The 115,343-nt window shown below is 66.0% G+C and carries 79 protein-coding genes, 1 tRNA gene and 2 pseudogenes (2 of these 82 only partly in view); 53 read left to right on the top strand and 29 right to left on the bottom strand.

Translation table 11 applies throughout. From position 1 onward, the window contains the following. On the top strand, nucleotides 1-1,005 hold the 3' portion of the coding sequence (locus tag ACQCSW_RS15165) for an ABC-F family ATP-binding cassette domain-containing protein (protein ID WP_426987168.1). It extends 822 nt beyond the left edge of the window; the window shows 1,005 of its 1,827 coding nt (coding positions 823-1,827); its start codon lies beyond the left edge, outside the window; the stop codon is at nucleotides 1,003-1,005. Nucleotides 1,006-1,558: 553 nt separating this feature from the next. On the opposite strand, the gene ACQCSW_RS15160 is transcribed toward ACQCSW_RS15165, so the two are convergent. Further along, nucleotides 1,559-2,185: a TetR/AcrR family transcriptional regulator gene (locus tag ACQCSW_RS15160; protein WP_426987166.1), complete on the bottom strand. Its 627-nt coding sequence runs from the start codon at nucleotides 2,183-2,185 to the stop codon at nucleotides 1,559-1,561. Between the two features lie 149 nt (nucleotides 2,186-2,334). Between ACQCSW_RS15160 and ACQCSW_RS15155 the strand changes: the two genes are divergently transcribed. From ACQCSW_RS15155 to sufU, 10 genes and pseudogenes are all read left to right on the top strand, one after another. After that, a tRNA-Gln gene (locus ACQCSW_RS15155) sits at nucleotides 2,335-2,406 on the top strand. Between the two features lie 111 nt (nucleotides 2,407-2,517). Continuing rightward, nucleotides 2,518-3,999 carry a bifunctional UDP-N-acetylglucosamine diphosphorylase/glucosamine-1-phosphate N-acetyltransferase GlmU gene (glmU, locus tag ACQCSW_RS15150; RefSeq protein ID WP_426987164.1) on the top strand — a complete coding sequence of 494 codons (1,482 nt, stop codon included), beginning with the start codon at nucleotides 2,518-2,520 and terminating at the stop codon, nucleotides 3,997-3,999. Further along, nucleotides 3,999-4,979 carry a ribose-phosphate diphosphokinase gene (locus tag ACQCSW_RS15145; protein ID WP_056348072.1) on the top strand — a complete coding sequence of 327 codons (981 nt, stop codon included), beginning with the start codon at nucleotides 3,999-4,001 and terminating at the stop codon, nucleotides 4,977-4,979. Before glmU ends, ACQCSW_RS15145 begins: the two co-directional genes overlap by 1 nt. Nucleotides 4,980-5,262: 283 nt before the next feature. Then, nucleotides 5,263-5,847: a 50S ribosomal protein L25/general stress protein Ctc gene (locus ACQCSW_RS15140; protein ID WP_354249264.1), complete on the top strand. Its 585-nt coding sequence runs from the start codon at nucleotides 5,263-5,265 to the stop codon at nucleotides 5,845-5,847. 79 nt (nucleotides 5,848-5,926) lie between these two features. Then, nucleotides 5,927-6,517, top strand: a complete 591-nt coding sequence (pth, locus tag ACQCSW_RS15135) for an aminoacyl-tRNA hydrolase (RefSeq protein WP_426987162.1) — start codon at nucleotides 5,927-5,929, stop codon at nucleotides 6,515-6,517. A gap of 118 nt (nucleotides 6,518-6,635) precedes the next feature. Further along, nucleotides 6,636-9,374, top strand: a complete 2,739-nt coding sequence (locus ACQCSW_RS15130) for a LuxR C-terminal-related transcriptional regulator (protein WP_426987160.1) — start codon at nucleotides 6,636-6,638, stop codon at nucleotides 9,372-9,374. Next, on the top strand, nucleotides 9,361-12,081 hold the full coding sequence (locus ACQCSW_RS15125; RefSeq protein ID WP_426990710.1) for a LuxR C-terminal-related transcriptional regulator: 2,721 nt from the start codon (nucleotides 9,361-9,363) through the stop codon (nucleotides 12,079-12,081). Before ACQCSW_RS15130 ends, ACQCSW_RS15125 begins: the two co-directional genes overlap by 14 nt. A 64-nt stretch (nucleotides 12,082-12,145) precedes the next feature. Continuing rightward, a pseudogene (locus tag ACQCSW_RS15120) lies at nucleotides 12,146-13,407 on the top strand (IS701 family transposase). 510 nt (nucleotides 13,408-13,917) lie between these two features. Beyond that, complete coding sequence (locus ACQCSW_RS15115; RefSeq protein WP_426987158.1) at nucleotides 13,918-15,243, top strand: cysteine desulfurase; 1,326 nt, start codon at nucleotides 13,918-13,920, stop codon at nucleotides 15,241-15,243. Nucleotides 15,244-15,267: 24 nt separating this feature from the next. Further along, nucleotides 15,268-15,717, top strand: a complete 450-nt coding sequence (sufU, locus tag ACQCSW_RS15110) for a Fe-S cluster assembly sulfur transfer protein SufU (protein ID WP_426987156.1) — start codon at nucleotides 15,268-15,270, stop codon at nucleotides 15,715-15,717. A 48-nt stretch (nucleotides 15,718-15,765) separates the two neighbouring features. Here the strand turns inward: sufU and nhaA are convergent, their stop codons facing one another. The 4 genes from nhaA to ACQCSW_RS15090 form a co-directional block, all read right to left on the bottom strand. Next, nucleotides 15,766-17,079 carry a Na+/H+ antiporter NhaA gene (nhaA, locus tag ACQCSW_RS15105; protein WP_426987154.1) on the bottom strand — a complete coding sequence of 438 codons (1,314 nt, stop codon included), beginning with the start codon at nucleotides 17,077-17,079 and terminating at the stop codon, nucleotides 15,766-15,768. A 71-nt stretch (nucleotides 17,080-17,150) separates the two neighbouring features. Further along, complete coding sequence (locus tag ACQCSW_RS15100; protein WP_426987152.1) at nucleotides 17,151-17,372, bottom strand: SCO4848 family membrane protein; 222 nt, start codon at nucleotides 17,370-17,372, stop codon at nucleotides 17,151-17,153. A 4-nt stretch (nucleotides 17,373-17,376) separates the two neighbouring features. Further along, nucleotides 17,377-17,874 carry a DUF2505 domain-containing protein gene (locus ACQCSW_RS15095; RefSeq protein ID WP_426987150.1) on the bottom strand — a complete coding sequence of 166 codons (498 nt, stop codon included), beginning with the start codon at nucleotides 17,872-17,874 and terminating at the stop codon, nucleotides 17,377-17,379. 48 nt (nucleotides 17,875-17,922) lie between these two features. Continuing rightward, nucleotides 17,923-19,476: an SDR family oxidoreductase gene (locus tag ACQCSW_RS15090; protein ID WP_426987148.1), complete on the bottom strand. Its 1,554-nt coding sequence runs from the start codon at nucleotides 19,474-19,476 to the stop codon at nucleotides 17,923-17,925. A 181-nt stretch (nucleotides 19,477-19,657) separates the two neighbouring features. On the opposite strand from ACQCSW_RS15090, the gene mfd reads away from it, so the two are divergent. Then, nucleotides 19,658-23,338 (top strand): transcription-repair coupling factor, encoded by a 3,681-nt coding sequence (mfd, locus tag ACQCSW_RS15085; protein ID WP_426987146.1) that lies wholly within the window; start codon nucleotides 19,658-19,660, stop codon nucleotides 23,336-23,338. Nucleotides 23,339-23,342: 4 nt separating this feature from the next. Further along, the gene (locus tag ACQCSW_RS15080; protein WP_426987144.1) at nucleotides 23,343-24,167 is read left to right on the top strand and encodes a metal-dependent hydrolase; all 825 of its coding nucleotides are present in this window, start codon (nucleotides 23,343-23,345) and stop codon (nucleotides 24,165-24,167) included. A 118-nt stretch (nucleotides 24,168-24,285) separates the two neighbouring features. On the opposite strand, the gene ACQCSW_RS15075 is transcribed toward ACQCSW_RS15080, so the two are convergent. The 6 genes from ACQCSW_RS15075 to nirB form a co-directional block, all read right to left on the bottom strand. Next, entirely contained in the window at nucleotides 24,286-24,531 is a 246-nt protein-coding gene (locus ACQCSW_RS15075; protein ID WP_426987142.1) for a hypothetical protein, read from the bottom strand. A 52-nt stretch (nucleotides 24,532-24,583) separates the two neighbouring features. Beyond that, complete coding sequence (deoC, locus tag ACQCSW_RS15070; protein ID WP_426987140.1) at nucleotides 24,584-25,309, bottom strand: deoxyribose-phosphate aldolase; 726 nt, start codon at nucleotides 25,307-25,309, stop codon at nucleotides 24,584-24,586. A 101-nt stretch (nucleotides 25,310-25,410) separates the two neighbouring features. After that, complete coding sequence (locus tag ACQCSW_RS15065) at nucleotides 25,411-26,328, bottom strand: FAD-dependent oxidoreductase (RefSeq protein WP_426987138.1); 918 nt, start codon at nucleotides 26,326-26,328, stop codon at nucleotides 25,411-25,413. 134 nt (nucleotides 26,329-26,462) lie between these two features. After that, a complete protein-coding gene (locus tag ACQCSW_RS15060) occupies nucleotides 26,463-27,617 on the bottom strand; it encodes a uroporphyrinogen-III synthase (protein ID WP_426987136.1) in 1,155 nt (384 codons plus the stop codon). A 14-nt stretch (nucleotides 27,618-27,631) separates the two neighbouring features. Beyond that, on the bottom strand, nucleotides 27,632-28,666 hold the full coding sequence (gene cobA, locus ACQCSW_RS15055) for a uroporphyrinogen-III C-methyltransferase (RefSeq protein ID WP_426987134.1): 1,035 nt from the start codon (nucleotides 28,664-28,666) through the stop codon (nucleotides 27,632-27,634). A 2-nt stretch (nucleotides 28,667-28,668) separates the two neighbouring features. Then, on the bottom strand, nucleotides 28,669-31,299 hold the full coding sequence (gene nirB / locus ACQCSW_RS15050; protein ID WP_426987132.1) for a nitrite reductase large subunit NirB: 2,631 nt from the start codon (nucleotides 31,297-31,299) through the stop codon (nucleotides 28,669-28,671). Nucleotides 31,300-31,562: 263 nt separating this feature from the next. On the opposite strand from nirB, the gene nirD reads away from it, so the two are divergent. Continuing rightward, nucleotides 31,563-31,925: a nitrite reductase small subunit NirD gene (gene nirD, locus ACQCSW_RS15045; RefSeq protein WP_426987130.1), complete on the top strand. Its 363-nt coding sequence runs from the start codon at nucleotides 31,563-31,565 to the stop codon at nucleotides 31,923-31,925. 7 nt (nucleotides 31,926-31,932) lie between these two features. Here the strand turns inward: nirD and ACQCSW_RS15040 are convergent, their stop codons facing one another. Then, the gene (locus ACQCSW_RS15040) at nucleotides 31,933-33,702 is read right to left on the bottom strand and encodes a phospho-sugar mutase (RefSeq protein ID WP_426987128.1); all 1,770 of its coding nucleotides are present in this window, start codon (nucleotides 33,700-33,702) and stop codon (nucleotides 31,933-31,935) included. Between the two features lie 112 nt (nucleotides 33,703-33,814). Between ACQCSW_RS15040 and ACQCSW_RS15035 the strand changes: the two genes are divergently transcribed. Continuing rightward, nucleotides 33,815-34,300 (top strand): RrF2 family transcriptional regulator, encoded by a 486-nt coding sequence (locus ACQCSW_RS15035; RefSeq protein WP_426987126.1) that lies wholly within the window; start codon nucleotides 33,815-33,817, stop codon nucleotides 34,298-34,300. Nucleotides 34,301-34,377: 77 nt separating this feature from the next. Here the strand turns inward: ACQCSW_RS15035 and ACQCSW_RS15030 are convergent, their stop codons facing one another. Then, nucleotides 34,378-35,196 carry a purine-nucleoside phosphorylase gene (locus ACQCSW_RS15030; protein ID WP_426987124.1) on the bottom strand — a complete coding sequence of 273 codons (819 nt, stop codon included), beginning with the start codon at nucleotides 35,194-35,196 and terminating at the stop codon, nucleotides 34,378-34,380. A 127-nt stretch (nucleotides 35,197-35,323) separates the two neighbouring features. On the opposite strand from ACQCSW_RS15030, the gene ACQCSW_RS15025 reads away from it, so the two are divergent. The 5 genes and pseudogenes from ACQCSW_RS15025 to ACQCSW_RS15005 all read left to right on the top strand — a co-directional run. Then, on the top strand, nucleotides 35,324-36,739 hold the full coding sequence (locus tag ACQCSW_RS15025; RefSeq protein ID WP_354249237.1) for an NAD(P)H-quinone dehydrogenase: 1,416 nt from the start codon (nucleotides 35,324-35,326) through the stop codon (nucleotides 36,737-36,739). Between the two features lie 39 nt (nucleotides 36,740-36,778). Beyond that, on the top strand, nucleotides 36,779-36,964 hold the full coding sequence (locus ACQCSW_RS15020) for a PspC domain-containing protein (RefSeq protein WP_426987121.1): 186 nt from the start codon (nucleotides 36,779-36,781) through the stop codon (nucleotides 36,962-36,964). A gap of 85 nt (nucleotides 36,965-37,049) precedes the next feature. Then, nucleotides 37,050-37,475: a hypothetical protein gene (locus tag ACQCSW_RS15015; RefSeq protein ID WP_426987119.1), complete on the top strand. Its 426-nt coding sequence runs from the start codon at nucleotides 37,050-37,052 to the stop codon at nucleotides 37,473-37,475. Between the two features lie 1,015 nt (nucleotides 37,476-38,490). Continuing rightward, nucleotides 38,491-40,944: a fibronectin type III domain-containing protein gene (locus tag ACQCSW_RS15010; RefSeq protein WP_426987117.1), complete on the top strand. Its 2,454-nt coding sequence runs from the start codon at nucleotides 38,491-38,493 to the stop codon at nucleotides 40,942-40,944. 99 nt (nucleotides 40,945-41,043) lie between these two features. Further along, nucleotides 41,044-41,508 (top strand): annotated as a pseudogene (locus tag ACQCSW_RS15005) (DUF7594 domain-containing protein); the annotation flags it as partial. Between the two features lie 644 nt (nucleotides 41,509-42,152). On the opposite strand, the gene ACQCSW_RS15000 reads toward ACQCSW_RS15005, so the two are convergent. Genes ACQCSW_RS15000 through ACQCSW_RS14990 form a run of 3 tightly spaced genes read right to left on the bottom strand, consistent with a single transcriptional unit; the run spans nucleotide 42,153 to nucleotide 47,423 of the window. Then, entirely contained in the window at nucleotides 42,153-43,715 is a 1,563-nt protein-coding gene (locus tag ACQCSW_RS15000; protein ID WP_426987115.1) for an FAD-dependent oxidoreductase, read from the bottom strand. Beyond that, nucleotides 43,712-45,949 (bottom strand): molybdopterin oxidoreductase family protein, encoded by a 2,238-nt coding sequence (locus tag ACQCSW_RS14995; protein ID WP_426987113.1) that lies wholly within the window; start codon nucleotides 45,947-45,949, stop codon nucleotides 43,712-43,714. The genes ACQCSW_RS15000 and ACQCSW_RS14995 overlap by 4 nt, the downstream gene beginning before the upstream one ends. A 1-nt stretch (nucleotide 45,950) precedes the next feature. After that, the gene (locus ACQCSW_RS14990; RefSeq protein ID WP_426987111.1) at nucleotides 45,951-47,423 is read right to left on the bottom strand and encodes an MFS transporter; all 1,473 of its coding nucleotides are present in this window, start codon (nucleotides 47,421-47,423) and stop codon (nucleotides 45,951-45,953) included. A 271-nt stretch (nucleotides 47,424-47,694) separates the two neighbouring features. On the opposite strand from ACQCSW_RS14990, the gene ACQCSW_RS14985 reads away from it, so the two are divergent. Beyond that, nucleotides 47,695-49,107, top strand: a complete 1,413-nt coding sequence (locus tag ACQCSW_RS14985; RefSeq protein WP_426987109.1) for an MFS transporter — start codon at nucleotides 47,695-47,697, stop codon at nucleotides 49,105-49,107. 145 nt (nucleotides 49,108-49,252) lie between these two features. Here the strand turns inward: ACQCSW_RS14985 and ACQCSW_RS14980 are convergent, their stop codons facing one another. From ACQCSW_RS14980 to ACQCSW_RS14955, 6 genes are all read right to left on the bottom strand, one after another. After that, nucleotides 49,253-49,984 (bottom strand): glutamine amidotransferase, encoded by a 732-nt coding sequence (locus tag ACQCSW_RS14980; protein WP_426987107.1) that lies wholly within the window; start codon nucleotides 49,982-49,984, stop codon nucleotides 49,253-49,255. A 96-nt stretch (nucleotides 49,985-50,080) separates the two neighbouring features. Beyond that, the gene (locus ACQCSW_RS14975; RefSeq protein WP_058929593.1) at nucleotides 50,081-50,521 is read right to left on the bottom strand and encodes a YybH family protein; all 441 of its coding nucleotides are present in this window, start codon (nucleotides 50,519-50,521) and stop codon (nucleotides 50,081-50,083) included. A 19-nt stretch (nucleotides 50,522-50,540) separates the two neighbouring features. Further along, nucleotides 50,541-52,361: an acetyl/propionyl/methylcrotonyl-CoA carboxylase subunit alpha gene (locus ACQCSW_RS14970; protein ID WP_426987105.1), complete on the bottom strand. Its 1,821-nt coding sequence runs from the start codon at nucleotides 52,359-52,361 to the stop codon at nucleotides 50,541-50,543. A gap of 129 nt (nucleotides 52,362-52,490) precedes the next feature. Then, a complete protein-coding gene (locus ACQCSW_RS14965) occupies nucleotides 52,491-53,177 on the bottom strand; it encodes a Maf family protein (protein WP_426987103.1) in 687 nt (228 codons plus the stop codon). Nucleotides 53,178-53,186: 9 nt separating this feature from the next. Then, nucleotides 53,187-55,712: an MMPL family transporter gene (locus tag ACQCSW_RS14960; protein ID WP_426987101.1), complete on the bottom strand. Its 2,526-nt coding sequence runs from the start codon at nucleotides 55,710-55,712 to the stop codon at nucleotides 53,187-53,189. Between the two features lies 1 nt (nucleotide 55,713). Continuing rightward, nucleotides 55,714-56,403, bottom strand: coding sequence for a TetR/AcrR family transcriptional regulator (locus ACQCSW_RS14955; protein WP_426987099.1), 690 nt, complete (start codon nucleotides 56,401-56,403; stop codon nucleotides 55,714-55,716). A gap of 160 nt (nucleotides 56,404-56,563) precedes the next feature. Between ACQCSW_RS14955 and ACQCSW_RS14950 the strand changes: the two genes are divergently transcribed. After that, a complete protein-coding gene (locus tag ACQCSW_RS14950; protein ID WP_426987097.1) occupies nucleotides 56,564-57,148 on the top strand; it encodes a hypothetical protein in 585 nt (194 codons plus the stop codon). 116 nt (nucleotides 57,149-57,264) lie between these two features. Here the strand turns inward: ACQCSW_RS14950 and ACQCSW_RS14945 are convergent, their stop codons facing one another. From ACQCSW_RS14945 to ACQCSW_RS14930, 4 genes are all read right to left on the bottom strand, one after another. Continuing rightward, nucleotides 57,265-58,728, bottom strand: coding sequence for a dicarboxylate/amino acid:cation symporter (locus ACQCSW_RS14945; protein WP_426987095.1), 1,464 nt, complete (start codon nucleotides 58,726-58,728; stop codon nucleotides 57,265-57,267). Between the two features lie 173 nt (nucleotides 58,729-58,901). Beyond that, nucleotides 58,902-60,587, bottom strand: a complete 1,686-nt coding sequence (locus tag ACQCSW_RS14940; protein ID WP_426987093.1) for a DUF885 domain-containing protein — start codon at nucleotides 60,585-60,587, stop codon at nucleotides 58,902-58,904. Between the two features lie 9 nt (nucleotides 60,588-60,596). Further along, complete coding sequence (locus ACQCSW_RS14935) at nucleotides 60,597-60,815, bottom strand: acyl-CoA carboxylase subunit epsilon (protein ID WP_426987091.1); 219 nt, start codon at nucleotides 60,813-60,815, stop codon at nucleotides 60,597-60,599. An 8-nt stretch (nucleotides 60,816-60,823) separates the two neighbouring features. Beyond that, nucleotides 60,824-62,407 (bottom strand): acyl-CoA carboxylase subunit beta, encoded by a 1,584-nt coding sequence (locus ACQCSW_RS14930; RefSeq protein WP_426987089.1) that lies wholly within the window; start codon nucleotides 62,405-62,407, stop codon nucleotides 60,824-60,826. A gap of 235 nt (nucleotides 62,408-62,642) precedes the next feature. On the opposite strand from ACQCSW_RS14930, the gene ACQCSW_RS14925 reads away from it, so the two are divergent. The 21 genes from ACQCSW_RS14925 to ACQCSW_RS14825 all read left to right on the top strand — a co-directional run bounded on the left by ACQCSW_RS14925 (nucleotide 62,643) and on the right by ACQCSW_RS14825 (nucleotide 100,960). After that, entirely contained in the window at nucleotides 62,643-63,560 is a 918-nt protein-coding gene (locus tag ACQCSW_RS14925) for an SDR family oxidoreductase (protein WP_426987087.1), read from the top strand. A 67-nt stretch (nucleotides 63,561-63,627) separates the two neighbouring features. Continuing rightward, complete coding sequence (locus ACQCSW_RS14920; protein ID WP_426987085.1) at nucleotides 63,628-64,536, top strand: biotin--[acetyl-CoA-carboxylase] ligase; 909 nt, start codon at nucleotides 63,628-63,630, stop codon at nucleotides 64,534-64,536. Beyond that, complete coding sequence (locus ACQCSW_RS14915; protein ID WP_426987084.1) at nucleotides 64,529-65,128, top strand: PH domain-containing protein; 600 nt, start codon at nucleotides 64,529-64,531, stop codon at nucleotides 65,126-65,128. Before ACQCSW_RS14920 ends, ACQCSW_RS14915 begins: the two co-directional genes overlap by 8 nt. Next, nucleotides 65,118-66,242 (top strand): adenylate/guanylate cyclase domain-containing protein, encoded by a 1,125-nt coding sequence (locus ACQCSW_RS14910; RefSeq protein ID WP_426987082.1) that lies wholly within the window; start codon nucleotides 65,118-65,120, stop codon nucleotides 66,240-66,242. Before ACQCSW_RS14915 ends, ACQCSW_RS14910 begins: the two co-directional genes overlap by 11 nt. Before the next feature lie 120 nt (nucleotides 66,243-66,362). Further along, a complete protein-coding gene (locus ACQCSW_RS14905; protein WP_426987080.1) occupies nucleotides 66,363-72,566 on the top strand; it encodes an Ig-like domain-containing protein in 6,204 nt (2,067 codons plus the stop codon). Nucleotides 72,567-73,031: 465 nt separating this feature from the next. Then, the gene (locus tag ACQCSW_RS14900; protein WP_426987078.1) at nucleotides 73,032-79,148 is read left to right on the top strand and encodes an Ig-like domain-containing protein; all 6,117 of its coding nucleotides are present in this window, start codon (nucleotides 73,032-73,034) and stop codon (nucleotides 79,146-79,148) included. Between the two features lie 73 nt (nucleotides 79,149-79,221). After that, nucleotides 79,222-80,193, top strand: a complete 972-nt coding sequence (locus ACQCSW_RS14895; RefSeq protein WP_426987076.1) for an AAA family ATPase — start codon at nucleotides 79,222-79,224, stop codon at nucleotides 80,191-80,193. Between the two features lie 53 nt (nucleotides 80,194-80,246). After that, nucleotides 80,247-81,578, top strand: coding sequence for a DUF58 domain-containing protein (locus ACQCSW_RS14890; RefSeq protein ID WP_426987074.1), 1,332 nt, complete (start codon nucleotides 80,247-80,249; stop codon nucleotides 81,576-81,578). Next, complete coding sequence (locus tag ACQCSW_RS14885; RefSeq protein ID WP_426987072.1) at nucleotides 81,575-84,199, top strand: transglutaminaseTgpA domain-containing protein; 2,625 nt, start codon at nucleotides 81,575-81,577, stop codon at nucleotides 84,197-84,199. The genes ACQCSW_RS14890 and ACQCSW_RS14885 overlap by 4 nt, the downstream gene beginning before the upstream one ends. A 218-nt stretch (nucleotides 84,200-84,417) precedes the next feature. Continuing rightward, entirely contained in the window at nucleotides 84,418-85,827 is a 1,410-nt protein-coding gene (locus tag ACQCSW_RS14880) for an RDD family protein (RefSeq protein ID WP_426987070.1), read from the top strand. Beyond that, on the top strand, nucleotides 85,824-86,726 hold the full coding sequence (locus ACQCSW_RS14875) for a PP2C family protein-serine/threonine phosphatase (RefSeq protein ID WP_426987068.1): 903 nt from the start codon (nucleotides 85,824-85,826) through the stop codon (nucleotides 86,724-86,726). Before ACQCSW_RS14880 ends, ACQCSW_RS14875 begins: the two co-directional genes overlap by 4 nt. Nucleotide 86,727: 1 nt before the next feature. Further along, nucleotides 86,728-88,491, top strand: coding sequence for an FHA domain-containing protein (locus ACQCSW_RS14870; protein WP_426987066.1), 1,764 nt, complete (start codon nucleotides 86,728-86,730; stop codon nucleotides 88,489-88,491). Beyond that, complete coding sequence (locus ACQCSW_RS14865) at nucleotides 88,488-90,380, top strand: protein kinase domain-containing protein (RefSeq protein ID WP_426987064.1); 1,893 nt, start codon at nucleotides 88,488-88,490, stop codon at nucleotides 90,378-90,380. The genes ACQCSW_RS14870 and ACQCSW_RS14865 overlap by 4 nt, the downstream gene beginning before the upstream one ends. A 61-nt stretch (nucleotides 90,381-90,441) precedes the next feature. After that, nucleotides 90,442-91,146 (top strand): hypothetical protein, encoded by a 705-nt coding sequence (locus ACQCSW_RS14860; RefSeq protein ID WP_426987062.1) that lies wholly within the window; start codon nucleotides 90,442-90,444, stop codon nucleotides 91,144-91,146. Continuing rightward, nucleotides 91,143-95,588 (top strand): FtsK/SpoIIIE domain-containing protein, encoded by a 4,446-nt coding sequence (locus tag ACQCSW_RS14855; RefSeq protein WP_426987060.1) that lies wholly within the window; start codon nucleotides 91,143-91,145, stop codon nucleotides 95,586-95,588. Before ACQCSW_RS14860 ends, ACQCSW_RS14855 begins: the two co-directional genes overlap by 4 nt. Nucleotides 95,589-95,710: 122 nt before the next feature. Further along, complete coding sequence (locus ACQCSW_RS14850; RefSeq protein ID WP_426987058.1) at nucleotides 95,711-96,271, top strand: hypothetical protein; 561 nt, start codon at nucleotides 95,711-95,713, stop codon at nucleotides 96,269-96,271. A gap of 261 nt (nucleotides 96,272-96,532) precedes the next feature. Further along, on the top strand, nucleotides 96,533-96,796 hold the full coding sequence (locus ACQCSW_RS14845) for a WXG100 family type VII secretion target (protein WP_426987056.1): 264 nt from the start codon (nucleotides 96,533-96,535) through the stop codon (nucleotides 96,794-96,796). A gap of 129 nt (nucleotides 96,797-96,925) precedes the next feature. Beyond that, nucleotides 96,926-99,184 (top strand): NAD-dependent DNA ligase LigA, encoded by a 2,259-nt coding sequence (gene ligA, locus ACQCSW_RS14840; protein WP_426987054.1) that lies wholly within the window; start codon nucleotides 96,926-96,928, stop codon nucleotides 99,182-99,184. Further along, nucleotides 99,181-99,999, top strand: a complete 819-nt coding sequence (locus ACQCSW_RS14835; protein ID WP_426987052.1) for an inositol monophosphatase family protein — start codon at nucleotides 99,181-99,183, stop codon at nucleotides 99,997-99,999. The genes ligA and ACQCSW_RS14835 overlap by 4 nt, the downstream gene beginning before the upstream one ends. Nucleotides 100,000-100,025: 26 nt before the next feature. After that, nucleotides 100,026-100,538, top strand: a complete 513-nt coding sequence (locus ACQCSW_RS14830) for a GNAT family N-acetyltransferase (protein ID WP_426987050.1) — start codon at nucleotides 100,026-100,028, stop codon at nucleotides 100,536-100,538. 38 nt (nucleotides 100,539-100,576) lie between these two features. Continuing rightward, a complete protein-coding gene (locus ACQCSW_RS14825) occupies nucleotides 100,577-100,960 on the top strand; it encodes a RidA family protein (protein ID WP_426987048.1) in 384 nt (127 codons plus the stop codon). A 114-nt stretch (nucleotides 100,961-101,074) separates the two neighbouring features. On the opposite strand, the gene ACQCSW_RS14820 is transcribed toward ACQCSW_RS14825, so the two are convergent. Together ACQCSW_RS14820 and ACQCSW_RS14815 are read right to left on the bottom strand one after the other, a co-directional pair. Then, on the bottom strand, nucleotides 101,075-101,737 hold the full coding sequence (locus tag ACQCSW_RS14820; protein WP_426987046.1) for a response regulator: 663 nt from the start codon (nucleotides 101,735-101,737) through the stop codon (nucleotides 101,075-101,077). Further along, nucleotides 101,730-103,493 (bottom strand): ATP-binding protein, encoded by a 1,764-nt coding sequence (locus tag ACQCSW_RS14815; protein ID WP_426987044.1) that lies wholly within the window; start codon nucleotides 103,491-103,493, stop codon nucleotides 101,730-101,732. Before ACQCSW_RS14815 ends, ACQCSW_RS14820 begins: the two co-directional genes overlap by 8 nt. A 164-nt stretch (nucleotides 103,494-103,657) precedes the next feature. Between ACQCSW_RS14815 and ACQCSW_RS14810 the strand changes: the two genes are divergently transcribed. The 5 genes from ACQCSW_RS14810 to ACQCSW_RS14790 all read left to right on the top strand — a co-directional run bounded on the left by ACQCSW_RS14810 (nucleotide 103,658) and on the right by ACQCSW_RS14790 (nucleotide 109,481). Continuing rightward, the gene (locus ACQCSW_RS14810; protein WP_426987042.1) at nucleotides 103,658-105,145 is read left to right on the top strand and encodes a CitMHS family transporter; all 1,488 of its coding nucleotides are present in this window, start codon (nucleotides 103,658-103,660) and stop codon (nucleotides 105,143-105,145) included. A gap of 145 nt (nucleotides 105,146-105,290) precedes the next feature. Next, the gene (gene gatC / locus ACQCSW_RS14805; protein WP_056348187.1) at nucleotides 105,291-105,587 is read left to right on the top strand and encodes an Asp-tRNA(Asn)/Glu-tRNA(Gln) amidotransferase subunit GatC; all 297 of its coding nucleotides are present in this window, start codon (nucleotides 105,291-105,293) and stop codon (nucleotides 105,585-105,587) included. Nucleotides 105,588-105,589: 2 nt separating this feature from the next. Beyond that, the gene (gene gatA / locus ACQCSW_RS14800) at nucleotides 105,590-107,149 is read left to right on the top strand and encodes an Asp-tRNA(Asn)/Glu-tRNA(Gln) amidotransferase subunit GatA (RefSeq protein ID WP_426987040.1); all 1,560 of its coding nucleotides are present in this window, start codon (nucleotides 105,590-105,592) and stop codon (nucleotides 107,147-107,149) included. Beyond that, on the top strand, nucleotides 107,149-108,657 hold the full coding sequence (gatB, locus tag ACQCSW_RS14795; RefSeq protein ID WP_426987038.1) for an Asp-tRNA(Asn)/Glu-tRNA(Gln) amidotransferase subunit GatB: 1,509 nt from the start codon (nucleotides 107,149-107,151) through the stop codon (nucleotides 108,655-108,657). Before gatA ends, gatB begins: the two co-directional genes overlap by 1 nt. A 203-nt stretch (nucleotides 108,658-108,860) precedes the next feature. Continuing rightward, nucleotides 108,861-109,481 carry a hypothetical protein gene (locus ACQCSW_RS14790; RefSeq protein WP_426987036.1) on the top strand — a complete coding sequence of 207 codons (621 nt, stop codon included), beginning with the start codon at nucleotides 108,861-108,863 and terminating at the stop codon, nucleotides 109,479-109,481. A gap of 6 nt (nucleotides 109,482-109,487) precedes the next feature. Here ACQCSW_RS14790 and ACQCSW_RS14785 read toward each other — a convergent pair whose 3' ends face one another. After that, entirely contained in the window at nucleotides 109,488-110,399 is a 912-nt protein-coding gene (locus tag ACQCSW_RS14785) for a LysR family transcriptional regulator (RefSeq protein ID WP_426987034.1), read from the bottom strand. Nucleotides 110,400-110,534: 135 nt separating this feature from the next. Here ACQCSW_RS14785 and tdh point away from each other — a divergent pair, with 135 nt between their 5' ends. The 5 genes from tdh to ACQCSW_RS14760 form a co-directional block, all read left to right on the top strand. Beyond that, nucleotides 110,535-111,581, top strand: a complete 1,047-nt coding sequence (gene tdh / locus ACQCSW_RS14780) for an L-threonine 3-dehydrogenase (RefSeq protein WP_426987032.1) — start codon at nucleotides 110,535-110,537, stop codon at nucleotides 111,579-111,581. 8 nt (nucleotides 111,582-111,589) lie between these two features. Next, a complete protein-coding gene (locus ACQCSW_RS14775) occupies nucleotides 111,590-112,786 on the top strand; it encodes a glycine C-acetyltransferase (RefSeq protein ID WP_426987030.1) in 1,197 nt (398 codons plus the stop codon). A gap of 67 nt (nucleotides 112,787-112,853) precedes the next feature. After that, complete coding sequence (locus tag ACQCSW_RS14770; RefSeq protein WP_426987028.1) at nucleotides 112,854-113,972, top strand: NAD(P)/FAD-dependent oxidoreductase; 1,119 nt, start codon at nucleotides 112,854-112,856, stop codon at nucleotides 113,970-113,972. Nucleotides 113,973-113,984: 12 nt separating this feature from the next. Continuing rightward, on the top strand, nucleotides 113,985-115,196 hold the full coding sequence (hutI, locus tag ACQCSW_RS14765; protein WP_426987026.1) for an imidazolonepropionase: 1,212 nt from the start codon (nucleotides 113,985-113,987) through the stop codon (nucleotides 115,194-115,196). Nucleotides 115,197-115,292: 96 nt separating this feature from the next. Beyond that, on the top strand, nucleotides 115,293-115,343 hold the 5' end (the start) of the coding sequence (locus ACQCSW_RS14760; RefSeq protein ID WP_111906378.1) for a DeoR/GlpR family DNA-binding transcription regulator. The gene runs 738 nt beyond the window's last position; 51 of the gene's 789 nt are visible here — the first part of the coding sequence; the start codon lies at nucleotides 115,293-115,295; the stop codon falls past the right edge of the window.

Below are 115,343 nucleotides of genomic sequence, written 5' to 3'. Positions count from 1 at the left end.
AGCAAGATGGCCACCGCCCGGCTCGGCAAAGACGTCCTGGACCTCGAGAACGTCTCACTCGATTTCCTCGGCGGCGACCCCGGACAGAAACTCTTCGACAACATCACGCTGCGGCTTGCCCCCGGTGAGCGGCTTGGCCTCGTGGGCGTCAACGGCGCCGGCAAGACCACCCTGCTGAAACTCCTCAACGGCGAGATTGAGCCGTCATCCGGCAAGGTCAAGCGCGGCAAGACAGTGGTCACCGCCGTGCTGACCCAGGAGGTCAAAGAGCTCGACGACGTCTCGGACCTGCGCGTGATCGAAGTCATCGAGCGTGAAAAGCGGTCCTTTAACGTGGGCGGCAAGGAGTTCACGGCGGGCCAACTCGTGGAGCAGCTCGGCTTCACCAACGAAAAGCAGTGGACCCCGGTCAGGGATCTGTCCGGTGGTGAACGCCGGCGCCTCCAACTGCTGCGTCTGCTGGTGGGGGAGCCGAACGTGCTGATGCTCGATGAGCCCACCAACGACCTCGACACCGACACCCTCGCCGCGGTCGAAGACGTCCTTGACGGCTGGCCGGGCACACTCGTTGTGGTCAGCCACGACCGCTACCTTCTGGAGCGCGTGACGGACCACCAGATGGCGCTGCTGGGCGACGGCAAAATCCGCGCCCTGCCGCGCGGCGTGGACCAGTACCTGGAACTCCGCGAAGGGGCTCTTGCCGGCTCCACGATCACCGGCGGCGGCAACCCCGTCACTGGTCCGAGCGGCAGCTCCGCCCCCGCGGCTTCCGGCTCCTCCGAAGCCGAAAAGCGCGACGCCCGGAAGGCCAAGAACCGGATCGAGCGCCAGCTGGGGAAGCTGGAGCAGCAGGAAAAGAAGATTCACGACCAGATGGTCAAGAGCACCGCAGAATCTGACTTCGACGCCCTCGCCGATCAGAACAAAAAACTCAAGGACCTCGCCACCGATCGCGAAGCCCTGGAAATCGAATGGATGGAAGCCCTGGAAGTCCTCGGCGAATAGTTTCGATGGCGGGGCGCTGGCAGCCGTTGACATCCTCCGCGTCCGATTGCCTTGGGTGCCTGAGCCGGTCCTTCCGCGTCGCTTAGCGCGTAGGTCCCTTCCCAACACTCGCAAGCTCGCGTCGGGGCCCTCGGGACGACGCTTACGCCGCGTAGAGGGCATTCCGGTCGCTGGGCGACCTGCGCGCTCCGATGTGCCGCGATGCGCTCCTTTCGGAAGGACCGCCTCCGGCGAGGTAGGTCACCTTCCCGAAGGATCGCCTCGGGCAAAGAACGTCACCCCCGCCGTGGAACAGTTCGCGCTCGGAACCTTCGACAAGGGGTACTCGTGGAGGGCGCCCAACGCAGATGTCGGCAATTGCAGCGCGGTGGAGTCCGCCTGAACGGAACCGTCGGCAATAGCGGTACGGGGGACCTTCGCGTAGTCGCGCATCGCGGCGCATCGGGCTCCGGAGGTCGCTCAGCGACCGCAGGGGCCCCTATGCGCTGTGTCTAAGCGACGGCGAAGGGCTCCTGCGCCGCGGAGGTAACCACGCGGGCGCGAACGCAACCACTCAGGCGTCGGACTTCAGCTCTGGGTCCTTTTGGAGGCCTGTGAGGCCGTTCCAGGCGAGGTTGACCAGGTGCGCGGCCACGGTGTGTTTGTCGGGCTGGCGGCTGTCCTGCCACCATTGGCCGGTCATGGCCACCATGCCCACGAGCATCTGGGCGTACATGGCTCCGTCCTCGGCGCTGAAGCCGCGGCGGTGGAATTCGTCGGACAGGATGTGTTCCACGCGGGCGGTGACCTGGGATAGCAGGGTGGAGAAGGCGCCTTCGGGCTGCGACGGCGGTGCGTCCCGCATCAGGATCCGGAAGCCCTCCGCCCGGTCCTCGATGTAGGTCAGCAGGGCCAGGGCGGCGCGTTCCACCAGGACCCGTGGTTTGCCTTCTTCGGTCAGGGCAGCGGTGATCGAGTCCAGCAGGATGTGGAACTCGAAGTCCACCACCTGTGTGTAGAGGCCCTCCTTGGAGCCGAAATGTTCGTAGATCACGGGCTTGGAAACACCGGCGCAGGCCGCGATTTCCTCAATGGTGGTCCCGTCGAGCCCGCGCGCGGCAAAAAGGCCACGGCCGACGTCGATCAGCTGGCTGCGCCGCTGCACGCCTGTCATCCGTGTCCGGGGTGGGTTATTGCTCACATTTCCATCATGCCCTAGCGCCGCTGAAACAGTTGGAACCGGTAGCGGTGCAGGGGCCAGGCTGCCGTGATTCCTGCCAATGTCGCGGGCTGCCCCGCAGCCATGGCAAAATAAATACTTGTGCCTTGGCCTTTGCGCCTGTGGCATGGTCCGCCCTGGTGTAATGGCAGCACCCCGGCCTTTGGAGCCGTGGAGTATAGGTTCGAATCCTATGGGCGGAACTGCTGTGCGAAGACCGTCCAGTAGGATGAACTCGGTGCCCCGCCAGGGATTTTGGCCGGACGGGCACTGCGCCCAGCGCAACGCGCAACCAATGCAAGGAGAACCCGTACGTGATCCCCGAGACTACCGGCCCAGCCGCCGTCATTGTTCTGGCAGCAGGCGCCGGTACCCGGATGAAATCCCGTACCCCGAAGATCCTGCACGAAATCGGCGGCCGGTCCATGGTAGGCCACGCCCTCCTGGCAGCCCGCAGCATTAATCCCGGACGGCTGGCCCTGGTGGTCCGCCACGAGCGGGACCTGGTTGCCCGCCACCTGAACGAGTTGGACCCCGAAGCCCTGATCGTGGACCAGGACGACGTCCCCGGCACCGGCCGCGCCGTTGAGGTGGCCATGCAAGCACTGGACGCCCAGGAAAAACTCGCAGGCACCGTAGTGGTCACTTACGGGGATGTTCCGCTCCTGACCGGCAGCCTGTTGGCGGACCTGGTGGCCACGCATGAGCGGGAGGCCAATGCCGTCACCGTGCTTACCGCGCTGCTGGATGACGCCACAGGCTACGGACGCATTCTCCGTGGTGATGACAGCTCCGTGTCCGGCATCCGCGAGCACAAGGATGCAACGGAAGCCGAACGCCTGATCCGCGAGGTCAATTCCGGGATCTACGCCTTCGACGCCGATGTCCTCCGTGACGCGCTGGTCCACATCACCACTGACAATTCGCAGGGCGAAAAGTACCTCACCGACGTGCTGGCCCTCGCGCGGCAGTCGGGCGGCCGGGTTGCCGCCGTCGTCACCGAAGACCGCTGGCAAGTGGAGGGCGCCAATGACCGCGTGCAGCTCTCCGCCCTCGGCGCGGAACTGAACCGCCGCACCGTTGAAGCCTGGATGCGCGCCGGGGTCACCGTAGTTGACCCCGCCACCACCTGGATCGATTCCACCGTCACCCTGGACGAGGACGTCCGTATCCTGCCGAACACGCAGCTGCACGGAGCCACCACGGTGGCGAGGGACGCCGTCGTTGGCCCCGACTCCACCCTGACCGATGTCCGTATCGGCGAGGGCGCCAAAGTGACCCGCACACACGGTTCCGGTGCGGTGATCGGTGCGGACGCCGCCGTCGGCCCCTTCACGTACCTGCGTCCCGGCACAGTGCTCGGCGACACCGGCAAGATCGGTGCGTTCTACGAAACCAAGAACGTCACGATTGGCCGCGGCTCCAAACTGTCCCACCTCGGCTACGCCGGCGACGCCGAAATCGGCGAGGACACCAACATTGGCTGCGGCAACATCACGGCCAATTACGACGGCGAGAAGAAGCACCGCACGGTGATTGGCTCGGGCGTCCGCACAGGTTCCAATACCGTCTTCGTTGCACCGGTCACCGTGGGGGACGGTGCCTACAGCGGCGCCGGCGCGGTGATCCGCAAGGATGTCCCGGCCGGGGCGCTCGTGTTGTCCGTTGCAGCGCAGCGCAACGCCGAGGGCTGGGTCGTGGCCAACCGCCCCGGCACACGCTCGGCCGAACTGGCGCAGGCGGCCGCCTCAGATTCCTCACATACCCCAGCATCGACAGAAGAGGACCAGCAATAATGAGCGAAATTACGGCACGCGGCGAGAAGAAGCTGGTGCTTGCCGCTGGGCGGGCGCACCCCGAACTGGCGCGGGAAATCGCCAAGGAGCTGGGTACCGAGCTGCTGCCCGTTGATGCCTACGACTTCGCCAACGGGGAGATTTACGTCCGCGCCGGCGAAAGCGTCCGGGGAACCGACGCGTTCGTCATCCAGGCCCACCCGGCACCGCTGAACAACCACCTTATGGAACAGCTGATCATGATCGATTCGCTGAAGCGGGCCTCCGCCAAGCGCATCACCGTGGTGTCCCCGTTCTACCCGTATGCACGCCAGGACAAAAAAGGCCGCGGCCGCGAACCCATTTCCGCTCGCCTGGTGGCGGACCTGTACAAGACCGCCGGCGCTGACCGCATCATGAGCGTTGACCTGCATACCTCTCAGATCCAGGGCTTCTTCGACGGGCCCGTGGACCACCTCATGGCCATCCCCCTCCTGGCCGACTACATCCGTACCCGCGTCGCCGCAGACAATGTCACCGTGGTGTCCCCGGACACCGGCCGGGTGCGCGTAGCGGAGCAGTGGGCCGAACGCCTGGGCGGAGCGCCACTGGCGTTTGTGCACAAGAGCCGTGACCTCACCGTTCCCAACCAGGCCGTCTCCAAGACCGTCGTGGGCCAGATCGAGGGCCGGACCTGCGTCCTGATCGATGACATGATCGATACCGGCGGCACCATTTCCGGAGCGGTCCAGGTCCTGAAGAACGCCGGGGCGAAGGATGTCATCATCGCCGCGACGCACGCAGTCTTCTCCGAGCCAGCGGCGCAGCGGCTGTCCGAATCCGGCGCTCGCGAAGTGGTGGTCACCAATACGTTGCCCCTCACTGCGAATCAGCAGTTCCCGCAGCTGACGGTGCTGTCCATCGCGCCGCTGATCGCCCGCGCCATCCGCGAAGTGTTCGACGACGGTTCGGTCACCAGCCTGTTCGACGGCAACGCCTGATTCTTGAAGCCTTTTGGTGGTTGAGTCTGTTGGGTTTCAACAGGCTCAACCACCGCAATCAGGCTCAACCACCGCCGTTTTGAGTATTTTGGCCCAGCGCTGGTAAGCTTTTTGACGATACCTTGGCGAGGGAGAGCATCCGGGAAACCGGAATGCAGGTCTCCGTTATCGACTGGGTCTGAATCTCCCTTCTGGAAGGGCCGCCTCACGGCCGCCCGGCGTTGAAGGTCGTAACAGACCTCCGCCCTTGCTGAACACCTTTTAGTCTTCCGAGGAGATACACATGTCTGAGCAGAAGCTCGCAGCAGAAGTACGCACCGAATTCGGCAAGGGCTTTGCCCGCCGCGCGCGCATGGCCAACCTGATCCCGGCCGTCATCTACGGCCACGGCGCCGAGCCGCTCCACATCACGCTTCCGGCCAAGGCCACCACGCTGGCAGTCCGCAAAGCCAACGCCCTGCTGTCTTTGGACGTCAACGGCGAAGAGCACCTGGCCCTGGTCAAGGACGTCCAGCGCGACCCCATCAAGCAGATCATCGAGCACATCGACCTGCTGACCGTCATCAAGGGCGAGAAGGTCACCGTGGACATCCCGGTCCACATCGTTGGCGAACTGGCTCCGGGCAGCGTCTTCAACCAGGAGCTCACCGTCATCTCCCTTGAGGCCGAGGCAACCCACCTGCCGACCGCCATCGAGGTCGACATCGAGGGCCGCACCGCCGGACAGCACATCCACGCTTCCGACCTGGTCCTGCCGAAGGGTTCGGTCCTGCTGGCCGACGCCGACGCGCTGGTTGTTCACATCTCCGAGGCCACTGAGGTCACTGACGAAGAGGCACAGGCTGACTCCGCAGCCGCAGCCGAGTAACAACTGCACAGTATGATCTGTGGCCGGGCCCTGTCGGGGTCCGGCCACAGCCATGTCCGGACCACCTTAGGATTGAACAATGACTGACACCTGGCTGATCGTTGGCCTCGGAAACCCCGGGGCCGAATACAAGGGCAACCGGCACAACGTCGGCCAGATGGTCCTGGACGAACTTGCGGGCCGGATGGGCGGCAAGTTCAAAACCCACAAGGCACGGGCGCAGGTGCTCGAAGGACGCCTGGGGATCGGCGGCCCCCGGGTGGTGCTGTCCAAGCCGATGAGCTACATGAACGTTTCCGGCGGCCCGGTGGCCGGCCTGGCAAACTTTTATGGCATTGATCCGGACCATGTTGTTGCGGTGCACGATGAGATTGATATCCCGTTCAACACCGTAAAGCTGAAATGCGGTGGCGGCGAGGGCGGCCACAACGGCCTCAGGGACATGTCCAAGGCGCTGGCCACCAAAGATTACCTGCGCGTCCGGGTGGGTGTGGGCCGCCCTCCAGGGCGGATGGACACCGCAGACTACGTCCTGCGCGATTTTGGCACTGCAGAGCGCAAGGACCTTCCGTTCTTGCTCGATGAGGCGGCTGATGCCGTGGAGATGCTGGTCAGGGAAGGACTGAACGCGGCCCAGCAGAAGTTCCATCCGGCCAGGTCAGACGTTTAGCAAAATAACATAAAACCGTCTGTCCCTGTTTACCTGCGTGTGCCAAGGGGTAGTCTTCTTCCTAAGCGGGGGAGCGATGGAGCTTATCCCGCTTTAGTGGGATGTAGGGGACAAGTTCATGTCAATCGAGCCACTCAGCTGGGGACGTGGGTCACCGCTCAACGACGTTGAGCTGCGCACGGACACTGCTGGCAAATCAGAGCCGCAGCGATGGTCCGTGCCTGCGCGGAGCGCCAACCTCGAAGCGGTCCGTACCGCCCTGACCAGACTCGACTCGCTGGGAGTAGTCATCACCGGCGGACGCGGGGTCGGCAAGTCATCCTTGGCCAGGACAGCCGTCTCCGAGCTGGGCCCGGACACCTGGACGTTGCAGCTGCGCAGCGGACCGTCGTCCGGCACAACGCCTTACGGTTGCCTGGCTTTCCTGCTGGCACGGCTTCCCCAGGCGTACATGGGTTCGCCCACAGCCATCCTTCGTGGCATTACCTCCCTCATCAAAAGCGATGCCGCGGGGCGCCAGTGTGTCATCAGCCTGGACACCGCCGGCAGCATTGATGACATGAGCGCCGGTGTCCTGCTCAACATCCTCCTGACCGGGACCGCCCGCATGGTGGCCGTGGCGCCCATGGTCAGTGATCTTCCGGCCGACTTCCACTGGCTCCTCAACGACCGACGGCTCACCGAGGTCAGGCTGGACAACCTCAATGAGCTGCAGACCCGCCAGGTGCTGCTTTCCCTGCTGGGCCGCCGGGTCTCGGCCTCCCTGGTCAGCACCTTCCACACCATGGTTGGCGGCAACCCACTGCTCCTGAAAGCGCTTGTAACCGAGCAGCAGCATTCGGGGAACCTGGTTCTGTCGGACTCCGTCTGGACACTTCGGGACAAGGTGGTGCTTGACGGCGCGGCCAGCCTTGACGACATCGTGCGGTCCCAGTGGACCCGGAAGTCTCCGGAGGAACGGGATGTCATCGAGATGCTCTCCTGCGCCCGCAGCGTGGAACTGTCCAGGTTGACCGCCGTTTACGGTGCCGGTGTTGTGGCGGACATGGAGGATTCGGGCCTGCTGGAGATCGACGCTTCGGACAGCCGGTGGGTTTCACTCCGTGAAAAGTACCTCGGCGACGTTGTCCGCTCCTGGCTCAGCATCACTCGGCGGAGGGAGCTGCGGAGCCTGCTTCTGGGCGGTAAGGAACCTGACCCTGCCACGATGACGGTGGAAGAGCTGATGGCGTTCGGCGCCTGGACGCAGGAATGCGAGGCCGAGTTGAGTCCGGCCATGGCGCTGGCCGCTGCCGAAGCCGCAGTGCAACTCTTTGACCCTTATTCTGCCCTCAAGTATGCCGAGACACTGAAGCGGAATGATCCTCAATGGGTGCCTGCCCAGCGGCAGAGGGCTGCAGCGCACTTGCTTATGGACCTCCCGGTGCAGGCCATGGCAGCACTGGACGATATTTCCCAGCCGCAGCTGGACAACTTGGACGTTGAAGAGTTCGCCCGGGTGGTCGCGGCCAAATCACGGGTCATGGTCTGGCTCCCCGAACACACCGCTCGGGTGCCGGCGCTGCTACAGACGGCTCGGGAGCGGCTCGGTGTGGAGCCAGGAATCGCGAAGGGGTGGCCGGAGCCGCTGGCTGCTGCGGCCAACCGGATCAGCCTGAGCGAATTCAAGTACCAGGCCTTCGTGGGGGACTATGCTTCCGTCTTGCCGGCACTGGAAGCCGCTGCGGACCCCGGGCAGAATCCGGACACCTGGTTCAGGATGAACTCTGCGGTGATCCTTATGAGCGCGCTGTCCATGACCGGGCGGGAAATGGACGCCCTGAGCCTGATGAGGCAGTTGGGCGGGCAGATCTCGGACGCCGCCGAGATCGTGGGGCTGCGTGAGAGGTTCGCCGGCCGGGCGTACAACGTGCTCCTGATGGCAGGGCAGTGGCGTCGGTGCATCGACCTCCTGGATCCGCCTTCCGCGCGCGAGTTCCACCGGCTCCCTTACCGTAGCGCCGCCGCGGAGCTCGCGGCCGGCATCGCCTACGTCTACTCGGGCCGCGGTGCCGTGGCCCTTGATTCGCTGCTCTCGGCCGCTGCACAGCTGGAGCTGCGGCCCGTCCAGAGCATGCTCCGCGCCGCCTACGCTGCCATAGCCTTCGCGTATGCGCAGACCGGCAATGCCGGGCAGTCCCGGAAGTATCTTGACAGGCTGCAGCGGACAGTCGGCGCTGCCGACCATGCGATCCGGAGCCGCACTGAATTCTGCGCTGATATGGCCGCCCGTTGGCTGGGGGACAGTGACGCGGCCACCCGCCTGAAGCAATCTGCCCGCCGTGACATCGCAGCAGGCAGGTTCACCCTTGCCGGGATCAGCCTGCTCGGAGCCACGGTCAACGGCACGGAAGCTGACTTCCGGCTGATGGAACAAGTGGCCGGGCACCGGCAGGGCCCCTTGGCGGAAATTTCGCGGCTGATTGCCGTGGGTAGCCGGACCCGCGACGCCAAAACGTTGCTTGCCGGCGGGGAGCTGGCGGCCACGCTGGAACTGGATGCCGTTGAGGCCCGTTGCATGGCGCTGGCCGTTGACTACGCCCGGCAGGCCGGTGACTCGGTCTCAGCCAGGTCTGCACAGGCCCGGCTGGACATCCTCGCAGCCACCGTGGCGAGCCTGCCGATCGTACCGAGCAGCGGCAGCCCGCTCCTGACCGCCAGGGAGAGGCAGATCGCGCGGCTGGCCGGCCGCGGCGCATCCAACCGTGACATTGCCGTGGAGATGGGAGTGTCCGTGCGCACCGTGGAAGGCCACCTTTACCAGGTCTTTACCAAGCTCGGAGTAACGTCCAGGGGTGATCTGACTGGACTCGTCTAACGGCCACGCAGCCAAACCGGGAACGCCGTATCGACTACTCACGGGCCGGCGTGAACCGCTGGAGCGGATCTGTAACATCCTCCGCAACCGCACGAGCCAGGCAGTGTTCCTCATGGCGGGCCCGGGCATCGGGAAGTCAACGCTGACCGAGGCCATCACCGAGCGGCTTGCCCAGGAGATGATCATTGTTCAGATCCATGGAAGTTCGTCGCTATCCGGCGTTCCCTTTGGAGTCCTGGCGCCCTACACAGCGGAGCTGACGGCCGAGGACTCCGTGTCTCCGGTGGCTGTGCTGCGGTCCGTGTGGAGGTACTTTGAGAAGCTGAAAGCCGGCAAGGATACCCCGTTGCTTCTGATGATGGATGACGCCCATCACCTGGACGAGGCAACGGCCAGCATTGTGGCCGACCTGATCTCCGCCGGCTGGGCCACTGTGCTTGCTGCCGGCAGACCGCGGCCCGGGCTGCCGCAGCCACTCGCGCAGCTCTGGTATGACGGCCTGGCTGACCGCGTGGATCTCCGTCCCATGAACCGGGAGCAGATCGAGGAGGTCCTCTCCCATGCACTTGATGGAACAGTCCCGGCCGGAACCATTGACACTATCTGGGGCGCGTCGGGCGGAAATCCGCGGATTCTTGATGCCTTGCTGCACGATGCCGCAGAGCGGGGCGAACTCGCAAAGCGGAACGGGATCTGGATGCTGCTGGGCGCCTTGCCCGCCGATGGACCCAGGCTCACCGAGGTGGTGGTGAAGGACATGCTCCGCCGCAGCCCGGAAGAGCAGGAAGTCCTGAAACTTGTCGCCCTCGCCGGGCCCGTAAGCCGGAAGGTGATCGAGGATACTTTTGGCGCCGAAGTGGTGCGCACGCTGCTGGACCAGCAGATGATTGTCGAAAGCTCCGGCATTCCAGCCGATCTCCGGATCTGGAACTCCGTGTTCGGCGAGGCGCTCCGCACCAGTATCTCGGTGTCCCGGAGCCTGCAGCTGCTTGAAAAGATCCGGGATCAGCTGGGAGCCGCACCCGAAGGGTCTGAGGGCAGGATGAGGGCCGTGGAATGGGCCCTGGAGTGTGGATTGAAAATATCCGATCCCGAACTGCTCGAGGCGGCCGGCACCGCCCTAGTCCACTCCCGGAACCGGAGCAGTCGGACGATTGCGGCGAAGGTCACGGACCCGGACCTCGTGCCGCGGGCGCAGGCTGTCCAGGCAAGGGCCTTATTCAATGAAGGCGACTTTGTGGGAGCGGCCAAGCTCCTGGACGGATGCTGGCTGCAGCTGGGGAACGGTGCCTGGGCTGTCCCGGTCTTCATGCTCAGGGCTGTGGCACACCAGGCATTGGGAACACCGCTGGCAGTGTTCGCAGCCGATTCCCGCGAAGCGCTCCAGGGTGCGGGCGCCATGACGGCTGGACCGGATGCTGTGCCGCCGGATTCCCAAGCGGCACCCGGTGCTTCTGCCAGGCCCTGGCAGGAGTGCTTGCTCCGCCTGTTGGAACTTGGCGAAGCCGGCAGCCACCAGGCCTTGGAGGCCGAGGTCCAGGAACTTCGGAGCAGCCGCACCGGCGATGGCATGGACGACGCCGTGCGTGCTGTGGGACTCGCGCTGCTGGCCCATTCGCTTGCCTCGGCCGGACGTGCCGTCCAGGGGCTGGATACCGCCTTGATGGCGGCCTCAGAACTTCCCTCCCTGCAGGGTGGCGTGTTTTTCTTTAATGAATTTGTCCTTGGCCGCCTGGTGGCAGATTATCTGGCCATGGGGGAGTGGGACTCGGCGGAACGGGAGTTGGCGAACTACGCCGCCGGACAGCCGCGGGGTGTCGCATATTTCGGCGGCAGCCTCGAGGTGCTCCGTGGCTACTCGCTGCTGCGGCAGGGGCGGATGGAACGCGCCTATCAAACGCTGTTGCCGGCTGTGGAGACCTTGAGACTCAACGATCCGCTGCAGATGTTCCGGTTTGGTTCCGGGCTGGCGTTTTATGTAGCGGCGAGGCTCGGTGACGCCGCCCAGGCCAGCCGGCTTGAGCTGGATTACAAGGATTCACCGCAGGGCTCCACCGGCGACGGACTCCTTGCGAAGGCGTACGCCGCAGCAGCATCGGAGTATGTAGCGCATGACGGAAAAGGCCTGGCGTCCCTCCACACACTGGCCACCACGCCCGAGGTGACCACCCGGGCCGGGACACTTCTGGAACTCTTGGCTCTCTGCTGGGACCTGGGCGACCATTCCGTGATCCCTTTGGTCCACTCACTTGCGGGGAGCGTTGAAGGCCGCTGGGCCGCTGCAATGCTCACCCTGGCGCGGCATTGGGAGTCCGCGGACGCAGATTCCATCATGGACACGGCGGCCATGCTTGAAGGCGCGGGATTCGTAAACCTTGCGCGGGAGGCCTACGCGCGGTCGAACACCGTCCTTGAGAGCTCCGGTGAGCGCCGGCGGGCCCGGCAGGCGGTGGCCCTGCGGGAGAAGTGTGACCACGAACTGGGCGAGCGGTTCCGGGAAGGCCACTTCATCGCCGCAGCACCCAGCGTGCACCTCACGCGCCGGGAACAGGACATCGTAGAGCTCGCTGTGCAGGGTCTCACCGACAGGGAGATCGCACAAAAGCTCATGGTGTCCGTGCGTACTGTGGAGGGCCACCTTTACCGCACCTACGTCAAACTCGGCGTGCGGAGCCGCGACGAACTGGCTTCAGCCCTTCCGCACTAGTAGTACTTAGTTAGGTCGGCGTGGCGGCTTTTAATCCCTGACCGATCCTGTTAATTTTCGAGGCATGAAACCGGATGAGCTTGCCGAGACCAAAGCGGAACTGGAAGCGTTCGTTCAGGATGTGTTGGCGTCGCTTCCGCGTAAGGATCAGCGGAACAAGGGGAACCTGTATCTGCACGGTCTGATGCTGGACGGGCGGCGGAAATCGATGCAGCCGATGGGCGGCCGGCTCGGGGTCGATTACCAGCAGCTGCAGCAGTTCGTCTCGTCCTCGCAGTGGAAGCTCGAGCCGGTACGCCGGGTCCTGGTGCGCAGGGCCGTCAAGGTGATCGGCCCCGACGCGTGGGTTGTCGACGATACCGGGTTCAAGAAGGACGGCAGCTCCTCTCCCTGTGTTGCGCGGCAGTATTCGGGTACGTTGGGCAAGATCGGCAACTGCCAGATCGCCGTCAGCATCCACGCGGCCACCGACCAGGCGTCCTGCCCGTTGGACTGGCGCCTCTATGTGCCGGAAGCCTGGATGACACGTCCGCAGACACGAACGCCCACGCCGAAATGATCGCCGCCCGCCGGGCCAAGGCGCAGATCCCCGAGGGCCAACGCCATCGTACGAAGTGGGCGATGGCGTTGGAGATGATCGACGAACTCGGCGCCTGGGGCTACCGGCCCCCGATCATGGTCGGGGACGCCGGCTATGGGGAGATCACCGCGTTCCGGTCCGGGCTCAGCGAACGGGCGATCCCCTACATGGTCGCCGTCAAGCACTCGACGACCGCGCACCTCCAAGACACTCCCATCGGCGTGGCCGAGTACGCCGGCAAAGGCCCCCGCTCACACCAGCGCCGCTACCTGGACGCCCCCACATCACTGAAAGACCTCGTCATGGACGCCGGCCGCCGGAAGCTACATCAGGTCACCTGGAGGCACGGCACCAAGTCCACCACCAGCAACAAACACGCCTCGATGACCTCCCGGTTCATCGCACTACGGGTCCGGGCAGCCAACCGCGACATCCCCCGCGCCGAGGACGGTTCCCTCCCCGCCGAGTGGCTGCTCGCCGAATGGCCCAAAGGCGCACCCGCACCCACCGACTACTGGCTCTCCACATTGCCGGAGACGACACCGCTGAAGGAACTCGTCCGGATCGCCAAAATCCGGTGGCGCATCGAGCACGACTACCGCGAACTGAAAACCGGGCTCGGGCTCGACCACTTCGAAGGCCGCACCTGGCTCGGCTGGCACCACCACGCCACGCTCGTCACCGCGGCCCATTTATTCATCACCACACTGCGCCTGACACGCCCAAAAGCGCCTGGGGCGGCCTGAGTCTCTACGGCATCCTCCGCGAGCTCCAACACCTCGTCGCCGTCCGGACCGGATACTGCCCCTACTGCCAGCCACGATCCCCAACCTAACTAAGTACTACTAGGCCTGCGGGCGGATGCGCCTGCGTACGAACGTCCAGATACGCGTAGCTGCGGAGGGTAATGCGTAGCCCCGGCGCGAAAAAGTAGAGTACTGCCTACTCGTGTGCGGGGCTTCCGCATGCGATTGACTTAGCACGGCAGGAAAACACGGAGCCACATGAACCGCGGACCGGCCAACAGACTTTTTAGGCCTCTTTTTGACGCAAGCTTCCGGCCTTGGGGCTGGATCGAAACGGGGTCGGCGACGTCAGAGTCTTCTGAGACCGAGACTCTCCCCCCAGCCGTCGCCGGCCCTCACTTCCGCGGGCTGAAGCCCGGAGCTGCTGTGGCGGTTGCCCATCGGGCCGCCGCCACAGTGGTGTTGTGGGACAATTGAGTGTCAATCCATTGGCACCTCAAGGAGTTAGCTTTGGCCCTAGTATCAACGCCTGCCACGCTGGAACGCGCAGTGCCGGCCATGGATAACGCCGAAGTCCTCAGGATTCGAAACGACTTCCCCGTGCTTGGCCAGCTGGTGAACGGCAAGCCCCTCGTGTACCTCGATTCGGGCGCCACCTCGCAAAACCCGCTGAGTGTCATCGAAGCTGAGCAGGAGTTTTACGAGCAGCGCAACGCTGCCGTGCACCGCGGGGCCCACTACCTTGCCGTGGAAGCAACAGAGGTTTTCGAGGATGCCCGCCAGACCATGGCGGACTTCATCGGTGCCGACTACGCGGAAACGGTGTGGACCTCCAACGCCACCGAAGGCCTGAACCTGATCAGCTACGCGCTGTCCAACGCCTCGTTGTGGGCGGCGCAGGGGCGCGGTGACGCCCGGCTGAAAGACCTCGCAGTCGGCCCGGGTGACCAGATCGTGGTGACCGAAATGGAGCACCACGCCAACCTGATCCCTTGGCAGGAACTCGCGTTCCGCACCGGCGCCACGCTGCGCTACATCCCCATCGACGACGCCGGTGCCCTGCGGCTGGACATTGCGGCCGAGATCCTGGGAAGCAAAACCAAGGTCCTCGCCTTCACCCACGCCTCCAACGTGTTGGGCACGATTAATCCCGTGCAGCAACTGGTCGCGCTGGGGCGGCAGGCCGGAGCCCTGGTGGTCCTGGACGCCTGCCAGTCCGCACCGCACCTGCCGTTGAACGTCAAGGAGCTGGACGTCGACTTCGCGGTCTTCTCCGGCCACAAGATGCTTGCGCCTACCGGAATCGGTGTCCTCTACGGCAAGCAGGACCTCCTGGACGCGCTGCCGCCGTTCCTCACCGGCGGTTCCATGATCACCACCGTGACCATGGAACGGGCCGAGTACCTGCCCGCGCCGCAGCGCTTCGAGGCCGGCACCCAGCGCATCTCGCAGGCCGTTGCCCTGGCCACCGCAGCCAACTACCTCACGGAAACCGGTCTGGACCGCGTCCACCTCTGGGAATCGGAGCTCGGCCAGCGGATGGTGGCCGGGCTGGAGTCTATTCCCGGCATCCGCGTCTTGGGGCCCGCCGCCGGACAGGAACGGATCGGCCTCGCCGCGTTCGACGTTGACGGTGTGCACGCGCACGACGTCGGGCAGTTCCTGGATTCCCGGGGCATCGCCGTCCGCGTGGGTCACCATTGCGCCCAGCCGCTGCACCGCCGGCTCGGCCTGACCGCAACCACCAGGGCAAGCGCGTACCTGTACAACACCACCGACGACGTCGACGCCTTCCTGGAAGCCGTAGCCGGAGTCCGCTCCTACTTCCGCGTCTAGCGCGATCACCGAAGGTACACCACCATGAGCCTTGACCAGCTGTATCAGCAGATCATCCTTGACCATTCCAAGGTCCGCCACGGCAGTGGGCTGGCGGGCGTCGCCGCGCCGGCAGGGGCGTCCACGGGCCAGTCCCACCAGCTCAACCCGGTCTGCGGCGACGAAGTCACGCTGCGGGTGGCTGTGGAAGACGGCAAGGTGGCGCAGATTTCCTGGGACGGCGAAGGGTGTTCCATCTCGATGGCATCGGCTTCGGTCCTCAGCGAGCTCGCGGAGGGAATGACCGTGGACGAACTCCACACCGTCATTGGCAGCTTCCGCGAAGTCCTCCGCTCGCGCGGGAAGATCCACGCGGATCCCGAAATCCTGGGCGACGCCGCCGCCTTCGAGGGTGTTGCCCGCTACGCCGCGCGCGTTAAGTGCGCCATGATTTCCTGGGTGGCCGCCGAAGACGCCCTGAACCAGGCAGCCTAGACCTGCACGGTCCGAAGCCGGGCTGGGGCCGTGGCCGGTCCGCGCCCGTCAGCCCCGGCGCTCGAAAAGGTCCGGGACGCCGTCGCCGTCGTCATCACGCTGTTCCGAAAGTTCCACTGCGCGGTAATGCCGGTTCCGCAGCCGGAGCACCACGGTGGCGAGAAGGGCGGCAACCAGTGATCCGGTGAGGATGGCCACCTTCGCGTGGTCATCGTGGGCCGAGCCGGCACCGAAGCTCAGCTCGGCGATCAGCAGCGACACCGTGAAGCCCACTCCGGCCAACAGCGCCAGGCCCGCAACATCGATCCAGGCGAGGCCGTCGTCGAGCTTTGCGCTGGTGGTCTTGGTGATCAGGTAGGTAGTGCCGAACACGCCAATCGTTTTGCCGGCCACCAAGGCAGCCACAATTCCCACCGCCACCGGATCCGCCAGGGCCGACCGGAAGCCGTCGAGGCCGCCCACGGCAACTCCGGCGGAAAAGAAGGCGAAGACCGGGACGGCGAAACCTGCCGAAAGCGGGCGGAGCCGGTGTTCCAGGGTCTCAGCCATACCGGAACCCGTCTCACCGCGTTTCCGCGACGCCAGCACTGGCACGGCAAACCCGAGCAGCACACCCGCCACCGTGGCGTGGATACCGGAAGCGTGCACGAGTCCCCAGGTGGCGGCTGCCAGCGGCAGCAACAGGTACCAGCTGCGGACCCTCCTCTGGACCAGCAGGGTAAAGAGCCCCAGCGGAAGCAGTGCCGCCAACAAAAAGAGCGGCTGCAGTCCGGACGAGTAGAAGAAGGCGATGATGCCGATGGCCAGCAGGTCATCCACTACGGCCAAGGTCAGCAGGAAGGTCCGGAGGGCCGCAGGCAGGTGGGTGTTGATGACGGCCAGGACGGCCAGGGCAAAGGCAATATCGGTGGCTGTTGGAATTGCCCAGCCCCGCAGGCTCTCAGCGTCCTGGCCCAGGTTCACCAGCGTGTAAATCAGGGCCGGAACTGCAACACCTCCCACGGCCGCCGCCACCGGAACCACCGCCTTGGACACCTTGCGGAGTTCGCCGGAGACAAACTCCCGCTTGAGTTCAAGGCCCGCCAGGAAGAAGAAGATGGCCAGAAGACCGTCCGACGCCCAATGCCCCAGGGAGAGCCGGAGGTGCCAGGGTTCGTAGCCGATTTTCAGGTCCCGCAGCGCGAAGTAGCCCTCAGCCGCCGGCGAGTTGGCCCAAAGGAGGGCTGCAGCGGTGGCCAGCAACAGGAGGGCACCGCCGGCTGTTTCCAGCCTGAGGATCTCTGAGATCCGCAGGAATTCAGGGTAGCTTGAGCGGCTGAGGACATTAGCAGCGAAGGTAGGGCGGGACGGGCGCTTGGCCATGGGTGGCTCCTGGAATTAAGGGGTCGGCAAAACTATTGCCGACCAGACTTCCCGGCGCACCTGTGACCAGCCTACCCGAGCAGGCCCATAACCCCGATCACGGCGGTGGCAGCTCCCAGCACCATGGAGATGCTGACCAGCACCAGGTGGACGGTGAGGAACTTTGTGGCCTTGCCGGCGGCGTCCCGCGCCCGGGGATCCTTCATCACGCGGCGCAGGAACTGCGGCCAGACCACCAGGGACCAGGCGCCGGCGATGATCAGCAGCCAGGCCGCAAACAGGGGGAGCTGCATGGCCTTAGTGGCTTTCGAGCCAGGCCTGGGCCTGCTGTGCCTGGATGTTCAGGGCCTTGGCCACCATTGGCTCAGCTGCCTCGGCGATCTTGCCGCCCAAGAAGGGGACGGAGGACGTGACGCTGCCGACAAGCTCAACGCGCGTGCTGCCGCCCTCCGAGACGAGCCGCTGGACCGCGGTCACATCGATGGGGGCGCCGGCGATCTTCAGCGTGATGTTGCTCTGGCGGGAACCGTCGGCCGCGGGGGCCTCCCAGTTCTCCACCTGCGTCACGGTGAGCTTTTCGCCCACGAACTTGCGGGCGATCTCCGGGAGCCGGGTGGTCGGCAGGGTCCGGACCGAGGTGGTGCTGAATGCTCCGTCAACGTCTCCGGCCACTTCGAAGGACTCCAGCGTGCCGCCAACGAATTGGCTGGTGTGCCGCTGGAAGTCCTCGTCGATAAATACGGCAGCGACGCTTCCGACTGCGTGCGGAAGGGTGGTGGTTGCACTCAGTGCCATGTGTCCTCCAGTGATGTGTAGGTCAGAACGCTTTTTGCTCCCCACATCCTACGGGGAGCCCTGCGTGTTGTTGGAACCGGCCTCCGCGCTGTCGGAGCTGGCGATTTTCTGCGCCGCCGTGGTGATGTTCCGTGCCATCGCCGGAAAGATGAGGCTGTGGAACGGCAGCACGGCCAGCCAGTAGAGCTTTCCGCTGAGGCCCTTCGGGAAGAAAATGGCCCGCTGCCGGTAGCGGCTGCCCGTCCCGTCAGGTTCTACGGACAGTTCAAGCCAGGCACGTCCGGGGGCGCGCATCTCCGCGCGGAGGCGCAACAGTTTGCCGCGCTCTATCCGCTCCACACGCCACCAGTCCACCACTTCGCCTGGGGCCAGGGTGCCGGGGTGCCGGCGTCCCCGCAGCAGGCCCGCGCCTCCGGTGAGCTTGTCCAGCCAGCCACGCACGCGCCATGCCAGCGGCAGCGAATACCAGCCGTTCCCGCCGCCGATCCCTTCGATGATGGTCCACACGTGGGCAGAATCAACATCCCCGTGGAAGGTCCGCTCATCCACATAGACCGTATGGCCGGCCCAGTCCGGATCGCTGGGAAGCGGATCGGCGTCGGCCCCGGCATTTGACCACGTGGTTTCCACCTGGCCGTCACGCTCCTTGCCCAGGGCGAGGGCAACGGCCCGCCGGTACGGAGTCAGGCCGTCTGCCGGCTCAGGGATATGGGCGTCAATATCATGCTCGCGGGAGACGGCATCGTGCTGCAGCGACTCGACGAGCGGCAGGGACATGGACAGCGGGATGGGCGTGGTCAGGGCCACCCACATGCCGGCGAGCTTCGGGGCGGGAATGGGCAAGGCCAGTACCACCCGGTATGGCAGCCCGGCCTCGGCGGCGTATTCCTTCATCATGCCCGCGTAGCTCAGGACCTGCCGGCAGCCGATGTCGAAGGTGCGGTTGACCGGCCCGTCCATGGATGCGGCGCCCACAAGGTAGTGCAGCACGTCCCGGACGGCGATCGCCTCAATCTTGTTGCGCACCCAGCTCGGGGCAGGCATCAGCGGAAGGGTTTCGGACAGGTGGCGGATCATTTCGAAGGACGCGGACCCGGAACCGATCACCACCCCGGCCTGGAACACCACCGCGTCCGCCGCGCTGTCCAGGAAGACCTTCCCCACGGCCTCCCGGGAGCGCATGTGCGTGGACAGTTCCACGTTGGCCGGGTGCAGGCCGCCCAGGTACACGATCCGGCTTACACCGGCGGCGGCAGCAGCTGTCGCGGCCGTTTCCGCCATGGCCTTTTCCTTGGACTCGAAGCCGGCGCCGGAAGCCATGGAGTGGACAAGGTAGTAGAGCACGTCGACGCCGGCCAGTGCCTGGTGCAGGGCGGCGCCGTCGTCGAGGCTGCTTTGGATCACCTCAACCTTGCCCAGCCACGGCACGCCGGCGATCTTAGCCGGCGTTCTGACCAGGACCTTCACGGTGTGACCGGCCTCCAGCAGCCGGGGGACCAGGCGGCCGCCGATGTAGCCGGTGGCGCCGGTCACCAGGACGGTTCGCGCCGTCCCCGCAGCCACAGTGTGGGGAGTGTCGCTCGGACTATTGCTATCGCTCACTGAAAGCTCCTCAGGCCAGGCGGGCAGATGCGCCCAACAGGGCGCGCTTCCTCAGCAAGCTTAGCAACGGGGTGCCCGGCGGGTCCCGGGGCAGGGGTAGGCTGGGATGACCCGGGATTCGAAGTGAATTTCGGGCTTTCGTGTTGCCTGCTTTTTCCATGAACCCACAGGAGTTTCCGCCATGAGCCCCACTGGCCCGTCCCATCCTGGCCCGTCCAACGCTGGTCCCTCGCTGGCCGGACTGCGACGTGTCCTGGTAGAAGACCAGACGTTCGCGCGGGTCCAGGCGGAGGCGGCCAGGGGGTTTGACGTCCGGGGCCAGGATTACCAGATCAGCGCGCCGGCGGGACTCCGCGCCGTCCTGCTGGCGGAAATGGCAGACGGCCTGGCCGCCGGCGCCGACGAAGGAACTCCCGACGGCGGGCTCCCCCCTGTGGTGCTGGCAGTCACGGCGACAGGACGCGAAGCAGAGGATCTGACAGCGGCCCTGCGCGCTTACCTGCCGGCCGATTCAGTGGCCGAGTTCCCCAGTTGGGAAACCCTGCCGCACGAACGGCTCTCACCCCGCTCGGACACGGTGGGACGCCGGCTGTCCGTCCTGCGCCGCCTGGCGCACCCGGAGAGTTCGACGGCGGGCCGGCTGCGTGTGGTGGTGGCGCCGGTCCGCGCGGTGGTTCAGCCGATCGTCGCCGGGCTGGGTGAGCTGGTTCCGGTCACGCTGAAGGTGGGACAGGACGTGCCGTTCTCCAACGTGGTGCGGAGCCTCGCCGACGCCGCCTACGCCCGCGTGGACATGGTCACCCACCGTGGCGAGTTTGCTGTCCGTGGCGGTATTATTGACGTCTTCCCGCCCACCGAGGACCATCCCATCCGCGTGGAGTTCTTCGGCGACGAGGTGGACCAGATGCGCTGGTTCGCGGTCGCCGACCAGCGCTCGCTGTCGGCGCCCGGCGTGCATCACCCCACCGAGCTCCACGCCCCGCCCTGCCGCGAAATCCTGATCACGCCGTCGGTGATGTCACGCGCAGCCACGCTGAAGGCGCAGCTTCCCGCGGCCGCGGACATGCTGGAGAAGATCGCCGGCGGCATCGCAGTGGAAGGCATGGAATCCCTGGCCCCGGTGCTGGTGGATGCCATGGTCCCGTTCGTGGAGCAGCTGCCCGCCGGGTCCATCTCGGTGATCATTGAACCGGAAAAGGTCCGCAGGCGCGCACATGATCTTGCGGCCACCAACGAGGAGTTCCTGGAAGCAGCCTGGTCCACGGCATCGGATGGCGGCACGGCTCCGCTGGATCTGAGCTCGCAGGCGTCGGCAGCTCTGCACTCTGCCAGCTTCCGTTCCCTGGCCGAAACGCGGAGCTTCTCGCTGGAGCACGAGGTGTCCTGGTGGTCCATCACGTCGCTGGCCACTGACGAGGAGCTGCTGCCGGAGGTCGACGTCCTGAACCTCCGTGCCCGGGAACCGCGCGGGTACCAGGGTGATGTGGCCGAGATGATGGACTTCATCGGCTCCCACGTCCGGGACCAGTGGCGGATCGTGGTGGCCACGGAGGGTCCCGGCCCGGCGCAGCGCCTTGCGGAACTGTTCCACGATGCCGACATCCCCTGTGCCCGGGTGGACACCCTTGAGAATGAGCCGCAGGCGGGCATCATCGAGGTGACCACTGCCGCCGTCGGACGCGGTTTTGTCCTGGACAGCCTCAAGCTGGGGCTACTCACCGAAGCGGACCTGCTGGGACGGACGTCCGCGGGCTCCACCAAGGACATGCGGCGCATGCCGTCCAAGCGGCGGAACGCCGTGGACCCGTTGCAGCTGGTCAACGGCGATTCCGTGGTGCACGAACAGCACGGCATTGGCCGCTTCATCGAACTCATCCAGCGCAAGGTGGCCGGCGGCGGAGACGGCGTCCGCGAATACCTGGTCCTGGAATACGCCCCGTCCAAGCGCGGCGCCCCCGGGGACCGCCTGTTTGTCCCCACCGACCAGCTGGACCAGGTGACCCGCTACGTGGGCGGTGACACCCCGGTGCTCAGCAAGATGGGCGGCTCCGACTGGGCCAGCACCAAGTCCAAGGCACGCAAGGCCGTCAAGGAAATCGCCGGGGAACTCATCCGGCTGTACTCCGCTCGGATGGCCTCAAGGGGCCACGCGTTCGGGCCGGACACCCCGTGGCAGCGCGAGCTGGAGGAGGCCTTCCCCTACGTGGAGACGCCGGACCAGCTGACCACCATCAACGAGGTCAAGGCGGACATGGAGCGGGAGATCCCCATGGACCGCCTGGTGTCCGGCGACGTTGGTTACGGCAAGACCGAGATCGCCGTCCGGGCCGCGTTCAAGGCGGTCCAGGACGGGAAGCAGGTGGCTGTCCTGGTGCCCACCACCCTGCTGGCCCAGCAGCACTACGAGACGTTCACCGAGCGCTTTTCCGGCTTCCCCCTGCGGGTCAAGGCGCTGTCGCGGTTCCAAGGGACCAAGGAAACCAAAGAGACCGTGGAGGGCGTCAAGAGCGGCTCCGTCGACGTCGTTATCGGCACCCACCGCCTGCTGTCCAAGGACTTCGCGTTCAAGGACCTGGGCCTGGTGATCGTGGACGAGGAGCAGCGGTTCGGTGTGGAGCACAAAGAAGCGCTGAAGAAGATGCGGACCAACGTGGACGTACTGGCCATGAGCGCCACCCCGATTCCGCGGACCTTGGAGATGTCCCTGACGGGCATCCGGGAAACTTCCACGCTGGCCACGCCGCCGGAGGAACGCCATCCCGTGCTGACCTACGTGGGCCCGTATACGCATAAACAGACGTCGGCAGCCATCCGGCGTGAGCTGATGCGCGAAGGCCAGGTGTTTTTTGTGCACAACCGGGTGTCCACCATCGAACGGACGGCCGCGAAAATCCGTGAACTCGTTCCGGAAGCACGCGTGGAGGTGGCGCACGGGCAGATGTCCGAGAGCCGGCTGGAGCAGATCATCGTGGACTTCTGGGAAAAGCGGTTCGACGTGCTGGTGTGCACCACCATCATCGAAACCGGCCTGGACATCTCCAACGCCAACACACTGATCGTGGACGGGGCCGACAAGTACGGCCTCTCCCAGCTGCACCAGCTCCGCGGCAGGGTAGGCCGCGGCCGTGAACGCGCCTACGCCTACTTCCTGTACCCGCCCGAGAAGCCCCTGGGTGAGGTGGCCCTGGAACGGCTCAAGGCCGTCGCCACCCACAACGAGCTTGGCGCCGGCATGCAGTTGGCCATGAAAGACCTCGAGATCCGTGGCGCCGGCAACCTGCTGGGCGGCGAGCAGTCCGGCCACATCCAGGGCGTCGGCTTCGACCTCTACATCCGCCTGGTGGGTGAGGCAGTGGCCGACTTCCGCGGCGACGCCGAGGAAAAGGCTGCCGAAATGAAGATCGAGCTGCCGGTCAACGCCCACCTCCCGCACGATTATGTGCCGGGGGAGCGGCTCCGCCTGGAGGCCTACCGGAAGCTGGCCTCTGCGGTGACGTACGAGGCCATCGAGGAGGTCTTGGCGGAGCTTGTGGACCGTTACGGCGAGCCGCCGCTGCCGGTCCAGAACCTCATCGCCGTGGCCCGCTTCCGGGTAGGTGCCCGCGAAGCCGGCCTGTCCGACGTCGCGCTGCAGGGGAACTTCATCAAGTTCTCGCCGGCGCAGCTGCCGGAGTCTAAGCTGATGCGGCTGACCCGGATGTACCCGGGTTCGCAGTCCAAGCCCGCCCTGGACGCGGTGCTGATTCCAAAGCCCAAGACCGCCCGGATCGGCGGCCGCGACCTGCAGGACGCCGAAATCCTGGAATGGGCCAACGGGGTCATCCGCAACATCTTTTCCGACGCGCCGCTGGCGGTGGGTTAGCAGCATGATGGGAGGACATCACGCCGCGTCGGGAGCCGCGGCGTGGGTAGCTATTGCCTCATCGGGACCGTACACGCTGGGCTGGTATCCGCTGGACGCCACGGGAATCCTCATCGGAGGAATGGCGACGGCGGGGACGGCGCTGGTGTGCGACTGGGACCACCGCCACAGCACAGTGGCCAACTCACTGCCGCCGCTGTCCAACCTGATTGCCGTGGGTATTGAGAACGCCAGCGGCGGGCACCGGCAAGGAACCCACTCGGTGCTCGGGGCGGCGTGCTTTGTGCTGCTGGCCATGATGGCAGGGCAGTTCCAGCTGCAGACGGACTGGGGCCTGCTGTCGGTGGGTGCCGGCCTGCTGTGCATGTTCATGATTAACATTGCGGCCAAGGCGCTGAAGCTGTTTCCCAAGTCCGGATTTATCAGCAACTGGATCTTTGCCCTGACCATGGCCGGACTGGTGACCTGGTTCGCGCCGGAGCAGTGGACCTGGCTCCCAGTATCGATGCTGACCGGGGTAGTGGTCCACATCGTGGGGGACATGATCACCACCGGGGGCGTGCCGCTGCTCTGGCCGATCGTCATCAAGCCACCTAAGTTCCTCCGGAAGCTGCCGGTGCTCAACGACGTCTGGAAAGCCAACGGCGCCTTTTCCCTGCCGCTGCTGGGCCGCGCAGGTTCCCGGCGCGAGTGGCTGGTGCTGATCCCGGTCAGCGCCTACGCGATGGTGGGCATGTGCGTGGCGGCCTGGTCGTTGGCGAAAGCACATTTCCCCGCCGCCATGGCGATCGGAAAGACCACGGTCAGCCGCCTGATTGGCGCGGGCTGACGCGGTTAGGGCTGACGCGGCCGGTGCTTGAGCGGCCAGTATCTAAGCGTCCACGACTTAAAAGGCTGGGGCCCCGGAATTGATCCGGGGCCCCAGCCCTTTGAGTAACAGAGGGTTCTTACTTCCCGCCGGCTGAATCGGAGCGGCCGGTGATGGTCTGCGGGATCCAGAACGCCAGGAAAAACAGGCCCAGGCAGACGGCCATCGGCCACGGGTTGCCGAGCGTAAGGAAGGACAGGGAGTAGATGGAGCCCAGGAACAGCGCCATCATGGGTACAAACAGAAGGATGCTGCTCAAGAGGCTGTTCTCGTTCTGGGGGGTCTGTACCGTGGCGTTGCCGGACTCTGTGGTCTTGCTGGACATTCTTTCCTCCTCGGCCCCGCGGGGCTCAAACAGTGGCGGCTCCGGGCCGGCGTCAGTAGCTGGATGAACCCTGTTGACCCTTGACGATGGCAATGCCGGAGCTGGCACCAATACGTGTTGCACCTGCAGCAATCATAGCCTGCGCGTCGGCCAGGGAACGTACGCCGCCGGACGCCTTGACGCCGAGATCGGGGCCTACAGTGCGGCGCATCAGGGCGATGTCTTCGGCCGTGGCACCCCCGCCGTTGAACCCCGTGGACGTCTTAACGAAGTCCGCCCCCGCTTCAACGGACGCCTGGCAGGCAAGAACCTTCTGATCCTCGCTGAGCAATGCGGTTTCGATGATGACCTTCAGGATGGCCCCGCCCGCGTGGACCGCCTCCGCGACGGCGGAGATATCGTCCACCAGCGCACCCTTGTCACCGGCACGGGCTGCCGCGATGTTGATGACCATGTCGATTTCGTCCGCACCATCCAGTACCGCGCCGCGGGCTTCAAAGGCCTTCACATCGCTGGGCGTGGCACCCATGGGAAAGCCGATCACCGAGCACGTCAGAACCCCGGAGCCCTTGAGCGCGGTCTTGACTGTCTTGACCCACAGGGGGTTCACGCAGACTGACTTGAAGTGGTACTCAGCGGCCTCGGCACACACTTTGAGGATCTCCGCTTCGCTGGCCTCGGGCTTGAGCAGCGTGTGGTCGATGTAGGAAGCGATGTTGCCCGACGCTGAGTCCGTACCGGCTCCGGTCTGGTCGGCAGGAGTGGCTGCGTTTCTCATGAGGGTCCTTTCCATGTGGCCTTGTGGGCCGCCGGAGCCACGCAGTGCGTGGCTGTTCAGGTGACCATCTTGTCACAGCGGGTGTCACGGCGGGCGGACGCTCACGCGGCCGCAGGCAGGCGCTCGGCCACACCGGCAGCCATGCCTTCCGCCGCCGATGTAGCGGTCATCAGCTTTGCGGCGCAGGCGCCGGCGGCTGATGCCGCCGCGACCAGCAATCCCAGCCGGACGCCGTCGAACGCGGCGGCGTCACCGATGGCCCAGATACCGGGAACGGAGGTCCGGAAGTCCTGGCTGATGGCGATCCCGCCGCCGGGTGCCGTGCGGAGCCCGGCGCTTGCCGCGAGCCCGTCCCGGGACACCCTTTCCTCGGCCAGGACCACGAGGTCACCGTTCATGCTGCTGCCGTCGGCAAAAACGATTCCTGAGGCATTCGACCCCGAGCCGGAGACGGGCGCCTTCACCGCGGCGGGCCGGAGCGTGGTGCGGATGGGCCGGACCCCGCGGGCGCGCAACACGGCCTCCGCCTGTCCTGCCGCGGTGCCGGTGCCCACCAGGATGCCGAGGGGGCGGCGGCCCAGTTCTGTGGTGAGGTCCCGAACGGCTGCTCCAATGGCGCCGGCGTCGTCGATCGTGGAATAGCTCAGGCAGTGGCCGGCGCCTTCCACGGGGGCCTCCTCCGGTGCTGAACCCGTGGCGATGACCAGGTGGTCATAGCCGAATTCCATGCCGTCCGCGGTGGACACCGTGCGGGTTCCGGCGTCGACGAAACTGGCAGGCTGGCCGAAGCGGAGCGAGACCTGGGGCAGCGCGGCGAGGTCCAGGAGTTCCGCGGACGCGTCGTCCCGGTTGCTCAGCACCGTAACGGTGCCGCCGAACCGGGCGCGGTTCAACTGGCTGACCAGCGCCTGTGCGGCCGGCCCTGCCCCGGCGATGACGATACGGGGCGAGCCAGCGGCGGGCCCGGAGGCCGGGGCGCCGGGGACGGAGGTGACAGTGGAGGGTGCGGGTGCGGACATGTGCTGGCCCTTTCGCCGGCGGCCGTCAGTGTATTCCGGCCGGGAAGTTCGTGGTGAACCCCAGCGTAGGCCGCCTGTTTTTCCACCATGTTTCCCCGCAATTACGGACCGGAGTCACTGGCGGACCAGCGCACTCAGACCCGGATCCGGTAACCCCTCTTGACCACCGTCTCCACCAGTCGGCCGTCCGGCAGCGATGACCGCAGGCGGCTGACAGTCATGTCCAGGGCATGGATTGAGCCCTTCAGCTCGAGCAGCTCCGACAGGGATTCCCGGGAAAGCACGGCCCCACCGGCCCCCAAGAGGGCACGCAGCAGCAGCAGCGGCGCAGGCGCCAGCTCAACCTGCGCTCCGTCGACCCGCAGGCTGCGCCCGCGCAGCTCAAGGTTGCCGGAGGAGGTGTCCAGCCGCCGCACGTGGTTCAGGGCAAGGTGCTCGCACACCAGCCGGATGAGGGCACCCATCCGGAACCGCTCCGGAATGAGCGGCGAGATACCGGCGTCGAGAAGCGGCTGGGCCGTGACGGGCCCCACCACTGCCGTGGTGACATTGGTTTTCAGGCTCTCGATGAGCTGCTTGTAGACGCCCATTTCGTGGGCGGTGCTCCACACGGCGTCGACGGCGGGGGCGCTCGTGAAGGTGAGAACGTCCAGGTTGCCGCTGCACACAGCCTCGATGAGGCGCGGAAGCCGGTCTTCGCCGTCGGGCTTTACCCAGCGGTAAGGGGTGACCGTCAGGACCGTGGCGCCGGACATACGCAGGCGTTCCAGCTGCCGGACGTCCGTGTAGCCGTGCAGCTGCACGGCTACGGTCTTGCCGCGCACGCCTTCAGCGAGCAGCATGTCCACCAGCGTTGCGGTGGTTTCGTCGCTGCTGATTCCGACGTCGGCGAGTCCGGCCGCGCGGACGGCGCCGCGGGCTTTGGGGCCACGGACGAACATCCGGCACGCCCCGAGCGTTTCCAGCAGCTGCTCACCGATCCCAAAGGAATCGGCGGCTTCGCACCAGCGGCGCATGCCGTACGCCGTGGTGGCGATGCACAGGTCCGGGCGTGCGGCGATGATGGCCTTGGTGTCCTCGATCAGGCGGATGTCCTCCTGCACCGGGGCGATCTTGAGGGCCGGCGCGTGCAGCACTTCCGCGCCGCGGCGTTCCAGGGCCTCGATGAGGTCCCGGGAGCGCCGGTGCGAGGTGACTCCGATGCGGAAGCCCTCCAGCGGAGAGTCCGCAGCCTCCGGCCCGGAAGTCTCCTCAAGCTGGGCAGGTTCAGCTGGTGCCAGTGCGTTCATGGGGGTCAATCCTTTCATGAACCGAGCAGCGAGGCCGCCAGCCGGTCGAGGTCGGCGGCGGCCTCAGCATGCCCGCGGTTGGCTTCCGCCACGCGAACCACCTCGCCAATGACCAGCACAGCGGGATTGCTGCACCCGGCGGCGGCGGAGGTGATGGTGCCAAGGTCCGCGATGGTGGTGCGCTGGCCGGGGCGGTAACCGCGTTCGACGACGGCCATTGGCATGTCGGGGCGCATGCCGGCTTTATGGAGTCCGGCAGCGAGCTGGTGCAGGGTGCCGATGCCCATCAGGACCACAATGGTGCCACCCAGTCCGGCCAGGTGCGTGTGTTCCTTTTCGGTCAGCGGCGCGTGGCCCGAGACCACGGTGAACATATGGCTGACCTCGCGGTGTGTGACGGGGATGCCGGCGGCCGCCGGCACGGAGATCGCGCTGGTGACGCCAGAGATGACACGGACGGGCACGCCCGCTGCCACGCAGGAGGCCACTTCCTCGCCGCCGCGGCCGAAGACGTAGGGGTCGCCGCCCTTGAGGCGGACCACGTTGTTGCCGGCGAGGGCGCTCTCAACCATCAGTTTCTCGATGTCTGCCTGGTCCACTTTGTGGTGGCCGGGCTTCTTGCCCACATCCACCAGCTCGGCCGAGGTCAGGTCCGGCAGGTCCTGGCACGGAGCCAGCCGGTCGAAGAACACCACGTCCGCATCGCGGAGGGCCTTCACAGCGGCGACAGTGAGCAGGTCGGTGGTGCCGGGTCCGCCACCCACCAGGGTGACGTGGCCGACGGGTCCGGCGGCCGGCTCGGCCGCCACCGGGATGCCGGTGGTGCGGCAACGCTCGAGCAGGGCCTCCCAACCGGGCTGGCCGTCGTCGACCGCTGCGACCAGGAATGGACGCTCGGGGAGCGGGCCGTCATGCGCTGCACCCGCAGGGGTGCTGAGGCGGTAGACGACGGCGCCCGCGGCGGCGTAGCGGCGGACCGCCTGGCGGGCGGCGTGGTCGGAGCCGGTGACCAGGACTTCGCGGCCGGTGAGATCGATGCTGAGCTGCATGGCTATACCTCGTTCTCGGCGCGGGGCCGCATGGGGATGGAGGCGCCGATCAGGACCTTGCCTTTTTCCTCCGGAGTGGCCGGGCGCATCTGGCCACGCTCGTCGGAGACGAAGGTGATGGAGTCATCCTTCTGGTCGGGGGCGTTGACGAAGGAACGGAACCGGCGCAGGCGCTCGGGGTCCTTCAGCGTGTCCGCCCATTCGTCCACGTAGGTGTCAACGTGCTTCGCCATGGCGGCTTCGAGCTCCTCGGCGATGCCCAGGGTGTCCTTCACCACAACGTCCTCGACGTGCTTGATGCCGCCGTCGAGCTCTTCCTGCCAGCGCGCGGTGCGCTGCAGCCGGTCGGCGGTGCGGATGTAGTACATGAAGTAGCGGTCGATGTACTTGAGCAGGGTTTCGTCGTCGAGGTCCTTGGCCAGCAGCTGGGCGTGGGCCGGGGTGGCACCGCCGTTGCCGCCGACGTAGAGGTTCCAGCCGTCGGCTGTGGCGATCACGCCGACGTCCTTGCCGCGGGCCTCGGCGCATTCACGGGCGCAGCCGGAGACGCCCATCTTGAGCTTGTGCGGGCTGCGGAGGCCGCGGTAGCGGAGCTCGAGCTGGATGGCCATGGCCACCGAATCCTGGACACCGAAGCGGCACCAGGTGGAACCGACGCATGACTTCACCGTGCGCAGGCTCTTGCCGTACGCCTGGCCGGATTCGAAGCCGGCGTCCACCAGTTCCTTCCAGATTGCCGGGAGCTCTTCCAGCCGGGCACCGAACATGTCGATCCGCTGGCCGCCGGTGATCTTGGTGTACAGGTTGTACTTTTCGGCCACGGCGGCGATGACGCCGAGCTTCCTGGGGGTGATTTCACCGCCGGCGATGCGGGGGACCACCGAGTAGGTGCCGTCCTTCTGCATGTTGGCGAGGGCGCGGTCGTTGGTGTCCTGCAGGGTGCCGCGGCCGGCGTCCAGGACGTAGGCGCTGTTCTGGCTGGCCAGGATGTTGGCGATAGTGGGCTTGCAGATGTCGCAGCCTGCGCCGGTGCCGTACTTGGCCATGATCTCTTCGAAGGAGGTCAGTTCCAGGACGCGGATGGCGTCGAAGAGTTCCTGGCGGGACAGCTCGATGTGTTCGCAGAGTGCCTTGGAGACCTCGACGCCGGACTTGGTGAGTTCGGTTTCCAGCAGCTTCTTGAGCATCGGCACGCAGGAACCGCAGCTGGTTCCTGCGCGGGTGCAGCCCTTGAGTTCGCCAAGTTCCTGGACGGGGGCGTTGCCGTCGCAGGCGCCGCAGCCGTTGATGGTGTCGCGGATGGTGCCGGCGGCCACGTTGTTGCAGGAACACAGGATGGCGTCGTCCGGGAGTTCGGTCTCTGGAGCGTCGCCGCCGCCGGCCGCCGTGAGGTAGGCGCCCGGTTCGGCGCTGAGTTCGCGGCCCAGGAGTGGACGCAGGCTCATGTATGGGGAAGCGTCACCCACGAAGATGCCGCCCAGGAGGGTCTTGGCGTCGTCGGTGGTGACGATCTTCTGGTAGACGCCGCGGGCGGGGTCGGCGTAGACAATCTCAAGGGAGTGCTCGGTCTTGGCGAACCCGTCACCGAAGCTGGCAACGTCAACGCCCGAGAGCTTGAGCTTGGTGGCAGTATCGAAGCCGGGGAACGTTGCCTGGCCGCCGTGAAGACGGTCTGCCACGATCTCGGCCATGGTGTTGGCCGGTGCAACGAGGCCCAGGCACATGCCACCGTAGTTGGCGACCTCACCGATGGCCCAGATGCCGTCCACTTCGGTGGCGCAGAAATCGTTGATGACAACGCCGCCGCGCTGGCCCAGGCTGAACACCTGCTCTTCCCCTTCGGCTGCGCGGAAGAGTTCATCGCGGGGTCGGACGCCGATGGCGACGATCACGAGGTCAGCGTCGATAATGCGGCCGTCTGCCATGAGGACACCGGTGACCTGGCCGTCGTCGTCGGACACTACTTCCGAAGGGAACACGCCGCCGTGTACTGCGAAGCCTTTGGCCTTGATGAGCCGGCCCATTGCCTGGCCGGCGCCTTCGTCCAGCTGTGTGGCCATCAGCCACTGCGAACCGTCGATGACGATCGGGTTGGCGCCCAGCTGCTCCGTGCCGGCGGCCGATTCGAGCCCGAGGAGGCCTCCACCGATAGTGACGGCGTTGACCTTGCGGCCGAGCTTCTCCGTGAGCCCGGTTATGGCCTCGTTGATGGCCCACACGTCTTCGAGCGTGCGGTAGACGTGCGTGTGCTCGGCGCCGGGGATAGGGAGGCGGGCGGCATTCGAGCCGGTGGCCACCACCAGGTCGTCGTATTCGAAGATGCTGCCAGCAGCGGTCTCAACCGTCTTTGCCTCGGCATTGATTTTGACCACGCGCTCGCCGGTCTTCAGAGTCAGGGAGTCGTGGTCCCACATCGAGGCGGAGCCGAGGGTCAGGTCCACGCTGCTGTCCGTCAGTGCCTTGGAGAGCGCAACGCGGTCGTAGGGGAGGTGGGCTTCTTCCGTGAGGACCGTGACGTCCCAGCCCTCAAGGCCCCGGGTGTGCATGGCATCGGCGAAGCGGTGGGCAGCAGGGCCGCCACCGGCGACGACGATCCGGCGCGTTGCCGTCTGGGGTGAAGTCTGTTCGGTCACTGTGGGCCTTTCGCATGTGCCGCAGACGATGTTCTGCGACTTTCTCTGACGAGGTGTCCATTCAGACTAGGTAGTCGCAGTTTCGCTTCAGTTTCCCATATGTTTCGTAGGCTTAACTTCTGCATCACGAACGCGTTTCCGATTGGGTGAGGTCTCTTTTACGCGCCGGACACATTCACTGCACGCCTTTGAAACACCCGTTGCCTAAGTTGTTTGGTACGGCCATATAGGTGGCCAATCAAGCACGGGGAGAGGAGCCGGACATGACGGCAACACTGGAACTTGGGGCGCTCGCCGCCGACACCGCTACCTGGCACCGGGTCTGCGCCGTGGACGAGCTTGAGCTTGCCTGGGGCGAAGCAGCACTTATTGCGGGCCGCCAGGTGGCACTCTTCCGGACCGGCCCCAGTGAGGTTTTTGCGGTGGCCCACGAAGATCCGGCCACCGGCGCCCACGTGATGGCCCGCGGCATTCTGGGTTCACGCGGCACCCGCCCCACCATCGCTTCGCCGCTGCACAAAGAGGTCTACGACCTGGAAACCGGTGAAAGCTTCGGAACCACCACGGTGCGCCTGGAAACGTTCAGCACGCGCATTTCCGACGGTTTCATCGAAGTGGAGCTCTAGCGTCCCGCTAGAGCCCGAGGGCCTCTCGGACGTCGCCGAGCGCATTGTCCAGGGCGGTCCGGGCTGCCTGCCGGGCTTCCGGCAGTTCGGCCGCTGACTCAACCGGGAGGATGACTTCCAGGTAGCACTTGAGCTTGGGCTCGGTGCCGCTGGGCCGGATGATGACCCGGGTCTCGTCCCGGGTCAGATACAGCAGGCCATCGGTGGGCGGCAAGTGCTCGCTCCCTTCGGCGAGGTCCACAAAAGTTTCAACAGCGGACGAACCGAACGAATCGGGCGGGCTGACCCGGAGCCGGTTCATCATGGCGTCCAGCAGGCCCAGATCCGCCACCCGGATGCTCAGTTGGTCGCTGGCATGAAGCCCGTGCTGAAGGTAGAGCTCGTCCAGAATGTCGAAGATGGTTTTTCCGTCCGCCTTGGCGGCGGCAGCCATTTCCGCGATGAGGACAGCGGCAGAGATCCCGTCCTTGTCCCGGACCAGTTCAGGTGCAACGCAATAGCCAAGGGCTTCCTCGTAGCCGTAGACCAGCCCGGGCACACGGGAAATCCATTTGAACCCGGTCAGCGTTTCCTCATGCCCGTATCCTGCCGCGGCGGCGATGCGGGAGAGTAAGCGCGAGGACACAATCGAATTGGCGAAGACGCCGGCCCCTTCACCAGTGCGTGCTTGGTCCGTACTGCCTGACGCTTCGTCAGTGCCGGCCGCCAGCCGGGCCACAATGTGTGCACCCAGCAGCGCCCCGACCTCGTCGCCTCGAAGCATGCGCCACGCGCCGGTGTCAGGATCCTTGGCCGCCACTGCAGCGCGGTCCGCGTCCGGATCGTTTGCCAGGACAATATCGGCGTCGACGCGGGCGGCAGTCTCCAGGGCCAGGTCCAAGGCGCCCGGTTCCTCCGGATTGGGAAAGTTCACCGTGGGAAAGTCGGGATCCGGCTCAGCCTGTTCGGCCACCAGGGTGACATCGGCAAAGCCGGCAGCATTCAGTACCGTCACGGCAGTTTCGCCGCCGACGCCGTGCATGGGGGTCAGGACAATCCGCAGGTCACGGGACGGGAAGCGGGCCGCATCGGCGAGTGCCGCCGTCGCGCGTTCATAATCCGCCGCAACCGACGGGTCCAGAACCGTCCAGCCGTCCGCTGCAAGGGTGCTGGATTCCAGGGCGCCCACGGCATCGATCCGCGCAGCGATCCTGACGTCGTAGGGCGCCACGATTTGCGCTCCGCGTCCGCTGCCCTCCACGGCATGACGGCCCAGGTACACCTTGTAGCCGTTGTCCTGCGGCGGATTGTGGCTCGCTGTCACCATCACACCGCCGTCGCAATCGAGGGCCCGCACGGCGAAAGCGAGCAGCGGGGTGGGCAGCGCGGACGGCATCAGGAAGGTTTCAATTCCGGCGGCCGTGAAGATGGCCGCCGTTTCCACGGCGAAGATGTTCGAGTTATAGCGGGCGTCATAGCCGACGACGGCGCGTGGCCGGGTCCCGGGGGCAGCCTCACCCACCGCATCAACCAGGAAGTCGGCGAGACCGGCGGCGGCGCGGCGCACCACCACGCGGTTCATCCGGTTCGGCCCGGCGCCCAGGGCGGCGCGGAGGCCTGCGGTGCCGAACTGCAGCGTGCCGCTGAAGCTGTCGGCCAGCTCCTGGGACGCTGCGGGGGAGCCCTCCTCCGCGAATTGCAGCAGCTCTGTGAGCTCTGCGGCTGTGGCGGGATCCGGATCTTTGGCCGCCCATTCGCGGGCTTGGCTGAACAAGGAAGCGGCATCGGGGGACGTCATGCGGCCAACGCTATCGTCATTGCTCCAGTAACTGTGCCTGAACACTCGCCTGTGACAGCTGAAAGCAGCGAAATCCTTGCAGGAAATTTTCTGGACAAGTAATGTCGCGAATATGAAACTGGGCCAGGGTGTTGAGTGGGGCCTGCATAGCTGCGTCAACATGTCCTGGACCGCGCCCGGGGAGGCTGTCAGCAGTGCACGGCTGGCCGAGTTCTACAAGCTTCCCGCCGCGTACCTGAACAAACAGCTCCAGGCACTGGTGCGGGCCGGGATCCTGACCTCGGTGTCCGGGCCCCGGGGCGGCTTCTCGCTGGCCAGGCGTCCGGACCGGATTTCCGTCCTTGACGTGGTCCTCGCCATCGAAGGAAATGACGATGCCTTCCGGTGCGAAGGCATCGCCAAGGAAGCCCCGGGCGGGAGCATGGACGCCGACTACGCCCGCACGTGCCTGATTTCGCAGACCATGCGCCACGCCGAAGTCACCTGGCGGACTGAGCTGTCCCGGCAGAGCATTGCCGGGATCGCCCAGTCCATCGAGCGCCGGTTTCCCGAGGCCCGGGAGTCCACCGTCCTGCAGCTCGTCGGCGCCAAGTCCTGACCAGCCCTACAGCAACGCGGGGTCACTTAGCGCCCACTGGAAGGCCTCGGATGGGCGCTAAGTGACCCCGCGTTGTCCTAGAGTTTGGCGATGATGCCCGCCAGCAGTTTGGAGATGCGCGGTCCGGCGGCCTGGCCGGACTCGATGACTTCCTGGTGGCTCAGCGGCATGGTGCTGATGCCGGCTGCGAGGTTGGTGACCAGCGAAATTCCGAACACTTCCATGCCTGCGTGGCGGCCGGCGATCGCTTCCAACGCGGTGGACATGCCCACCAGGTCCGCTCCGATCCGCTTGGCGTACTGGACCTCTGCCGGCGTTTCGTAATGCGGCCCGCTGAACTGGGCGTAGACGCCTTCCTCCAGCGAGGCGTCCACTTCACGGGCGAGCGCACGGATGCGCGAGCTGTACAGATCTGTCAGGTCAACAAACGTTGCGCCTTCCAGCGGTGACGTGGCGGTGAGGTTGATGTGATCTTTGATGAGCACCGGGGTGCCCGGCGTCCAGCTTTCGTTCAGCCCTCCGCAACCGTTGGTGAGGACCAGTGTTTTGCAGCCGGCAGCGGCAGCGGTGCGGATGCCGTGGACCACGGCACGGACGCCTTTGCCCTCGTAGTAATGCGTCCTTGCGCCCAGGACCAGCGCGCGTTTGCCCCCTTTGGTCAGGACTGAGCGGATGGTGCCCACATGGCCTTCCACTGCCGGGGCATGGAAGCCCGGGACGGTGTCAGCGGTCAGGGTGGCGGTGGTCTCGCCGATGAGGTCGGCGGCTTCGGCCCAGCCCGAGCCCAGGACGAGGGCGACGTCGTGGCTGTCCACCCCGGTCTGCTGGGCGATGTAGTCAGCGGCGGAGCGCGCGGCGGCGAAAGGGTCCGTATTCTGGAAGTCTGTATTACTCACTGGTACAAGTTATCGTGCTGTTGCCGCTGTGCACAGTGGCCACAGCGTTGCTCCGGGGCGCGGCCGGCACCGTGACGGACCACTCTTTATTGGTGGTCCCTGCGCAGATGCGCGAGAATGGTTGATTGTGACTACGCATCCTGATTTCAGCTCACCCCGGATCGCAATCCTCGGAGGTGGCCCCGGTGGATACGAAGCCGCCATGGTCGCTGCCTCGCTGGGAGCGCAGGTCACCATCATCGAACGCGCGGGCATGGGCGGCTCCGCAGTACTGACCGACGTCGTGCCTTCCAAAACCCTGATCGCCACCGCGGACCTGATGACCCGCGTCGGTGAGGCGGGGGAGCTGGGAGTGAAGTTCGACGTCGACGGCGGCGACTTTGTCCCGGCCATGCGCGCCGATCTCAAGCACATCAACGACCGCCTGCTGGGCCTTGCCCGTCAGCAGTCCACCGATATCTCCACCGGGCTAGAGCACCAGAACGTCCGCATCCTGCTGGGTTCCGGCAAGCTCGTGGACAACCACACCATCGAAGTCCTAACCGCTGACGGCACCGAAATCGTCGAAGCTGACACCATTCTGCTGGCCGTGGGCGCGCACCCGCGTGAACTGCCCACCGCGCGGCCGGACGGGGAACGCATCCTGAACTGGGCGCAGATCTACAACCTTGACGAACTTCCCGAGGAACTGATTGTGGTGGGGTCCGGCGTGACCGGTGCCGAATTCGCCTCCGCCTACAACGGCCTGGGCTCCAAAGTTACCCTGATCTCCAGCCGTGACCGGGTGCTGCCCGGTTCGGACACCGACGCCGCGGAGGTCCTGGAGGAAGTCTTCGAGCGTCGCGGAGTGCGCGTCCTCTCGCGGGCGCGTGCTGAAACCGTGGAGCGGACCGACGACGGCGTGGTGGTCACCCTCGGTGACGGATCGAGAGTCACCGGCAGCCACTGCCTGGTCTGCGTGGGATCCATCCCGAACACCGCCGGCATCGGCCTTGAAGAAGCCGGCGTGGCCCTCACCGAGAGCGGCCATGTAAAGGTCGACGGCGTCTCCCGCACCACCGTGCCGAACATCTACGCCGCCGGCGACTGCACTGGCGTGCTGGCCTTGGCCTCGGTGGCCGCCATGCAGGGCCGGATCGCGATCGCCCACTTCCTGGGCGACAGCGTGATGCCGCTCAAGCTGCACCAGGTCGCTTCCAACATCTTCACATCGCCCGAGATCGCGAACGTGGGCGTCTCCGAGGCCGAGCTCCAGTCCGGCAAGTACCAGGGCGATATCGTGAAGCTGTCGCTCAAGAGCAACGCCCGCGCCAAAATGCGCAACCACAAGGACGGCTTCGTCAAGATCTTCGCCCGCAAGGGCTCCGGCACCGTGATTGGCGGTGTTGTGGTGGGTCCGAACGCCTCCGAGCTGATCTTCGCGATCTCCATCGCGGTGAAGCAGAAGCTCCACGTCGACGACGTCGCCAGCACCTTTACCGTGTACCCGTCACTGAGCGGCTCCATCTCAGAAGCGGCGCGGCGCCTGCACGTCCGCATGTAGGTCGTGACGCGGTCGGGGATTCTCAGGTAGCGTGGCCGCATGACTACAGCTCTGGAGCGGCCACGCAGCGGAAAAATCATCGGTGGCGTATGTGCCGCCCTGTCGGCCCGGTTCGGGATCCCGAAGTCCCTGGTCCGGCTCGGCTTTGTGATCTTTGGCCTCGTGGGGATCGGCGAGCTGGTCTACATCGCGCTGTGGATCATGATCCCCAAGGCCCCGGCATAGCTTCCGCGAGACGTTTGGCCCTACTTCCACTTTTCCCCTGCCCGGAAACAGTGGAACATGTGTCATCGTGGCAGCGTCGGTTCACATGGGCAGGCACGATAACTCTGTTGTCGTCTTTGTCCGGAAGAACCGCGCAGAACTAGGGCGGCTGCCCTCCGCACTGATATCCGTCAGCCTGGCACCACCGCGGCCCTACACCAACGTCAGCCGTGACATGCGCACGCGCTGGGACATCGCGGATGAAGCGTCCTTTGTCGGCGGTCACCAAGGCAACTACAGGCTGCACCGCAAATGGGAACAGTTCGAAGCCCGACATAAACGCCGCGTCATCGCCAACGTCGCCGTCGCCCGGGAACTGGCCGGCTGGTGCCGGTCCCTCGCCGCCTCGGTACAACAGGAGCAGCCATGGACGGATGAAGAGACGTGTGCCGTTCCCGGCCCGGTCCGGATGGCTCGGCAGCGTGGAGGAGACCCGCGATACAGCTATGGACAACCGGCAATCAACCGGTGACGCCCGATATTCCTAGACCAGCGGCACCCCTCCAGCCGAACACCTCGTCCTGCGGTAACCAACCCGCGCATATCAGCATGACAGCGCCTCCCGTCGATCACGACGCGCCAGCCAAACGGGACCACACAGGGGAAACGGACACCAAAAGAGCGGTCCAAGACAAGCCAGTCATGGACCGCTTACCCTTGCCCCTCTTGACAACGAACGCCTCCATATCAGGTCTACCGGGGCAGCACTGCCTTGGGTGGAATACGCCGGGCCAATGCCACGGAGATGTCGGTTCGAACCCGGCGCCTCTCTCTCGCTCTCTCTCGATGAAGACAGCCCCCTCAGGTGCAGTTGTCGCAGACACCCGTGGCCGGCAACTGCAGCCCACATCCGGCGCATACTGGCTTGCGCCGCGGCGTCGACTTGGAGGCCCGGTTCACCTGCGCGCTGTTTCCCGGTCAGCTGGGGTGGGATATCCCCGGGCAGGTCCCGGCAGGACACGCGGTAGCAGTTGAGCCGTTCCTCGGCCGCCGCCATCTCCAGATCGTACGGATGATTAATAGTCTCGCGTCCGGAGCGACGGAGCGCTGCGTTGAACCCTGAGCCGACCATCCGTCACCCGTGTGCACTACCAGGGAAGACAGCGCGGGCAGCCCGCGGTCAGCACAGGCTTGGATGACACCGCTGAGCACTTCCCCCATCCAGTAGTTGAGCTGCTGTTTGGTGTGGACGCCGCTTGCCTCTGAGAGTGCACGGGCGAGGTTCTTGTACGTGATGTAGTCCTCGTACGTTTCTGGTCCAGGTTCATCACAATTGGGGGGTTGCTTTTGATGCTTCAAACCATTGACACTGTAGGAACTCGGGTATCGACGTTCAACTCCGGGTAACAACGTTTCTGGACTAGAAGGTTTTCCACATGGGCGTACGTGGTAGAGGTCTCAGGACTTCCTGGCTTGGCGTAAGGCCGGGAGGCGTTCCCTTGGCTGGTCTTCGTCTACGCGGGTCGCGGAATCTGCGGCTCCAAGCCGTGCTGACAGCGCTGCTGCTTGCGCTGGGTGTTCTGGGGGTAACAGTTCCGGCGTCGGCTGCTGCGGGTGATGTTGGGGTTCAGGGTCCGTCGCATTCGGGGACGGGGACGCCGACGGGTTCGAAGCGGGCGACGAGTGCGTTGTGGTTCAACGACGGGGTCTGGTGGGGGAACCTGTGGGACACTGCTAGCTCGGATTTTCATATCTTCCGGTTCAATGCCGCGACGAGTTCGTGGGTCGATACGGGTGTGGCGACGGAGACGCGGGCGGACACTCATCATGACGTGTTGTGGGACGGGACGACCTTGTATGTGGCGAGCTATCGGTTCGTCAATGACGGTCTGCCGGCTGAGCCGAACTTCCCGTCAACGATGCGGCGTTACAGCTACGACTCGAGTAAGAAGACGTACGCGCTGCTGAGTTCTACACAGATCAACAACTACCGCGTTGAGACCCTGACCATCGATAAGGACTCGACTGGTCGGGTGTGGGCCACGTGGCAGCAGGCGAACCGGATCTATCTGAACGTCACTGGCACGGATGGCAAGACGTGGGGGACGCCGTTCCAGCATCCTGCGTCGTTGAGCAACGTGTCTTTGGACGACACGTCGGCTGTGATCGCGTTCGGACCCGGCAAGATGGGTGTGATGTGGAGCCGGCAGGTCGGTGGCTCCACCGACGGCATGTATTGGAGCTACCACGTCGACGGAGCGTCGAACACCGCCTGGACCACTCCTGTGGCGGCGGTGTCGGGGCAGGGCAGCGGTGATGACCATATGAACCTGAAGTGGCTGGACTCCTCGGGTGGCCGGGTTTTCGCCGCCGTTAAGACGTCGTTCACGTCGGCGCCTCAGCCGCTGATCCAGCTGTTGGCATTGAGTGGCACGACGTGGTCGGCGCACACGATCGCGACTGTGTCCGAGTGCCCGAACCGGGTGATCGTCTTGATTGATGAGAGCACGCAGAGGCTGCGTACGTTCGCTACCTATCCGAAGCCGAGTGGCACGACGAACGCCGGTGTCTGCACCAGCTCGGGGGGTGCGATTTACGAGAAGTCCACGCCGCTGGACAACATCAGCTTCACCACCACGAAGACGGCTCGTATCGTGGATGCCGACCAATATGTCCACAACGTGACGTCGACGAAGCAGAACCTCAACAGTGCGGCGCGGGGCACGGCCAACAGTGGTCTACTGGTGCTCGCCGATGTGAACGCCACAAGCCGGTACTGGCACTTTTACGACCCCAGCGGCGGTGGTGGTAGTGGTGATACTACGCCTCCGGCCGCTCCCAGCGGACTCGTTTCCTCTGGTCACACCACCAATACGGTTGCCCTGGCTTGGGACGCCGCTACCGATAATGTCGGCGTTACCGGCTACAAGCTCTACCGCAACGGCACACAAATTGCCGATCAAACGGGCCGCACCTATAGCGACTCCGGCTTATCGCCTGCCACGGCCTACACGTACACCGTCAAGGCCTACGACGCCGCCATGAACCTATCGGCAGCATCCCCACCCCTCACCGTGACCACCGATGGGGCGGCCGACACCACCGCTCCGGCCGCGCCCACCGGACTCGTTTCCTCTGGTCACACCACCAATACGGTTGCCCTGGCATGGGACGCCGCTACCGATAATGTCGGCGTTACCGGCTACAAGCTCTACCGCAACGGCACACAAATTGCCGATCAAACGGGCCGCACCTATAGCGACTCCGGCTTATCGCCTGCCACGGCCTACACGTACACCGTCAAGGCCTACGACGCCGCCATGAACCTATCGGCAGCATCCTCACCCCTCACCGTGACCACTAATGCTCAGACAGCCACAGGCATTCAGCGCCAAGGCATGAGCACATTGGTTAACACCACGAGTGCCACGAGCCACACGATTAACAAGCCCGCTTCGGCGGCGGCAGGCCAGGTCTGTGTCGTCTCATTGGCGCTCAACGGCTCGACCGTTTCAGCGGCCCCGACTGGCTGGACTCAGTTTGCCGCAAGTACGTCGATCGCCAACCCACATCTGTATGGCTACTACCACGTCATGGGGGCGTCCGAACCTGCTAGCTACACCTGGACCACTGCGGGGTCGGTCGCTAGCGGTGGCGGCATCAGCTGCTACTCCGGTGTGAACACCACAACTCCGTTGGACACAACAGCCTCGGTAGCCGCGTCTGCCGTCGCTGCATCTACGGGCTCGGTTTCTGGAGTCACCACAACGACCGCCGGAGCTATGCTCGTCGGCGCAATCGCCCTCAACTCAAGCAATACCACTATCGCCATCACTGGCCCGTCAGACATGACGGAGGTGTATGACCTCGGTGGTAAGCGTACTGAGCTTGACGATGCCCTCCAGGCAACCGCCGGTTCCTCGGGCAGCAAGTCCTGGATATGGAGCAGTGGTTCGCCGCGCGAATGGGCCGGTTGGCTCGTTGCTCTCCGCGCTCAATAACCCCAGCGCTGCCAGTAGTGATGAGGCGGCTGTCCACAGGAGTACCGCGGCGGTTGGACGCCTTCCGAGGGCGGCGGCACGTCGGAGACCGTCACGCTCACGGTCACCGCTGACAGCTACGTGTCGAGCGGGGCGACGGGGACGAACTATGGCACGAGTACCCTGCTGGGTGTGGACAACAGCCCGGTGGAGGTTACGTACTTAAAGTTCGACCTGTCGGCGTATGCGGGCAGGACGCTGGAGAGTGCGACGTTGCGGCTGCGTAGCGCCGGGAGTGGGTCGACGGGTACGCAGAACGTCAAGCTGGTCGCTGATGACAGCTGGACCGAGGGTGGGATCACGTACAGCAGCCGTCCGGCGCTGGGCACCAGCATCGGCACGCTCGGCCCGACAACGACCAACAGCAGCTACAGCGTTCCGTTGACGGTCAGCGGCCTGACCGGTGAGTTCGGCCAACAGCTCTCACTGGGTATGGACTCCAGCAGCAGCGACGGCCTGGACCTAAACTCCAACGAGGCCGGCAGCACGGTCGCCCCCAAGCTGGTGCTCACGTTGAGCGGGTAGGTCGTGGCTGGCATCAGACGCCAAGTGCCGGGACCTCATCCGTGAGGATGCGGTCCCGGCACTGCCTTATGCACCTACAGTCGGTAAGCCCAGTGGTGATCCGGCCTGGTGTAGCAACACAGCGCCACAATGAGATTTCGGCGACGGCATGCTGGGGCGCCTGCCAGTACCGGAGACCCGGCTGGTTCGATGTGCTGGCGAAGCGGGCGAGTCAGCGAAGGAAGTCGTCCGGCCCGGTGAGGCCGAGCAGAAAGTCCCCACTGTCCCCGAGCAGGCCGAACTGGACCATTTTGCGGAGTCAATACGGAAACGGTAGCGAAACGGGCTCAGGAGGCTGCGGCCAGTGCCGAAGAGTCTGCTTCCAAGGCGTCGAGCGCGGCAGGAGCAAGCGGGACCTCTATCAGTCATCTACGGACCTGAAAATGTCATGACTCACCACGCTGGCACCGGGGGAATTCTGCGCCAACTTGTTCTGGGCCCGGTCGGCACCTACCTCGGCAACGGTGCCTAACGCGGACGTCCCGCCATGCATCGGCGGACCGTGAGACTGTCAGCCGCCTCCCGACAATACAGTGTCAGGGATGTCCCCGGACCGCACATATTACGTTTGAACTATTTTGGGCCTTTCCTGCCGTCAGGACAGCTCAGGCGGAGGGAGCCGCCTGGAAGTTTTTTTCGATAAGCCCCTTGATGTCGTCGTGGCAGCCGCCGCAGCCCGTGCCGGCCCGGGTTGCCTTGGACACCTCGGCCACCGTGGAGCAGCCATCCGCCACGGCACCCTGGATCTTGGCGCCGCTGACTCCGGCGCAGCGACACACTGTTCCCTCAGGATCGGCGGGACCGGACGCGGCCAGCTGGTCCGGACCGTCCAGCCGCAGCAGCAGGGACCTGTCGGCCGGCAGTTCTGCGCCGCGCTCGAACAGTCCCACGAGCTCCGCGGCGGTCCGCGGCATGCCCACGGCCACAAGACCTTCCAGCACTCCGCCTCGGGTGGTCATCTTGACGTAGCGGCCATGCTCGGGATCTGACCACTGGGCGATCTGCAGACGCTGCCGGCCGTTCACGGCGCCCGCGGTGAGCGCGTCTTCATCCCACGGCTCGGCACCGTTGTCACCGGCGACGGCCATATTCATGCCGCGTGCCTTAAGGACAATCACGCCGGCCTGTTCCCGGGGCAGCTCCTGCAGCGCGTCGGCCTCCTCCTGTGTGCCGGTGGCCAGCAGCGTCAGGTATTCCGCCAGCCATTCGGCCTGCCGCCACCCGGGACCCACCAGGCCGGACGGGCCTTTTGCGGTGCGGCACTCGTTGCAGGCGGGGTCCGGGCAGCGCACCTCGGCACAGTCGCCGATCGCGTAGATGTGCGGCTCGTGGTGGGCGCGCAGCCTGTGGTCCACCAGGATGCCGGTACCGGTGGACAGGCCGCAGCCCTCGGCGAGCTCGGTCCGGGGACGGACGCCGCACGAGAGGACCAGGAGATCGCCGTCGATCGCCGAACCGTCATTGAGCAGCAGCGCCGAGAACCCGCCGTCGGGCCCGTTGTGCTCCACCCCGGTGGACCGGGCGTTGCCGGCCATCCGGACGCCGCACCGGCGCAGGCTGGCCGCGAGGACCGCCCCGCCGGCGCGGTCGATGTTGCGTCCCAGCGGGTGCGGCCCGTTGTGCACCACCGTGACGGTGGCGCCTTCCTCGGCAGCGGCGAGGGCTGTTTCGAGGCCAAGGACGCCGCCGCCCAGCACCACCACGCGCTTGCCGCCGTCGACTGCCTGCTTGAGCACGGCAGCGTCGCGGAGGTCCCGGAGCGCGGTCACACCGGCCGGAAGGACGGGGAAGGCGGGGTCCGGGTTGATGCCGGTCAGGTTGGGGATGACGGGCCGGGAACCGGTGGCGAAGACCAGCCGCTCATAGTGGGCGGAGGTGCCGTCGGTGAGGAGTACCTGCTGGCGGGCGCGGTCCACACGGCGGACGCGCACGCCGAGCCGGACGTCCAAGCCGTCGGCCGCCAGGGCTGCCGCGTCGGAGAGGGCAAGGGCATCGGCAGTGGTGCGTCCGACGCCCAGGTCGGCCACCAGCACACGGTTGTACGCGGCCTCGGCTTCCTCGCCCACCACGGTCAGGCTGACGTGCCCGTCGCGGACCGCCGGCAGCAGTTCATCGATCAGGCGGGCAGCCACCGGGCCGAAACCAACAACGACAATCTGCTCACTCATGATGCCTCCGATGTCTGAAGAACACTGTTCTGAAGTCCGTTTGCGACCGCCCGGACCCATACCTTGTTGAACTTGAATTCGGGCATCCCGGAAATGGGATCCGTTGCCGCCTCGGTGAGGCGGTTGGCGCTTTCAAGTTCCGGAAAATGGAACGGCAGGAAGACTGTCTCCGGACGGATCGCGGTGCTGAGTTCGGCCCGGCAGACCACCTCGCCACGTTCATTGGCCACCGAGACTAAAGCTCCTTCGGTGATGCCCATGGAGGCTGCGGCGGCGGGGTGGATCTGCATTTTCGCCTCGGGCTGGGTGGCCAGCAGCTCGGACACACGCCGGGTCTGGGCGCCGGACTGGTAGTGCTCCAGGAGGCGGCCGGTGATGAGGGTCATGGTTTTCGCGGCCGGGTCCGGGTTGGTGGCCGGCGCACGACGGCGGCGGGGCGTCACCGGGGTCATGACCGCCTTGCCGCCGGCGTGGGCGAACGTGTCCAGGAAGAGCCGGGGCGTGCCGGTGCTCCCCACAGGGTAGGGCCAGTAGGCGGCTTCGCCGCGGTCCAGCATGGCGTAATCAATGCCGGAGTAGTCGGCGTGCCCGCCGGCCGAGGCCAGCCGCAGCTCCTCAAAGACCGTTTCCGGATCTTCGCTGTACGTGGACGGGGCCTCGAGCGCTTCAGCGAGCCGGGCCATGATCCACAGCTCGCTGCGTGCGCCCGCGGGCGGCTGCAGGGCGCGGCGGCGGCGGAGCACACGTCCCTCCAGGTTGGTGAGGGTGCCTTCCTCCTCGGCCCACTGCAGGACTGGGAGGATGAGGTCGGCTTCGGCGGCGGTTTCGGACATAAAGAAGTCGCAGACCACCAGGAAGTCCAGGCTGCGGAGCCCGGCGATGACGGCGTTCGCGTCGGGGGAGGCCACCGCGATGTTGGAGGCGTGCACAAAAAGGCACCGGACGCCGTCGGGCTGTCCCAGCGACTTCAGCAACTGGACGGCGGGCAGTCCCGGCCCGGGAATGGTTTCCTCCGGGACGCCCCAGACGCCGGCCATGTGGGCGCGCGCGGCGGGGTCTGTGATCTTCCGGTAGCCGGGGAGCTGGTCGGCCTTCTGGCCGTGCTCGCGGCCGCCCTGGCCGTTTCCCTGGCCGGTGAGGGTGCCGTAGCCGCTGCGGCGTGAGCCGGGCAGGCCCAGGAGGAGGCTGAGGTTGATCGCGGCGGTGGCGGTGTCCGTGCCGTCCACGTGCTGTTCCACGCCGCGGCCGGTGAGGATGTAACTGCCGCCCTTGCCCGCGCCGTCGGCGAGCCTGCGGGCGGTTTCCCGGATGAGCTCCGCCGGGACGCCGGTGAGGGACTGGACGCGTTCGGGCCAGAACGAGTTGACGCTGCGGACCACGGCCTCATAACCGGTGGTGCGCGCCGCGATGAAGTCTTTGTCTGCCAGGCCCTCGTGGATGATCACGTGCGAGAGGCCCAGCAGGAGGGTGAGGTCCGTGCCCGGCAGGGGCTGGAGGTGAAGGCCGCCGCCGTCGGCCGTGAAGTTTGCCGTGGCTGAACGGCGGGGATCCACCACGATCAGCCCGCCGGCGTCGCGGGCGCCCTGGAGGTGCTGCACAAACGGCGGCATGGTTTCGGCCACGTTGGAGCCGAGCATCATGATGGTGCTCGCCGAGTCCAGATCTGTCAGCGGGAACGGGAGGCCGCGGTCCAGGCCGAAGGCGCGCATCCCGGCGGCCGCGGCGGAGGACATGCAGAAGCGGCCGTTGTAATCGATGCGTGAGGTGCCCAGGGCCAGGCGGGCGAACTTGCCCAGCATGTAGGCCTTTTCGTTGGTGAGGCCACCGCCACCGAAAACCCCGACGGCGTCCGCACCGTAGCGGGCCTGCGTGTCCTTCACAGCGGTGGTGACCAGCGCCAGGGCCTGGTCCCAGCCGATGGGGCGATGGACGCCGTCGGCCCCCTTGAGGAGCGGTTCGGTGACCCGTCCGGGGTGGTTCAGGAGCGTGGCTGAGGTCCAGCCTTTGCGGCAGAGGCCGCCGCGGTTGGTGGGGAAGTCCCGTCCTTGGACGTCGAGGGGCGCTTCGGAGAGGGGGGCTTTCAGGGTGGCTTCCGCAGCGCCCAGCGCCGCGGATTCAGCCGGCACGGGGACTGACCCCGGCTCGGAAGCCGGGGTCAGTCCCGCTGGTGACGTGAGCGTCATGGCGCACTGCAGGGCGCAGTAAGGGCAGTGCGTGTCGGCGCTTTTGGTCATGTTAGACGTGTCCCATCGCGTTTCGGTTGGCGTTGCGGATGTAGCAGAACCAGCAGACGGCCAGCATCACTACGTAGGCTCCGACGAAACCGTAGAAGGCCGGGGTGTAGGAGCCGCTGGCCGTGTTGGAGGCGTTCAGCACCTGCGGGATAACGAAGCCGCCGTAGGCGCCGATGGCCGAGATGAGTCCGAGGGCCGAAGACGCGAGCCGCTGGGTTTGCACCGTGCTGGCACCGGACTTCGCCGCCCGGCTGGACGTGGCGAAGATGATGGGGATCATCCGGTAGGTTGCGCCGTTGCCGAAGCCGCTGGCGGTGAAGAGCATCAGGAACAGGACCAGGAAGAGCCAGAAGTTCTTCAATGGCAGGGTCCAGATCATGGTCAGGGTGATCACGGCCATGGCGGCAAACGCTGCGACAGTCATCCGGGCCCCGCCCATGCGGTCAGCCATGCGTCCGCCGTAGGGTCGGGCGAGTGAACCGACCAGCGGGCCGAGGAAGGCCAACGAGAGTGCCACGGTGCCGACTCCGATGGAGGAGAAGGCCGGGAAGTAGTCCTTGATGAGCTTGGGGAACACGCCGGCGAAGCCGATGAACGAACCGAACGTGCCGATGTACAGCAGCGCCATGATCCAGAGGTGCGGTTCCTTCAGCGCTGCGACCGAGCCGGCCACGTCTCCCTTGGCGCTGGTGAGGTTGTCCATGTACTTCCAGGCACCGAAGGCGGCGATCAGGATGAAGGGGATCCACATCCAGCCGGCCATGGGCAGGTTGATGCTGCCGACGGCGAGCAGGGTGATCACAATCGGGACGGCGAGCTGTGCAACGGCGGCACCCATGTTCCCACCGGCGGCGTTCAGGCCGAGGGCCCAGCCCTTTTCGCGGGCGGGGTAGAAGAAGGTGATGTTGGCCATGGAACTGGCGAAGTTGCCGCCGCCGAAACCTGCCAGTGCAGCCACGAACAGCATGACACCAAACGGGGTTTCCGGGTTGGAGACGCAGAGTCCCAGGCCGATCGATGGGATCAGGAGGAGCAGTGCGGACACGATGGTCCAGTTCCGGCCGCCGAAGCGGGGAACCATAAAGGTGTAGGGGATCCGGAGCGTGGCGCCTACCAGGCTGGGCATCGAGATCAGCCAGAAGATTTCCGAGGTGGTGAACGTGAAGCCTGCTGCCGGAAGCTGGACCACCACGATGGACCAGAGCTGCCAGACCACGAAGCCGAGGAACTCGGCGAAGATGGACCAGTTCAGGTTGCGGCGGGCGATGGCCCGGCCGCCGGACTCCCACTGCTCTTTGTTCTCGGCGTTCCAGTTGGCGATCCAGCGGCCGGGACGGAATTCAAGGGCCGGGGCGTCGGTTGTACCGGTGGAGGGCTGCACGCTGGCGGATGAGGACACGCCTCGGTGCAGCGGGTCGGTGTCTATATCTACGGAATTGCCGGTGCCGGCATTTGCGCTGCGGTCAACAGTCACGGTGGACCTCCTCATGGGGGATGTTGTTCTTCCACGGTAGAGAAGGTGCGTTTCGTGGACGGTCGCGGTTTGTTAACGCGCTGTGACATTTGCCTATCGGCAGCCGGCCGGCGGCGTGAGGAGAGTCAGCGGACCGAAGGATGAGACATGGGCCGCAAGTCCACATGATGGACCTTTTGTCCATTGACTGGACGGCCGGAACTAATATTGAACTCTAATTACTGCATGCCGGACCTTACCGGGCCCGGCCGGTCCTCAGGAAAGTGTTCATATGTCATCTATCCAAACCACCGCGGAGCCAGGATCCCCCAAGGCGGTGAACTCGCGCGGCCGCGTGATTGTGGCCAGCCTGATCGGCACCACCGTTGAGTTCTACGATTTCTACGTCTACGCCACCGCCGCGGTGCTCGTCTTCCCGTCGCTGTTCTTCCCCAACCAGAACGAGACCACCCAGCTGCTCAGCTCCTTCGCTGTCTTCGGTGTGGCCTTCGTTGCCCGCCCGCTGGGATCCATCGTCTTTGGCCACTTCGGCGACAAGTTCGGCCGCAAGGGGACCCTGGTGGCCTCGCTGCTGACCATGGGTATTGCCACCTTCCTGATCGGCTGCCTGCCCACCGCGCTCGTCCCGGGCTGGCAATTCTGGGCTCCGGCACTCCTCGTTGTGATGCGCTTCGCCCAGGGCCTCGCCCTCGGCGGCGAATGGAGCGGCGCAGCCCTGCTGGCCACCGAAAACGCCCCGGCCAACAAACGCGCCATCTACGGCACGTTCCCGCAGCTCGGTGCACCCATCGGCTTCATCATCGCCAACGTGATCTTCCTCGTGGCCAGCTATACCCTGACACCGGCCGACTTCCTGGCCTGGGGCTGGCGCGTGCCGTTCCTGCTCAGCGCCGTCATGGTCATCATCGGCCTGTACGTCCGCCTGAAACTGATCGAAACGCCTGCCTTCACCAAGGTGCTCGAATCCAATGAGGTGGCCAAGCTGCCGCTGGCCCGGGTCTTCAAGTCCAGTGGGCGTCCGCTCATCCTGGGCACGTTCATCATGCTCGCCACGTACGTGCTCTTCTACCTGATGACCACGTTCACGCTGACCTACGGCACCCGTGCCTCCAACCTGGACGCCGCCAAGGCAGCCGCCGAGAAGGCCGGCAAGCCGATGTCCGAGGCCGCCGCGGCAGCGTTTGTTCCAGGCCTGGGCTTCACCCGCAACGACTTCCTCTGGATGCTGATTGCCGGCGTCGTGTTCTTCGGTATCTTCACGCTGGTTTCCGGTCCGCTGGCGGAGAAGTACGGCCGCCGCAAGATGCTGTTGACCGTCACGGGTGGCATCTTCGTCTTCGGCCTGCTGTTCGTTCCGCTGTTCAGCGGCGGCTTTGTGGGCACCATGGCTCTGCTGGTCATCGGCTTCTCGCTGATGGGACTCACGTTCGGTCCCATGGGTGCGCTGCTGCCGGAACTGTTCCCCACCAACGTGCGGTACACGGGCTCCGCCGTCAGCTACAACGTGTCCAGCATCCTGGGTGCTGCGGTGGCTCCGTTCATCGCCGTCGCGCTCTGGGAGCTGGCTGACGGCAGCCCGGTCCTGGTGGGTGTCTACCTGACCGCGATGTCGGTGCTGACGCTGATCGCGCTGTTCGTGAGCAAGGAAACCCGCGACCTGGACTACGAGAACAACGTAGCCTGACGCGCCGCCGTCGTAGCCCCGTTGCTGACAGTACTGCCCGGCGTGTTCCCCGTTATTCCGGGGAGCAGGCCGGGCATTGCTGTGTCCGGGCGGGACCACCTGGGGAGGAACGCACGACGGCGGCGCTCGCCACCCGTCCGCAGGCTCAGCTGGCGTAGCGGTCCACGAAGTTCTTCAGGATCTTCATAGGCTCCGTGGCCGTGTAACGCCGCGCGTCCGCCATGAGTTCCTCGGCGGACTCCGGCGGGAAGTAGCCGGCATGCCGGTAGATGTCGATCCGTGTGACCAGGCCCTCCGCATCCAGCTCAGGGTGGAACTGCGTGGCGTACAGGTTCTGCTTGATCCGGAACATGTGGACGGGGCACGCCCGGGAGGATGCCAGCAGCACGGCGTGGGCCGGCAGCGATGAACAGGCCTCTTTGTGGCCTGTAAATGCTATGAACGTGCGCGGCATCCCGCGCAGGACAGGGTCCGCAATTCCTGCCCCTGTCAGCTCGATCTCAACGCCGCCCAAGGGCTCGCCGAACGTCCTGTCAATCACGGCGCCCTGGTGCCTGCCCAGCGTCCCCACGCCGTAGCAGGCGCCAAGGAAAGGGAAGTCCTCGGCCACGATCCGGTCCAGCAGCCCGGCAAGCTCACGCTCCACCCGGTGCTGGTTTTCGCTTTTCTTCTCCGCGGGGTCGCTGGAGGTGAAGGGACTGCCGCCCACAATCACCGCCGAGTAATCGTTCAGGTCCAGTTGCGGCAGGGGAGCGGCCTCAAGCCGGACACGCCTCAGCTGCGAAGGCGCCAGCCCGCCATACGTCAGGTACGCCTCATACTCTTCCTCTGCGGCGGCGTCTTCGGCCCGGGAGGCAAGGAACAGGAAAGGCTTCACACGCTAAGTGTGCCTTTCGCCCCAGCTCAACGCCAGAGCACCCCCAGCGCAAGGGTGCGGCGCAATGTCAGACTGCACCCCGGCGCCGGAGCGATGTCAATGGCTGGCAGGCTGCGCGAAGGATCGACGGGACTGCGGCTGAGCGGCCGGGTCTGCGTGGCGGTGGACCAGCTTCCAGTAGCCTTCTTCGCGCCGGAAGATGCTGGTCACGCGGAGCGCGAATTCCTCTGGCGCTGCGGCGCTCTCCAGACGGGCCCGGAAGTGTTCCGTTTCCACCAGGTAGGCCGTGTCGCGTGCGGTGTAGGACGTGATGGTGTCGAACCCGAGCATCTCGCCGTCCTGGAACTGCCGGGACGCCTGGTCCAGGCGGGCCTCCACCTGGGCCCAACCACGTGCGATGCCGCCGAACGGGTTGGCCAGCGTGACGTCGTCGAGCCTGGAATACAGGTCCTTGACGGCACCGGGATTCCCGCGGGTGATTTCCGGAACCGCCAGGTGGTAGCGGTCTACTTCTTCTTCAAAACTGGGTGCGAGCATGGGGTGCCTCCGGCAGGGTCTAGTCTTCGATTGTGGCGATGACGGCGCCGGCCGAAACCGTCTCACCGGCCGCTGCGCTGAGTCCGGTGATGGTTCCGGAACGGTGCGCGGTCAGGGGCTGTTCCATCTTCATCGCTTCGAGAACCACCACCAGGTCACCCTCGGCCACAACGTCGCCGTTGGCCACGGCAACCTTGACGATGGTGCCCTGCATCGGGGAGGTCAGTGCGACGCCGGCGGCGGCCGCGGCCGCACCGCCCGAACGGAGGCGTTTCTTGGACTTGCCGGACTTGGCTCCGGAGCCGGCGGCGGAACCCGCCCCGATCGAACCCAGGGAGGCCGGCAGGACAACTTCGAGGCGTTTGCCCCCTACTTCAACCACCACACGCTGGCGTTCGCCGGCGTCGCCGCTGGCTTCAGCGGTTCCGTCCGGCGTCCAGGCGGGAATGTTGTTGACGAATTCGGTTTCAATCCAGCGGGTGTGGATGCTGAAAGGCCCTTCCGCGGGTGCAAAAGCGGGGTCCGAAACAACGGCGAGGTCGAAGGGGATAACGGTGGGGATGCCTCCCACCACCATTTCCTCCAAGGCGCGCCGCGAACGCTGCAGGGCCTGGGCACGGGTGGCGCCGGTGACGATCAGCTTGGAGAGCATCGAGTCGAAGTTGCCGCTGATGACATCGCCCTGCTCCACGCCGGAATCGATCCGGATGCCGGGGCCCGTAGGGTTCTTCAAGGTGGTGATGGTGCCGGGGGCAGGCATGAAGTTGCGGCCCGGATCCTCACCGGTGATGCGGAATTCGAACGAGTGGCCGCGGACCTCGGGGTCGCCGTAGCCAAGCTCCTCGCCGCGCGCCAGCCGGAACTGTTCGCGGACCAGGTCGATGCCCGTGACTTCTTCGGAGACGCAGTGCTCCACCTGCAGGCGGGTGTTGACCTCGAGGAAAGAGATGGTGCCGTCCTGGCCCACCAGGAACTCGCAGGTTCCGGCGCCGAGGTAACCGGCTTCCTTCAGGATCGCCTTCGAGGATTCGTACAGGCGGCGGTTCTGCTCTTCCGTGAGGAACGGGGCAGGTGCTTCTTCAACCAGCTTCTGGTTGCGGCGCTGCAGGGAGCAGTCACGCGTGGAGACGACAACGACGTTGCCGTGGGAGTCCGCGAGGCACTGCGTTTCGACGTGGCGCGGGGCGTCCAGGAAACGTTCAATGAAGCACTCGCCGCGGCCGAAGGCTGCTGTGGCCTCACGGACGGCAGACTCGAAGAGCTCCGGGATTTCCTCGCGGGTGCGGGCCACTTTGATGCCGCGGCCGCCGCCGCCGAAGGCTGCCTTGATGGCCACGGGCAGGCCGAACTTGTCCACGAACTCGAGGATTTCCTCGGCCGACTGCACAGGATCGGCGGTGCCGGGGACCTGGGGGGCGCCCACTTTCTCAGCTATGTGCCGGGCCTGCACCTTGTCGCCGAGGGCGGAGATGGCGTCAGGGGAGGGGCCGATCCAGGTGATGCCGGCCGCGATGACCTTGGCGGCGAACTCGGCGTTTTCGGCGAGGAAGCCGTAACCGGGATGGATGCCGTCGGCACCGGACTGGCGGGCAACGTCAATGATCTTGTCCATCACCAGGTAGGACTCCGCGGCGGTGTTGCCACCCAGGGAGTAGGCCTCGTCGGCAAGCCTGACATGGAGCGCGTCGCGGTCCGGATCGGCGTAGACAGCCACGGAGGCAATGCCCTCGTCGCGTGCCGCGCGGATGACGCGCACTGCGATTTCGCCTCGGTTTGCGATCAGCACCTTGGTGAGGTTCGACTGCACGGGACTAGCGGACTGCTCCAAATTTGCTGACAAGGCGTCTCCTTCTTTCCTTCAGGGAGCCTAGCGCGATTTTGTGGGGTCCGCCGATATTACTTGCGGTTTCCGCGTGTAAACGGGCGCGGCTTTGTAGGGAACCTACAATTGGCCGGAAAATCGCCGCAATTATTCGGCGGACCACAGGTCCGTGATGCGTACGTTTGCGTGCCCGAGGAGACTGCGGAGTGTGGAGACTGACAGCCCAACGACGGCGTGCGGGTCCCCGTCGACCTTGCGGATGAACGCGCCGCCCAGACCGTCGATGGTGAAGGAGCCGGCGCAGTGCAGCGGTTCGCCCGTGGCGATGTACGCGTCGATCTCTTCCGGATCCATGTCCGTGAAGTGGACCTCGGCGGAGGCCACCGCCCCGAGCGTGGCGCCGGATCCCGGTGCCGTGGTGCCGTCGTCGGGCGCTGCGTCGGTGCCTATCTCGGCGGGTTCGTCATCGGCTGCCGTCGCGCGGCAGTCCACCAGCCAGTGGCCGGTGTGCAGGACCCCGCTGTTGCCGCTCATCCGCAGCATCCGTTCGCGGGCGACGGCGGCCGTGTACGGTTTGCCGTGCGCCTCGCCGTCGAACTCGAAGACGGAGTCGCAGCCGATGACCAGCGCGCCCTCCGCTTCCGGCAACGCGGCCACCGCCTCGGCCTTCGCGCGTGCCAGCAGCAGCGCGGTATCGTGCGGATCCGTGACGCCGTAGCGCGCCTGGACTGCGTCCTCGTCCACGTCGGAGACCAGCACGGAGTGCCGGATGCCGGCGTCGGCCAGGAGCTTGGTGCGGGCGGGGGACTGGGAGGCGAGGATGAGGCGGGTCACCGTTTCAGCCTAGTGGACGGGCTCGGTCAGCTTCCGCTGCTCGTTTTCGCGGCGTTCCAGCCGGGCGCCCTCCACGTCCACATCCGGGAGGACCCGGTCCAGCCACTTCGGCAGCCACCAGGTCTTTTCGCCCAGCAGGTACATCACAGCCGGGACGATCGTCATGCGGACCACAAACGCATCCAGCAGCACACCGAACGCCATGGCGAAGCCCAGCGGCCGGACCATGGTCAGGTGGCTGAAGATGAAGCCGGCGAACACACTGACCATGATGATCGCGGCGGCGGTCACCACGGCGCCGGCATGGCTGAAGCCGATGCGTACGGCCTTTTTCGCCGGGGCGCCATGCATATAGGACTCGCGCATGCCGGATGCGATGAACACCTGGTAGTCCATCGCCAGGCCGAACAGCACACCGATCAGGATGATCGGCAGGAAGCTCAGCACCGCGCCGGGATTGGCGACGTCGAACACACCGCCCAGCCAGCCCCACTGGTAGACGGCCACCACCAGGCCGAACGCGGCGGCCAGGGACAGCAGGAAACCGCCGGTTGCCAGCAGCGGAACCACAATGGATCGGAACACCAGCAGTAACAGCACGAGGGAAAGCCCGACGACGATCGCCAGGTACGGCGGAAGGGCGTCACCGAGTTTCGTGGAGACGTCGATGTTGCCGGCGGTCTGCCCTGTCAGCCCGATGGTGACCCCGGTTTCGGCCTGGATCTGCGCGCCGCGTTCGCGGAGTTCCCTCACTACCTGCACCGTACCGGCCTTGGCCGGCCCCTCTTCCGGGATGACCTGGAACACGGCGGTGCGGCGGTCCTCGCTCAGTGCTACCGGCACTGTTGCCACTACGTTGTCCACGCCACGGATCAGGTCCGCGACGTCATACTGCAGTTCCTGGGCCTTGGCCTCATCCAGGCCGGCCGGGAATTCGCCCACCACCACAATCGGGCCGGTAACGCCCTCGCCGAAGCTGCGTGCTGTGACGTCATAGGCCTGGTAGGCCTCGGAGTCCACCGGTTCGGAGCCGCCGTCGGGCAGGGCGAGCTGGAGCTGCGCGGCTGGCAGGGCCAGCGTGCCGAGCAGGAGCACGCCGGCGACGAGCGCCACGACGGGGTGCCTGGTGACCAGGCCGCCCCAGCCCCGGGTGCTCTTTTCCTCATCCTTGGCTTGGTCGGCAACCTCGTGGCCGGTCTCGGCGTTGTGGGCATCGGCCTTGGCCCAGGCCCGCCGGGAAATGATGCGCCGGCCGATCAGGGACAGCATGGCGGGGGTCAGGGTGAGCGCCACCAGGACGGCCACCGCGACGGTGCCGGCCGCGGCCAGGCCCATCACGCTCAGGAACGGCAGCCCGGGCACCACCAGGGCGGCGAGGGCAATGATGACCGTCAGGCCGGCGAAAAGCACCGCGTTGCCCGAGGTTCCCGTGGCCCGCGCCACGGATTCCTCGGGGTCCATGCCCGCCAGCAGCTGGGTCCGGTGCCGGTTGACGATGAACAGGGAGTAGTCGATGCCCACGGCGAGGCCCAGCATCAGCGCGAGCATGGGGGAGATGGAGCTCATCTCGAAGGCGCCGGACAGGGCGAACGTGATGCCCACCCCGACACCAACGCCGATGACGGCCATCAGCAGCGGCAGGCCCGCTGCGATGAGCGTGCCGAGCATCAGGATCAGGACCAGGGCCGCCACCCCGATGCCGATGATTTCGGCCGTGCCGAAGAGTTCTGAAATGTCTTCGGTGATTTCCTTGCTGGCCAGTGCCGTCACGCCTTCGGACGAGGTCTCATGCGCGATGTCCTGGACGTGCTGGCGCACCGCCGGGGTGAGGGCGTTGATGGAGGTGTTGAACTGCACCTGGGCCACGGCCGCCTGGCCGTCCGCCGAGACGAAGCGGATCCCGCCGGAAGCTTCGGCCTGCCGCTTGCCCAGGTCCAGCTTGGCCTTGGCGGCGTCCAGTTCCTGTGTGCCTGCGTCGAGCTGTGCCTGGCCCTGTGCCAGGGCGGCCTTTTGTGCTCCGAGCCGGGCCTCGATCATGGCTGCGGTGGCGCTGCCTGCGGCCATCTGCTGTTCCGCGGCGCTCAGCTGCGCGGTGCCGGCGTCGAGCTCCGCTCGTGAGGCAGCCAGGCGGGCCCGGCCGACGGTAAGCTGCCGCTCGCCGTCGGTGATGGCCTGCCCCGCCTGGTCCATCTGCGCCTGCGTGGCGAACGGGTCCACCGTGGCCTTGACGTCCGGCAGATCACCAAGCTTGGTCAGGGCAGCTGTTACGGCGGCGCGGCTCCCGTCTGTAAAGCCGCCTTCCGGGGCTTCAAAGACGATAGTGGCAGAGCCGCCCGACACTGCCGGAAGTTCCTGCTTCAGCTTGTCCGCGATCCGCTGGGTCTCAGTGCCCGGAATCTGGAAGTTGTTGGACAGCGTGCCGTGGAAGGCGGCTGCGGAGCCGCCCACGGCCACCAGCGCCGCGAGCCAGAGCGAAATGACCAGCCAGCGGTGGCGGTAAGAGAACTTGCCGAGGCGGTAGAGCAGCAGGGCCATGTCAGAGCCGTTCTTTGAGGAGGTGGGTAGTGGCAGCTGTGGGGGTCGCGGAAGTTTTGGCTGCTGGAACAGGGCTGCCGAAGCCGGAGCCGAGGTGGCCCATGGCGTCAATGAGCAGCTGCCGCAGGACAGCGAGCGATGCGGGTGTGAGGTCGGCGCCGCATTGGGCGAACCACACGTCCATGGCCGCCTTCCCGCAGGAGATGACGGAGCCTGCGAGGGCGCGCAGGTACAGTTCGTCGACGACGGCGCCCGGGGTTCCGGCGAAGCGCTCCCGGGCCGCGCTGATGATCTCTTCGGTGCAGTGGTCCCACGCCTCAAGTTCGGACCGGGACAGGACCGCGTTGTCCTGGGTGAGGGTGAAGAGTTCAGCCAGGGGCGCCACCGTCATGGGGTCGGCCAGCTGCATCAGGGCCGCGCGCGCGGATTCGAGGATGGGCTCGTCGGCGGGCCGCTGCCGGAACTGCTGAAGGGCGTTGTCCAGAAACCCGTGCGTCATGGAGGCCAGCGCGGCCTCGGTGCTGCTGAAGTAGTTGAAGAAGGTGCGGCGCGAGATCCCGGCTGATTCGGCGATTTCTTCCACCGTGAAATTCCCGGGTCCCTGGGCGCGCAGCAGGGTCAACGCGGCATCGGTGATGGCCTGGCGGGTGGCGGCTTTGTTCAGCTCACGGCGCGAGAGAAGTTCGGGCATGAAATTACACTACGTGCAAGTTTGCACGCCGCGCAAGGTGATTCACAGGAAGATGAAAGGTTCCCGACAGCTGAGCCTGAAGCTGGCGCCGGACACTGGAAGAGTCCCGTCTGGGACATCTTGACCAGCCGTCACCGGACGGCAGATCCAGGAGACAAGAATGGTACGCACAAAGAGAATTGCCCTTGGCCTCACGGCCACCGCGCTGGCCGTTGGCGCCGGGATCGGCGTCGCTGGCATGGCGTCCGCAACCACGACGCCGACGCCCACCCCCAGCGCCAGCTCGAGAGCCTCCGCCGACGGCAGCACCAGCGCCGGCCCCGCTGAAGGGAAGGGTATGCGGGGTGGCCATGGACACGGCGGCTTCCGCGGCGTGGACGCAGCGGACCTTGCCACCAAGCTGGGCGTGGACGAGGCCAAGGTGACGGAGGCCCTGAAGGCCTACCGTGAGGCCAACAAGCCCACCACCCCGCCGGCCGACGGAACAACAACTGAAAAAACCCGGCCGGACCCGGCCGCGAAGCAGGCTGAACTCGCGAAGTCCCTCGCGGCGACGCTCGGCATCGATGAGGCCAAGGTCACGGCGGCGCTCGAAGAGCTGCGCACCGCCGAACAGGCAGATCGCGCCGCGGCCCTGAAGTCTCGCCTGGACCAGGCCGTCACCGACGGCAAGCTGACCCAGGCCGAGGCCGACGCCGTGACCAAGGCAGTCCAGAACGGAGTCATCGGAGGTGGTGGCCGCTAGCGCAAAGCACCCCGCCCCAAAAGAGTTTTTGTCCAGATAATGACCCTTTGAGCGTTTCCTGGGCGCATTATCTGGACAAAAACTCGGGGGAGGGGGGTGTGGCGGGGCTGCTGCGGTCAGGCCTTCGCGTCGGCCAGTTCGCGTCCGGCTTCCGGCGAGTCAGCACCTCCGGTGATGGCGGAGGGATCCGCAGCGGAGGAGTCGGCGTCGTCGTCCACAAACGGAGTGCCGTTGCGGGGTGCGTTGTAGAGCGCCTCGTCGAGCATGCCCTGGCGCTTGGCCACGATGGTGGGGACGAGGGCCTGGCCCGCGACGTTGACCGCGGTGCGGCCCATGTCCAGGATGGGGTCAACAGCGAGCAGGAGTCCGACGCCGGCCAGGGGCAGTCCCAGCGTGGAGAGCGTCAGCGTGAGCATCACCACGGCGCCCGTAGTGCCGGCAGTTGCGGCGGAACCAAGGACCGAGACGAGGGCGATGAGGAGGTAGTGGCTGACATCCAGCTGGACGCCGAAGAACTGGGCCACAAAGATGGCGGAGATCGCGGGGTAGATCGCGGCGCAGCCGTCCATCTTGGTGGTGGCGCCCAGGGGCACGGCGAAGGAAGCGTAGGCCCGGGGAACACCCAGGCTGCGCTCCGTGACGCGCTGGGTCAGCGGCAGGGTTCCGATCGAGGAGCGGGACACAAACGCCAGCTGCACGGCAGGCCAGACCCCGGAGAAGTACTGCTTCACGGACAGGCCGTGCGAGCGGATCAGGGCCGGGTAAACCACAAACAGCACCAGGGCCAGTCCCACGTAGATGGCGAAGGTGAACTTGCCGAGCGCGCCGATGGTGTCCCAGCCGTAGACGGCCGCGGCGTTGCCGATCAGGCCAACTGTGCCGAGCGGGGCGATGCGGATGATCCACCAGAGGACCTTCTGGATGACGGCCAGCGCCGACGCGTTGAGGTTCAGGAACGGCTCGGCAGCCTTGCCCACCTTGAGGGCGGCGACGCCGACGGCGATGGCAATCACCAGGATCTGGAGCACGTTGAAGCTGATAGAGGTGCTGACCGTGGTGGCCGCGGTGGCGCTTTCAGTCACGGTGGAACTGGCTCCAAGGCCAAGGAAGTTCTTGGGGAACAGCCCGATCAGGAAGGACCACCAGTCACCGGACTTGCCGGCGTACTTGGCCTCCTGGGTGATGCCGGTGTTGGCGCCGGGCTGCAGGAGCACTCCGAGGCCGATGCCGATCACGACGGCGATCAGGGAGGTGATGGCGAACCAGAGCAGGGTGTTCCAGGCCAGCTTGGCGGCGTTGGAGACCTGGCGCAGGTTCGAGATCGAGCTCACGACGGCGGTGAAGATCAGCGGAACTACTGCGGTCTGCAGCAGCGAAACGTAGCTGGAGCCGATGGTCTGCAGCGTGGCGCCAAGGCCGTTGGGGGCCTCCTTGGTGCTGCCCGTGTACTTGGCCAGCAGGCCTAGTCCCAGGCCCACGATGAGGGCGGCGATGATCTGGAAACCGAACGAGCCAGCCCACTTGGGCAGCTGGAAGCCGGTCTTTCCTGCGGATTCGGGGGTGCGGGTTTGAGTGCTCACCAGAACACGCTAGGCCGCCCCGCTTATCACAGCGAACAGATGTTGAGAAATATTACGCACCCCGTCGCCATAACAAGCCAAGAATCCCCGTAAATCCGCCGTCATATCAGGCAATTATGAAGTTATTCCCTGCGGTGGTGTGGCGAACCTCTCGCCGATCCGGCAGAGGGGGGCTAAGAAAGCAACGCCCGCCGGAGGGTATCGAGGCCTACGGAGCCGACATTCAGAGCCTTCGTGTGGAACGCCTTAAGATCAAAGCCGGGCCGGGTTTCGAGGTCGGCCCGGATCTGTTCCCAGAGGCGCTGGCCCACTTTGTAGGACGGGGCCTGGCCGGGCCAACCGAGGTAGCGGGTGAATTCGAATCTGAGCTGGCCCTCGCTGATGGGCAGGTTCTCTTTGAGGAATTCGTAGCCCGCCTCCGGGGTCCATGTTCCGGTGCCCCAGCGTTCGGGGATCTCGAGTTCAAGGTGGACGCCGATGTCGAACACCACGCGGGCCGCCCGCATCCGCTGCATGTCCAGCATGCCCATGTGGTCGCCGGGATCGGCCAGGTAGCCGAGTTCCTGCATGAGCTTTTCCGCGTACAGGGCCCAGCCTTCGCCGTGGCCGGAGGTCCAGCAGACGTTCCGCCGCCACTTGTTCAGCAGTTCCCGCCGGTAGGTGGCGGTGGCCACCTGCAGGTGGTGGCCGGGAACGCCTTCATGGAAGACCGTGGTGGTTTCGGCCCAGGTGGTGAAGGTGTCTTCGCCGGCCGGGACGGACCACCACATCCGGCCCGGGCGCGAGAAATCATCCGACGGGCCGGTGTAGTAAATGCCGCCTTCGTCGGTCGGGGCGATAAGGCATTCAAGCTTCTTCATCACGTCCGGGATATCGAAGTGCACACCCGCGAGGTCGGCAACAGCCTTGTCCGAGAGTTCCTGCATCCAGGCCTTGAGCGCCGCCGTGCCCTTGAGCTGGCGCGCGGGGTCGTTGTTGAGGACTTCCTTTGCCTCCGCGATGCCGGCCCCTGGCTTGATGCTGGACGCGACTTTTTCCTGCTCGGCGATGAGCCGGTCCAGTTCCTGGACTCCCCATGCGTAGGTCTCTTCGAGGTCGACGGCGGCGCCCAGGAAGGAGCGCGAGGCCAGTGCGTAGCGTTCGCGGCCGACGGCGTCCTGCTGCGGGGCGGCAGGCAGCAGTTCCGTGCGGAGGAACTCCGCGAGCTCCCGGTAGGCACGGCGCGCAGCGCCAACACCGGCGTCGAGCTCTTCCTGCACGTCCGCAGGCAGCGGCTGGCCGTCGACGGCGGCTTCCGCGGCGAGCTTGGCGAAGAAGCCGTCCTCGGCGGCGTACTTGCTTGTTTGTTCGATCACGATCTTGACCTGGCGGACCGCGGAGACCTTGCCGGCATTCTTGGCGGAACGGAGCGAGGCAATGTAGCCCTCGATCGCCGCCGGAACATTGACCGCCCTGCCGGCGATGTGCTCCCAGTGCTCGCCGGTGTCCGTGGGCATCAGGTCGAAAACGGCCCGGATGTCCTGTGCAGGGGAGGCGATGTTGTTCAGCTCCGCCACATCCCAGCCCGACCCGTGGATTTCCAGCTGGAGGCCCAGCCGTTCCCGCATGGCGTCCAGGGTGACGGCATCAACGTCGTCCTGGGGTGCCAAGCCCTCCAGGGCAGCAAGGGCCTTGCGGGCTTCCGCTGCAAAACCCGCGATGCCAGCGGGGGAGTAATCCGGGTACTCGGTCTCGTGCCCCGGCAGCCCCAGCGTGGTGGCAAGCGACGGGTTCAGCCGGATGAGTGTGTCGGTATAGTCATCCGCCACGGCATCGATGGCGGAGTGCGGACGGGCGGCGGGGGCGGTCTCGGTAGTCACCCCACGAGCCTAACCCCGGCTCCGCCTCCAGGCGCCGGGTCCCGGCGTCGGGGCGAGCCGCAGTTGCTGGCGGCGCACCCAGTCGCGGGCAGAGGGCTTCCCGGCGGCCACGGCGTCCGCGCTGCCCAGGGAAAGTACGACGGCGGTCAGCGCCGCGAGCTCCTCGGCCGACGGGTGCCCTTTAACCACAGAAAGCAGGGGTTGAGCGAGTTCAGCGGCCTGGTTCATGTCCGCACTCACAGCGGAATGTTCCCGTGCTTCTTGGTGGGCAGGCTGGCCCGCTTGTCGCGGAGGGCGCGAAGGCCCTTGATGATCTGGCCTCGGGTATCGGACGGTGCGATGACTGCGTCCACGTAGCCCAGCTGGGCAGCCTGGTAGGGGTTCAGTAGCTCGTCTTCATACTGCCGGATGATCTCGGCTCGCCGGGCTTCAACGTCCCCGCCGGCCTCGGCAACGGCGGCCAGTTCGCGGCGGTACAGGATGTTGACGGCGCCCTGGGCGCCCATCACGCCGATCTGCGCCGTGGGCCACGCCAGGTTCAGGTCCGCGCCGAGCTTCTTGGAGCCCATCACGATGTACGCTCCGCCGTAGGCCTTGCGCGTGATGACCGTCAGCTTGGGGACGGTGGCTTCGGCGTAGGCGTACAGCAGCTTGGCGCCGCGGCGGATGATGCCCTGAAACTCCTGGTCCTTGCCGGGCAGGAACCCGGGGACATCCACCAGGGTAATGATGGGGACGTTGAAGGCGTCGCAGTTCCGGACGAAGCGCGCGGCCTTCTCCGAGGCCGCAATGTCCAGCGTGCCGGCGAACTGCAGCGGCTGATTGGCCACGATCCCCACGGTGTGTCCCTCAACCCGGCCGTAGCCGATCATGACGTTGGGGGCATAGAGGGACTGCATCTCCAGGAAATGTGCGTCGTCAACGACCTGCTCGATGACGGTGCGCATGTCGTACGGCTGGTTGGCAGAGTCCGGGACGAGAGTGTCCAGGGCGAGGTCGTCGTCGTTGATCTCCAGCTCCTGCTGGTGCTCCAGCACCGGGGCCTCGGCGAGGTTGTTGGACGGCAGGAAGTCCAGCAGTTCGCGGACGAACTCGATGGCATCGGCTTCGTCGGAGGCCAGATAGGTGGAGGTTCCCGTGTTGGCATTGTGCTGGCGTGCGCCGCCCAGGGACTCCATGTCCACGTCTTCGCCCGTGACGGTCTTGATGACGTCAGGTCCCGTAATGAACATGTGCGAGGTCTTGTCCACCATCACTACATAATCCGTGAGGGCGGGGGAGTAGGCCGCGCCGCCGGCGGACGGTCCCATGATGAGCGAAATCTGCGGCACTACGCCGGACGCGTGGACGTTATTGCGGAAGATGTCGGCAAACATGGCCAGTGAGGCCACGCCTTCCTGGATGCGGGCACCGCCGCCGTCGAGGATGCCCACTACCGGGCAGCCGTTGCGCAGGGCGAATTCCTGGACCTTGACGATCTTCTCGCCGTTGACCTGGCTCAACGATCCGCCGTAAACCGAAAAGTCCTGGCTGTAGACGGCAACGGGACGCCCGTCCACCGTGCCGTAGCCGGAGACCAGCCCGTCGCCGAGCGGCTTCTTCTTTTCCATGTCGAAGGCGGTGGAGCGGTGCACGGCCAGCGCGTCGAACTCCACAAACGAGCCTTCGTCCAGCAGGAGGTCTACGCGCTCGCGGGCGGTGTTCTTGCCGCGGGCATGCTGCTTTTCGATGGCTTCGGGGCCGGAGGGTTGTTCTGCACGGGCCTGGCGGTCGCGGAAATCGGCGATCTTTCCCGCTGTCGTTGTCAGATCGTGGCTCATCAAGTGTCTCCGGCTCTGTAGCAGATTGGTGCTGTAACAATGTGGTGCTGCGTGCGGTGGTGGCTGGCAGGTCAGGCGCGGGATTTAAGTAGATTGCACACAAAAGACGAACCCTGCTGGCTAGTCTAATGACGCATCTGCGTGGGACGACTGTAGAAAACCTACAATTTTCCGCACTTTCCAGCGGCCAGCAGTATGTTACTCGCTAGTAACATACCTCGGCTACAGTGGAGCCATGACTTCCAGCAACGATGCAAGGTCCACTGCCGCAGCGCCGTACCAGGCCACCGGGTCCCTTCGGGGCCGCACCATTCTGATGTCCGGCGGCAGCCGCGGCATCGGGCTGGCCATTGCCACCCGGGCCGCGCAGGACGGTGCCAATATTGTCCTTATGGCCAAGACCGGCCAGCCCCATGCCAAGCTGGCGGGCACTGTCTTCAGCGCCGCCGAGCAGGTGGAGGCCGCCGGGGGCCAAGCCCTGGCAATCGTGGGCGATGTGCGCAGTGACGAAAACGTCGCAGGTGCCGTGGCGGCCGCCGTCGAACGCTTCGGCGGGATCGACATCGTGCTGAACAATGCGTCCGCGATCGATCTCTCCACCACCGATGACGTGGATATGAAACGCTACGACCTGATGCAGGACATCAACGTCCGCGGGACGTTCCTGCTCTCCAAGCTGTCACTGCCCGCCCTGCGCAGATCCGCCCACGCACACATCCTGACGCTGTCGCCGCCCCTGAATCTTGACCCCCACTGGGCAGGCAAGCACTTGGCGTACACCATGGCCAAATACGGGATGAGCCTCACGACGCTGGGACTTGCCGAAGAACTCAAGGCCGACGGCATCAACGTCAACTCTCTCTGGCCGTGCACCCTCATCGATACCGCGGCCATCCGGAATATGCCCGGCGGTCAGGAAATCGTCCAGGCCGCCCGCGGACCGCAGATCATGGCCGACGCAGCCCACGCCGTTCTGACCGGCAGCAACCTGGCCGGCACTCACCTGGCCGGCGCGCACGGGGGCAGTGCGGGTGCGCCCAGCGGAAACTTCTATACGGACGAACAGGTGCTCCGCGCGGCGGGGGTCACCGACTTCCGTCCGTACAGCCTCGGGGCAGCGGAGGATCGGCTGGTTCCGGACATATTCCTCTGAGCCGCGGTTCCAGTCATGTGGCTGCGGGAACGGCCAGCGGCGGCGCCTGAGTCGATAGGATTCAACCATGGATGACTCACACACCCCAGGAAGTCCGTTGAATCGCGGAGCCTTGGCGGACCAGGATTTCCTGGCGGCCACGGGCATCGCCAAGGTGGTGGTGGTGGACTCCACCGGTTCCACCAACGCGGATCTCCTGCGCTCGGTGACGGTTGAGCCCAAAGAGTGGCCGGACCTGTCAGTGCTGACGGCCGAGTACCAGACCGCTGCCCGGGGACGCCTGGACCGGCGGTGGGAAGCGCCGCCGCTGAGCTCGGTGTCGGTGTCCCTGGTCCTGCGTCCCGCCAACGCCGAGGGCAGGCCCCTGCCCACCCATACCTATTCGTGGCTGTCACTGCTGGGCGCACTGGCGCTGCGGGAGACACTGCGTGAGACCGCTGGTATTCCGGCCGAGCTCAAGTGGCCCAATGACGTCCTGGTCCGTGGCCGCAAGATCGCCGGGATCCTGGCCCAGCTGGGGCCCATGGGGGACGGTTCTGTTCCTCCGGTCATTTTGGGGACCGGCCTGAACGTGACTTTGACCGCGTCAGAACTCCCGGTGCCCACAGCGACGTCCGTTGCCCTGGAAGAACCGCTGACTGTTGATCGGACCGTGCTGCTCAAGAGCTACCTCGCCCATTTCACAGTGCTCTACCGCAGCTTCTGCAATGCCGACGGCGACCCCACCGCCGGGATTGCCGGCGGCCCTTCGCTCCACAAGCGGGTGGAATCCGTGATGGTGACGCTGGGCAAGCAAGTGCGCGCGCAGCTGCCCGGTGACCACGAGATCATCGGGCACGCTTCGAGGCTGGACGAGTACGGCTCACTCCTGGTGGTGGACAAGGACCGCCGGGAGCATGTGGTCACCGCCGGCGATGTAGTCCACCTGCGCCCGTGGACCCCGCCGGGCCAGGGCGCTGAAAGCGGCTATGCGTAAAGGCCTCGTGCCGGGCGAGCAGGTCATTACAATCACCCGCCCGCAGCCGAGGAAGCTGGCCGGCCCGGCCGCAGCCTTCATTGCGGCACCGGCCGCTGCAGCTTTTGCCAGTGCCTGGACCGTGCGGGGCGAGGCTACCCGGCTGGTGCCGGTGGCTTCCGCTGCCTGGACACCGTGGATCGTCCTTGCCTGCGCTGTTGCCGCTGCGTGGATATGGTTGGCATATTGCCTGCCCCGGCTGCTGCGGTGGCAGGCAACCCGGTACATCCTCACGAGCAGGCGGATTATTGCCCGCTACGGCATGGTGCGGCGCCGGGACGAGCAGGTCAACCTCGCGTCGATCCGCAACGTGACGGTCCACCAGTCGGTGGTGCAGCGCATATTGCGCTCCGGGAATATATCCTTGGAAACCGGGTACCAAGGTGTGGTGAGCATCCAGGACGTCCCGGAAGCAGTACGGTTCCGGGACTTCGTGCTGGATGCGATTGACGAACTGTCTGTTGGCGGGGACCCGGGGACTGATGAGATATCGGATTACACAGACGAAACGTTGCCGTGGGAGTTGAGAGAAGGTGGAGACGATGAACGATGAGGACCAACGGGAAGAAGCGGACCTGCCGGTTCCCGCCGTGCCCGAAACTGCACACCCGGCAACAGGCACACTGTCTCCCGAACGAGTGGCTGCCAAGGCACTCGAGTCCCGACTGTTGGGCGGCGAGCGGAAGTTGCGGCGCCGTGAGGTGGCCGCCGGGGCAGGACTGTCCCTCCTTTCGGCCCGGAAGCTGTGGCGTGCCCTCGGCTTCCCGAACTTCGGCGACGAAGACGTCGCCTTCACCGAACGGGATCAGGCCGCGCTGTCCACCGTCGTTGACCTGGTCCGCACCGGCGTGCTGACCGAAGAGGCCGCCATCTCCGTGACCCGGTCCATCGGGCAGATGACAGACCGCATGGTGGTCTGGCAGATCGAGGCCCTGGTGGAGGACATGGTCCACGAGCAGGGCGTCACTGACGCTGTGGCCCGCAAGCGCCTGGTGAAGGAACTGCCCTCCTTGCTGGACGCGCTGGAGGAGATGCTGGTCTATTCGTGGCGGCGGCAACTCAATGCAGGCGTTCAACGCCTGGCCGTGCGCGCCGAGGCTGGCCTGCAGGCCAGCGAAGAAGGCCGCGACGGCGATGAGGACGATGCCCCGCTGCCGCTGGCCCGCGCCGTCGGCTTTGCTGACCTGGTTTCCTATACGAGTCTCTCCCGCCGGATGAATGAAAAGACCCTCGCCCGGCTGGTCCAGCGCTTTGAGAACAAATGCGCCGAGATCATTTCCGTTGGCGGCGGGCGGCTGGTCAAGACAGTAGGCGACGAAGTCCTGTATATCGCCGAAACGCCGGCTGCCGGAGCCGAGATCTCGCTGGCCCTGTCACAGGCGTTCACCGAAGACGAGATCCTGCCGGAAGCGCGGGTGGCGATGGTCTGGGGCAGGATCCTGTCCCGGCTGGGGGACATCTACGGCCCTACGGTCAACCTCGCTGCCCGGCTCACCACGTTGGCGGATCCGGGAACGGTCCTGATCGACTCCATGACTGCTTCCGCGCTGGACCAGGACAAGCGCTTCATTCTTGTTCCGCAGGCCGCCGAAAATGTCCGCGGGTTCGGCGAAATCCATCCCGTGCTCCTGGCGCGCGGACAAGGAAAAGGCTTGGTCCTCGACTAGGGCGTTACCGTCGCCACGTATTTATCCACTTGATGGTGAATACCGCTATAATCGGTTGTGCCCGGCTGCAGCGGACCGTACATCGGCCCGGCCGGAGTCTTATCTGGGGAGATACCGGTCATGAAACTTCGCCGAACGGCGCGTGCTGCAAATCCGCGTGTCACAACTGCGCGGACAGGAAACAGTGCGGGCTGGACCACGCGCCGCGGAATCCTGCGCTCCCGCGGCATTGCGGGAACGGCTCTTGCCGCTGCCGCGGTTGTCCTGGTTGCCGGTGCGATCATCTATCCGGGGTTTAAGACCACCGAGGTGGAGTTGAACGACGGCGGGGTGTGGGTGGTCTCGAAGTCGAACAATGCGGTGGGCCGGCTGAATTATCCGTCGCGGGTTTTGGATGGTGCGGTGACGCCGGCGAGTACTACTTTCGATATTCTCCAGAATGCCGGGGATGTGTTTGTGGATGATGAGGCGGGTTCGACGTTGAACCAGGTTTCGCCTGCGAACATGCGCCTGGGCGGGGACAAGCAGTTGCCGGGGTCGGCGGAAGTGAGCTTCGGTGGCAGCGTGATCTCGGTGACGGACTCGGCCAAGGGCAAAGTTTGGGCGCTTTCACCCTCCACGGTGAACGGTTTCGACGAGGAGTCCACCGAGCCCGTGCTGGCTGCTTCGCAGGGCACGGTGTCCGCGGTTGGGGCCGATGACCGGATCTACAGTGCCGACCCTAAGACGGGCATTGTCACTGTCACCGCGGTCAACGCGGACGGTGAGCCAACGTCCACTGATGCCAGTACGTGGGGTGATTTGAAGGGTGCCGGTGATCTGCAGATCACGGTGGTGGGGGATAAGCCGGTGGTGTTGGATGCGGCTGCGGGGAAGTTGTTCCTGCCGGGCGGTAAGCGCCTGCAGTTGGAGAACGCACGGGATGCGAGGTTGCAGCAGGGCGGCCCGGCGAGTGATTTTGTGGCGGTTTCGACGCAGAAGGCGTTGCTGAAGCAGCCGCTGGACGGGTCGACGGCGAAGACGGTCACCTTTGATGGTGAGGGGGTGCCGGCGGCTCCGGTGCAGTTGGCCGGGTGTGTGCATGCGGCCTGGTCCGGGGCGAATAAGTATGTCCGGGACTGTGCCAATGATGCTGATGACAAGAATGTGGACGTGCCCAAGGCGAGTGCATCGCCGTCGTACGTTTTCCGGGTGAACCGGGACCTGGTGGTCCTGAACGATGTGAACTCCGGGAATGTGTGGCTGGTGAACCAGAACATGCAGCTCGTGAACAACTGGGAAGACGTCATCCCGCCGAAGGAAACCTCCGACGATGCGGACAAGGACTCCGCCGACGAAGTCCAGCAGACCGTGTTGCCGGACCGCACCAAACCCAACAGCGCACCCGTGGCCAAGCCTGACACGTTCGGGATACGGGCGGGACGGACCGCCCTCCTCCCCGTCCTGGACAACGACACCGACCCCGACGGCGACATCCTTACTGTCCGCGCGCCCGATCCGATCCAGTCCGGTCTCCTCGCCCCTATCTACGGCTCCACCGGCTTCCAGGTCAGCGTCCCAGCCGACAAAACCGGCTCCGAAACCTTCAAATACACGGTCGACGACGGCCGCGGCCTCACGGCCTCCTCCGACATCACCCTTAACATCATCCCGCCGGGCGAGAACTCCGCCCCGCGGCAGAAGCCGAACCGCAACACCACCCTCGTGGTTCAGGCGGGCAAAATCGTCAGCCAGAACATCCTCACCGACTGGGCGGACCCCGACGGCGACGACCTCTACGTGGTCGGCGCCAGCGGGACTGACCCCCGTGACCAGGTCAAGGTCCGGCCCGACGGGCTGCTCACTTTCCAGGACGCCGGCACGGAACCCGGCCGCAAAATGGTCACCGTGACGGTCTCCGACGGCCAGTCGACCGCCGAAGGAAAAGTCACCGTGGATGTCCGCGCTCCGGGTGCGCTGCCCCCGATCGCCAACGCGGACCACGTCGTCGCCGTTGCCGGTGTGGACACCGTGATCACACCGCTGAAGAACGATTCGGACCCCCAGGGCGGGGCCCTCCGCCTCGCCCAGATCACGCCCGACGGCAACTCCACCGCCACCATGGGGGCGGACCAGCAGACCTTCACCTTCAACTCCACAGCCGAAGGCGCCCACTATGTGTCCTACCTCGTGACGAACGGTCCGGCCAGCGCCCAGCAGCTGGTCCGCGTGGACGTGGTTTCCGGCGACGGCGACGGCGCCCCCGTTGCTGTGCGGGACACGGCCCTGCTGCCGAGCGGCGGCAGCGTTCTGGTCGACGTCCTGGGCAACGACTCGGACCCTTCCGGCGGCGTCCTGGTGGTCCAGTCCGTCACCGCGGCTGACGGCCTGCCGGTCACTGTTTCGGTGCTGGACCACTCCGTAGTCCGGATCACCGACATCCGGGCCGAGGGCCAGCTCAACGTCAAATACACGATTTCCAACGGCAAGTCCTCGGCCAGCGGCGACATCGCCGTGCTGGTGGTCCCGGCTCCGGCCAAGCTACAGGCACCCCAGGCAAAACCGGACGAGGTCTCGGTCCGGGTCGGCGACGTGGTCACCATACCCGTCCTTGAGAACGACACCGACCCCAACGGTGGCAAGCTCACCCTGGAGCCGGAGCTGCCGCAGAAGCCCGACGACGCCGACGGCCGCATCTTCCGCGCGGGCAACACGCTGCGCTTTATTGCCGGGGACCTGCCCAAGACGGCCTATGCGATCTACAAGGTCACCAACGATTCCGGACAGTCGGACTCTCAGCAGGTCACCATCCGCATCCGCGCCCGCGATGACGAACGGAACACCCGCCCCGAGCCGAAAAACCTCACCGCCCGGGTGGTCTCCGGCATGGTGGTGCGGATTCCCGTGCCTTTGGACGGCATCGACTCCGACGGCGACTCCGTGCAGCTGATCGGAGTGGACAAGGCCCCCGCGATGGGAACAGCCGTCATCAGGGACGGCTACCTTGAGTTCACCGCGACCGGATCGGCTGCCGGCACGGACACGTTCACCTACCGTGTCCGGGACCGGATCGGCGCCGAGAACACCGGTACGGTCATTGTGGGCATTGCCCCGCCTGAGCCCAATAACCAGAAACCCATCGCCGTCGACGACTCCGTCGATGTCCGGCCTGGTCGCAAGATCGCCGTAGACGCCCTCAGCAACGACTCAGACCCGGACGGGGACCCGATCGGGCTTGTCGCCAACGCGTTTGAAGCCCGCCCTGAACTCAGCGTCGAAACCGCTGACGGTGGCCGGGTGTTGCTCACCGCGCCGGGCGCCGCCGGCAACGAGAGCGTGGGCTACAAGATCCAGGACGACAAGAAAGCCCAGGGCAGTGCCGTGATCCGCGTCCGGGTCAGCCCGGACGCCACCCTCAAAGCCCCGATCGCCAAGGACGATGTCATCACGCCAGCCGAGACGCTGGGCAAATCCGCCGTGGACGCTCCGGTCCTGAAAAACGACTCCGACCCCGACGGAGTGGCCTCGGAACTCAAGGTCAGCCTCCCTGACGGAAACCCGAACGCCGGCGTCGGCAGTGACGGCAACGTGGTGGTCAACCTTGCACCAGCGGACCAGCTGGTCCCGTACACGGTCACCGACGTCGACGGCCAGACCGCCACCGCGGTCATCTGGGTCCCCGGGCAAGGTGAGGAGCACCCCACCCTGGCCCGCACCGACGTTGTGGAAGTGATGGCCGGCAAGGAAGTCACGCTGGACCTCAACGAGTACGTCCGCGTGCGGGAAGGCCGCACGCCGCAGATCACTCAGGCGGACAAAGTCCAGGTACAGGGTGCCGACCCCCAAAACGTCATCGGCGGCAACGCCAGGACACTGCGCTACGCGTCGCTCAAGGATTACGTTGGCCCCGGCTCCGTCACCTTCGAAGTGACAGACGGGTCCGGTCCGGAAGACCCCCAGGGCCTGAAGTCCACACTGACCGTCATGACCAGGGTCATTCCGGACCCGAACGCCAACCACGAGCCCACCTTTAGCGGAAGCGACCTGGAAGTGCCGAAGGCTGAAACAGCGAGCCTGGAGCTGGGCAACCTTGCCAGGGACGTGGATTCCGGCGATCAGGAAAAACTCAAATTCGAGTTCGACGGGTCCCTGCCGGAGGGCTTCAAGGCAACGATTGAGGGGCAGACGCTCGCCGTGAGCTCCGAGCCGGGCATGGCCGCCGGCCGAAAGGGAACCATCCCCTTGAAAGTGACGGACGGGCGGTCCGGACCGGTCAAAGCCTCGGTGACGGCTACCGTGGTCGCCTCCAACCGGCCGCTCCCCACCGCCAATGAGGACGTCCTCGAGAAGGCCAACGCCGGCCGGACCGAGACCATAAATGTCCTGGCCAACGACTTCAATCCGTTCAGTGACACCCCGCTGAAGATCGCCTCCGTCGCCGTGGAAACCGGATCCGCCGCAGGGCAACCGCTCATTAGCGGGGACTCCATCACGGTGACGCCCGCGGACGGATCCAAGGGCGTGATGGTGCTGCGCTACACGGTCTCGGACAAGACCGATGATCCATCCCGCCAGGTGAACGGCCGGGTCCGCGTCACGGTCCGGGACAAACCGGATGCCCCCTCGGCCCCCACTGCCACGGACGTGCGCAGCCGGACGGCTGTGCTCAAGTGGGCTCCGCCGTCGGACAACGGTGCCACCATCACCGGCTACACCGTCAAGTCCAACACCGGCTTCGAACAAAAATGCGCCACCACCACGTGCACGCTGGCCGGGCTGACCAACGATGTGAAGTATGTCTTCACCGTGATCGCCACCAACGAGGTGGGTGACTCCCAGGCGTCAGCGCAGTCGAATGAAATCCGGCCGGACGAAAAGCCTTCTCCACCGGAAGCACCCACCGTGAAAGCGGGGGACAAGAACATGGTGATCGACTGGTTGCCGGCCAAAACTGAGGGCTCTGCCGTCAAGAGCTACAACCTCGAGATCTCCCCGCCGCCGGCCAGCGGAATCGCCGTGAAGAACGGTGTCACCGGACTTACCTACAGCTGGCCCGGCCTGGCGAACGGCGTCCGCTACAAGGTGCGTGCCCAGGCTCTCAACGAGCTCGGCCCGTCCGACTGGAGCATCTATTCCTCCGAAGACAACCCCGCCGGAGTGCCCGCTGCACCGGCGGCACCGACCTCCGCCGTGGCCTCAGCCGTGGGAACCACCAACCAGCTGCGCGTGAACTGGACGGAACCCAATACCAACGGTGACGCTATCAAGAACTACTACGTCACCATGAGTGGCGGTGGCGGCGGCGCACCGCAGACCCAGACCATCGCCGGTACGGTGCGCACGGCCAACTTCACGGCGAACAACTCAGAAGCCGAGTACACGTTCACCGTCCAGGCCGAAAACAAGGCAGGAAAGGGTGCCGTCAGTCCGGCCTCGGCACCCCGGCGCGCCACCGGCAAACTCGGCCAGGTCTCGGGGGTCACAGTCGCTGCCGCGGACACCGGAGGAGCGGGACGAAAGGTGACCATCAATTTCAAGGAACTGACAGCGGCCGAACGTAACGGCTCCTCCGTGAATGAGGTCAGCTATAGCTACAACGCCAGCACGGGCGAGACTGGTTCGATCACCCGCGGCCAGACCGTGGGTGGCTTCACCAACGGGACACAGATCACCATCACGGTGATCGCGCACTCCACGGCGGCGCCGAGCTCCAACGCCAGCGCTGGAGCCTCCACCACTCCCTACGGGTCGCCGGGTACGCCCTCCGCCTCAGGGCAGAACGGTGCCATGAACCAGAAGTCGCTGACCCTGAACTGGTCCTCCCCGTCCACTACAACTAATGATGTAGTTTCCACGAGGATCAGCATCGACGGCGGCGGCTGGGAGAACGTGGCCCCGTCCGGCAGCAGGGTGATCAACACCGGCGGATTCAGCGAGACCCATCGGATCGACGTCAAGACTGTCAACTCGCTGGGGACAGAGAGCGGCATCGCTTCGGCGTCCGCCTCCTCGGGAACGCAAGGCGAATGGATCACCACTGTCGTGAAGGGCACTGATTTGGTGCGCACGTGCACGTTCGAATACGGCAAGGCCAGCTACCGGCCGGCGCCCTACTTCGACTGCCAGGGCATCAACAACGGCGATACCCCGCCGTGGTACTACGTCAACAGCGGCGAGCGGATCGTGGTCCGCTGCTACGTGATGATGAACGACCACTGGACCGACAGGCCGGATCAGCCGTTCTACCGCATTGAACCCGGATCCAACCGGAACGTCGGGTTCTATATGGTCGCGGGCCACGCTCAGCTCGGACAACCGTACGCCCATGGAATCCCGCAGTGCTGATGACGGGCGAACGCCCAGTGGAGGAATAGTAATGCCGTGACAAATGTGCTGGGGAAGTTCGGTCTCAAGAAGCGGCACAACAAAATCGTTACGTGTTCGGCTTTTGCTGCTGCCGCGGTTGTCCTGGTGACCGGTGCGATCATCTATCCGTTCGGGATCGTCCCGGAACGTCGGACGTTACATCATTGCGTCGCACACGAAACTTGGACAGCCCGGGAGCCATGGAATACCTCATTGCTGAGCGTCAGGGACGTGTTTGTCCCTGACCGGCGGATTTATCCAGTTGTTGGCGTATCGCGCTATAGTCGAGCATGGCGGGCGCCATGTCGCGCAGGACTAGGGGGAGCGCTCCCCATCGCGGCTGCTGCCATGCTTCGGTAGGCTGACGCGGGGAACAGAGAGCCCCGTATCGGGTCTTTGGAGGGGCTGCCGTGGGGGCTGCCGGACAATTGAGGGAATATCGCTGTGACATCACTGCTGGGGAAGTTCGGTCTCAAGAAGCGCCACAACAAGATCGTCACCGGATCGGCCTTTGCCGCGGCCGGTGCCGTGTTGGTTGCCGGGGCGATCATCTATCCGGGGTTCAAGACCACTGAGGTGGAGTTGAACGACGGCGGCGTGTGGGTAGTCAGCAAATCCAAGAATGCCGTGGGGCGGCTGAATTATCCGTCGCGGGTTTTGGATGGTGCGGTCACGCCGGCGAGTACCACCTTCGATATTCTCCAGAATGCCGGGGATGTGTTTGTGGATGATGAGGCGGGTTCGACGTTGAACCAGGTTTCTCCTGCGAATATGCGTCTGGGTGGGGATAAGAAGTTGCCGGGTTCGGCGGATGTGAGTTTCGGTGCCAGCGTGATCTCGGTGACGGATGCGGGGATGGGCAAGGTTTGGGCGCTTTCGCCGTCCAGCGTTAACGGTTTCGATGAGGAGTCCTCGGAGCCGGTGCTGACTGCTTCGCAGGGTACGGTGTCGGCGGTGGGGACCGATGACCGGATCTACAGTGCCGACCCTAAGACGGGCATTGTCACTGTCACCGCGGTCAACGCGGACGGTGAGCCAACGTCCACTGATGCCAGTACGTGGGGTGATTTGAAGGGTGCCGGTGATCTGCAGATCACGGTGGTGGGGGATAAGCCGGTGGTGTTGGATGCGGCTGCGGGGAAGTTGTTCCTGCCGGGCGGTAAGCGCCTGCAGTTGGAGAACGCACGGGATGCGAGGTTGCAGCAGGGCGGCCCGGCGAGTGATTTTGTGGCGGTTTCGACGCAGAAGGCGTTGCTGAAGCAGCCGCTGGACGGGTCGACGGCGAAGACGGTCACCTTTGATGGTGAGGGTGTGCCGGCGGCTCCGGTGCAGCTGGCCGGGTGTGTGCACGCGGCGTGGTCCGGGGCGAACAAGTATGTCCGGGACTGTGTCAATGATGCTGATGATAAAAACGTGGATGTGCCTAAGGCGAGTGCGTCGCCGTCGTACGTTTTCCGGGTGAACCGGGACCTGGTGGTCCTGAACGATGTGAACTCCGGGAATGTGTGGCTGGTGAACCAGAACATGCAGCTGGTGAACAACTGGGACGACGTTGTTCCTCCCAAGAACGAATCCGATGAGCAGGACCAGGAATCGGCGGACAACAACACCATCAACGTCCTGCCGGACCGCACTAAACCGAACCGGCCGCCGGAAACAAAACCGGACACCCTGGGCGTTCGCCCGGGGCGGACCACCATCCTCAGCGTCCTGGACAACGATTCGGATCCCGACGGCGACGTCCTGACCGCCGCCGTCGGCGATTCCGGGCCCAAAGCCGGAACGCTGGAAAACATCTACGGCGGTACCGCGTTCCAGATCTCCGTTCCCGCCGACGCCATGCCCGGCGCCGAGACCTTCAGCTACAACGCCGCCGACGGCCGGGGTCTTTCAGCCGGGGGACAGGTCAGCCTCAACGTGGTGGGACCGGATGAAAATAAGGCGCCTGTCTTCAAGCGCGGCGGAGACTCCACCACCATGCTGGTGGAACAGGGCAAAACGGTCAGCCAGAACATCCTCACCGACTGGGTGGATCCCGACGGCGACGACCTGGTCCTGCTCGAAGCCAAGGCAGACAACGACCAGGACCAGGTCAAGGTCCGCCGAGACGGCCTGCTGACGTTCCAGGACTCCGGAGCCACCGCCGGCAAGAAATACGTGGAAGTCACCATCTGGGACGGCAGGGCAACGGTCACCGGAAGAGTTGTAGTGAACGTCCAGCCACCGGGCGCGCTGGCACCGGTGGTCAACGCCGATCATGTGACTGCCGTGGTGGGCCAGGACCTGGTGATCGCACCCCTTAAGAACGACGTCGATCCCAACGGCGGTGCCCTCCGCCTGGCGCAGGTGGAGGCCAATGGTCCTGCCGAACTGGGCCCCGTCACCGACGGCGGTACCTTCACGTTCCGGAGCACCACTCCCGGTCCCGTCTACCTGACCTACATCGCCAGCAACGGCCCGCAGAGCAGCCAGGGCCTGATCCGTGTTGACGTGGAGTCCGGCAAGGACGCCGGTGACCCCGTGGCTGTGCATGACGTTGCGCTTATGCCCACCGGAGGCAGCGTGCTGCTGGACCCGCTGGCGAATGACTCGGATCCGTCGGGCGGCGTGCTGGTGCTGCAGTCCGTGAAACTCCCGGACAACACCACGGCTTCGGTCAGCGTGATTGACCACAGTGTCCTGCGGATCACCGATGTCCTGGGCACGAAGGACCCGTTCCTTTTTGAATACACCATGTCCAACGGCAAGAAGTCAGCCACCGGCAGCGTCTCCGTGGTCCCCGTCCCGGCTCCCGCCGTCGTCGAAGCACCCCAGCCCAAACCGGACGAAGTGAACGTCCGGGTCAACGACGTTGTCACCATCCCGGTGCTGGACAACGACACCCACCCACAAGGCCAGCAGCTGACCGTTGATCCGGTTCTGCCGCAGGGCGTGGACGAACTGGACGGCAAGAGCTTCGTTTCGGAAAACACGCTGCGGTTCATTGCAGGATCCCAGCCCAAGACGGTACGGGCCATCTACAACGCCGTGGACCCGCAGGGGCAGAAGAGCGCCGCCGCGGTCACCATCCACATCCTTCCGCTGGAGGGGGCCGAGAACTCACGGCCGCAGCCGCGGAACCTGACCGCCCGCGTGGTGGCCGCCGGGACGGCGCGCATTCCCGTCCCGCTGGACGGCATCGATCCGGACGGCGACTCCGTGCAGTTGACTGGTATCGACAGCACCCCGGCCATGGGAACCGCCACCGTGGGCAGCAACTTCATCGACTTCACCGCTGCCGGCGACGGCGCCGGAACTGACACGTTCCGCTACAAGGTGGTGGACCGCCAGGGCGCCGTCAATACCGGAACAGTGACGGTGGGCATCGCCCCGCGGGGTGAGACCAACCAGAACCCCACCCCCGTCGATGATGCGATCAAGGTCCGGCCGGGACGGCAGATCGCTGTCGACGCCACGGGCAACGACACTGATCCCGACGGCGACATCATCCGCATCCTCACGGACGGTATCGAGGCAGACGACGCCCTCCAAGCCACCGTCAGCAAGACCAGCGGCCGCATCATCCTGACCGCTCCCGGCGCCGCCGGGACGGTCAACGTCCGGTACTCGATCGCCGACGACCGCGACGCCACCGCCCAAGCCACTATCCGCGTAGTGGTGGACAACGAGGTTCCGCTGAAGGCACCCATTGCCCGCGACGACCGGGTCACCTCGGCCCAGGCGATGGGCAAGACTGCCGTGGACGTGCCCGTCCTCAAGAACGATGAAGACCCCGACGGCGTCGGCGAGAACCTTAAGCTGAGCACCGAGTCCCTCACCGCACGCCCGGGGCCTGACGGCACCATGCTCGTAGACCTGACCGAACAGCCGCAGCTGATCCCGTACGCCGTCGAAGACGTGGACGGCCAGAAGTCCACAGCCATCATCTGGGCGCCGGGGCTGGGGCAGCAGGTTCCCACCCTCGCCAAAGACGAGGTAATTGAGGTCATCGCCGGACAATCCGTGAATGTCGACCTCAAGGAATGGGTCAAGGTCCGGGAAGGACGCTCACCGCGCCTGACGCAGACTGACCGGATCAAGCTCATCGGTTCGGATGGCAGTAATCCGGTTTCCGGTGACGGAACGGCGCTGAAGTACACGGCAGGCGTTGACTATGTAGGCCCGGGCTCGCTGAGCTTTGAGGTTACCGACGGAACCGCCGTCGACGATCCTGCAGGGCTGAAATCCACTCTGAGCATTCGCACGAAGGTGCTGCCTGACCCCAACCGCAACAACCCGCCCACCCTGCTGGGCGCGAACATTGAGGTGCCCAGGGGGGATAGCGCCACCCTGGACCTGCGCAAACTGACCGCCGATCCGGACCGTGACGACCTCGAGAACATGAAGTACGTAGTGGTGGGCGGCATGCCGTCCGGCTTCAATGCAAGCATCGACGGCAAGACCCTGAAGGTCTCGGCCGCTGATTCCAGCGGCACGGGCACGGCAGGCGCGGTCCAGATCAAGGCCAAGGACTCGCGCGGACTAGAGGCAACGGCTACTTACCAGCTGGCCGTCACGGCCTCCAACCGGCCCAAACCAGTGGCGAACGACGACCTGGAGCCCAACGCAGCCGCCGGGAAACCGGTCACCGTGAAGGTCCTGGCCAACGACGCCAACCCCTTCCCCGAGACCGCTTTGAAGATCATTTCCGCATCAACCGAGACGGGCCAGGGAGCCGCAACTGTCTCCGGCGACTCCGTGACGGTCACGCCGTCGTCCGGTTTCACGGGGACCATGGTGGTTGCCTACACCGTGGCGGACAAGACAGGAGACGATTCCCGCAACGCCACGGCGCGAATCCGGCTTACCGTCAAGGACAAGCCTCTCGCACCGACTACCCCGCAAGCCCAAAGCGTTGGCGACAAAACTGCCCTGCTCAACTGGTCTGCCCCGGCAGACCGCGGTGCGCCCATTACCAAGTACACGGTCTACGGCGAATCGGGCTTCAGGCAGGACTGTCCGGCGAACACCTGCACGTTGACCGGGCTGGGCAACAACACGAAGTACCACTTCGAGGTCACCGCTACTAACGAGTTCGGGGAATCTGAACGGTCCCCGGCCTCCGCCGAGGTCCGTCCCGACGTCAAGCCGGACACGCCGTTGGCGCCCACCCTGAAGTTCGGCGACAAGCAGCTTTCCGTGAACTGGGTGGCACCGGCCAGCAAGGGATCACCCGTCAAGACCTACGATCTGGAAATCTCGCCGGCCCCGCCGGGACAGAACGCCCAGATCCAGAACCTGGCAGCGGTGAGCTACGTCTGGAAGGGACTCCAGAACGGCGTCTCCTATAAGGTCCGGGTCCTGGCCCGCAATGATGCCAAGGATCCGTCCGAATGGAGCCCGTATTCGGCCGCGGAAGTACCTGCCGGCGTACCTGCCACCCCTGCTCCGCCCACTGCTGCCGATGCCGGTTCCGTCGGAACCCAAAGCCAGTTGCGGGTCAGCTGGACTGCGCCGAACAACAACGGTGACGCGGTCTCCTCCTACACCCTGACTACCCTGAGGGGCGGGGCAGTGGTGGCCACGCAGCCGGTGCCGGCCGGTACCACCCAGAACGTCACGGTGGACAACTCCGAGTCGAACTACACCTTCACCGTCTCGGCTACCAACAAAGCCGGCACCAGCGGCACCAGCAACCCGTCCGCCCAGATCCGGGCCGCCGGCAAACCCGGCCAGGTCAGCAGCGGTACGGTGGCGGATACCGGTAACAGCGGACAGCTCAAGGTCACGTTCACACCGCTGACCCAAGCCCAGCGCAACGGGTCCACAGACACGGAAATCCAGTACACCTACAACGCCGACGGCAAGTCGGGAAGCATCCCGGCCGGCGGTGGGAACATCAACGGATTGACCAACGGCAGGGACATCGCCGTCACCATCATCGCGACGTCCACCAAGAACAACGCGTCCGGTGACGCCAAGAACATCGGTACCGGGAACCCCTACGGTCCGCCGAATGCGCCCAACGTGAACGGCATGACCTCGGCCAAGGGTGACGGCCAAGTGCACTGGTCCTGGAACAACCCCGCCACCAACGGCCGGCCACTGAACCATTACGAGGTGAGTATGGACGGTGGCGGCTGGCAAAACGTTGGTAAGGCCATCAGCTTCGACGCCGGTGCGGGCGGCTGGAGCAAGAGCCACACCCTGAGTGTCCGTGCGGTAACCGTGGTTGACGGTCCCATCGGTTCCGCCACGTCCACGTCCGGTGCGGACCCCACCCCGCCGGTGACGACGGTCAGGGTCAAGCCGGCCGACAACAACAGCTGCCCGGGCAAACCCACCGTTCCGGACCGCTACAGCGAACCGCCGCCCAATTGCGGGGGTAACGACGCGAACTGGGTGTCCACGTCCGATGGATGGATTCCGAGCGCATGCTGGATGAACATCTACGGCTCCAGCGAATCGTCCAACCCGCCCACCTACTACAAGTGGTACCGCATGGACGGTGGCCCCCACTCGGGCTGGTACGTCAAGCTCGCCACTATCGATATCAGCGGCCCGGACGTACCCCGGTGCTGACACCGTTGACCGGCAACGGTCCCACCCCGTACACCACAACAAGCTCCAGCACCAGAAGAAAAGGATCCACCCCATGACCATGACCACCGAGCAGGCCGAATGGTTTGCAGGCACTTTCGACAAGCTCGTTGCCAACGTGGGACAGGCGGTCCTCGGCAAGGACCACGTCATCCGGCTCACCTTCACCGCGATGCTGGCCGAGGGCCATGTGTTGTTCGAGGACGCCCCCGGCACCGGTAAGACCATGCTGGCCAGGGCGATGGCCGCCACCGTCCAGGGCTCCAACAACCGCATCCAGTTCACCCCCGACCTCCTGCCCTCGGACGTCACGGGCGTGACCATCTACGACCAGAAGACGCAGAAGTTCGAGTTCCACAGGGGACCGATCTTCAACAACATTGTCCTGGCCGATGAGATCAACCGTGCTTCGCCGAAGACGCAGTCGGCACTGCTGGAGGTCATGGAGGAATCCCGGGTCACGGTGGATGGCGTCACCTACGAGGCAGGCCGGCCGTTTATGGTGATGGCCACGCAGAACCCGATCGAGCAGGCCGGTACTTACCGCCTGCCGGAGGCGCAGCTGGACCGCTTCCTGATCAAGACCTCCATCGGCTATCCGGACCATGCCTCCACGGTCCAGCTGCTGGGCGGGGCGAACCTGAAGGACCGCTCCAAGGAGATCTCCGCAGTTATTACCACGCAGGCTGTGGCGGACATGGCTGATCTCGCTGCCACCGTGCACGTGGACACGGCGGTGCTCGAATACATTTCTCGGCTCTGCGAGGAGACCCGCAACGCGCCTGAGACCCGGCTGGGCGTTTCCGTGCGTGGCGCCATCGCCATGGTCCGCGCGGCCAAGGTCTGGGCCGCGGGGCAGGGACGGAACTTCGTCCTGCCCGACGACATCAAGGAACTCGCCGCCGTTGTGTGGACGCACCGGTTTGTCATGGATCCGGAGGCTGAGTTCTCCGGCGCCACCCCCGAGGCCGTCTTGGTCCGCGTGCTGTCCGACATCGCGGCACCGCAGCAGCGCGCCGCCGTCTGACGCTCCGACCGAGTTCCCGACCACCACTGACCAGCGCGAACAAAGGCACATTTATGTCCAGCAGCACTCCGTTGACCCGGCTTGCTGAACGTCTCAGGCAACCCTTCCACCGGGACGGCAGACCCACCAGGCTGCATCCCTCGTCAGTCTGGGCCGAGGCAACCAGCACCGCCGCCCTCGCGCTCACACCCGCGTGGGTGAAGGTCCGCGGCCTGTGGCTGCGCTACGTATGGCCTGTCCTCTCGGTGGTCAGTGTCCTGGGCTGGTCGGTCCTGGCCGCCTCCATCCTGCTGTGGACTGCCGGCCAGGCCTTCGGCTGGCAAGAGGCCAAAGCCTCTGCCATCGCGGCATTTGTCCTTTTCCTGATCGCCATCGGGTTCATCCTGGGCCGGTCCTCCTACGGCGTGATCCTGGACCTTGCCCGGACCCGGGTGGCGGTGGGGGACAGCGCGGTAGGAAGCATCGCCGTCTCCAACACCTCTACCCGCCCCCTGCTGCCCGCCGCCCTGGAACTGCCGGTGGGCAACGCCACCGCCGTCTTCCACCTGCCCCGGATGAAGCCCGCGCAGGTGCACGAGGACCTGTTCACCATTCCAACAGCCCGCCGCGCCGTCATCGTGGTGGGACCTGTCCGCTCCGTCCGGGCCGACCCCCTGCACCTTCTCCGCCGCCAGGTGCTGTGGACGGAGCCGGAGGACCTGTTCGTGCACCCGAAGACAGTGGCGCTGGCCGGTTCCGCGGCGGGATTCATCCGCGACCTGGAGGGCATGCCCACCACGGACCTTTCCAGCGCGGATGTGTCTTTCCACGCGCTGCGCGACTACGTCCCGGGTGATGACCGGCGGCATATCCACTGGAAGACCACCGCGCGGACCAACAAGCTGATGGTGCGCCAGTTCGAGGAAACCCGGCGCGCGCACCTGGCCATCTCGCTGTCCATCAACACCGACGAGTACGCCTCAGAGCAGGAATTCGAAATGGCCATCTCGGCGGCCGCTTCGATCGGCCGGCAGGCCATCCGCGAGCAGCGCGAGCTGGACGTCCTGACGCAAAAGGGACCGCTGCGCTGCGAAACCGGGCGGAACATGCTCGATGACATGACACGGATCGCCGGCGCACCCATGCGCCGGACCGCCGTCGACCTCGCCCGGACACTGGCCGACACCGTTCCCAACGCGTCGGTAGTCTTTTTTGTGGTGGGCAGCAACGTGACACCCGCCCAGCTCCGTTCGGCCGCCGCCTCCGTGCCGCTAGGCGTCAGGAGCCTGGCTGTGCGCCTCCAAATCGGAGCTGCACCCGGCCGCGCCAACATCGCGGACCTGACAGTGCTGACCCTCGGCGACCTCGCTGACCTCGCCATCGTCCTCAGAAAGGCGGCCGCATGAGCTCCGCACCGGGCCTCCGGCCACGCACGCAGCAGCGGCAGCATGAATCATCGTTCGCCGACGGGCAGCCGGTCTGGCATTTTGTGCTCGACGCCGGCGCGCTCACCGTCCTGCTGGGGTTGGGCCTGCTGGGCTTCAGCCTCAGCTTCGGCGGCGACCCTTACTACCTGATCTCGGGCTTCGGCGGAATCCTGCTGGGTCTCGGCATCGCCGTCGCCAACGCGCACCTGCGCCTGGGTCTGCTGATCACCGCAGCCCTCGGCCTGGGCGCGTACCTGGTGTTCGGCACACTCCTCGCAGTCCCGGATGCAGCGATTGCCGGGTTCGTTCCCAGCCTTGACTCACTGCGGACCCTGCTCCTGGGCGTTGTGTTCGCCTGGAAGGACATGCTCACGGTAGGCGTTCCGGTAGGATCAGCCGGCGGCGTCCTGATCGTCCCGTTCCTGAGTTCGCTGCTCACCGCCTTGGTGGCCGGCATCCTCACCTGGCGGCTGAAGAGCCCGTATTGGCCGCTGCTTCCCGTGCTGGTGCTTTTCGTCACGGGCATAGCCTTCAGCACCAACGCTGCTTTCCTCACGGTGGAGCGCGGCATCGGGCTCACCGTCATGGCGATCGCCTGGGCCACCTTCCGCCGCGATGCGCTGCGGCGCAGCGACACCCGCAAAGTGTCAGTCAACCGTCCGCAGACCGATGCCGCCACAGCCCAGCGGGCCAAGCTCCGCCGGCTGGGCACCGCCGCCGCCGTCATCGCCGCGAGCGTCGCCATTACCGCGGTGGCGGCGCCCCTGGTCACCGCCGGCGGTGACCGCAAAGTATTGCGCAACGTGGTGGTCCCGCCGTTTGATCCCAAGGACTACGTCACGCCCCTGGCAAGCTTCCGGACGTTCGTCAAGGACAAGAAGGACGACACCCTGTTTGTGGTCAAAGGACTGCCGCGGGACGGCCGTGTCCGGCTGGGGGCTTTGGATGCCTTCAACGGCACCAACTACAACATGGACCCCAACGGCTCCGGCAGCTTCAGCAAGGTGGGCGACACCAAGTCCATCAATACTCTGGCCGATACCTCGGGCATCGTCCCCTCGAATGACTACTCCATAGACATCACCATCGAGGACTACCAGGGCTACTTCGTCCCGGGAGGCCGGAAGACCACGGGCCTGAGCTTTGACCAGAGCGCCTCCGCCGCGGCGTCGGGCCTGTACTTCAATGCTGGCACCGACACCGCAGTGACCACGCAGGGCCTGTCCAAGGGCGATTCCTACAGCGTCCAGGTGTCCGATCCCGTGAAGCTCGAACACGGCCAGCTGACCCAGTACGACTTCGCGAAGGTTACGCTGCCGGATACCGTCGAGGTACCACCGGTAGTTGGGTCACAGGCCAACGATCTCTCAGCCGATGCGCCCACCGCGATTGACCGGGTCCGCCAGATTGAGGCGCATTTCCAAAAGACGGGTGCCTTCAGCAACGGCCTGGTCGCTGACGGCCAGCTGCCCAGCGTGTCCGGCCACAGTTCATCGCGGATCAGGAACCTGCTGACCGCCAAGCAGATGCTCGGCGATGACGAGCAGTATGCCGTGTCCATGTCGCTGATGCTCCGCCACCTGGGCATCCCGTCACGCGTGGTCATGGGCTTCTACCCCGATCCGACCAGCCCGGAAAACGGCGCAGGCGAGGTAAAGATCACGGGCAAGGACGTCCACGCCTGGGTTGAAGTGGCGTTCGACCGGGTGGGCTGGGTCAGCTTCGACCCCACGCCGCCCAAGGACAATGTCCCCATCCCGCCGGACCCCGAAAACAAGTCCAAACCCAAGCCCCAGGTGCTGCAGCCGCCGCCCCCGCCGCAGGAACCGGCCGACCTGCCGCCGGATTCCTCGCCGGACGCCCTGGACGCCGATGATAAGAAAAACAATCCGTGGCTCTTCTGGGGTGCACTGCTCGGGGCCCTGGGCATTGCCCTGATCCCGCTGTCCATCCTGGCGCTGCCGCTGCTGCTGATCGCGCTCCTGAAATCACGACGCCGGAAGGGCCGCCTCACGGACGGGCACCCGGCCCAGCGTGTGGGAGGCGGCTGGAACGAGGTGGTGAGCCTCGCCACGGACATGGGCGCCGGCATCGACACCCGTGCAACCCGGCGCGAAAGCGCAGTGGTGCTCGCTGATTCGTTCCCGGCGACGGGGCAGACCACCACCATGCTGGCGCACCGTGCGGATGCCTCCATCTTCGGCGCCGGCCAGCCCACCGAGGAGGAGGTACGGGAATACTGGACCATCGTGGACGGCTCGCTGAAGGAGATGACCGGGACTGTAGGGTTCTGGCGCCGCCAGCAGGCCCGCTTCTCGCCCCGGTCGCTGCTGGCTGATGGCCGCAACGCCCTCAAGCTGCGTGGCGCCAAGCTGGCGTTGGGTTCGCTGGTGCGTCCGTCCGGACAGGGTTCCACCGAAGGGCGGCCCGTCTCTGGATGGCGGCCCGCCACCGGTAGGGTGGAGACCGGCCCGGACGCTGCCGGAACTCCGAATCCGGCAGTTCAGGAAAGCGGACCCGGGACGACGGCGGCGGCTTCCGAGCCTGATGAGTCCACCGTTCTGCGGAACCCTGGCAGGAAGAACCCCACTGAATCATGATGAACGAGGCCGAGCGCTGCCAGCGGTGCCAGCAACTGATCCGGGGCGGCGCCACGTTCTGCACGGCATGCGGTACTCCGCTGCCCAACAGGGCCGCACGCAGCGGACGCAACGCGGACCATGCGCAGCGGGCCGTGATGGAGCGTGCGGCGGCGCACGCAGGCCAGAATCCCGGTACTATCCCGGTAGTACAAACGGCTCCAGGGGGAGGAACGGGAATGGCAGCCAATCTTGGGCTTGTTCCGGCCACGGCGGGGAAACGGCTCGGCGCAGCAGTGCTCGACTGGCTGGCCCCCGTCGCGGTCCTGGTGGTGACTTTCGCCATCGGGTTCGCGGGAATCACCCGCACGCAAAGCGGTGGCTTCATCAACTATGACACCGGTTCGCTGGTCCTGTTCGGCGGCATCGGCCTGGGGCTGACGCTGGTCTATCTGGTGGTCCTGCTGGGCATGGAAGGCCGCTCGGGCACGACCATCGGCAACCATGTCATGGGCATCCGGAGCACTGACAAGGATGGTTACGCCCCCGGCGCCGGCGGAGTGTTCCTGCGCGGCCTCATGACTGGCGCGGGCATCATCCTGACTTTCCTGGCCGCCGTGGCCATCGTCATTTTCAAGTGGTTCGATGTGGCCGTCTTCATCCTCGGCCCGCTGCTTTTGATCGGCGCCGTGTGGGCCGTGCTTGTGGTGGTTTCCAACACCTGGGACCGCACTGGCAGGCTCCGCGGCTGGCATGACACCGCGGCTAAAACACTGGTGTTCGACGTCAAGGACGGCCGCAACCCCGTCACCTCCGGCGGCATCCAGGGCCCGTACAGTTTCGCCCCCCTGGACCTGCCGCCTGTCCAGCAGGTCGCCTCACCAGTGGCAGGTGCCGCGAAGGCGCCGCAGGTCGTCAACGCCCAGGCGCCCGTGACTCAGCCACCCGTGCAGCCGTGGCAGCCGGCGGTCCAACAGCCGCCCGCCCAACAGCCAGCAGCCCAGCAGCCAGCGGCTCAGCAGCCTGCGCCGGTGCAACCGTACGCTCCGCAGCCGTACGCGGCTCAACCGTCATCCGCGCCGCCGTCGTTCGCGCCCCAGCCGTACGCGCCGCCGTCGTTCGCGCCCCAGCCGTACGCGGCGCCGTCGTTCGCACCCCAGCCGTACGCGCCGCCGTCGTCCACGCCTTTTCAGGCGCCGCAAGCGCCGCACGCCCCGGCCGCAGCCCCTGCGGTTCCCCCGCCGGCCGCCCAGTCCCATCCCGACGACGACCTCGACCGCACACAGATGCGCGGCGGTGCACCGTATGCGCCGCCCGTCGCGGTACTGCGGATAAAGCTCGACGACGGCCGGGACTTCCAGCTCGACCGCAACGTCCTGTTGGGCAGGAACCCCCTGGGCCAGGCAGGGGAGGAGCAGGCCCAGTTGCTGGCGGTCAGTGATCCCGGCCGCTCGATCTCCAAGACGCACCTCCACCTGCTGACCGACGGTGCCGGCATTTGGGTGACGGACCGGAATTCCACCAACGGCAGCGCCGTCACCACGCCGGACGGCCGGCGCACGCCACTGCAGCCGGCCGTGCCAGCATTTGTCAGCCCGGGATCCACTGTCCACTTTGGTGACCGTTCCTTCCACCTAGGACAGGCATGAACTCCCAGCCCGCCAGTGACCCAGCCGACGCAGACCATGGAACCGGCCTCAGCCTGAGCTACGGCTACGGCACGGACCGTGGGCTGCGCCGGGAATTGAACGAAGATTCCTTCATCGCCTCCGACCCCGTCTTCGCCGTGGCCGACGGGATGGGCGGACATGAAGCCGGCGAGATTGCCAGCGGGATGTGTGTCCGCGCCCTCGCTGCCATGCCACAGCTCGCTACCGGGGAGCGCAGCGTCACGGCGGCGGTACTCCAGCAATACCTGCTCCGCGCCGACAGTTCCATCCGGGAGGTGACCGGTGCCCGCGCCGGGACCACGCTCACAGGTGCCGTTGTGGTGGAACAGATGGGCATGCCGTACTGGCTGGTCATGAACATCGGTGATTCACGCACGTACCGGCTGAGCCAGGGGCACTTCGAGCAGGTCAGCGTGGACCACTCGGAGGTCCAGGAACTCGTGGATGCCGGTGAAATCACGCCTGAGCAGGCCACCGTTCATCCCCGCCGCCACGTGGTCACGAGGGCGCTGGGCACCGGGGACGAGACCGAAGCCGATTACTGGCTCCTGCCCGTTGAAGAAGGCGACCGGATCATGGTCTGCTCGGACGGGCTCAATGCCGAGCTGACGGACGAGCACATGTTCCGGATCCTGAGCACCGTGGGCCACCCGCAGGACGCGGTGGATGCCCTGATCCAGGCCGCGCTCCGCAACGGCGGAAGGGACAACGTCACCGTCATTGTGGTGGACGCCAGGAACGTGATGAACGACGGCGGCATCGCCACCACTGCGCCCCGCCCCGTCGCTGACGCGGCTGAGGAGGTCACACTGCCACGGGCACGGATTGTTGACGCCAGCCGGCCGGCCGGCCAGGACGACGAAAGAGGGGAACGCTGACATGGCCACCGCAACGTATGCCGCGGGCACCTGGCTCGGTGTTGTCCGGGCCAACACTGTGGTCCTCCTGGGGCCCGGGACCCCGCCCGCCCTGGCCCAGTCCCTGTGGGAACTGCTGGAGGATGCTCCGGAAGTCCACGAGGTGCTCCACGCCGTCACCGGCAGCTTCGGCGTTTCCCTGGCGCAGATACCGTCGTTCGGGATATTGGATTCCGGCGACGCGCTCAGGATCTTCCTTCGCGGCGACCTGGACCTGACCGTGCAGCTGCCCGGCGGCCCCGTGGAGCTGAACGGGCGGGACGTCACCACCTGGACGGAGCGCCGCCTGGACACACCCGAGTGGTACCGCCTCACGGTCGCCGTAGACAGCCAGCCAGGGACCGTTTTGCCGCTCAGTGAAGGCGTGGTCCTGCTGGAGTCGCTGACAATGTCGCTCACCGGATTTCCGGTGGACGAGGTAGCGTCCCCTTCTGCCGCGCCCGCTGCGGTCGAGGCACCCACCCCTGTCGGCGCCGTCGTCCTGGTAGTGGACGCTGAACCGGTCCCTGGAACTGAACCGGTCCCTGAAACTGAAGCGGAGCCTGAATCCGAACCGGCGCCGGAAACTGAACCTGACCGAGAGGTCTCCGCGGAAACGGTGATGGGGCTTATGGACGATGACTCCAACTTTGCGGCTGAAGCGCCGGAGCCCCGTACGGACCTGGAGCCCCATACGGACCTGGAGCCCGAGCCGGCGCCGGAGCCCACCGCCCATGCCGATCAGGTCCCAGCCCACGAAATGACCGGCAGCTACGACCACCTCTGGGAAAGGACTGTTGTCCGCCGCATCGAGGACGCAGCTGTCCGCGACGAACCCGAAGAAGATCACATCGCTGCGGCTCCTGTCGACGCGGCTCCGGCACCGGCCGATGCGGCAGAGGCGAACCCTTTGGGGCAGCCGGACGCAGCGGCCGGCCTGGCCCCGGCTTCGCCTGCCCCCGAAGTGGCAGGTCCACCCGCCACAACGCCTGCAGCCGCGGCAGCTGCCCGCATGATCGGCGGACTCATCGACTCGGTCCCGTGGCGGACAGGCGGGAGCGCACCCGCTGCCCAGGCTGCGCCGTCGTCCAATCTGCCGCCTTCGTTCAATCTGCCCCCGTCGTTGAACCAGCCCCCGGCGGACGTGCAGGCAGAAGTGCAGGCAGTCGTGCCGGCAGCGGACCCGGACGCCTTCGACGGCGACCACGACGGCCACACGATCATGAAGAGCGACCTCGCCGGAATGGCCGCGCATCCCGCCCCGGTTCCGGATCCGGATTCCGCCGTAGGCCCCCTGGTGCTGGCCCGCGTCTGCGACCGGGGACACGCCAATCCGCCCACCCACGCGCAGTGCGCTGCCTGCGGCTCGCCGCTGCCCGCCGATGCCGTCCAGGTGGCCCGGCCACGGCTGGGCCGGATGCGGGTCTCGACGGGTGCACTGGTTGACCTTGACCAGTCGCTGGTCATTGGGCGTCAGCCGTCCGTTTCCCGGGTCCAGGGTGGGGTTATGCCGCGGCTGGTCCAGGTAGCCAGCCCCAGCGGCGACATCTCGCGCTCGCACGTCGAAGTGCGGCTGGAAGGCTGGCACGTGATGCTCTGCGATCTCAAGGCCACCAACGGCACGGTCCTGGTCCGCGAGGGCCAGCCGCCCCGCCGCCTGGCCCAGAACGAGATGGCCATCCTGCTCGACGGCGACATCGCGGAATTGGGTGACGACATCTCACTGCGTTTTGAGGAGATTCTTTGAGTTCCAAACGGCCGGTTGCGCCGCCGCCCCACATTCCGGGGTTTACGTACATCAGCCTGCTCGGCTCCGGCGGGTTCTCGGACGTCTATCTCTACGAACAGGACCGGCCGCGCCGGAAAGTGGCGGTCAAGGTCCTTTTGTCGGACCTGAAGACCGAGGGTGCCCGGCGCAGGTTCGAGTCCGAGGCCAACCTGATGGCCCAGCTCTCCTCCCACCCGTACATTGTGACCATCTTCGAGGCCGAGGTGACCGAGGCCGGTCACTCCTACCTGGCCATGGAGTACTGCTCCAGGCCCAGCCTGGACGTCCGGTACCGCCGTCAGCGCTTCAGCGTTGATGAGGTACTGGCCGTCGGCATCCAGGTGGCCTCCGCCGTCGAGACCGCACACCGGGCCGGCATCGCCCACCGGGACATCAAGCCCGCAAACATCCTTGTGACGGACTACAACCGGCCGGCCCTGACGGACTTCGGAATCTCGGGCACCCTGGGCGGCGACGCCGACGAGGACGCCGGGATGTCCATTCCGTGGTCGCCGCCGGAACAGTTCGCGGACGGCCCCGTGGACGGCGTGATGGTGGATGTCTGGGCGCTGGGCGCCACGCTGTACACACTGCTGGCCGGCAGGTCGCCGTTTGTGATGCCCGGGACCGATAATTCCCAGCGCGAACTGATCTCGCGGATCACCAGCGCTGCACTGCCGCGCCTGGGCCGGGCCGACGTTCCGGAGTCACTGGAGCGGGCACTGTCCACGGCAATGGCCAAATCCGCGGCGTCCAGGTACTCCTCAGCCCACGCGTTTGCCCTCGCCCTGCAGCGGATCCAGGCCGAACTGAACCTTTCGGTCACGCCCTTCGAGGTACTCGAAGAGCAGCAACTGGAAGAGAACCACCCGGATGACGGCTTCGAGGAAACCCGCGTCCGCAGTATCGCGGCCATAGATCCGGAGCGGACCGGCAGCGCCCCTACCTTCCCGGCACGCACCCGGCCGCAACGCCCCGGAACCGGTGCGCCGCCGTCGGGCTTTCCAGCTGGCGGATTCCCCCCGGACGCTGCGGCCTCGGCGGGACCCCGGCCGCAGGTTCCGGGCAACCTGTTTGCCGGCCAGCAGGACGGTCAGCGGGACGGCGGCAACCAGGCTGGCGGCAGCCAGGACGGTAACAACCCCGCGGGCGAGTGGGCCCATGCCACGATGCTTCGCGGCAGTGCACCCGCCGCCGAGTACGGCTCGGCGCCGGACGCAACTGTCCAGCGCCCCGGGCTCCTACCTGCGCAGGCCGGCCAGCAAACCAGCCAACAAACCGGCCAACAGGCCGGCCAACAGACCGGACAGCCGGCAGGCCAGCAGGCAGGCCGGCCCGGCGCGCCCGGCCACCGGGCGGCGGGGTCCGAGCCCGAAATCGACGCGACGATCAGCCGTCCCGCCCCGGTCCCTGAAACCGCGCCCGAGGCGGCGCCCGACCACGGCAAGCGCAACGTGTGGCTCGCCGCCGCGGGCGGAACGCTGCTGGTCCTCGCCATCATTGTCGGAATCGTGCTGGCGTCCTCCGCTCCGGCACCGAAGGTCGAAGAGACTGGCCAAGTCAGTAAACCCCCGGCGGATGCCCTCGATAACGGGACAGTTCCCGACGTCGCGGACCTGGCGGGGACTGTGGACGCCACCGGTAAGGCAACCTTCACGTGGACCAATCCGCAGCCGAAGTCGCGTGACGCCTATAAGTGGCGGGTCTACGCGTTGGGCAGCAACGGCGAGTACCAGTCCACTGCCGAGCCGACCGCCCAGGTGGCGTTGAATCCGACGGAACCCACCTGTATCCAGGTGATGATCGTCAGGAGCGACGGCGCGTTCTCACCTTTGGAAGAAGACTCGATCGCCTGCATCCGCAAGTGACGGCAGAGCAGACCGGAACCGGTAGTGAACGCGGGCACCGCCCGACGAGGAGGCACGGAAAATGGGGGATCTAGCAATAGATTTCTGTGGTGAATGGTACGAACCGTCCGATGAGGAAATCTTCAACATCGGCCGCGAAGGCGATCTTGAAGTGGACGACAACCCGTACCTTCACCGCCAGTTCCTGCAGGTGGCCCGCTACGACGGGATCTGGTGGCTAAGCAACGTGGGCGGGATGCTGTCCGCCACAGTCGCCGACGGTTCCGGCGGGATGCAGGCCTGGCTGTCGCCGGGTGCGCGCATCCCGCTGGTGTTCAGCCACACGAACGTCATTTTCACCGCCGGGCCCACCACGTATGAGTTCGCCGTCCACCTCAAGACGCCGTCCTTCCGCCAGGAATCACGCGAGGACGACAGCAACGGCGACACCACCATCGGCCCCGTGGTCTTCACCGACTCCCAGAGGGCCCTTATCGTGGCTCTGGCCGAACCCATGCTGCGGCGGGAAGGGACCGGATTCAGCGCCATCCCCTCCTCGGCTGCAGCGGCCAAGACCCTGGGCTGGGCACTGACCCGGTTCAACCGGAAGCTCGATAACGTCTGCGACAAACTTGACCGCGTGGGCGTGGTGGGCCTGCGTGGCGGCGGTGGGAAACTGGCCACCAACCGGCGCGCGAGGCTCGTCGAACACGCGGTCACTTCCCACCTGGTCACCCCCGATGATTTGCACTTACTGGAAAAGATGAGGGGCGTGGACGAAGGATGAGGATCCGGCTGACACTCCGCCGGGACCCGGCGGAAACCAAGGACCTGGCCGTCACCGTTGACGGCCTGGCCACAGTGGCGGACATCGCCACCCAGCTTTGGGCCGCCGACCCCGACCGGAAGGGCTCGCCGGCACCGGAGAACCTTTCGCTCCGCATCGACGAGGCCTTTGTGGGCGGCGGCATGCGCGGCACCGTCCTGACCCGCACGGACAACCTCCTGGAGTCGGGCCTGCGCCCGGGCTCCGTGGTGTCACTGACCGAGGTCAGCGAGCTATTCAACGCACCCGGCGCCAACCGCGGACCCGCCGCAGCCACCCTGCGGATCCTTTCCGGGCCCGACGTCGGCCAGGAATTTTCGCTGCCTTCCGGCACCAGCTACATCGGTCGGGACCGGGACGTGGACATCCGGCTCTCGGACCCACTGACCTCCAAGCGCCACGCCCGCATCACCGTGGGCGAGAGCGTGGAGATCGTGGATACGAACTCCGCCAACGGCCTCCTGATGGACGGCCTGCCGGTCACCCGGGCCACCCTGAACTCATCGGACACGGTGACACTGGGGGAGACCACCGTCACGGTGGTGCCGCTGGGCCGCAACCAGGCGGCAGCGCCGACGTCGCCCCTTGTAGATTTCAACCGCTCCCCGCGGGTGGTTCCCCGCTTTGAGGCGCCCAAGCGCGTGCCACCGGCCGGACCCAAACGTCCGGACCACCAGCCGTTCCCGTACATCATGCTGATGGCGCCGCTGCTGATGGGCGGCATTATGTTCGCGGTCACGCGGAACATACTGTCGGTGGTGTTCATGATGATGATGCCGCTGTTCATTGTGGGTCACTACGTGGACCACAAGATGCAGACCAGGCGCCAGCAGAAGGAACAGCTCAAACAGTTCCGGGAGTCCATGGCTGCGTTCCGGCAGGACATCACCGAACTGCAGCACGTGGAACGCGCGGTCCGCCTGCAGGAAGCGCCGTCGGTCAGCGACACCGTGGATTCCATCTACAAACTCGGTCCGCTGCTGTGGACCCACCGCCCGGAGCACACCGGCTTCCTGGGCCTGCGGTTCGGGCTCGGCACCGGTACATCACGCATCCTGTTCGAGGAACCCAACAGCAACGACACCGAAGCTGAATTCATGCGCGAGATCCAGGACTGCCTGAAGCAGTTCAGGGACATCGAGGGTGTCCCGGTGGTCTCCCAGCTGCGCACCGCCGGGTCCTTCGGCGTGGCTGGAGCCCGGGGCCTGGTGGACGACGTTGCCCGCGGCATGGTCCTGCAGTTTGTGGGGCTGCATTCGCCGGCGGAGGCCGTGGTGACAGCCATTACGTCGGCGCAGTCCCGGCAGCGCTGGGACTGGCTGCAGTGGCTGCCCCACGTGGGTTCAGGCCACAGCCCCCTCAACGGCGACCATCTGGCCGCCGGTTCAGCCAGCGGCTCCTCCCTCGTGGCCAGGCTCGAGGACCTGCTCGACGCGAGGGAAGCCATGGCCAAGCGCTCCGCCCCGGAACACCGGGGATCCGTGGACCCTGCCAAGGACGAGATCCCGGCTCCGGTGCTGCCGGCAGTCCTGGTCATCGTCGAGGACGACGCGCCGGTGGACCGGGGCAGGCTGACCCGCCTCGCCGAGCGCGGGCCGGATTCCGGCGTCCACGTGATGTGGGTGGCCACCGACATCCAGGCACTTCCGGCCGCCTGCCGGGACTTTATGGTGGTGGACGGCGAAAACGGTACCACCACCGGGCAGGTGCGGCTGGGACGGCACACGTACCCCGTGAGCTGCGAAAGCCTCGACGCCGAACTGGCCGCCCAGCTGGCCCGGATGCTGGCGCCCGTGGTGGATGTTGGCAAGCCTGTCAGCGACGACTCCGACCTGCCGCGTGCGGTGTCCTACGCCACCCTGATCGGCAAGGACTTCCTGGATAACCCGCAGGCCGTGGCGGAGCGCTGGGTCGAGAACAATTCCGTCCATGCCTCCGCGGTCCCCAACCGGAAGGACAACGGGACCCTCCGGGCGCTGGTGGGTTCCAAGGGCATCGAACCGCTTTACCTGGACCTGAAGAATGAGGGCCCGCACGCGCTGGTCGGTGGCACCACTGGAGCCGGTAAATCAGAGTTCCTGCAGTCCTGGGTCATGGGCATGGCTGCCGCGTACAGCCCCGACCGCGTGAGCTTCCTGTTTGTGGACTACAAGGGCGGGGCGGCGTTTGCCGATTGCCTCAGCCTGCCCCACACCGTGGGCCTGGTCACCGACCTGTCCCAGCACCTGGTCCGACGCGCCCTGACGTCCCTCCGTGCGGAGCTGCACTACCGCGAGCACCTGCTGAACCGCAAGAAGGCCAAGGACCTGTTGGGGCTCCAGCGCGAAGCCGACCCGGAGGCGCCGCCGTACCTCATCATCGTTGTGGACGAATTCGCGGCGCTGGCCACCGAGGTCCCCGAATTTGTGGACGGCGTAGTGGATGTTGCTGCCCGTGGCCGGTCCCTGGGCCTGCACCTGATCCTGGCCACGCAGCGTCCCGCCGGTGTCATCAAAGACAGCCTGCGCGCCAACACCAACCTGCGGGTTGCCTTGCGCATGGCGGACGAGGAGGATGCCACCGACATCCTTGGCGTGCCTGACGCGGCATACTTCGACCCGTCCATCCCGGGCCGCGGCGCTGCCAAGACCGGGCCAGGCCGTATCCAGGGGTTCCAGACCGGCTATGCGGGCGGCTGGACGACGGAAAAGCCCCAGCGTCCGCAGATCGACATTGTGGAGATGGCTTTCGGGTCAGGTCCCAGCTGGGAGGCGCCGGCCCCGGAGAAGCCCGTCAAGGAAGCTCCGGCCGGCCCCAACGACATCGCCAGGATGACCACTAACATTGTCAGGGCCGCGGAATCGCTGGCCATCCGGCCGCCGCGCAAACCGTGGCTGGATGAGCTGGCCAAGACGTACGACTTTTCCAAGCTCCCGAATCCCCGGACGGACGAACGGCTGCTGCTGGGCGTGGCGGATGATCCTGCCCGCCAGGAACAGCCCACGGTGTTCTACGAGCCGGACCAGGACGGCAACATGGCTATCTACGGTACTGGCGGCTCCGGAAAGTCCGCTGCCCTGCGCGGCATTGCGATTGCCGCCGCCGTCACGCCCCGCGGCGGGCCTGTGCACATCTACGGAATTGATTGCGGCTCGTCCGGACTGAAGATGCTCGAAGAGCTGCCGCACGTTGGCGAGATCATCAACGGTGACGACGTCGAACGCGTCGGCCGGTTGCTCCGCCTGCTTCGGGATATCGCCGACGAGAGGTCCGCGCGGTTCGCCGAGGTCAGGGCGTCCACCATCGTCGAATACCGGACGCTGGCCAGCCGCCCGGACGAGAAGCGGATCTTCGTGCTGCTGGACGGCATGTCGGCGTTCCGCGAGACGTACGAATTCAGCCGCCTGTCCGCGCTCTGGGATATCTTCCTGCAGCTGGCCACAGACGGACGTCCCCTCGGGATCCACCTTGTGGTCACCGGTGACCGGCCAAACTCCGTACCGGCGTCGTTACTGGCATCCATCCAGCGCAGGCTGGTGCTGCGGCTGACTTCGGAGGACGACTACATGTCCATGGACGTGGCCAAGGACGTCCTCACCAGCTCCTCACCGCCGGGGCGCGGCATGCTGGGCGGCTACGAGGTCCAGCTGGCTGTCCTGGGCGGCAACTCCAACCTGGCGCTGCAGGCCCGCGAAGTCCACAAGCTCAGCCAGGCGATGCTGCGCCAGGGCCTGGAATCGGCACCAAGAATCCAGCGGCTTCCCGAACAGGTGGATCTGGATGTGCTGCCTGCCGGCAGCCCGGACCTTCCCGTCATCGGCGTCGACGACGAAACTCTGCAGCCGGCCGAGATCATGGCCCAGGGACCGTTGCTGCTGGCGGGTCCGCCAGGGGCGGGCAGGACGGTGGCGCTGGTAACCCTGGCGTACGCGCTGCGCCGATCCAATCCGGACACGGAGCTGGTGTACATTGGCTCGCGACGGTCCGCAGTAGCGTCGCTGCCTCTCTGGAACCGTTCGGTGGTGGGTGCCGATGACCTGTCTGACATCATCGAGGACCTCACGGAGCACTCCTCCGGTAACCCGGGGAAGCTGGCGATCTTCATCGAAGGCCTGACCGAGTTCACGGATACCGTTGCGGAATCGGGCGTGTCGCAGCTCGTGACGGCGTCCATCAAGGCCGATCAGTGGGTCATCGGGGAATCGGAAACGTCAACCTGGTCCTCCGCCTGGTCCCTGGCCCAGCCCTTCAAATCCGGACGCCGGGGCCTGCTCATCAACCCGGGCGACATCGAAGGCGACAGCCTGCTCAACACGTCGCTGGGCCGGGTCAGCCCGGAGTTCATACCCGGCCGCGGCTACATCGTGGGACGCGGCAAGGCACGGAAACTGCAGATTGCCCTGCCGCCGGAAAACAGGGGCTGAGCCGTTGCCTTCCACGGGGCCGTAAACCTAATGGATTTGCGGGCCCGTGGCGCGTTGTAGGAGACTACCGGAAACACTGTTTCGCTGCGGAAGGGGTGCCGCGCGCTGTCGAAAAGGTAACCATGATCCGATCCTCATACGTGCTCCGCGACGTTTCAGCTGCTGCGGCCACGGCGGTGCTGGCGCTCCTGGTTGGCCTTTCCGCCGCGGCTCCGGCGCAGGCCGTAGAAGGCGAAACGTCATCGAGTAACTGCGGCCTGATCTGCCTGGATGACACGAGGGGACCGAAGGACACTCCGCCACCATCGCCGACGCAGACGTCGTCGGCCCCAGCGATCGAGCCCCCGGCGCCGCCGCCCGCGCCCGTCGCGCCAGCTCCGGCACCGGTTCCCACCCTCGCCCCGGAACCGAGCGTTTCGCCGGCTGGGCAGACACCGTCGGCCGTGCCCAGCACCACGATCCCCAGCCCGGCGTCGTCCGCAGCTCCATCCACGGAATCGAACTGGAACAAGCCCATCACCAAATCGGCCAAGCCCACGCAGGCCGCCGCTGTTTCCCGGAACGACGGCTCCGGCCTCTTTGGCGGCCCCGGACTGCTGGCCATCATGGCGGGTGTGCTGCTGGTGGCAGTCGCCGGACTGGCCTTCGCCTGGTGGAGCCGCAACCGCCTCGCCTCACACTGACCAGGATCCCATCTGGCCCCGCCTTCTCCAGCCCCGACCTTCCGTATTAGATAGCAGTAACTGTCGTTATAGGCCTGCATGACGACAGTTACTGCTACCTATATGGGTTCCGCGCCCATGGGGAAGGGGTGCATGGGCAGCGGTGCCCATCGACAGTGTTTTGGGGCCGGGATAGGTTCTGGGTAATGGATCTTCCGGATGAGCCGGGGGCCGCTGGGGATGCCGATCTGGATCGGATCCAAGACAACGAGGAGAAAACTGATGGCTATTTGGGGCGCAGATGTAGAACAGCTCAGGACTCTTGGCAGCAAGCTGCAGGCCGGTGCTGGCGAGATCGAGCAGCAGAGGTCCAACCTGTCCCGCGTCCTGGACGGCACCAACTGGGAAGGCCCGGACGCCACCCACTTCCGCGGCGAATGGTCAGGCACGCACACGGCGGCTTTGAACCAGGTCATCCAGGCTCTGAAGGATGCCGGCCAGAAGGCCACCAAGAACGCCAACGAGCAGGACCAGGCTTCACGCTAACCGCAGAAGCTCAAACGCGGGGGCCCGGACACAGCACAGTGTCCGGGCCCTCGCGGCGTTTAACGGCGGGGCGCAGCGGCGCATTGGGCGTTTGGGCACAATGTCGGGGCGGTAAGGCAAGATAGGTCTGTGAGCACAGCACCGGGCCCCGCAGAGGAAAAAGCAAATAGCACTGAGGAACTTACCGAGCCGGACGCCGTCCCCGCCGGGTCCGTGCGCGAAGAATACGAAAACCTGACGGATCTGGTCAGGAAGTACCGGTTTGCGTATTACCAGGAGGACGAACCCTTGGTCTCCGACGCCGAATTCGACGAATTGTTCCGGCGCCTGGAGGAGATCGAGGCGCTGCATCCGGAGCTGGTAGCCAATGATTCGCCCACGCAGGAAGTTGGCGGGGAAGTCTCCGCCGCGTTTGCCGCCGTCGAACATCTCCAGCGTATGTACAGCCTCGAAGACGTCTTTTCCCTGGAGGAGCTGGAGGCCTGGATCACCAAAGCCGAGGCCGGCGTCAGCAAGCTGGGGGACACCGCCCGGCTGGCGTGGCTCACGGAACTAAAAATTGACGGCCTCGCGGTCAACCTGTTGTACCGCCATGGGAAACTGGTCCGGGCGGCCACCAGGGGTGACGGAACCACGGGTGAAGACATCACCCACAACGTCCTGACGATCAAGGAAATCCCGACGGAACTGACGGGCACCGGCTTTCCCGCAGAGGTTGAAATCCGCGGTGAGGTCTTTATCCCGTCCAAGGCCTTCGCGGAATTTAATGAGGCACTGATCGAAGCCGGCAAGGCGCCGCTGGCCAACCCCAGGAATGCCGCCGCTGGTTCCATCCGGCAGAAGGATCCTGCGGAAACTGCCAAGCGTCCGTTGCGGATGTTTGTCCACGGAATTGGTGCGCGCGAAGGCCTGGATACCCTGAGCCAGTCCCAGACCTACGCCGTGCTGGAACAGTGGGGACTCCCCGTCAGCCCGTACTTCGAGGTCCTGGGGGGCCTGCCCGAGATCCTTGCCTTCATCAGGCGCTACGGCGAGCAACGGCACAACCTCATGCACGAAATCGACGGCATTGTGGTCAAAGTGGACGATCTCGCCACCCAGCGTGCCCTGGGGTACACCACCCGGGTGCCGCGGTGGGCCGTGGCGTACAAGTACCCGCCGGAAGAAGTCCACACGAAACTGCTCGACATTGCAGTCAACGTCGGGCGCACCGGACGCGTAACCCCGTTCGGCATCATGACGCCTGTCAAGGTGGCCGGGTCCACCGTGGAGATGGCCACGCTACACAACCAGGACGTCGTCAAGGCCAAGGGTGTGAAGATCGGCGACATCGTTGTCCTGCGGAAGGCCGGGGATGTCATTCCGGAAATTGTGGGGCCGGTGCTCGCCCTGCGCGACCAGCAGAAACCGCCGGTGTGGGACTTCGTTATGCCCACTGAATGCCCTGCCTGCGGCACACTGCTGGCACCGGCCAAGGAAGGGGACGTGGACATCCGCTGTCCCAACGCCCGCTCCTGCCCGGCGCAGCTTCGGGAGCGCGTCTTTCACCTGGCCGGGCGCGGCGGATTCGATATCGAGGCCCTGGGCTGGGAGGCAGCCATCGCTCTGACCCAGCCTGCCGAGCCGGAGGTGGCGCCGCTGGTCTCTGAGGCGGCACTGTTCGATCTCACGCCCCAGGACTTGGCAGACGTCCGGATCCGGCGCGAAAAGCGTTCCAAAGGCGTGGCAACCGGCGAGTTCGAGCTGGTCCCGTATTTCTACAGCAAAGGCACCGCAAAGTCCCCGTCGAAGCCCACCGCCACCACGGACAAACTGTTCAAGGAGCTCGAAAAAGCCAAGACCCAGCCGCTATGGCGCGTGCTCGTTGCCTTGTCCATCCGGCATGTTGGTCCACGCGCCTCACGCGCCCTGGCCACCGCGTTCGGCACCATGGACGGCATCCGGAACGCCTCCGAGGAAGACCTGGCCCATGTGGATGGCGTCGGCCCCACCATCGCCGCTGCGCTGAAGGAATGGTTCGCCGAGGACTGGCACGTGGAAATCATTGACCGCTGGGCTGCGGCCGGAGTCCGCATGGAAGACGAGCGCGACCAATCCATGCCGCGGACCCTGGAAGGGTTGACCATTGTGGTTACCGGCTCGCTGCCGAACTTCAGCCGGGACGAGGCGAAGGAATCCATCCTCATCAGGGGCGGCAAAGCGGCCGGTTCGGTCTCCAAAAACACCAGCTACGTCATCGCCGGCGAAAACGCAGGCACCAAACTGGACAAAGCCGAGCAGCTCGGAGTTCCCGTTCTGGACGAGGACGGCTTCCGTGAGCTTCTTGCGAACGGCCCAGCTGCCGGTCCAGAAGCGACGTCCACAGACCCAGAAGAGGCTGCCGAATGAGCCATCCGGACCTCAACACCGAACTGCTTGCGGTGGCCAGGCAAGCAGCCGCCGCCGGCGCCGCCGTGCTGGCTTCCCGCAATGGCGAGGCCCTGGACATCAGCAACAAAGGCGACGCCGGCGACTGGGTCACGGCCTTTGATGTCGCCGCGGAGAATGCGGTTCGGGATGCCATCACGGCCGCCCGGCCACAGGACACCATCACGGGGGAGGAGCACGGCACCACCCGGCCCGCTGCCCCCAGCGGCTACCGCTGGTCCATCGACCCGCTGGACGGTACCACCAACTTCATCCGGAACATCGTCTACTACGCCACCTCCGTGGCCGTGGCGGATTCCGACGGCGTCTGGCTGGCCGGCGTCGTCAACGCCCCGGCGCTGGGCCGGGTCTACTACGCTGCCCGCGGCCAGGGTGCGTGGCTGGAAGAAGGCGGCCGGGTGACCCAGCTCCAGGGCCCGGTGCCGGACCGCGCCGGGCAGATCCTCGCCACCGGCTTCAGTTACGACCCCGCCGTCCGCGCCGAGCAGGCAGCACTGCTGGGCAGTCTGATGGACGGATTCGCCGACGTCCGGCGGCTGGGCTCCGCAGCGCTGGACCTCTGCATGGTGGCTGACGGGACCCACGACGCCTACGGCGAACGCGGGCTCAACGAACATGACTTCTCCGCCGGTGCGCTGATTGCCGAGGAAGCCGGGTGCTGGGTCCGGCGTCCCCGGATGGCCAGTCCGCTGGACGGCGGACCCGCCGACGAGGACAGGCTCGCCGCCTGGACCTGCGCCGGGACCTTGGCGCTGTCAGGCAAGTTTCCGCTGTGACGCCGTTGCGCCACTAGCATTGTCAGGTGCAATCGCAAATAACCATCCGACCGGCCGTTGAGGCAGACTTCCAGGCCATCGCCAGGATCACCGTGGACTCGTACCTGGCAGCAGGCTACTTCGACAGCGCCGACCATCCCTATATGCAGCAGATCCAGGATGTTGCCGCCCGTGCGGCGAAGGCCACCATCTGGGTTGCCGAGCGTGACCGGCAGGTGGTGGGTTCCGTGACGCTGGCACTAGCGGGTGAACCGTTCGCCGACATCGCCCTCCCGGATGAGCTGGAGTTCCGGATGCTGGTGGTGGATCCGGCGGTGCAGCGCAGCGGCGCGGGCAAGGCCATGGTGGACGCCATCATTGAGCATGCGAAATCGCTTGCGGGGATCACCGGCGTGGCCCTCACCACCGGGGGGACCTGGGAGAGCGCCCACGGCCTCTACCGGAAGACAGGCTTCAAGCGCGTCCCCGAGCGTGACTGGCTGATTCCGGGCACCGACATAAAGCTGCTGGTTTACCGGCTTGACGTCCAGCCAACCTAAAGTGGTGCCGACTCATTTTCGGCACTGAAAGGCCCAGCATGCGCAAAACATTCGGCACCGGCTCCGTCTGGGAGCAGACCCTCGGCTACTCCCGCGCCGTCCAGGTGGACAACACGCTCTACATCTCCGCCACGGCCGCCAGCGGCGAAGACGGCATAGTGGGCGAGGACTTCTACACGCAGAGCCAGTACATCCTGCAGAAGCTCGGGGTGGTCCTGGCCGATGCCGGCTTCAGCTTCGAAGACGTGGTCCAGTCCAAGCTGTACCTGACGGACATCAGCAAATGGGAAGAGGCCGGCCGCGCCCACGGCGAAGTCTTCGGCGAGATCCGCCCCACGCTGTCACTCGTGCACGTCCTGCCGTTCCTTGACCCGAAGATGCTCGTCGAAATCGAGCTTGTGGCCCAGAAGAGCGCCAGCTAGGCACGCTCCCTCCCGCCTCCGCTCCGCGAACTGGCAGAAGATACCCTCAGATCCGCATTTTGAGAGTATTAGCTGCCAGTTCGCGCATGGGTGCTGGCATGGGTGGGGGCGGAATTACCGGGCCGGGAGGCTGTAGCGGTGTTCCGGGCGTCCGGTGGTCCCGTAGCGCAGTTGGATGTCGACGGCGCCGTCGTCGGCCAGCGAGGACAGGTACCTCTGCGCCGTGGCCCGGGAAACCCCCACGCGGGTGGCCACTTCCACCGCCGAATACTGCTCGCCGGCGACCAGCGATTCCAGCACCGCGGCCTCGGTGGCCGAGCGGGGCTTGGCCGACGGCGCCACGTCCCCGGGGATCAGCGCCCGCTTGGCCCGCTCCACGGAGCCCTGGTCCAGGGCTCCGGGCTGGCCCAGCAGCCTGCGGTACCGGGCATACGAACGCAGCTGCTGCGACAGCGACTCGGCAGTAAAGGGCTTCAACAGGTACCCGAGGGCGCCGCGGCGGAACGCTTTCCGCAGCGACTCGGCGTCCGATGCGGCACTGAGGATCATGGTGTCTACGTCGAGTTGCTGCAGCAGGTCAAGCCCTGATGCGTCCGGCAGATAGACATCCAGCAGCACCAGGTCGGGGCGGAGGCTGTGGATCGCCTGCAGGGCCAGGGACGCCGACCCCACCGGCGCCAGCGCAAGAAATCCCGCCACCGAATCCACATAGGCGGCGTGCAGCTTGGCCACGTGGAAATCGTCATCCACAATCAGCACCCTGAAATCCTCAGGCATTATTGTCCTTTCCAGCCAAATCCGTGGTCCCCGCAGTTGTCCCGGCCGTTGTGCGTGGCAGGGAAGCCATAAACACGGCCCCGGGTCCGCCCGGTGTCCCCGGCTCCAGCAAGCGGACGTCCCCGCCGCGGCGCCGGGCCAGCTTCCGGGCCAGGGCAAGACCCAGCCCCTGCCCGCCACTGGTCCGTCCGCCGGCAGCAGCCGGAGCCGCCATTCCTGGGCCACCCGCCGTCGTAAATCCTTCTGCAAAGACCACTTCGGGATCCGTCCCGGGGGCGAGCCCGTCGCCGGAATCGGCGACGACGATGTGCAGCGTCCCGCCGTCGTCGTGCGGTTCATCCAGCACCTCCAGCTCCACCCAGCGGTCCGGGGAGGAGCCGGCGACGGCGGCGTTGACCGCGTTGTCGATCAGGTTGCCCAGCACGGTGGTCACGTCCTGCGGCTCGATGACCTGGCCGCGGACCAAGGTTTCGGGCCCGATCCGCAGCGTGACGCCGCGCTCATCGGCCTCCACGCCCTTGGCACCCACAAAGGCCTGGAGGTACGGGTCCTGCAACAGCTCCGCCTGGTCCACCGGGAACTTCAGCGGCCCCGTGGCGGCCAGTCCGGCCAGGTAATCGCGGGCCTGCTGGTGCTGCCCGATGCTCATCAGGCCGGCGATGGTGTGCAGCTGGTTGGCGAATTCGTGGCGCTGGGCGCGCAGGGCCGTTGACATGGTGCCCACGGCGTCGAGCTGCCGGGTGAGGTGCTGGAGTTCCGTGCGGTCCCGGAGCATCACCACCCAGCCCAGGTCCTCGCTTCGATGCAGGGCCTTGCGCGCGCTGGCCACCAGGACACTGCCGCCGGCTACCAGCTCAATCGCGTCCGCCTCCACCGCGTCCGGCCGGGTCAGCGCCTTGAGTTGCCCGGGCACCGGAGCGTCGGCCCATGGCGTCCCGGAAAGGTCCGGCTGCTCCAGAAGCCGCTGCGCCGCTGCGTTGAACACGCTGATCCTGCCGTCGGCCGAAACGCCGATGACGCCGTCGTCCACGCCCTGCAAAACGGCCACCTGGTCGTGCACCAGAGTGCTGATTTCCTCGGGCTCCAGCCCCAGTGTCAGCCGCTGGAGCCGCCGCCGCAGCAGGAACGAGGCCAGCACGCCTGCCAGCAGCGCACCCGCGGCGGTCAACCCCACGGGCCCGACGTCACGCGCAACGCTTTGGCCCACGCTCTCCATGGAGTAGCCCACGCTGACCTCGCCCACGACGGTGCCCGCGCTGGTGCCCGTGCCCGGGCCGGGCGCGTAAACAGGCACCTTGGCGCCGGCAGACGGGCCCAGTGTCCCGGTGTTCCTGGTGGTGACCTCCTGGCCGGCGAGGGCCTCGGACGGATCGGTGCTGACCTTCTCGCCCAGCCGGTCCGGGTCCGGGTGTGCCAGGCGCAGGCCGGTCTCGTCGGTGATCACCACAAACAGTGCCCCGGTCCGGGTCCGGACCGCCTCGGCGGCAGCCATCAGCGGTCCGGCGCGGAGTACGGCGGGCGGGGGAGTGCCCACGCCCTCGCTGATGGCCAGGACATTGGCCTGCACTGCAGGATCCGCGGCGACAGCGCGGGCCAGCGTCAGGGCCTGGTTTTCCGCCTCGCGGCCCACGCGATCGTACGTCAGCCAGGCGTGGACGGCGGCGCTGAGGAGCACCACCAGCAGGACCACGCCCAGCTGAAGGAGGAGCGTCTGCGTGGAGAACCGCAACGGCTGTGTGCGTGCCGAACGCGGCATGGTCTCCCCTTCTTCTGGCGTGGGTGTGAGCACAACGCGCAAAATGCTCCGAATAAGCAGTATGCCAATCAATTGAGCCAAAGGCACTGCCGTGACGTCCGCCACCCTAATGTCTGTAGCACGCGTCACACTGCGGTGGCGTTGTTCACATGAAGGAGCCGGCCGTGCTGGTATTACTTGGATTCGCAATGATCGCGGTGTTCATGGTGCTGATCATGACGAAGAAGTTGACGCCAGTACTGGCGCTGATCATCGTCCCCACCGTTTTTGGCCTGTTCGCAGGTGCCGGACTGGGTATCGGGGACATGGTCCTGGAGTCAATGAAGTCCATGACGTCCACGGCGGCCCTCCTGATGTTCGCCATCATCTACTTCGGCCTGATGATCGACGTCGGGCTGTTTGACCCGCTGGTGAAGTTCATCCTCCGCAAGCTCGGCAATGACCCCGCCAAGGTGGTGCTCGGCACCGCGATCCTGGCGGCCGCGGTCTCCCTGGACGGCGACGGCTCCACCACCTTCATCCTCACCACCGCCGCCATGCTCCCGGTCTACCTTCGCCTGAAAATGAGCCCCGTGGTCCTCACCTGCGTGGCCGGCCTGGCCAACGGCACCATGAACATCCTGCCGTGGGGCGGCCCCACTGCCCGCGCCGCCACCGCGCTGCACCTGGACGTCAACGACGTTTTTGTCCCCATGATCCCGTCCCTCATCGCCGGCCTTGTAGTGGTCTTCGGCTTCGCCTGGCTGCTGGGCCTTCAGGAACGCAACCGCCTCCGCGCCACCGCACCGGAAATCTGGGGCCTCCCCGATACCGCTGAAAAGTTCGACGGCGGCACTTCCGACGGCGGCACGGCCGCTTCCTCCGCCGGTACCGGCCGCAAGGGGTCACGTACCCCCGGAACCGGAAGTCCCGCCGTCGGCGGCTACTCCCCGGAAGGCTCGTCAGTAGCTGTCCTGGAACGCACCGAAGCACTGGTGGAAGACCAGGACGGCGGGCTGGCCGACACCGCCCTGGACCCCAACCGCTCCACGCTCCGCCCCAAGCTGCTCTGGTTCAACCTGGGCCTGACCATTGCCGTGATGGTGATGCTCGTGGCCGACCTCGTGCCCCTGCCGTTCGTGTTCATGGTCGGTTCCGCCATTGCCCTGGTGGTGAACTTCCCCAAGGTCAAGGAGCAGGGCGCGCAGCTGATCGCCCACGCCCCGTCCATCGTGGCCGTGGTGAGCATGGTGATGGCTGCTGCCGTGCTGACCGGTGTCCTCAAGGGCACCGGAATGGTGGAGGCCATGTCCGCGTGGCTGGTCCAGATCATCCCCTCCGACATGGGGCCGTTCATGGCCGTCATCACCGGCGTGCTCAGCATCCCCATGACGTTCTTCATGAGCAACGACGCCTTCTACTTCGGTGTACTCCCCGTCCTCAGCGAGACCGCCGGGCACTACGGAATCAGCGCCGCCGAAATGGCACGCGCCTCCATCACCGGTCAGCCCTTCCACCTGCAGAGCCCGCTGGTTCCGGCCATCCTGCTCCTGGTCTCGCTGGCCAAGGTGGACCTCGGCGACCACCACAAAAAGGTCCTGTGGCGCACGGCGGTAATTTCCCTCGTAATGCTTGGTGTGGGAATGCTGACTGGAGCCATCGGTATCGGTTAGTCTTGAGCTGCTTGTGGCTGGCCCTCGTGGCCGGGACCGCGGCACTGACGTGCCCGTCTGACACCCGCTGGGGGTTGTCAGACGGGCACTGACGTTTCCCCACTAGACTGGTTCGGAAAACAATCCGAACTTGCAGGGGAGATCCATGGCTGCGATCAACCGTGACGACGTTGCGCATCTCGCGCAGCTCGCTCACATCGAGATGAGTGCTGAAGAGCTGGACAGGATGGCCGGCGAACTCGCCGTCATCGTTGATTCAGTGAAGTCCGTGAGTGAAGCCGCCGGTGACGACGTCCCGGCAACCTCCCATCCGATCCCGCTGACCAATGTGTTCCGCGAGGATGTTGTGGGCCACACCTTCACCGCGGAGCAGGCACTCTCGGGAGCTCCGGATTCCGATGAGAACCGTTTCAAGGTCCCGGCAATCCTGGATGAGGCATAACCATGACTGACACCAACGAACTCATCCGCCTGTCCGCCGCGCAGCTGGCCGGCATGCTGGCCGCCGGCGAGGTCACCTCCGTCGAGGTCACGCAGGCTTACCTGGACCGGATCGCCGCTGTCGACGGCGGCGAACGCGGCGTGAACGCGTTCCTGCACGTCAACACCGAGGAAGCGCTCGCGGTGGCCGCCGAGGTGGACGCCATCCGTGCCGCCGGCGGTGCCGCGGCCGAGGAACTGCACGAACTCGCGGGCGTGCCGATCGCGGTCAAGGACCTCATCGTCACCATCGGCCAGCCCACGACGGCAGGCTCCAAGATCCTCGAGGGCTGGCACAGCCCCTACGACGCCACGGTGGTCAAGCGCCTCCGTGCCGCCAAAATGCCTATCCTGGGCAAGACCAACCTGGACGAATTCGCCATGGGTTCCTCCACCGAGCACTCCGCGTACGGCCCCACCCGCAACCCGTGGGACCTGGACCGGATCCCCGGCGGTTCCGGCGGCGGTTCGGCTGCGGCCGTTGCTGCTTTCGAGGCCCCGCTGGCCCTCGGCACGGACACCGGCGGATCCATCCGCCAGCCCGGCGCCGTCACCGGCACTGTGGGAGTCAAGCCCACCTACGGCGGTGTTTCCCGTTACGGTGCCATCGCCATGGCTTCCTCGCTGGACCAGATCGGCCCGGTTTCCCGAACCGTCCTGGACTCGGCGCTGCTGCACCAGGTCATCGGCGGGCATGATCCCTTTGACTCCACGTCCCTGCCCGACCCCCTGGAAGACCTCGTCGCCGCTGCCCGCGTGGGCAACGTCGACGGCATGCGGATCGGCATCATCAAGGAACTCCACGGCGAGGGGTACCAGGCCGGCGTCGAGAACCGCTTCAACGAATCCCTGGAGCTCCTCAAGCAGGCCGGTGCGGAAATCGTTGAGGTGTCCTGCCCCAACTTCCAGTACGCCCTCGGTGCCTACTATCTGATCATGCCGTCGGAGGCCTCCTCCAACCTGGCAAAGTTCGACGGCGTCCGGTACGGCCTGCGGGTCCTCCCCGAGGACGGACCTATGACGATCGAACGCGTCATGGGTGCCACCCGCGCCGCCGGCTTCGGCGACGAGGTCAAGCGCCGCATCATCCTGGGTACCTACGCCCTGAGCGCCGGCTACTACGACGCCTACTACGGTTCGGCCCAGAAGGTGCGCACCCTGGTCCAGCGTGACTTCGAGGCCGCGTTCGCGCAGGCCGACGTCCTGATCTCTCCCACGGCGCCCACCACGGCGTTCAAGCTCGGGGAGAAACTGAATGATCCGCTGGCGATGTACCTCAACGACGTTGCCACCATCCCCGCAAACCTGGCAGGAGTGCCCGGGCTGACCCTGCCCGGTGGCCTGGCTGACGAAGACGGCCTTCCCGTCGGCATCCAGCTGCTGGCTCCGGCCCGCGAGGATGCCCGGCTCTACCGGGTAGGTGCTGTCCTGGAATCCCTGCTTGAGGCACAGTGGGGCGGCCCGCTCCTGGACCGTGCGCCGTCGTTGGTCGAGACCCTTGTTGAAGCCAAGGAGGCAAAATAATGAGCACTGACGCAACCCTGAGCTTCGAAGAGGCCATGGAGAAGTACGATCCCGTCCTGGGATTCGAGGTCCATGTGGAACTCAACACCAAAACCAAGATGTTCTCCTCGGCACCGAACGTCTTCGGCGACGAGCCGAACACCAACGTCAACGAGGTGGACCTGGGCATGCCCGGCGTGCTGCCCGTGGTCAACAGGATCGCGATCGAGTCCTCGATCAAGATCGGTCTTGCCCTGAACTGCAAGATCGCCGAATCCTGCACGTTCGCCCGGAAGCAGTACTTCTATCCGGACACTCCCAAAAACTTCCAGACGTCACAGTACGAGGACCCGATCGCCTACGACGGCTATCTGGACATCGAGCTCTCGGACGGGACCATCTTCCGCGTGGAGATCGAGCGCGCCCACATGGAAGAGGACGCCGGCAAGCTGACCCACATGGGCGGGGCGTCAGGCCGCATCCAGGGTGCCGACTTCTCGCTGGTGGACTACAACCGCTCCGGCGTTCCGCTGGTGGAGATTGTCACCAAGCCCATCGAGGGTGCAGGTTCCCGCGCCCCGGAGCTGGCCAAGGCCTACGTGGCCGCCGTCCGGGAGATCGTCAAGAACCTTGGTGTCTCGGACGCGAAGATGGAACGCGGCAACGTGCGCTGCGACGCGAACGTGTCGCTGCGCCCGCACGGCCGCGAACGCTTCGGCATCCGTTCCGAAACGAAGAACGTCAACTCGCTGCGCGCCGTTGAACACGCCGTCCGCTACGAGATCCAGCGGCACGCAGCCGTCCTGGACGCCGGCAACCCGGTCATCCAGGAAACGCGCCACTGGCACGAGGACACGCGCACCACCACCTCGGGCCGTCCCAAGTCGGACGCCGATGACTACCGCTACTTCCCGGAGCCGGATCTGGTTCCGATCGTTGCGTCGCGCGAATGGGTGGAGGAGCTCCGCGCCACGCTGCCCGAGCCGCCGGCGGCCCGCCGCAAGCGGCTGCAGGCTGACTGGGGCTACTCGGACCTGGAATTCCGCGACGTCGTCAACGCCGGCGTTATGGATGAGATCGAAGAGACTATCGCCGCAGGTGCCTCTGCCTCTGTCGCCCGTAAGTGGTGGATGGGCGAGATCGTTGGCCGTGCCAAGAACGCCGACGTCGATCCCGGCCAGCTGGGCGTCCAGCCCGCCACTATCGTGGAGCTGAACCAGCTGGTGGAGGACGGCAAGATCAACAACAAGATGGCCACCGAGGTCCTGGACGGCGTGCTCGCCGGCGAAGGCACCCCGGCGGAGATCGTGGAGAAGCGCGGCCTCGCCGTGGTGTCTGACGACGGCCCTCTCATGGAAGCCATCGACGCCGCACTCGATGCACAGCCCGACGTCGCGGACAAGATCCGCGGCGGCAAGGTCCAGGCGATTGGCGCGATCGTCGGCGGCGTTATGAAGGCCACCCGCGGGCAGGCCGACGCCGGCCGCGTCCGCGAGCTTATCCTGGCGAAGCTCGGCGTCGAGGGCTGAGTCGCAGGCTAAGCCACCTGTTTTAACCCAACTGGGTTGCAGTTAATGTTGTTATAAGCGCTCATAACGACACGTACTGCGACCCAGTTTGGCTTTAAGTACTCACTTCCCGCCGCAAACTACGCGTGTTCAGCGGGGCTTGCCGGATCTAGACTGAAGATCCAGGGCGCCGGAGCCCTGCCGGTGCCGTGGGAGGAATGGCCATGTCGGTCCAAGAACCGTTGAGATTCCGCAAAGTCCTGCTGGCCTGGGTTGTGGCGCTGGCGCTGACGGGCACGGGTGTCGCCATCGCCTGGTCCGCCACAGACACGCCGTCCCCGTCGCCGTCCGCCTCCGCGCCGGGGAAGTCGGACAAGGCCACGGGCCAGGAGAAACCGGCCAAGGCCCAGCGCCCGCAGCACCTGCACAGTGAAAGCGTGGTGAAGAAGGCGGACGGGACGTTCGAAACCGTGCTGACCCAGCAGGGCACCGTGGACGCCGTCAGCGAAACCTCGGTCACCGTCAAGAGTGAGGACGGCTTCACCCAGACCTACGCCGTCAACGCGGAGACCAGGATCATTAAGTTCCCTGCCCCGGCCGCGGACGGTTCGCCGGCAGCGGGCGACGACGGCAAACGGCTGAAGCGGTCAGAGGTCGCCATCGCGGAAATCGCCACGGGCGAGGCCGTTAGGGTCTCTGGCGTAAAGAGCGGCAACAACGCCACCGCCCGGCAGATCGTGGAAGGCGCCGGCCCGGGTCCGGGCCTTGGCCTCGGGAAGGGCCTGGGGAAGGGACACTGCCACGGGCTGGGCAAGGGCCACGCCAAGGGGTTTTCCCCCAAGTAGCCCCACCTAGCCCTGTTCCACCAGCCCGGTCATGATCGCTTGCAGTGCCTCGCACACAATCATCACCGAGCGGCGCTTCAGGTTCTCCGGGCGGGCCAGGATGTCGATCCGCCGCCGGGTGCTGATGCCCTCGAGGGGCCGCAGCACAATGCCCGGGTTGAGCACGGGCCGCGCCGTATGCCGCGGCAGCAGGCCCACCACCCCGCCCGCCGCGACCAGCGCGGCCACGGTGGAGTAGTCGTTGATCCGGTGGACGATGTTCAGTTCCTTGCTGGAGACGGCCGCGACGGCGGAGAGCACGTCCGCGGGGGAGTAGCCGGTGTGGCTGGTCACCCACGGTTCGCCCACTACGTCGGCGGCGGTGACCGTGTCCCGGTCCGCCAGGGGATGTCCGGCGGGCAAGGCAACATCCAGCGGTTCATGCGCCAGCGGAATGACCGCCACACGCTCCTCCGGCCAGCGCGGGCTATGGTCCATCCGGTGCGCCAGCACCAGGTCGTACCGCGCCGTCAGCGCCGGGAAGTCCTGCTGCGCCACATCCTCGTCGGAAAGCTGGATCCGCGGCTGGCCGGGCGCGTCCAGCAGGCGCGCAAGCGGCGCGAACAGTGCCTGCCCCGCGCTGTGGAAGCCGCTGATGGTCACGGGGCCAACGGGCGAGCCGTGGTAGGCGCCGATCGCCGTCCGGGCGTCCGCCATGGCACTGACGACGGCGGCTCCTGCGTCGGCGAGCACCTGGCCGGCCTCGGTCAGCACCAGGTTGCGGCCCTCTTTCCGGGTTAGCGGAACGTCAACGTTACGCTGCAGCAGTGCCAGTTGCTGGGACACTGCTGAGGGCGTGACCATCAGCGTCTCCGCCACCGCCTTCACGCTGCCCAGGGCCCCCAGTTCGCGGAGGATTTCCAGCTGATGAATTTCCATCCGTCCAGTCTATGCATTAGCGATCACTTCATCGTCGATTGAGTGAATACTGCTTGTGCTAATGCTTCGAAATCGCTCTAATGAAGGGAGACCACACCCGCAGGCCGCGGGTCGCTGCCAACAGTCAGGAAGCCAATGAAGGCACTCTACAAGTCCGGTGCACACGCCGGGTTCGAGCTGGTTGACCGGCCCGAGCCCGAGGCTGGCCCCAGCGACGTCAAGATCCGGGTCATGACCACCGGGATCTGCGGCACGGATCTGCACATCCAGTCCTGGGACGCCTGGGCGCAGAGCATGATCGAGGCACCACTCATCGCCGGCCATGAGTTTTACGGTGAAGTAGTGGAAATCGGCGCCGGCGTCCGCGACGTCAAAGTGGGGGACCGGGTGTCCGGCGAGGGCCACGTGGTCTGCGGGATCTGCCGGAACTGCCGCGCAGGCCGCCGCCAGATGTGCATCAACACCGTCAGCGTCGGAGTGCAGCGGGACGGCGCCTTCGCCGAGTACGTGGTCATCCCGGAGACCAACGTCTGGGTCCACCACGATCCATCCATCACCCCGGAACTCGGCGCGATTTTCGATCCGTTCGGCAACGCCGTGCACACGGCCCTCAGTTTTCCGCTGGTGGGCGAGGACGTGCTGATCACCGGGGCCGGTCCCATCGGGCTGATGGCCATCGCGGTGGCCCGCCACGCCGGGGCACGCAAGATCGCCATCACCGATGTCTCCAAGCCACGGCTCGAGCTGGCATGCCAGCTCGGCGTGGACCTCGCCATCGACGTCTCCACCACGCGCGTCAAGGATGCGCAGCGTGAACTCGGCATGCGGGAGGGCTTCGACATCGGGATGGAAATGTCCGGCCACCCCACGGCCCTGCCTGAGATGATCGAGAACATGAACCACGGCGGCCGCATTGCCATGCTCGGCCTGCCCAGCCAGGACATCACCATCGACTGGGGCAAAGTGGTCACGCACATGCTGACCCTGAAGGGCATCTACGGCCGGGAAATGTATGAGACCTGGTACGCCATGAGCGCCATGCTCTCCTCCAACCCCGTGCTGCACGCCGGCATCTCAGCGGTGGTGACGGACAAGCTTCCCGCCGCAGAGTGGGAAAAAGGCTTCCAGACCGCCCGCGCCGGCGTCGGCGGAAAAGTTGTCCTCGACTGGACCGAACTCTAAGGAGCATCATGTACACCTCGATCAAGGACCAGCTGCAGGCTGAGCTGGACGACATCCGCACCGCCGGGCTCTTCAAAACCGAACGCAGCATCAACTCCCCGCAGTCCAGCCACGTCACGGCAGGGCAGATCGGCCAGCCCGGCGCCAACGTCCTGAACTTCTGCGCCAACAACTACCTTGGCCTCGCGGACCACCCGGACATCATCGCCGCCGCGAAGTCAGCCATGGACTCACGGGGCTTCGGCATGGCCAGCGTCCGCTTCATCTGCGGCACCCAGGACCTGCACCTGGAACTGGAAGCCAGGGTCTCCAGGTTCCTCGGCACGGAGGACACCATCCTGTTCTCCAGCTGCTTTGATGCCAACGGCGGCGTTTTCGAATCCCTCTTCGGCCCCGAGGACGCCATCATCTCCGATGCCCTCAACCACGCCTCCATCATCGACGGCATCCGGCTCTGCAAGGCCCAGCGGTTCCGCTATGCCAACCAGGACATGGCGGACCTCGAGACCAAGCTCGTTGAAGCGAAGGATGCGCGGCGCAAGATCATCGTCACGGACGGCGTGTTCTCCATGGACGGCTACCTGGCGCCGTTGGAGGCTATCTGCGACCTCGCCGAGAAGCACGACGCCCTGGTGATGGTGGACGATTCCCACGCCGTCGGCTTTATGGGTGCCACCGGTGCCGGAACCCCAGAGCACGCAGGCGTGTCCCAGCGCGTGGACATCTACACCGGAACGTTCGGCAAGGCCCTGGGCGGCGCCTCCGGCGGCTATGTGTCCGGCCGCAGTGAAGTGGTGGCCATGCTCCGCCAGAAAGCGCGCCCGTACCTGTTCTCCAACTCCCTGGCCCCCGCGATCGTCGCCGCCACCATCAAGGCCCTTGACCTGGTGGAGAATTCCGGAGACCTGCGGACCCGGCTGTTCGAGAATGCCCGGCTATTCCGGCGCCGGATGACCGAGGAGGGTTTCGAACTCCTGGACGGCGAACACGCGATTGTTCCCGTGATGTTCGGGGATGCAGTGATGGCTGCAAATGTGGCGGACCAGATGCTCCGGCACGGCGTCTTTGTCACCGCGTTCAGTTTCCCGGTGGTCCCGCGTGGCGCCGCCCGGATCCGCGTCCAGCTTTCGGCATCGCACTCAGCGGACGACGTCGAAGCGTGCGTGGCTGCCTTCGTCGCCAGCCGTGCCGCAGTAGCGGGTTAACCCAGCCGGGCTAAACGTCCCGAGGGTGCCCGGCGCGGCCGCAGGGCAACTCTGCAAGGATGGAGCCATGACAGCACACTACGACGTCCTGATTGTGGGCGGCGGCATCGCCGGCCTGTCCCTGGCGTCCGCGCTCGCGGGCAGCTGCAGCGTGGCGCTGGTGGAGGCGGAGCAGGAGCTGGCGTACCACACGTCCTCCCGCTCCGCCCGTCAGCTTATTCCGAGTTACGGCCCTGAAGTGGTCCAGGAACTCACAGTCCGGACCCTGGAGCTGATGGCGGCCCGCGACGCGCAACTGCCCGAACCTGTCTTGACGCCGCGGAGTTTTATGCTCATCGGCACCGAGGAATCCGTCCGCGCCGAGGCCAGCGGCCACATGAGTGCCATCACGCATGACCGGGCACTGGAGCTGTGCCCGGCGCTGGTCCCCGGAGCTTTCTCCGCCGCAGGCCTGGACACCGGATCCTTCGGCTGCAACGCCCCGCTGCTGCTGGCCGACCACCGCCTGCGGGCTGAGGCCGCCGGCGCCGACATCATCACCGGCGCCCGCGTACATTCCGCCCAGCGGCTGGGCTCGGGCTGGGAGGTCGGCGCCGGGCAGGAAGCCTTCGAAGCCGGTGTGCTGGTCAACGCGGCCGGCGCCTGGGCCGATGAAATCGCCGTGATCAGCGGCGTGGAGAAGCTCGGGCTGCAGCCGTACCGGCGCACTGCGGCGATTGTCGACGTCGAACATCCACTGCCAGGGCACAGCCCCATGGTGGCGGCAGCGGACCACACGTTCTATTTCCGCCGGGAGGGCACCGACGTGCTGATCTCGCCGTCGGAAACGGTGCCCAGCGGACCCGAGGACGCCAGGCCGCGGCCCGGCGATGTCGAGCGGCTGATCGTGAAGCTGAACGAGCTGACCACGTTGGGAATCCGCGGAGTTCGGAGCGCGTGGACGGGGCTCCGGACCGAGGCAGCCGACGGCGTCCCGGTAGCCGGTTTCGATGCCGAAGCACCCGGGTTCTACTGGCTGGCCGGTCAGGGCGGTTACGGTTTCCAGACGTCATCGGCCATGGCTGAGCTCGCCGCCGCGCAGATCCTGGCCGGACAGGGCGCCGGGCACAGTGCCGGTGCGGCCCACCATCCGGCATCCCGGACAGCGGAGGCGCTGGCCGCCACGCGCTGGTCCGTCCGGCGCTGAACAATGGAACCCATGAGCACCCTGATCACCAACATCGCCGAGCTGATGACCCAGGACCTGGAACACCGCGTCCTTAAGAATGCCGCCGTGATGATCGAGGGCGAACGGATCGCCTGGCTCGGTTCCGCCGCGGATGCGCCGGCGGCCGACGACACCGTGGACGCCGGCGGCCGGGCAGTGTTGCCGGGCTGGGTGGATTCGCACACGCACCTGGTCTTCGCCGGCGACCGCACTGCGGAGTTCGAGGCGCGGATGGCAGGGGAGTCGTATTCGGCCGGGGGCATCGCCGTAACCATGGACGCCACCCGGCGCGCGTCCGATTTCGACCTCACCCGGCTGGCGATGGCGCGCGTATCCGAGGCCGTATCGCAGGGCACCACCTACCTCGAAACCAAGACCGGGTACGGGCTGGACATGGAGCACGAGGCCCGGAGCGCCCGGATCGCCTCCACTGTTGCAGACGAAGTCACCTACCTGGGCGCCCACCTTGTCCCCGCAGGCACCGATGCGGAGGCCTACACCGATCTCGTCTGCGGGCCCATGCTTGACGCCGTCCGGCCTTACGTCCGGTGGGCGGACGTGTTCTGCGAGGAAGGCGCCTTCGACGCCGAGCAGTCCCGCCGTGTGCTGGAGGCGTGCCGGGCCGCCGGACTGGGGATCCGCGTCCACGGCAACCAGCTCGGCGAGGGTCCCGGCGTGCAGCTGGCGGTGGAACTCGGGGCAGCCAGCGTGGACCACGTGAACTACCTGTCCGGGCGTGACGTGGCGGCGCTCGCGGAAAGCTGGTCCGGCTGGAACCCGGACACCGGCACTGGGGTCCGTGGCACCGTGGCAACCTGCCTCCCCGCGTGCGATCTCTCCACCCGGCAGCCGCTGGCACCTGGTCGTGAACTGTTGGATGCGGGGGTCCAGGTGGCGCTGGCCTCCAATTGCAACCCGGGTACCTCGTACACCAGTTCCATGGCGTTCAACGTGGCTACGGCGGTGCTGCAGATGCGGCTCAGCGTCCATGAAGCGGTGCGCGCCGCAACGTATGGAGGCGCGCTGGCGCTGCACCGGGAGGCAGGGCACGACGCCGATGGCGTACGGGCGGTGGGTTCGCTCGCCGTCGGGCACCGCGCGGACCTGCACATGCTCAACGCCCCCTCAGCAGCGCATCTCGCTTACCGCCCGGGCATGCCGCTCACGTACGCTGTGTGGCGGGCCGGTGCGCGGGCACGCTAACCAGGGCCGCACTTGGTGATTGCGAGGTGATCATTTGTGCCTGATATGATCAGATAACGTCATATTTTGGTGACTGTTTGACGCTGAGAGGCCCCCATGACCCGCACTGACCGCCTGACGGCCATCCTGGACATTCTCGCCAAGACC

Source organism: Pseudarthrobacter sp. Y6 (assembly GCF_050156205.1).
Lineage (GTDB): Bacteria > Actinomycetota > Actinomycetes > Actinomycetales > Micrococcaceae > Arthrobacter.
Note: the sequence above shows the minus strand (reverse complement) of the source record. Positions and strands in the feature narration are given on the sequence as shown.

Bases quoted from the DNA above. Each gene is read 5' to 3' on its own strand.
- ACQCSW_RS15145 (WP_056348072.1), top strand. From the start codon at position 3,999: ATGAGCGAAATTACGGCACGCGGCGAGAAGAAGCTGGTGCTTGCCGCT.
- ACQCSW_RS15140 (WP_354249264.1), top strand. From the start codon at position 5,263: ATGTCTGAGCAGAAGCTCGCAGCAGAAGTACGCACCGAATTCGGCAAG.
- pth (WP_426987162.1), top strand. From the start codon at position 5,927: ATGACTGACACCTGGCTGATCGTTGGCCTCGGAAACCCCGGGGCCGAA.
- ACQCSW_RS15130 (WP_426987160.1), top strand. From the start codon at position 6,636: ATGTCAATCGAGCCACTCAGCTGGGGACGTGGGTCACCGCTCAACGAC.
- sufU (WP_426987156.1), top strand. From the start codon at position 15,268: ATGAGCCTTGACCAGCTGTATCAGCAGATCATCCTTGACCATTCCAAG.
- nhaA (WP_426987154.1), bottom strand. From the start codon at position 17,079: ATGGCCAAGCGCCCGTCCCGCCCTACCTTCGCTGCTAATGTCCTCAGC.
- ACQCSW_RS15100 (WP_426987152.1), bottom strand. From the start codon at position 17,372: ATGCAGCTCCCCCTGTTTGCGGCCTGGCTGCTGATCATCGCCGGCGCC.
- ACQCSW_RS15095 (WP_426987150.1), bottom strand. From the start codon at position 17,874: ATGGCACTGAGTGCAACCACCACCCTTCCGCACGCAGTCGGAAGCGTC.
- mfd (WP_426987146.1), top strand. From the start codon at position 19,658: ATGAGCCCCACTGGCCCGTCCCATCCTGGCCCGTCCAACGCTGGTCCC.
- ACQCSW_RS15080 (WP_426987144.1), top strand. From the start codon at position 23,343: ATGATGGGAGGACATCACGCCGCGTCGGGAGCCGCGGCGTGGGTAGCT.
- ACQCSW_RS15075 (WP_426987142.1), bottom strand. From the start codon at position 24,531: ATGTCCAGCAAGACCACAGAGTCCGGCAACGCCACGGTACAGACCCCC.
- deoC (WP_426987140.1), bottom strand. From the start codon at position 25,309: ATGAGAAACGCAGCCACTCCTGCCGACCAGACCGGAGCCGGTACGGAC.
- ACQCSW_RS15065 (WP_426987138.1), bottom strand. From the start codon at position 26,328: ATGTCCGCACCCGCACCCTCCACTGTCACCTCCGTCCCCGGCGCCCCG.
- ACQCSW_RS15060 (WP_426987136.1), bottom strand. From the start codon at position 27,617: ATGAACGCACTGGCACCAGCTGAACCTGCCCAGCTTGAGGAGACTTCC.
- cobA (WP_426987134.1), bottom strand. From the start codon at position 28,666: ATGCAGCTCAGCATCGATCTCACCGGCCGCGAAGTCCTGGTCACCGGC.
- nirD (WP_426987130.1), top strand. From the start codon at position 31,563: ATGACGGCAACACTGGAACTTGGGGCGCTCGCCGCCGACACCGCTACC.
- ACQCSW_RS15040 (WP_426987128.1), bottom strand. From the start codon at position 33,702: ATGACGTCCCCCGATGCCGCTTCCTTGTTCAGCCAAGCCCGCGAATGG.
- ACQCSW_RS15035 (WP_426987126.1), top strand. From the start codon at position 33,815: ATGAAACTGGGCCAGGGTGTTGAGTGGGGCCTGCATAGCTGCGTCAAC.
- ACQCSW_RS15020 (WP_426987121.1), top strand. From the start codon at position 36,779: ATGACTACAGCTCTGGAGCGGCCACGCAGCGGAAAAATCATCGGTGGC.
- ACQCSW_RS15015 (WP_426987119.1), top strand. From the start codon at position 37,050: ATGGGCAGGCACGATAACTCTGTTGTCGTCTTTGTCCGGAAGAACCGC.
- ACQCSW_RS15000 (WP_426987115.1), bottom strand. From the start codon at position 43,715: ATGAGTGAGCAGATTGTCGTTGTTGGTTTCGGCCCGGTGGCTGCCCGC.
- ACQCSW_RS14995 (WP_426987113.1), bottom strand. From the start codon at position 45,949: ATGACCAAAAGCGCCGACACGCACTGCCCTTACTGCGCCCTGCAGTGC.
- ACQCSW_RS14985 (WP_426987109.1), top strand. From the start codon at position 47,695: ATGTCATCTATCCAAACCACCGCGGAGCCAGGATCCCCCAAGGCGGTG.
- ACQCSW_RS14975 (WP_058929593.1), bottom strand. From the start codon at position 50,521: ATGCTCGCACCCAGTTTTGAAGAAGAAGTAGACCGCTACCACCTGGCG.
- ACQCSW_RS14960 (WP_426987101.1), bottom strand. From the start codon at position 55,712: ATGGCCCTGCTGCTCTACCGCCTCGGCAAGTTCTCTTACCGCCACCGC.
- ACQCSW_RS14955 (WP_426987099.1), bottom strand. From the start codon at position 56,403: ATGCCCGAACTTCTCTCGCGCCGTGAGCTGAACAAAGCCGCCACCCGC.
- ACQCSW_RS14950 (WP_426987097.1), top strand. From the start codon at position 56,564: ATGGTACGCACAAAGAGAATTGCCCTTGGCCTCACGGCCACCGCGCTG.
- ACQCSW_RS14935 (WP_426987091.1), bottom strand. From the start codon at position 60,815: ATGAACCAGGCCGCTGAACTCGCTCAACCCCTGCTTTCTGTGGTTAAA.
- ACQCSW_RS14930 (WP_426987089.1), bottom strand. From the start codon at position 62,407: ATGAGCCACGATCTGACAACGACAGCGGGAAAGATCGCCGATTTCCGC.
- ACQCSW_RS14925 (WP_426987087.1), top strand. From the start codon at position 62,643: ATGACTTCCAGCAACGATGCAAGGTCCACTGCCGCAGCGCCGTACCAG.
- ACQCSW_RS14920 (WP_426987085.1), top strand. From the start codon at position 63,628: ATGGATGACTCACACACCCCAGGAAGTCCGTTGAATCGCGGAGCCTTG.
- ACQCSW_RS14915 (WP_426987084.1), top strand. From the start codon at position 64,529: ATGCGTAAAGGCCTCGTGCCGGGCGAGCAGGTCATTACAATCACCCGC.
- ACQCSW_RS14910 (WP_426987082.1), top strand. From the start codon at position 65,118: ATGAACGATGAGGACCAACGGGAAGAAGCGGACCTGCCGGTTCCCGCC.
- ACQCSW_RS14905 (WP_426987080.1), top strand. From the start codon at position 66,363: ATGAAACTTCGCCGAACGGCGCGTGCTGCAAATCCGCGTGTCACAACT.
- ACQCSW_RS14895 (WP_426987076.1), top strand. From the start codon at position 79,222: ATGACCATGACCACCGAGCAGGCCGAATGGTTTGCAGGCACTTTCGAC.
- ACQCSW_RS14890 (WP_426987074.1), top strand. From the start codon at position 80,247: ATGTCCAGCAGCACTCCGTTGACCCGGCTTGCTGAACGTCTCAGGCAA.
- ACQCSW_RS14885 (WP_426987072.1), top strand. From the start codon at position 81,575: ATGAGCTCCGCACCGGGCCTCCGGCCACGCACGCAGCAGCGGCAGCAT.
- ACQCSW_RS14880 (WP_426987070.1), top strand. From the start codon at position 84,418: ATGGCAGCCAATCTTGGGCTTGTTCCGGCCACGGCGGGGAAACGGCTC.
- ACQCSW_RS14875 (WP_426987068.1), top strand. From the start codon at position 85,824: ATGAACTCCCAGCCCGCCAGTGACCCAGCCGACGCAGACCATGGAACC.
- ACQCSW_RS14870 (WP_426987066.1), top strand. From the start codon at position 86,728: ATGGCCACCGCAACGTATGCCGCGGGCACCTGGCTCGGTGTTGTCCGG.
- ACQCSW_RS14860 (WP_426987062.1), top strand. From the start codon at position 90,442: ATGGGGGATCTAGCAATAGATTTCTGTGGTGAATGGTACGAACCGTCC.
- ACQCSW_RS14855 (WP_426987060.1), top strand. From the start codon at position 91,143: ATGAGGATCCGGCTGACACTCCGCCGGGACCCGGCGGAAACCAAGGAC.
- ACQCSW_RS14850 (WP_426987058.1), top strand. From the start codon at position 95,711: ATGATCCGATCCTCATACGTGCTCCGCGACGTTTCAGCTGCTGCGGCC.
- ACQCSW_RS14845 (WP_426987056.1), top strand. From the start codon at position 96,533: ATGGCTATTTGGGGCGCAGATGTAGAACAGCTCAGGACTCTTGGCAGC.
- ACQCSW_RS14835 (WP_426987052.1), top strand. From the start codon at position 99,181: ATGAGCCATCCGGACCTCAACACCGAACTGCTTGCGGTGGCCAGGCAA.
- ACQCSW_RS14825 (WP_426987048.1), top strand. From the start codon at position 100,577: ATGCGCAAAACATTCGGCACCGGCTCCGTCTGGGAGCAGACCCTCGGC.
- ACQCSW_RS14820 (WP_426987046.1), bottom strand. From the start codon at position 101,737: ATGCCTGAGGATTTCAGGGTGCTGATTGTGGATGACGATTTCCACGTG.
- ACQCSW_RS14815 (WP_426987044.1), bottom strand. From the start codon at position 103,493: ATGCCGCGTTCGGCACGCACACAGCCGTTGCGGTTCTCCACGCAGACG.
- gatC (WP_056348187.1), top strand. From the start codon at position 105,291: ATGGCTGCGATCAACCGTGACGACGTTGCGCATCTCGCGCAGCTCGCT.
- gatA (WP_426987040.1), top strand. From the start codon at position 105,590: ATGACTGACACCAACGAACTCATCCGCCTGTCCGCCGCGCAGCTGGCC.
- gatB (WP_426987038.1), top strand. From the start codon at position 107,149: ATGAGCACTGACGCAACCCTGAGCTTCGAAGAGGCCATGGAGAAGTAC.
- ACQCSW_RS14790 (WP_426987036.1), top strand. From the start codon at position 108,861: ATGTCGGTCCAAGAACCGTTGAGATTCCGCAAAGTCCTGCTGGCCTGG.
- ACQCSW_RS14785 (WP_426987034.1), bottom strand. From the start codon at position 110,399: ATGGAAATTCATCAGCTGGAAATCCTCCGCGAACTGGGGGCCCTGGGC.
- tdh (WP_426987032.1), top strand. From the start codon at position 110,535: ATGAAGGCACTCTACAAGTCCGGTGCACACGCCGGGTTCGAGCTGGTT.
- ACQCSW_RS14775 (WP_426987030.1), top strand. From the start codon at position 111,590: ATGTACACCTCGATCAAGGACCAGCTGCAGGCTGAGCTGGACGACATC.
- ACQCSW_RS14770 (WP_426987028.1), top strand. From the start codon at position 112,854: ATGACAGCACACTACGACGTCCTGATTGTGGGCGGCGGCATCGCCGGC.
- hutI (WP_426987026.1), top strand. From the start codon at position 113,985: ATGAGCACCCTGATCACCAACATCGCCGAGCTGATGACCCAGGACCTG.